The organism is Ruegeria sp. BB10 (assembly GCF_056535725.1).
In genome coordinates this window covers 2,976,688-3,090,238 of sequence record NZ_JBQFIW010000001.1, presented here as the reverse complement: position 1 = coordinate 3,090,238, position 113,551 = coordinate 2,976,688, and the positions used below count along the sequence as shown (strand labels likewise).

General features: G+C 56.0%; 118 protein-coding genes and 1 pseudogene (2 of these 119 running past the window's edge). 52 read left to right on the top strand and 67 right to left on the bottom strand.

All coding sequences use genetic code 11. The annotated features are described in order from the left end of the window. Nucleotides 1–141 carry the end of a hypothetical protein gene (locus ACR3EP_RS15875; protein WP_170414957.1) on the top strand. Its footprint begins 279 nt before the window's first position, so only the last 141 of its 420 coding nucleotides appear in the window; the start codon falls outside the window, past its left edge; it ends in the stop codon at nt 139–141. A 773-nt stretch (nt 142–914) separates the two neighbouring features. On the opposite strand, the gene ACR3EP_RS15870 is transcribed toward ACR3EP_RS15875, so the two are convergent. The 4 genes from ACR3EP_RS15870 to ACR3EP_RS15855 form a co-directional block, all read right to left on the bottom strand. Further along, on the bottom strand, nt 915–1,382 hold the full coding sequence (locus ACR3EP_RS15870) for a lytic transglycosylase domain-containing protein (RefSeq protein WP_254429585.1): 468 nt from the start codon (nt 1,380–1,382) through the stop codon (nt 915–917). Nucleotides 1,383–1,490: 108 nt separating this feature from the next. Continuing rightward, entirely contained in the window at nt 1,491–2,477 is a 987-nt protein-coding gene (locus tag ACR3EP_RS15865) for a DMT family transporter (RefSeq protein ID WP_170552502.1), read from the bottom strand. Between the two features lie 176 nt (nt 2,478–2,653). Further along, nucleotides 2,654–3,154: a GNAT family N-acetyltransferase gene (locus tag ACR3EP_RS15860; RefSeq protein ID WP_480638626.1), complete on the bottom strand. Its 501-nt coding sequence runs from the start codon at nt 3,152–3,154 to the stop codon at nt 2,654–2,656. Nucleotides 3,155–3,519: 365 nt separating this feature from the next. Then, on the bottom strand, nt 3,520–3,945 hold the full coding sequence (locus ACR3EP_RS15855; protein WP_170552496.1) for an acyl-CoA thioesterase: 426 nt from the start codon (nt 3,943–3,945) through the stop codon (nt 3,520–3,522). A 121-nt stretch (nt 3,946–4,066) separates the two neighbouring features. Here ACR3EP_RS15855 and ACR3EP_RS15850 point away from each other — a divergent pair, with 121 nt between their 5' ends. Next, nucleotides 4,067–4,285: a tautomerase family protein gene (locus ACR3EP_RS15850; protein ID WP_170352054.1), complete on the top strand. Its 219-nt coding sequence runs from the start codon at nt 4,067–4,069 to the stop codon at nt 4,283–4,285. A 236-nt stretch (nt 4,286–4,521) separates the two neighbouring features. On the opposite strand, the gene ACR3EP_RS15845 is transcribed toward ACR3EP_RS15850, so the two are convergent. Beyond that, a complete protein-coding gene (locus ACR3EP_RS15845) occupies nt 4,522–5,454 on the bottom strand; it encodes a LysR family transcriptional regulator (RefSeq protein ID WP_170361945.1) in 933 nt (310 codons plus the stop codon). Nucleotides 5,455–5,788: 334 nt separating this feature from the next. Between ACR3EP_RS15845 and ACR3EP_RS15840 the strand changes: the two genes are divergently transcribed. Beyond that, entirely contained in the window at nt 5,789–7,468 is a 1,680-nt protein-coding gene (locus ACR3EP_RS15840; protein WP_480638625.1) for a BCCT family transporter, read from the top strand. 548 nt (nt 7,469–8,016) lie between these two features. On the opposite strand, the gene ACR3EP_RS15835 is transcribed toward ACR3EP_RS15840, so the two are convergent. From ACR3EP_RS15835 to ACR3EP_RS15825, 3 genes are all read right to left on the bottom strand, one after another. Then, nucleotides 8,017–8,553 (bottom strand): hypothetical protein, encoded by a 537-nt coding sequence (locus tag ACR3EP_RS15835; protein WP_480638624.1) that lies wholly within the window; start codon nt 8,551–8,553, stop codon nt 8,017–8,019. After that, the gene (locus tag ACR3EP_RS15830) at nt 8,537–9,307 is read right to left on the bottom strand and encodes a hypothetical protein (RefSeq protein ID WP_480638623.1); all 771 of its coding nucleotides are present in this window, start codon (nt 9,305–9,307) and stop codon (nt 8,537–8,539) included. Before ACR3EP_RS15830 ends, ACR3EP_RS15835 begins: the two co-directional genes overlap by 17 nt. A 73-nt stretch (nt 9,308–9,380) precedes the next feature. Continuing rightward, nucleotides 9,381–9,896 carry a DUF805 domain-containing protein gene (locus tag ACR3EP_RS15825; RefSeq protein WP_480638622.1) on the bottom strand — a complete coding sequence of 172 codons (516 nt, stop codon included), beginning with the start codon at nt 9,894–9,896 and terminating at the stop codon, nt 9,381–9,383. A gap of 560 nt (nt 9,897–10,456) precedes the next feature. Here ACR3EP_RS15825 and ACR3EP_RS15820 point away from each other — a divergent pair. The 7 genes from ACR3EP_RS15820 (at nt 10,457) to ACR3EP_RS15790 (ending at nt 15,818) form a co-directional block, all read left to right on the top strand. Continuing rightward, nucleotides 10,457–10,756, top strand: a complete 300-nt coding sequence (locus tag ACR3EP_RS15820) for a hypothetical protein (protein ID WP_170337109.1) — start codon at nt 10,457–10,459, stop codon at nt 10,754–10,756. A 201-nt stretch (nt 10,757–10,957) separates the two neighbouring features. After that, nucleotides 10,958–11,419 carry a hypothetical protein gene (locus ACR3EP_RS15815; RefSeq protein ID WP_480638621.1) on the top strand — a complete coding sequence of 154 codons (462 nt, stop codon included), beginning with the start codon at nt 10,958–10,960 and terminating at the stop codon, nt 11,417–11,419. A 55-nt stretch (nt 11,420–11,474) separates the two neighbouring features. Continuing rightward, nucleotides 11,475–12,089 carry a hypothetical protein gene (locus ACR3EP_RS15810; RefSeq protein ID WP_480638620.1) on the top strand — a complete coding sequence of 205 codons (615 nt, stop codon included), beginning with the start codon at nt 11,475–11,477 and terminating at the stop codon, nt 12,087–12,089. Nucleotides 12,090–12,497: 408 nt separating this feature from the next. Further along, nucleotides 12,498–12,671, top strand: a complete 174-nt coding sequence (locus ACR3EP_RS15805) for a hypothetical protein (RefSeq protein ID WP_170399849.1) — start codon at nt 12,498–12,500, stop codon at nt 12,669–12,671. A gap of 118 nt (nt 12,672–12,789) precedes the next feature. Continuing rightward, on the top strand, nt 12,790–13,434 hold the full coding sequence (locus tag ACR3EP_RS15800; RefSeq protein WP_170552483.1) for a protein-tyrosine phosphatase family protein: 645 nt from the start codon (nt 12,790–12,792) through the stop codon (nt 13,432–13,434). A gap of 19 nt (nt 13,435–13,453) precedes the next feature. Further along, nucleotides 13,454–14,887: a hypothetical protein gene (locus tag ACR3EP_RS15795; protein WP_480638619.1), complete on the top strand. Its 1,434-nt coding sequence runs from the start codon at nt 13,454–13,456 to the stop codon at nt 14,885–14,887. After that, the gene (locus ACR3EP_RS15790) at nt 14,877–15,818 is read left to right on the top strand and encodes a metallophosphoesterase family protein (RefSeq protein WP_480638618.1); all 942 of its coding nucleotides are present in this window, start codon (nt 14,877–14,879) and stop codon (nt 15,816–15,818) included. Before ACR3EP_RS15795 ends, ACR3EP_RS15790 begins: the two co-directional genes overlap by 11 nt. Here ACR3EP_RS15790 and ACR3EP_RS15785 read toward each other — a convergent pair whose 3' ends face one another. Then, nucleotides 15,819–16,577 carry a DUF4956 domain-containing protein gene (locus ACR3EP_RS15785; protein ID WP_480638617.1) on the bottom strand — a complete coding sequence of 253 codons (759 nt, stop codon included), beginning with the start codon at nt 16,575–16,577 and terminating at the stop codon, nt 15,819–15,821. Between the two features lie 239 nt (nt 16,578–16,816). Here ACR3EP_RS15785 and ACR3EP_RS15780 point away from each other — a divergent pair. Continuing rightward, nucleotides 16,817–17,560 (top strand): annotated as a pseudogene (locus ACR3EP_RS15780) (SdiA-regulated domain-containing protein). An 896-nt stretch (nt 17,561–18,456) separates the two neighbouring features. On the opposite strand, the gene ACR3EP_RS15775 reads toward ACR3EP_RS15780, so the two are convergent. Beyond that, the gene (locus ACR3EP_RS15775) at nt 18,457–19,479 is read right to left on the bottom strand and encodes a permease (protein ID WP_480638616.1); all 1,023 of its coding nucleotides are present in this window, start codon (nt 19,477–19,479) and stop codon (nt 18,457–18,459) included. An 85-nt stretch (nt 19,480–19,564) separates the two neighbouring features. Here ACR3EP_RS15775 and ACR3EP_RS15770 point away from each other — a divergent pair, with 85 nt between their 5' ends. Further along, nucleotides 19,565–20,422: a LysR substrate-binding domain-containing protein gene (locus ACR3EP_RS15770; RefSeq protein ID WP_480638615.1), complete on the top strand. Its 858-nt coding sequence runs from the start codon at nt 19,565–19,567 to the stop codon at nt 20,420–20,422. A gap of 90 nt (nt 20,423–20,512) precedes the next feature. On the opposite strand, the gene ACR3EP_RS15765 is transcribed toward ACR3EP_RS15770, so the two are convergent. The 5 genes from ACR3EP_RS15765 to ACR3EP_RS15745 all read right to left on the bottom strand — a co-directional run bounded on the left by ACR3EP_RS15765 (nt 20,513) and on the right by ACR3EP_RS15745 (nt 26,199). Then, complete coding sequence (locus ACR3EP_RS15765) at nt 20,513–21,346, bottom strand: CE1 family esterase (RefSeq protein ID WP_480638614.1); 834 nt, start codon at nt 21,344–21,346, stop codon at nt 20,513–20,515. A 58-nt stretch (nt 21,347–21,404) separates the two neighbouring features. Then, entirely contained in the window at nt 21,405–23,099 is a 1,695-nt protein-coding gene (locus tag ACR3EP_RS15760; RefSeq protein WP_480638613.1) for an adenylate/guanylate cyclase domain-containing protein, read from the bottom strand. Then, nucleotides 23,096–23,575: a GFA family protein gene (locus ACR3EP_RS15755; protein ID WP_170361929.1), complete on the bottom strand. Its 480-nt coding sequence runs from the start codon at nt 23,573–23,575 to the stop codon at nt 23,096–23,098. Before ACR3EP_RS15755 ends, ACR3EP_RS15760 begins: the two co-directional genes overlap by 4 nt. Nucleotides 23,576–23,882: 307 nt before the next feature. After that, nucleotides 23,883–25,013, bottom strand: coding sequence for a M24 family metallopeptidase (locus ACR3EP_RS15750; RefSeq protein ID WP_480638612.1), 1,131 nt, complete (start codon nt 25,011–25,013; stop codon nt 23,883–23,885). Nucleotides 25,014–25,257: 244 nt separating this feature from the next. Next, on the bottom strand, nt 25,258–26,199 hold the full coding sequence (locus tag ACR3EP_RS15745) for a homocysteine S-methyltransferase family protein (protein ID WP_480638611.1): 942 nt from the start codon (nt 26,197–26,199) through the stop codon (nt 25,258–25,260). A 243-nt stretch (nt 26,200–26,442) separates the two neighbouring features. On the opposite strand from ACR3EP_RS15745, the gene ACR3EP_RS15740 reads away from it, so the two are divergent. Beyond that, a complete protein-coding gene (locus ACR3EP_RS15740) occupies nt 26,443–26,847 on the top strand; it encodes a GFA family protein (protein WP_170352124.1) in 405 nt (134 codons plus the stop codon). Here ACR3EP_RS15740 and ACR3EP_RS15735 read toward each other — a convergent pair. After that, nucleotides 26,796–27,626, bottom strand: coding sequence for a class I SAM-dependent methyltransferase (locus tag ACR3EP_RS15735; RefSeq protein ID WP_480638610.1), 831 nt, complete (start codon nt 27,624–27,626; stop codon nt 26,796–26,798). The two genes, ACR3EP_RS15740 and ACR3EP_RS15735, sit on opposite strands and share 52 nt — an antisense overlap. 214 nt (nt 27,627–27,840) lie before the next feature. On the opposite strand from ACR3EP_RS15735, the gene ACR3EP_RS15730 reads away from it, so the two are divergent. The 4 genes from ACR3EP_RS15730 (at nt 27,841) to ACR3EP_RS15715 (ending at nt 32,158) form a co-directional block, all read left to right on the top strand. Next, on the top strand, nt 27,841–28,353 hold the full coding sequence (locus tag ACR3EP_RS15730) for a DUF6653 family protein (RefSeq protein ID WP_480638609.1): 513 nt from the start codon (nt 27,841–27,843) through the stop codon (nt 28,351–28,353). Nucleotides 28,354–28,600: 247 nt separating this feature from the next. Continuing rightward, complete coding sequence (locus ACR3EP_RS15725; RefSeq protein ID WP_480638608.1) at nt 28,601–29,923, top strand: mechanosensitive ion channel family protein; 1,323 nt, start codon at nt 28,601–28,603, stop codon at nt 29,921–29,923. Next, nucleotides 29,920–31,533, top strand: coding sequence for a mechanosensitive ion channel family protein (locus ACR3EP_RS15720; RefSeq protein ID WP_480638607.1), 1,614 nt, complete (start codon nt 29,920–29,922; stop codon nt 31,531–31,533). The genes ACR3EP_RS15725 and ACR3EP_RS15720 overlap by 4 nt, the downstream gene beginning before the upstream one ends. A 124-nt stretch (nt 31,534–31,657) precedes the next feature. Then, entirely contained in the window at nt 31,658–32,158 is a 501-nt protein-coding gene (locus ACR3EP_RS15715; RefSeq protein ID WP_480638606.1) for a hypothetical protein, read from the top strand. Nucleotides 32,159–32,169: 11 nt separating this feature from the next. Here ACR3EP_RS15715 and ACR3EP_RS15710 read toward each other — a convergent pair whose 3' ends face one another. Together ACR3EP_RS15710 and ACR3EP_RS15705 are read right to left on the bottom strand one after the other, a co-directional pair. Next, the gene (locus ACR3EP_RS15710) at nt 32,170–34,914 is read right to left on the bottom strand and encodes an AsmA family protein (protein ID WP_480638605.1); all 2,745 of its coding nucleotides are present in this window, start codon (nt 34,912–34,914) and stop codon (nt 32,170–32,172) included. A gap of 82 nt (nt 34,915–34,996) precedes the next feature. Beyond that, complete coding sequence (locus tag ACR3EP_RS15705; RefSeq protein ID WP_480639039.1) at nt 34,997–35,737, bottom strand: IS5 family transposase; 741 nt, start codon at nt 35,735–35,737, stop codon at nt 34,997–34,999. A 67-nt stretch (nt 35,738–35,804) separates the two neighbouring features. Between ACR3EP_RS15705 and ACR3EP_RS15700 the strand changes: the two genes are divergently transcribed. From ACR3EP_RS15700 to ACR3EP_RS15675, 6 genes are all read left to right on the top strand, one after another. Further along, entirely contained in the window at nt 35,805–36,038 is a 234-nt protein-coding gene (locus ACR3EP_RS15700) for a hypothetical protein (protein WP_425082217.1), read from the top strand. A gap of 461 nt (nt 36,039–36,499) precedes the next feature. Next, entirely contained in the window at nt 36,500–36,826 is a 327-nt protein-coding gene (locus tag ACR3EP_RS15695; protein ID WP_480638604.1) for an adenylate/guanylate cyclase domain-containing protein, read from the top strand. Between the two features lie 444 nt (nt 36,827–37,270). Next, nucleotides 37,271–37,789, top strand: a complete 519-nt coding sequence (locus ACR3EP_RS15690) for a hypothetical protein (RefSeq protein WP_480638603.1) — start codon at nt 37,271–37,273, stop codon at nt 37,787–37,789. Further along, nucleotides 37,786–38,226, top strand: coding sequence for a tetratricopeptide repeat protein (locus ACR3EP_RS15685; RefSeq protein WP_480638602.1), 441 nt, complete (start codon nt 37,786–37,788; stop codon nt 38,224–38,226). Before ACR3EP_RS15690 ends, ACR3EP_RS15685 begins: the two co-directional genes overlap by 4 nt. A 266-nt stretch (nt 38,227–38,492) precedes the next feature. Then, complete coding sequence (locus ACR3EP_RS15680; protein WP_480638601.1) at nt 38,493–39,593, top strand: adenylate/guanylate cyclase domain-containing protein; 1,101 nt, start codon at nt 38,493–38,495, stop codon at nt 39,591–39,593. 107 nt (nt 39,594–39,700) lie between these two features. Then, nucleotides 39,701–39,988 (top strand): tetratricopeptide repeat protein, encoded by a 288-nt coding sequence (locus ACR3EP_RS15675; RefSeq protein WP_480639038.1) that lies wholly within the window; start codon nt 39,701–39,703, stop codon nt 39,986–39,988. A gap of 708 nt (nt 39,989–40,696) precedes the next feature. On the opposite strand, the gene ACR3EP_RS15670 is transcribed toward ACR3EP_RS15675, so the two are convergent. The 8 genes from ACR3EP_RS15670 to ACR3EP_RS15635 all read right to left on the bottom strand — a co-directional run bounded on the left by ACR3EP_RS15670 (nt 40,697) and on the right by ACR3EP_RS15635 (nt 51,868). After that, nucleotides 40,697–41,317, bottom strand: a complete 621-nt coding sequence (locus tag ACR3EP_RS15670; protein WP_480638600.1) for a hypothetical protein — start codon at nt 41,315–41,317, stop codon at nt 40,697–40,699. Between the two features lie 480 nt (nt 41,318–41,797). Next, nucleotides 41,798–43,570, bottom strand: coding sequence for an adenylate/guanylate cyclase domain-containing protein (locus tag ACR3EP_RS15665; RefSeq protein ID WP_480638599.1), 1,773 nt, complete (start codon nt 43,568–43,570; stop codon nt 41,798–41,800). Between the two features lie 116 nt (nt 43,571–43,686). Beyond that, nucleotides 43,687–44,322 carry an MBL fold metallo-hydrolase gene (locus ACR3EP_RS15660; RefSeq protein WP_480638598.1) on the bottom strand — a complete coding sequence of 212 codons (636 nt, stop codon included), beginning with the start codon at nt 44,320–44,322 and terminating at the stop codon, nt 43,687–43,689. 50 nt (nt 44,323–44,372) lie between these two features. Beyond that, nucleotides 44,373–44,567, bottom strand: coding sequence for a hypothetical protein (locus ACR3EP_RS15655; protein WP_480638597.1), 195 nt, complete (start codon nt 44,565–44,567; stop codon nt 44,373–44,375). Between the two features lie 222 nt (nt 44,568–44,789). Further along, nucleotides 44,790–46,589, bottom strand: a complete 1,800-nt coding sequence (locus tag ACR3EP_RS15650) for an NAD(P)-binding domain-containing protein (RefSeq protein ID WP_480638596.1) — start codon at nt 46,587–46,589, stop codon at nt 44,790–44,792. A gap of 148 nt (nt 46,590–46,737) precedes the next feature. Next, on the bottom strand, nt 46,738–48,480 hold the full coding sequence (locus tag ACR3EP_RS15645; protein ID WP_480639037.1) for a sigma-54-dependent Fis family transcriptional regulator: 1,743 nt from the start codon (nt 48,478–48,480) through the stop codon (nt 46,738–46,740). 295 nt (nt 48,481–48,775) lie between these two features. Further along, nucleotides 48,776–51,193 (bottom strand): DNA topoisomerase (ATP-hydrolyzing) subunit B, encoded by a 2,418-nt coding sequence (gene gyrB / locus ACR3EP_RS15640; RefSeq protein ID WP_170351934.1) that lies wholly within the window; start codon nt 51,191–51,193, stop codon nt 48,776–48,778. Nucleotides 51,194–51,295: 102 nt separating this feature from the next. Beyond that, on the bottom strand, nt 51,296–51,868 hold the full coding sequence (locus tag ACR3EP_RS15635; RefSeq protein ID WP_480638595.1) for a TetR/AcrR family transcriptional regulator: 573 nt from the start codon (nt 51,866–51,868) through the stop codon (nt 51,296–51,298). 100 nt (nt 51,869–51,968) lie between these two features. On the opposite strand from ACR3EP_RS15635, the gene ACR3EP_RS15630 reads away from it, so the two are divergent. Further along, entirely contained in the window at nt 51,969–52,535 is a 567-nt protein-coding gene (locus ACR3EP_RS15630) for a carboxymuconolactone decarboxylase family protein (RefSeq protein ID WP_170351932.1), read from the top strand. On the opposite strand, the gene recF is transcribed toward ACR3EP_RS15630, so the two are convergent. The 6 genes from recF to mutM all read right to left on the bottom strand — a co-directional run bounded on the left by recF (nt 52,532) and on the right by mutM (nt 59,152). Next, nucleotides 52,532–53,629 carry a DNA replication/repair protein RecF gene (gene recF / locus ACR3EP_RS15625; RefSeq protein WP_480638594.1) on the bottom strand — a complete coding sequence of 366 codons (1,098 nt, stop codon included), beginning with the start codon at nt 53,627–53,629 and terminating at the stop codon, nt 52,532–52,534. The two genes, ACR3EP_RS15630 and recF, sit on opposite strands and share 4 nt — an antisense overlap. 39 nt (nt 53,630–53,668) lie before the next feature. Further along, nucleotides 53,669–54,790, bottom strand: coding sequence for a DNA polymerase III subunit beta (dnaN, locus tag ACR3EP_RS15620; RefSeq protein WP_170351930.1), 1,122 nt, complete (start codon nt 54,788–54,790; stop codon nt 53,669–53,671). 227 nt (nt 54,791–55,017) lie between these two features. After that, entirely contained in the window at nt 55,018–56,415 is a 1,398-nt protein-coding gene (gene dnaA, locus ACR3EP_RS15615; protein WP_480638593.1) for a chromosomal replication initiator protein DnaA, read from the bottom strand. Nucleotides 56,416–56,968: 553 nt separating this feature from the next. Then, nucleotides 56,969–57,232: a 30S ribosomal protein S20 gene (gene rpsT / locus ACR3EP_RS15610; RefSeq protein ID WP_170351928.1), complete on the bottom strand. Its 264-nt coding sequence runs from the start codon at nt 57,230–57,232 to the stop codon at nt 56,969–56,971. 225 nt (nt 57,233–57,457) lie between these two features. Further along, a complete protein-coding gene (locus tag ACR3EP_RS15605) occupies nt 57,458–58,234 on the bottom strand; it encodes an enoyl-CoA hydratase (RefSeq protein WP_170361912.1) in 777 nt (258 codons plus the stop codon). Between the two features lie 66 nt (nt 58,235–58,300). Next, nucleotides 58,301–59,152: a bifunctional DNA-formamidopyrimidine glycosylase/DNA-(apurinic or apyrimidinic site) lyase gene (gene mutM / locus ACR3EP_RS15600; RefSeq protein WP_480638592.1), complete on the bottom strand. Its 852-nt coding sequence runs from the start codon at nt 59,150–59,152 to the stop codon at nt 58,301–58,303. Nucleotides 59,153–59,238: 86 nt separating this feature from the next. Here mutM and ubiE point away from each other — a divergent pair, with 86 nt between their 5' ends. Beyond that, nucleotides 59,239–59,991, top strand: a complete 753-nt coding sequence (ubiE, locus tag ACR3EP_RS15595; RefSeq protein WP_480638591.1) for a bifunctional demethylmenaquinone methyltransferase/2-methoxy-6-polyprenyl-1,4-benzoquinol methylase UbiE — start codon at nt 59,239–59,241, stop codon at nt 59,989–59,991. 3 nt (nt 59,992–59,994) lie between these two features. Then, complete coding sequence (gene ubiB / locus ACR3EP_RS15590) at nt 59,995–61,524, top strand: 2-polyprenylphenol 6-hydroxylase (protein WP_170351924.1); 1,530 nt, start codon at nt 59,995–59,997, stop codon at nt 61,522–61,524. Nucleotides 61,525–61,619: 95 nt separating this feature from the next. Here the strand turns inward: ubiB and ACR3EP_RS15585 are convergent, their stop codons facing one another. Continuing rightward, nucleotides 61,620–62,795: an acetyl-CoA C-acyltransferase family protein gene (locus tag ACR3EP_RS15585; protein WP_480638590.1), complete on the bottom strand. Its 1,176-nt coding sequence runs from the start codon at nt 62,793–62,795 to the stop codon at nt 61,620–61,622. A gap of 117 nt (nt 62,796–62,912) precedes the next feature. On the opposite strand from ACR3EP_RS15585, the gene ACR3EP_RS15580 reads away from it, so the two are divergent. The 8 genes from ACR3EP_RS15580 (at nt 62,913) to ACR3EP_RS15545 (ending at nt 69,597) form a co-directional block, all read left to right on the top strand. Further along, nucleotides 62,913–63,479, top strand: coding sequence for a helix-turn-helix domain-containing protein (locus ACR3EP_RS15580; protein WP_170552394.1), 567 nt, complete (start codon nt 62,913–62,915; stop codon nt 63,477–63,479). Between the two features lie 79 nt (nt 63,480–63,558). Continuing rightward, nucleotides 63,559–64,191, top strand: a complete 633-nt coding sequence (locus ACR3EP_RS15575; RefSeq protein WP_170399523.1) for a sulfotransferase family protein — start codon at nt 63,559–63,561, stop codon at nt 64,189–64,191. 141 nt (nt 64,192–64,332) lie between these two features. Continuing rightward, nucleotides 64,333–65,517 (top strand): glycine C-acetyltransferase, encoded by a 1,185-nt coding sequence (locus ACR3EP_RS15570; protein WP_170351920.1) that lies wholly within the window; start codon nt 64,333–64,335, stop codon nt 65,515–65,517. 14 nt (nt 65,518–65,531) lie between these two features. Beyond that, complete coding sequence (gene tdh, locus ACR3EP_RS15565) at nt 65,532–66,560, top strand: L-threonine 3-dehydrogenase (protein ID WP_170399571.1); 1,029 nt, start codon at nt 65,532–65,534, stop codon at nt 66,558–66,560. A gap of 63 nt (nt 66,561–66,623) precedes the next feature. Then, nucleotides 66,624–67,505, top strand: coding sequence for a tryptophan 2,3-dioxygenase (locus ACR3EP_RS15560; RefSeq protein ID WP_480638589.1), 882 nt, complete (start codon nt 66,624–66,626; stop codon nt 67,503–67,505). A gap of 3 nt (nt 67,506–67,508) precedes the next feature. Further along, complete coding sequence (locus ACR3EP_RS15555) at nt 67,509–68,372, top strand: alpha/beta hydrolase (protein WP_480638588.1); 864 nt, start codon at nt 67,509–67,511, stop codon at nt 68,370–68,372. A gap of 141 nt (nt 68,373–68,513) precedes the next feature. After that, entirely contained in the window at nt 68,514–68,999 is a 486-nt protein-coding gene (locus ACR3EP_RS15550) for a GNAT family N-acetyltransferase (protein ID WP_170377256.1), read from the top strand. 19 nt (nt 69,000–69,018) lie between these two features. Next, complete coding sequence (locus ACR3EP_RS15545) at nt 69,019–69,597, top strand: N-acetyltransferase family protein (protein WP_480638587.1); 579 nt, start codon at nt 69,019–69,021, stop codon at nt 69,595–69,597. Nucleotides 69,598–69,903: 306 nt separating this feature from the next. Here the strand turns inward: ACR3EP_RS15545 and infB are convergent, their stop codons facing one another. The 6 genes from infB to pip all read right to left on the bottom strand — a co-directional run bounded on the left by infB (nt 69,904) and on the right by pip (nt 77,191). Continuing rightward, nucleotides 69,904–72,378: a translation initiation factor IF-2 gene (gene infB, locus ACR3EP_RS15540; protein WP_170379264.1), complete on the bottom strand. Its 2,475-nt coding sequence runs from the start codon at nt 72,376–72,378 to the stop codon at nt 69,904–69,906. Between the two features lie 8 nt (nt 72,379–72,386). After that, nucleotides 72,387–73,010 (bottom strand): RNA-binding protein, encoded by a 624-nt coding sequence (locus ACR3EP_RS15535; protein WP_480638586.1) that lies wholly within the window; start codon nt 73,008–73,010, stop codon nt 72,387–72,389. 22 nt (nt 73,011–73,032) lie between these two features. Beyond that, on the bottom strand, nt 73,033–74,646 hold the full coding sequence (gene nusA / locus ACR3EP_RS15530; RefSeq protein ID WP_170351914.1) for a transcription termination factor NusA: 1,614 nt from the start codon (nt 74,644–74,646) through the stop codon (nt 73,033–73,035). Continuing rightward, a complete protein-coding gene (gene rimP / locus ACR3EP_RS15525) occupies nt 74,646–75,236 on the bottom strand; it encodes a ribosome maturation factor RimP (protein WP_480638585.1) in 591 nt (196 codons plus the stop codon). Before rimP ends, nusA begins: the two co-directional genes overlap by 1 nt. Nucleotides 75,237–75,395: 159 nt before the next feature. Beyond that, nucleotides 75,396–76,217 carry an ABC transporter substrate-binding protein gene (locus tag ACR3EP_RS15520; protein WP_480638584.1) on the bottom strand — a complete coding sequence of 274 codons (822 nt, stop codon included), beginning with the start codon at nt 76,215–76,217 and terminating at the stop codon, nt 75,396–75,398. Next, nucleotides 76,214–77,191 (bottom strand): prolyl aminopeptidase, encoded by a 978-nt coding sequence (pip, locus tag ACR3EP_RS15515; RefSeq protein WP_170351911.1) that lies wholly within the window; start codon nt 77,189–77,191, stop codon nt 76,214–76,216. The genes ACR3EP_RS15520 and pip overlap by 4 nt, the downstream gene beginning before the upstream one ends. Before the next feature lie 48 nt (nt 77,192–77,239). On the opposite strand from pip, the gene ubiG reads away from it, so the two are divergent. Then, nucleotides 77,240–77,986: a bifunctional 2-polyprenyl-6-hydroxyphenol methylase/3-demethylubiquinol 3-O-methyltransferase UbiG gene (gene ubiG, locus ACR3EP_RS15510; protein ID WP_170351910.1), complete on the top strand. Its 747-nt coding sequence runs from the start codon at nt 77,240–77,242 to the stop codon at nt 77,984–77,986. A gap of 9 nt (nt 77,987–77,995) precedes the next feature. Next, the gene (locus ACR3EP_RS15505) at nt 77,996–78,301 is read left to right on the top strand and encodes a YciI family protein (protein WP_170361897.1); all 306 of its coding nucleotides are present in this window, start codon (nt 77,996–77,998) and stop codon (nt 78,299–78,301) included. Between the two features lies 1 nt (nt 78,302). On the opposite strand, the gene ACR3EP_RS15500 is transcribed toward ACR3EP_RS15505, so the two are convergent. The 4 genes from ACR3EP_RS15500 to ACR3EP_RS15485 are packed head-to-tail and all read right to left on the bottom strand — an operon-like array spanning nt 78,303 to nt 80,647. Beyond that, nucleotides 78,303–78,743, bottom strand: a complete 441-nt coding sequence (locus ACR3EP_RS15500) for a MarR family winged helix-turn-helix transcriptional regulator (RefSeq protein WP_170351908.1) — start codon at nt 78,741–78,743, stop codon at nt 78,303–78,305. A gap of 14 nt (nt 78,744–78,757) precedes the next feature. Next, on the bottom strand, nt 78,758–79,588 hold the full coding sequence (locus ACR3EP_RS15495) for a carbon-nitrogen hydrolase family protein (RefSeq protein WP_480638583.1): 831 nt from the start codon (nt 79,586–79,588) through the stop codon (nt 78,758–78,760). After that, on the bottom strand, nt 79,588–79,845 hold the full coding sequence (gene grxC / locus ACR3EP_RS15490) for a glutaredoxin 3 (protein ID WP_480638582.1): 258 nt from the start codon (nt 79,843–79,845) through the stop codon (nt 79,588–79,590). Before grxC ends, ACR3EP_RS15495 begins: the two co-directional genes overlap by 1 nt. 37 nt (nt 79,846–79,882) lie before the next feature. Further along, a complete protein-coding gene (locus ACR3EP_RS15485; RefSeq protein WP_226689707.1) occupies nt 79,883–80,647 on the bottom strand; it encodes a ComF family protein in 765 nt (254 codons plus the stop codon). Between ACR3EP_RS15485 and ACR3EP_RS15480 the strand changes: the two genes are divergently transcribed. Further along, a complete protein-coding gene (locus ACR3EP_RS15480) occupies nt 80,628–81,458 on the top strand; it encodes a methyltransferase domain-containing protein (protein WP_480638581.1) in 831 nt (276 codons plus the stop codon). The two genes, ACR3EP_RS15485 and ACR3EP_RS15480, sit on opposite strands and share 20 nt — an antisense overlap. A gap of 57 nt (nt 81,459–81,515) precedes the next feature. Continuing rightward, nucleotides 81,516–82,565 carry a ferrochelatase gene (gene hemH / locus ACR3EP_RS15475; protein WP_480638580.1) on the top strand — a complete coding sequence of 350 codons (1,050 nt, stop codon included), beginning with the start codon at nt 81,516–81,518 and terminating at the stop codon, nt 82,563–82,565. Nucleotides 82,566–82,641: 76 nt separating this feature from the next. Here the strand turns inward: hemH and ACR3EP_RS15470 are convergent, their stop codons facing one another. Next, nucleotides 82,642–82,824, bottom strand: coding sequence for a hypothetical protein (locus tag ACR3EP_RS15470; protein WP_010442520.1), 183 nt, complete (start codon nt 82,822–82,824; stop codon nt 82,642–82,644). 139 nt (nt 82,825–82,963) lie between these two features. Further along, nucleotides 82,964–83,563, bottom strand: a complete 600-nt coding sequence (locus ACR3EP_RS15465; protein WP_170351903.1) for a L,D-transpeptidase — start codon at nt 83,561–83,563, stop codon at nt 82,964–82,966. Nucleotides 83,564–83,732: 169 nt separating this feature from the next. Here ACR3EP_RS15465 and dalA point away from each other — a divergent pair, with 169 nt between their 5' ends. Beyond that, nucleotides 83,733–84,248, top strand: coding sequence for a divisome-associated lipoprotein DalA (gene dalA / locus ACR3EP_RS15460; protein WP_170361893.1), 516 nt, complete (start codon nt 83,733–83,735; stop codon nt 84,246–84,248). A 67-nt stretch (nt 84,249–84,315) separates the two neighbouring features. On the opposite strand, the gene ACR3EP_RS15455 is transcribed toward dalA, so the two are convergent. The 7 genes from ACR3EP_RS15455 to ACR3EP_RS15425 all read right to left on the bottom strand — a co-directional run bounded on the left by ACR3EP_RS15455 (nt 84,316) and on the right by ACR3EP_RS15425 (nt 89,098). Beyond that, nucleotides 84,316–84,780 (bottom strand): PTS sugar transporter subunit IIA, encoded by a 465-nt coding sequence (locus tag ACR3EP_RS15455; protein WP_170351901.1) that lies wholly within the window; start codon nt 84,778–84,780, stop codon nt 84,316–84,318. A gap of 61 nt (nt 84,781–84,841) precedes the next feature. After that, complete coding sequence (gene hpf / locus ACR3EP_RS15450; protein ID WP_170351900.1) at nt 84,842–85,405, bottom strand: ribosome hibernation-promoting factor, HPF/YfiA family; 564 nt, start codon at nt 85,403–85,405, stop codon at nt 84,842–84,844. 252 nt (nt 85,406–85,657) lie between these two features. Further along, entirely contained in the window at nt 85,658–86,416 is a 759-nt protein-coding gene (gene lptB / locus ACR3EP_RS15445; protein ID WP_170351899.1) for an LPS export ABC transporter ATP-binding protein, read from the bottom strand. Then, entirely contained in the window at nt 86,416–86,907 is a 492-nt protein-coding gene (locus ACR3EP_RS15440; RefSeq protein WP_413247494.1) for an LptA/OstA family protein, read from the bottom strand. Before ACR3EP_RS15440 ends, lptB begins: the two co-directional genes overlap by 1 nt. A 3-nt stretch (nt 86,908–86,910) precedes the next feature. Beyond that, entirely contained in the window at nt 86,911–87,492 is a 582-nt protein-coding gene (gene lptC, locus ACR3EP_RS15435; protein WP_217356075.1) for an LPS export ABC transporter periplasmic protein LptC, read from the bottom strand. A gap of 32 nt (nt 87,493–87,524) precedes the next feature. Next, nucleotides 87,525–88,487, bottom strand: a complete 963-nt coding sequence (locus tag ACR3EP_RS15430) for a KpsF/GutQ family sugar-phosphate isomerase (RefSeq protein ID WP_170361891.1) — start codon at nt 88,485–88,487, stop codon at nt 87,525–87,527. Then, nucleotides 88,484–89,098 (bottom strand): ribonuclease D, encoded by a 615-nt coding sequence (locus ACR3EP_RS15425; protein ID WP_170552350.1) that lies wholly within the window; start codon nt 89,096–89,098, stop codon nt 88,484–88,486. The genes ACR3EP_RS15430 and ACR3EP_RS15425 overlap by 4 nt, the downstream gene beginning before the upstream one ends. Nucleotides 89,099–89,295: 197 nt before the next feature. Between ACR3EP_RS15425 and ACR3EP_RS15420 the strand changes: the two genes are divergently transcribed. The 7 genes from ACR3EP_RS15420 (at nt 89,296) to ACR3EP_RS15390 (ending at nt 96,097) form a co-directional block, all read left to right on the top strand. Next, nucleotides 89,296–90,528, top strand: coding sequence for an MFS transporter (locus ACR3EP_RS15420; protein ID WP_480638579.1), 1,233 nt, complete (start codon nt 89,296–89,298; stop codon nt 90,526–90,528). Nucleotides 90,529–90,564: 36 nt separating this feature from the next. Next, complete coding sequence (locus ACR3EP_RS15415; protein WP_170379279.1) at nt 90,565–90,993, top strand: Lrp/AsnC family transcriptional regulator; 429 nt, start codon at nt 90,565–90,567, stop codon at nt 90,991–90,993. Nucleotides 90,994–91,066: 73 nt separating this feature from the next. After that, nucleotides 91,067–91,762, top strand: coding sequence for a lytic transglycosylase domain-containing protein (locus ACR3EP_RS15410; protein ID WP_480638578.1), 696 nt, complete (start codon nt 91,067–91,069; stop codon nt 91,760–91,762). 9 nt (nt 91,763–91,771) lie between these two features. Beyond that, nucleotides 91,772–93,859: a flagellar biosynthesis protein FlhA gene (gene flhA, locus ACR3EP_RS15405; RefSeq protein WP_480638577.1), complete on the top strand. Its 2,088-nt coding sequence runs from the start codon at nt 91,772–91,774 to the stop codon at nt 93,857–93,859. Beyond that, the gene (locus ACR3EP_RS15400; RefSeq protein ID WP_480638576.1) at nt 93,856–94,629 is read left to right on the top strand and encodes a flagellar biosynthetic protein FliR; all 774 of its coding nucleotides are present in this window, start codon (nt 93,856–93,858) and stop codon (nt 94,627–94,629) included. Before flhA ends, ACR3EP_RS15400 begins: the two co-directional genes overlap by 4 nt. After that, a complete protein-coding gene (flhB, locus tag ACR3EP_RS15395; RefSeq protein ID WP_480638575.1) occupies nt 94,626–95,714 on the top strand; it encodes a flagellar type III secretion system protein FlhB in 1,089 nt (362 codons plus the stop codon). Before ACR3EP_RS15400 ends, flhB begins: the two co-directional genes overlap by 4 nt. Beyond that, nucleotides 95,711–96,097, top strand: coding sequence for a hypothetical protein (locus tag ACR3EP_RS15390; RefSeq protein WP_480638574.1), 387 nt, complete (start codon nt 95,711–95,713; stop codon nt 96,095–96,097). The genes flhB and ACR3EP_RS15390 overlap by 4 nt, the downstream gene beginning before the upstream one ends. Nucleotides 96,098–96,119: 22 nt before the next feature. Here the strand turns inward: ACR3EP_RS15390 and ACR3EP_RS15385 are convergent, their stop codons facing one another. Genes ACR3EP_RS15385 through ACR3EP_RS15345 form a run of 9 tightly spaced genes read right to left on the bottom strand, consistent with a single transcriptional unit; the run spans nt 96,120 to nt 100,677 of the window. Beyond that, nucleotides 96,120–96,635, bottom strand: a complete 516-nt coding sequence (locus ACR3EP_RS15385; RefSeq protein ID WP_170399462.1) for a flagellar basal body-associated protein FliL — start codon at nt 96,633–96,635, stop codon at nt 96,120–96,122. Between the two features lie 12 nt (nt 96,636–96,647). Beyond that, on the bottom strand, nt 96,648–97,379 hold the full coding sequence (gene flgH, locus ACR3EP_RS15380) for a flagellar basal body L-ring protein FlgH (RefSeq protein ID WP_480639036.1): 732 nt from the start codon (nt 97,377–97,379) through the stop codon (nt 96,648–96,650). Then, the gene (gene flgA, locus ACR3EP_RS15375) at nt 97,379–97,795 is read right to left on the bottom strand and encodes a flagellar basal body P-ring formation chaperone FlgA (protein ID WP_170351887.1); all 417 of its coding nucleotides are present in this window, start codon (nt 97,793–97,795) and stop codon (nt 97,379–97,381) included. Before flgA ends, flgH begins: the two co-directional genes overlap by 1 nt. After that, a complete protein-coding gene (flgG, locus tag ACR3EP_RS15370; protein WP_480638573.1) occupies nt 97,795–98,580 on the bottom strand; it encodes a flagellar basal-body rod protein FlgG in 786 nt (261 codons plus the stop codon). Before flgG ends, flgA begins: the two co-directional genes overlap by 1 nt. Before the next feature lie 22 nt (nt 98,581–98,602). Continuing rightward, nucleotides 98,603–99,313 (bottom strand): flagellar hook-basal body complex protein, encoded by a 711-nt coding sequence (locus ACR3EP_RS15365; protein WP_170361880.1) that lies wholly within the window; start codon nt 99,311–99,313, stop codon nt 98,603–98,605. After that, nucleotides 99,313–99,585, bottom strand: a complete 273-nt coding sequence (locus ACR3EP_RS15360; RefSeq protein ID WP_058282142.1) for a flagellar biosynthetic protein FliQ — start codon at nt 99,583–99,585, stop codon at nt 99,313–99,315. The genes ACR3EP_RS15365 and ACR3EP_RS15360 overlap by 1 nt, the downstream gene beginning before the upstream one ends. A 4-nt stretch (nt 99,586–99,589) precedes the next feature. Further along, entirely contained in the window at nt 99,590–99,880 is a 291-nt protein-coding gene (gene fliE / locus ACR3EP_RS15355; protein ID WP_480638572.1) for a flagellar hook-basal body complex protein FliE, read from the bottom strand. Nucleotides 99,881–99,891: 11 nt separating this feature from the next. Further along, the gene (flgC, locus tag ACR3EP_RS15350; protein ID WP_170379299.1) at nt 99,892–100,278 is read right to left on the bottom strand and encodes a flagellar basal body rod protein FlgC; all 387 of its coding nucleotides are present in this window, start codon (nt 100,276–100,278) and stop codon (nt 99,892–99,894) included. A 12-nt stretch (nt 100,279–100,290) separates the two neighbouring features. Continuing rightward, nucleotides 100,291–100,677, bottom strand: a complete 387-nt coding sequence (locus ACR3EP_RS15345; RefSeq protein ID WP_170413349.1) for a FlgB family protein — start codon at nt 100,675–100,677, stop codon at nt 100,291–100,293. Between the two features lie 105 nt (nt 100,678–100,782). Here ACR3EP_RS15345 and ACR3EP_RS15340 point away from each other — a divergent pair, with 105 nt between their 5' ends. The 6 genes from ACR3EP_RS15340 to ACR3EP_RS15315 all read left to right on the top strand — a co-directional run bounded on the left by ACR3EP_RS15340 (nt 100,783) and on the right by ACR3EP_RS15315 (nt 108,004). Then, nucleotides 100,783–102,102: a FliI/YscN family ATPase gene (locus ACR3EP_RS15340; RefSeq protein ID WP_480639035.1), complete on the top strand. Its 1,320-nt coding sequence runs from the start codon at nt 100,783–100,785 to the stop codon at nt 102,100–102,102. A gap of 86 nt (nt 102,103–102,188) precedes the next feature. Next, entirely contained in the window at nt 102,189–103,025 is an 837-nt protein-coding gene (locus tag ACR3EP_RS15335) for a flagellar motor protein MotB (RefSeq protein WP_480638571.1), read from the top strand. A 97-nt stretch (nt 103,026–103,122) separates the two neighbouring features. Beyond that, complete coding sequence (locus ACR3EP_RS15330) at nt 103,123–104,418, top strand: flagellar hook protein FlgE (RefSeq protein ID WP_480638570.1); 1,296 nt, start codon at nt 103,123–103,125, stop codon at nt 104,416–104,418. 33 nt (nt 104,419–104,451) lie between these two features. Beyond that, nucleotides 104,452–105,903 (top strand): flagellar hook-associated protein FlgK, encoded by a 1,452-nt coding sequence (gene flgK, locus ACR3EP_RS15325; RefSeq protein ID WP_480638569.1) that lies wholly within the window; start codon nt 104,452–104,454, stop codon nt 105,901–105,903. Further along, a complete protein-coding gene (locus ACR3EP_RS15320) occupies nt 105,903–106,913 on the top strand; it encodes a flagellin (protein WP_480638568.1) in 1,011 nt (336 codons plus the stop codon). Before flgK ends, ACR3EP_RS15320 begins: the two co-directional genes overlap by 1 nt. Then, complete coding sequence (locus ACR3EP_RS15315) at nt 106,910–108,004, top strand: flagellar basal body P-ring protein FlgI (protein WP_170379305.1); 1,095 nt, start codon at nt 106,910–106,912, stop codon at nt 108,002–108,004. Before ACR3EP_RS15320 ends, ACR3EP_RS15315 begins: the two co-directional genes overlap by 4 nt. Nucleotides 108,005–108,045: 41 nt before the next feature. On the opposite strand, the gene ACR3EP_RS15310 is transcribed toward ACR3EP_RS15315, so the two are convergent. The 6 genes from ACR3EP_RS15310 to ACR3EP_RS15285 all read right to left on the bottom strand — a co-directional run. Then, nucleotides 108,046–108,693 (bottom strand): DUF1523 family protein, encoded by a 648-nt coding sequence (locus ACR3EP_RS15310; RefSeq protein ID WP_480638567.1) that lies wholly within the window; start codon nt 108,691–108,693, stop codon nt 108,046–108,048. An 11-nt stretch (nt 108,694–108,704) separates the two neighbouring features. Next, complete coding sequence (locus ACR3EP_RS15305; RefSeq protein ID WP_170361871.1) at nt 108,705–108,971, bottom strand: hypothetical protein; 267 nt, start codon at nt 108,969–108,971, stop codon at nt 108,705–108,707. Continuing rightward, nucleotides 108,972–110,309 carry a DUF6638 family protein gene (locus ACR3EP_RS15300; protein WP_480638566.1) on the bottom strand — a complete coding sequence of 446 codons (1,338 nt, stop codon included), beginning with the start codon at nt 110,307–110,309 and terminating at the stop codon, nt 108,972–108,974. A gap of 61 nt (nt 110,310–110,370) precedes the next feature. Continuing rightward, nucleotides 110,371–110,757: a hypothetical protein gene (locus ACR3EP_RS15295; RefSeq protein ID WP_480638565.1), complete on the bottom strand. Its 387-nt coding sequence runs from the start codon at nt 110,755–110,757 to the stop codon at nt 110,371–110,373. Between the two features lies 1 nt (nt 110,758). Beyond that, complete coding sequence (locus ACR3EP_RS15290; RefSeq protein ID WP_480638564.1) at nt 110,759–112,687, bottom strand: AAA family ATPase; 1,929 nt, start codon at nt 112,685–112,687, stop codon at nt 110,759–110,761. A gap of 57 nt (nt 112,688–112,744) precedes the next feature. Further along, a protein-coding gene (locus tag ACR3EP_RS15285; protein ID WP_480638563.1) for a hypothetical protein crosses the window boundary here: on the bottom strand, nt 112,745–113,551 show its 3' portion. Its footprint extends 312 nt past the window's final position; the window shows 807 of its 1,119 coding nt (coding positions 313–1,119); the start codon falls outside the window, past its right edge; its stop codon occupies nt 112,745–112,747.

Below are 113,551 nucleotides of genomic sequence, written 5' to 3'. Positions count from 1 at the left end.
ATGACCCCGTGGCAATGCGCGTTCTGGTTAACCTCACCCAAACTGGAACTCGGAGGGGAAAGCCCGGCAAATCGCATTCAGATCGGCGATGATTGCATAGTCGGTATCGCAGGCGATGCTGGTGGTCTGAAGGCAGCTTAGTGTTAGCTTTTGGTCACTCATACGTCGTACAGCATCTGGCAAATTCGTGTCTCCCCTGCTTTTTCTGCCTCCGGCAAGAATAGCGAGATCAGGGCACTTAAATGTCCATTCTCTTCTGAGAATTCAGAGACAATACCAAGCAGCCCATCCATAAATACGAATGGCCAAGAGCATACTGAAATACGGGTAATAACTAGGTCTTCGAATATAGATACCCGTTGGAGGAAATCCCACCGACAAGTACAACTGCTCTGCAAATCTGTTATCTGCCGCTACGCGTAGCGGAAATTCAACAAACTCGGTTTCTGCATATTTCTGTCAAACAGACTTCACCGCTCAAACACAGCCATCATCTGCCTGCGCAATCGCGCCAGATCCTCATCCACACTAGCGGTGGGATCCCGGCTCAGGGTGTGACTGGCTGGATCAAGGGGCATACACGCCGGAGCAGCGTTTGGTATCTGGTTCGAAAAATCGCGGAGTTGGCAATTCGGGAGATTGAACCAACTTCTGGTAATAAGCACGGCGTGTCGCCAGATGTCACCTAAAGCAACGCACAGGTAGGAATTTCGGTGCCAGTCTCCCGTCTTTCCACACCAGTGCAAACTACTTGCGCCGGAGGACTAGGTCGTTTGCAGAATTGGAGCCTCTCCTGAGGAAGCGCTCGCACGCCCGACAACTAGCTTTTCCGGGGCCATGACAAATAACTCAAAGTTAGCAATTTGCCCAAAAGTCTCAAATCCAGAGGGGAGTAAGAATGTCAGAGACGGGCTTCATCCGCAGTACTTTCGCACCTCAGTATCCCTAAGCCCGGTGGCCACAAGCATGCATCTGTTTCGCGCCTCGTAATAATACCCGCGGGCATACCACATGACCGCTTCGGGCTCATTTCCATCTGAAACCATCCAAGCACCACGCAAATATCTAACGGCGTATGTTAGATTGGTCTGAGCGTCTAAGAGGTCGGAAGGCTGTCCGCGAAATCCCATCTGGCGCGCAGTTGCAGGCAGAATCTGCATCAGCCCATAATAGGGACCATTTCGGGCATTGGGGCGGTAGTCGCTTTCTCGCTGGATCACACGGTGTACGAGGCTCCGCGGTACACCGTTTGCGTCCGCAGTTTCGTTGATCATCACGCGCAGCTCAGGGGTTTCACCGGGATAAAGTCGCGTCAAAGGCTCTGTGGGTTCATTGCCGCAAGCGGTAAGAATTAGCGCAGCAAGAATGACTGTGTATCGCATCAAAAATCTCATCTCATTAATGACAAGATTCATCAGTGCTCAACTGTGATTGATATTCAATATCCCAAGGTATTTTTGAGCGGCTTTTGGCCAGAATTGATTTGGCACCTAATACCGACGGTGCACTCTCTTTTCAGTAACAACGTGCCTCTTTTTCTGACGCTCGCGCAAAAAGACAAACAGTCCTGACCCCAAGATCAGTGAAATACCGACTGCGACAGGCAGGTTTGGGAGTTCGCCCCAGATGACCCATCCCCAGAAAATAGCCATGGGAAGACCGACATATTCAAACGGTGCCACTGTAGCTGCGTCTGCCATTCGGTAGGCCTGGCCAAGGCAATACCCGACAATTGCAGAATTGAATCCGAGGCCAATAAACAACCAGCGGTCAGCCCCTTCGGGCCAAACCCACGCACGCAGTAAGAAGATCAGGCTATCGTTCTCGAGCTCGCTCGCAAAACGTCCATCCCCTGCCACTGACCAGAACAACAGACTGACAACGATAAAGCACGCCTGAATGTACACGGCCATTGCTGAGGCTTTGGACTTTGCGCCAAGAAAACGGGTCATCACGTTGTTGAGGGCATAGGTAAATGCAGCAAGAATCGGTAAGGCATACATCAACAGACCAACTTCACGCTCGCCGCCTGCCTCCCATGGGCGAGTCATGATCACCACGCCCAAAAATCCCACAAGCACAGCACCAATCCGCATCGGCCCAACTTTTTCGCCAAGCAATGGGATACTCAGCAAGGTGATCATCAAGGGGGCTACGAAGAAAACAGCGGTGGCTTCTGCCAGCGGCATTACCGCCAGGGCCGTAAAGAACGTCAGATTGGCAATGACAATCAGCAAACCGCGCACAAGGTGAAGTCCCGGCTGATCGGTTTTCAGGATGCGCCAACCGCCCTCCATCTGGACCAGGGCAAAGCTGAACCCGATCCCGATCAACGATCTTGTAAACACCATCTGGTGCAATGGGTAACCGCCAGACAGGAATTTGATCAGCATGTCATTGACAGAAATCGCCAATATTCCGATCAGCACGAACACAATACCAGCTGTCGGGTTTTGTAGTTTTTGTTCCGCTGTCATGGATTGCCCTTTCACAGGGCCACTACCATGGGTCAAAGAATAGGTCACGTCGCTTTGCGACACGGCAGTTCGCTCAGATATCCGCGACGCGTATCTGTGACCGGTCGCAGCCCAAACCGGAAATTCAAAACTAGACTTTGCAGTTTTCCGAGAAGCGGACAATGCAGCCTTTTGATCTATCGCGATTGGGCGGCTCGAAACATCGGAAATAGGGGTGGGGCTTGGTCGGCTTTGATTAGACCCATCTCTTGAAAACCATAGCGCTTATATAGCGATAGATTTGTAGGGTTTGTCGACTCTAAGTAAGCAGGTCTTCCATCTTCGTCACAACGTTTGAGGCAGCATTCAAGCAACGCGGAACCCAACCCTTTTCCTTGGCGAATTGGGTCGACTGCAATAAAAGCTAAATGCCAGCAGTCCTCATCGGGATGATAATTGTCCATCTGCCCAAAGGTTTCGAACAACGCTTCATGCTTTTCTGGTGAGACCGTCTGCTCAAAACAGGCGACAAGCCGTTCTTCATCAGGGTGAATGCTTGGCGGAAGCCAAAGTGCGCCAGCGGTGAAATCATCGTTTCGAAACGCGCTGCCCTGTTCAAATGCACGCCCTCCAAAGAAGTCCATTACTCGCGGGAAGTGGGAGAGGAAATCGGCAGGTTCAGGATACAGCCAACGCATGAATGGGTCCGCAGAAAATCCAAGAGCAAGTCCGCTTAACAAACTTTCTGCTTCACTTCGGGTTGATGATCTAAACATGAAATTACCTTTGGTCGTTCCACTTCGATTTCCAAATTTTAGCATGAGGGCCGTAAATACTTGTTGTCAAATGCGCAATTTATTGTCCTGCTCAAGCAACGATGGATGACTGCATTGGGCTCACTGCAGACATTTTCTGCATACAATGTCTGCGACAGATCGCAGCCCAAAGCGGACCTTCAAAACCGAGCTTTGTAATTCTAGCGATGCTGACCAAAGCCACCGATTGATGTACGGCGCTAAGATTGGTCGGAGTGAACCAACGCAATTCGGGACTTTCTGGTCATTCAGGTTGGATTCCCCAACCATTTGGTTGCACGTTCGCGAACGTCATCGGGTATCTCTGTGGCTTGGCGGGTTTCGAGGCTTAGCAGTACGCATTTGAATTCGGTTTCGAACGCTATTTTGTTGCCGTCAGCTCGAAAAAGCCGATGTCTAAAGGTCATGGATTTGGAGCCAATCGCTACAACTTCCGTCTCCAGCCGTATCGATTCACCAGCAGTAAGCTCTGCGCGGAAATCGCTTTGAGCGTTGACTACGGCGAATGAAACACGGCGGCCCGTTCGCATATCGTTTGCGGTTAACCCCATTTCAGATTGAATGGCTAAAACACCGTCGGAACATGCGGCGAAGTACCTCGAAACATTCATATGTCCAAGAAAATCGCAATCCGATGGATCAACAACCGAGCGAAATGAAACCATTGCTGACATGTAGTTGCTCCTCTCGAACTGCATAGGATTCTTACAAGAATGGGCATTGCATGTCATCTTGTCGAACAATCGACCAAGTATAGACCAGCATTTTGGTAAGTCTTAAGAAATGGAGTGTGCGATGCCCTCAATTGAAATTCAGGTGCTTGAAGGTGTGTTTTCGGCAGAAGAAAAAGGCAAGATAATACAAAATGTCACCAAGGCCTTCGGCGAAGTCGCCGGGCAAACAATACAAAATGGAACGTCTGTCCGGTTGCTAGAGGTAAGCAGCGGTTCATGGGGTTACGCGGGACACATTCTAACTACACAAGACGCTTTGGAGATGCGCGCCCGTGGTTGACAAAACTCCTTAGGACCGAGTCAGTTTTCGGCAGCTTTGGCCCACAGCAGTCATTTTCTACGGGTTGCATATTTGGCTGATTCAGCCCGTAGCCGACATTCGCGACCAGATTTTGCAATTCCGTAAAGCGAGAAGAAAGCAAGTTTTCAATGCCGCTTCATGTTGTTGTAGTATTGCCGTAGATTTCGAATTGACCTGACGTTATGGCCGAGCTGACTGAACAACTCAGCGACGTTCTAATTCGAAGATGCTGCGAGAACTTGATCCGCAATCCAGTCGAACACAAGCCTGGACCCCCTGCCGGAGTTGGTATGACTTCGAGACATTACATAACCAGCATCGCTGAAGACTAAATCGTCCGTAACGGTCACCAGAGACCCCTTGCTGAGCAGATCATCAATCAATCCAATCCACCCCAATGCGACACCTTCACCAGACAAAGCAGCCTGGGTGACCATGTCATAGTTGTTGAAACTGATGTAATTTTTCTTTCTTTTGCCAGTTATGCCCAAGCTATCAAACCATCCTTGCCAGGTTTGCCACGCTGCGGTTGCAGGTTTTGACAGGCTCAGAAGTTGAACATCCAGCAAGTCCGCGGGATTTTGGATTGATCCAATCTTCTCTAATAGCTGAGGACTGCAAACAGCGGCGACAACCTCTTCCAAGAGTAGTATTTCATCAGGTTTGATCTGGGCTTTGGGTGCAACATGAATACGAATGTCGCAATCGGTATCATCCAGGCCGGGCGGCACAGTGGAGGCCAAAATCTGAATTTCAATTTCATCCCCGATTTCCTCTCGGAGGTAACCAAGACGCGGAAGCAGCCAGAATGTTGAGAACGCAAAATCGGCTGAGATTCGAACACTGGGTTTAGTTTTGCGCTCGAGCAAAGAGTTTACCGCAAAATTCATCTGCGTCATTGCGGGTCTGACCACATTCAAAAGCCTCAACCCCTCATATGTCAGTGAAACGCCCCGGTGTTCTCTTTTGAAGAGGACGACGCCCAGATCGACCTCCAAACCTTTTATCCGTTGCGAGATCGAGGACTGGGTCAGCCCGAGAGCGTCGCCGGCACTTGTAAAGTTTCCATGTTTCGCGACCATTTCGAACGCATAAAGCGCCACGAGGTTTCGGCTTAGACTGGTATTAACTCTGTTAATGTCACCCATAATTACTCAGCTACTGCAAAAGGTAGAAAATTTATACCAAAAACTATGCCTATGGGCGCGAGTGCAGCCCTGTGAGAGAAATACGGGAGCCAATGATAACAATACAAAGTCGCGGCCATAAGCGCGGATAGCCATGCGATTAACGAAATTCACATGCGTACGCTGGCTCAAAAAAGTTGAGAATTTCAGCGAGTTTTGACTCCCCGGTCCCAGTGAGATTGACGATGCAACTTGCGTGTATCGTTGGGCTCAGTGGTTTCCCAGCAATATAGGCGGTCGAGCTAAAACTAGCAGACAATCCCACCAGAGCATCAAAAACAGGGAGAAGTTGATTATGGCGATAAAGCCACCTCTTTCAGAACTTCCGATTAAGACCGCTGACAACGGTTTTTATAGGGGGTTCAGTGTTAACGTCACGGTGATCAGTAAGATTATCATTAGTTTGCTGGTCGTCTGGTGCATCGTTTGGCCGACCCAGGCCGGCAGGATCCTTGGCGATTGGAATGCAGCCATTCTGGCTCAGTTTGCAGCTTGGTACATCTGGGTCGTAACCGGGTTTGTTATCGTCTGTATTGGTTTGGCCATCTGGCCAGCCGCAGGACGTCTGAACCTGGGTGTAGAAGGCGAAAAGCCGGAGTTCTCGAATTTCTCATGGTTCTCGATGATGTTCGGTGCAGGTATCGGAGTTGGGATGTTGACCTGGGCGGTGGCGGAACCCGTGGCCCACTTCAAGAACAATCCTTCGGTTATTCAGGGGGTCACTACAGCCCTAGATGCGGACAATGTGCGCACTGCCTACGTGTGGTCCTATCTGCATTGGGGATTGGGCGCTTGGGCGTGCTACGCGATTGCAGGTCTTGCATTGGCATTCTTCAGCTATCGCCGTGGGCTTCCGCTGACGATCCGCTCATCCCTGACGCCGCTCTTTGGTAAGGCGCTTTCGGGCAACCTTGGCCACCTGATCGATATCGTCGCCGTCGTTGCAACCATCTTGGGTGTGGCACAGACGCTTGGCTTTGGTGTTGAGCAGTTCGTTGCGGGCCTGACGCGTATCGGCATCGGCGGCCTGGCAAATACAGACGGTTCAGCCACAACGCTGGGCATCATCGTCGCGTTGCTGGTCATCATGGGGGCTTCGACACTGTCGGCTCTGTCTGGTGTGGGTAAGGGCATCAAGTGGCTGTCGAACATTAATATGGCGCTATCGATCTTCCTTCTGGGTTTCTTCATCCTGTTCGGGGCTACGTTCTTTGGCGCCAAGGCATTCTTTGTCGGCATCTGGGACTATCTGGTTGCTCTGCCCTGGCTCAGCTTCAACGTTTACGCCTCGGACGGCGTAGAAGGGTCTGAATCTTTCCTGCTGGCACAATGGCAGGGCTGGTGGCCGGTGTTTTATTGGGCCTGGTGGATCGCGTTTGCACCTTTCGTCGGATTGTTCTTGGCGCGCATCTCGCGGGGGCGGTCCATCCGTGAGTTCGTGCTGGGTGCGATGATCGTACCGTCGCTGATGTGCTTTGTCTGGTTTGCATGGGCCGGCGGCACCGCTATCGACCTTGAACTGAACGGTGACGCAAACGGTGTGATCCTGGATGCGGCTAATGGTGACAAGATCTTTGCCATGACCACCTACATGCTCGCGCCCATAGCCGAGTTCCTGGCCTGGGCCATGGCGGTTGTGATCGTGATTTTGCTGATGACTTTCCTTGTCACTTCGGCTGACTCGGCCGTGTTAATCGTGAATACGATCAACGCGGCTGGTGACGAAGGGCCCAAGGCACGTCCGCATATCATGTTCTGGGGCGCTGCGCTGGCATTGGTGGTTGGAGGCCTTCTGATCTCAGGTGGAACCGGGGCCATTCAGACCGCTATGGTAATCGGCGCATTACCTTTCTCTATCGTCATGGCGCTGATGTGCATTGCTTTGATAAAAGCGATCTGGAACGATGGGCGCCGCGAAGCGGCTGGCATTGCATCAACTGTTGATCCCGAAACATCAACGATGCCAGCCGAATAGTACTCGCGTATCTAAATGTGACCCTGGGACGAAAAAACCGGGGTCACAAATATGATGGCAGCCGAAACAGAAATCTATCAAAAATGCGGGTTTTAGCGCCGCATATTGATTGCTTGATCATTACCGAAAATACGTCTTTGGTTGAACTTTGCAGAGTCTGCTTTCTGCGCAGAATGTTCAAACTGCCTGAGAACCCAAACCTGGGATTCCAGAAGTCACATTGAGCATGAACCCCGCCAACACTGCTCACGTTTAGTTACGACCCGGATTGCGATGTCCATGAAGTAAGGTGTTCCAGTAGCGTCCCAACCCGCAGGCAAGTTCGCAACAACAAGAAACCTTTATTGAATCCCTTCAGAGACTGTAGGTGTTCTCATAGCGCTGCATTCCCAACATTGATTTCATTGAAGAAATTCTTGGAAGTTTGCCCATAACTCTGCGCGGTATTTGCGCATAACTTTGCACGATTTGCCCATAAGTTTGCGTGCCACAGAGAACCCACCGAACAAACCAGCTCCTGTGGCTTATCTGCAATATTCAAATGCAACTTATTCCCAATCGCCAGCAGATGAGCGCCACGTCTTAGCGTCCGCATCCCAAACACTGGCGGTGACGCAAGGCGTTGGGTTTATTCCGTCGCAATTGGATCCATGAATATCCGCAACAACAACGCGTTGACGCCCAAAATCAACAACCGTCCAGCCCTGGTTGAGCAAGGATTGAACCTCCTCTTCAATCAAGAAGTGCGACATGCATCCGCCAGTTCCGCAGTAAAGAGATGCGGCGCTTGAACACGCGAAACCAGACTCATTCAGAACCCAGTCGCGTTGTAGATCTCCGTCGAGATCGACCCTTTCAACCGCACCCCAATCTAAGTCAAACTGACCGTCGTTGAACTCTGCGCATGCCTGCGCCGCCAGATCAACCTTTGCTCGCAAACCGGTTGGAAGTTGCAAAACGTCAGCCGCGACAACTGGTGAGGTCCAAACCAGGCCCGAACCCAGCAGGATCGCAGATACCAAACGTTTCAAGTAGCTTGCCAATTGGGAAGCCGGTTGGAAGGTGGCTTCAGTTGCATTGTTCATACCTGTAGTCCCCGTATTCCAGCCAGTTTGCCGAGCCTTCGTTAAAAATCAGAAATTCGGACCTGTCTTCACCAAGAAGGGCGACGACAAATCCGGCCGGTGGCTCAGAGTTTCCGAAGTAGCTGTAGGCTGTCATGGCTCTGATCGACGCGCCGTTAACCGTTACTCGCGCGTCCCACTCTCCCTCCGAATTGTCCAAAATTACGGGTTCGATCACGCGTTTTATCGCTCCGCCACCACAGTAGACGATGCCTTCGGGTGCTTCGTAGGAGGTCCCCTGGCTAGCATCTAAATCGCAGGCGGAACGAAGGGACCGAATTGCCGCGCCGGAACCTTTCAAGTCAAAGATCCCATAGCTGACATCTTGATCAATCATGGACAGATTAACCAATGCATTGGTTGCAAGCTGGTCCAGTACAAAATCATAGTCCTGCTGACTATTGAAACTGACCTCGACTGGATAGTTGTCGACGATCTGCACGGCAGCGTTTTCTGCGCCAACCTGAAATGCTCCAACTTCGGTGGTGCCGTTCTTCAAAAACCGAATGGAAAGCCCCTGCTTGTCCGCAATGTCCTGGCTGTCCTCGAATCCAGCCGGAGCAAAGCGAATACGGTCACACTGAAGTTCCAGCGTCATGTTTCCAGATTGAATAAATGCATTGGGATTGGGCCCGGAACTAAACGACCACTCCGCTGATGCTGTAGTCGCCATAACCACCATCAGCGTCCCAGTGGAAATCGTTTTGAAACTCATTTTCTCTCTCCATTGAGTTACGGTTCGCACTGTCGTTCAGCAGAAGTTCCAGCCAATTGCCCGGACAGCCAGATCAGGAAACAGGTTCGCCGTATTCGTTTGCGCCTTCTTGGGAAGGTCGTGTCAGCCACCAGATCATCAGGATAGACAGAACCAATTGAAGAATTGAGACTACAACAATACCGGTCACGCCCAGGACTGCCGCAGGTCCTCGCAATGCGTCAGGGTTCTCGGTCCCTTGCTCCAATACCGAGAAGAACGCCACCCCACCCAGCATAACAAAGAGCGTTGTAATGCTGAGCGCCATCGGCAGCAGCAAATACCAGCCAGGTCGTCCTGTATCATGCAGCCTCCGCCAACCGGCGGCCAGCATAGGTATGAGAACAGCCAGTTGGAAAACAGAGGACATGACGCGAGATCCTTGCCCAGTTTCTGGGTTGGTCCCGAATATGATCGTATCCAGCACAGCTAAAGCAGCACTCACGAGAACCACAAACAAGAAGAACCACCAGTATTCTGAGCGTATAGCCCGACCGGAGAACTGGAAGTATTTCGAGAAACACGTCTTAACGGCTTCACCAAATCCCATCTTTCAATCCCTTCATTGTTTCTGTGCGGCCTCAAATCGCTTCGCCACTCAGGGGAACACACTCGCAGCTCCCACTTACTTTTTTGTTTGAACGCAGAGGCCTATCGTACGAGAGCGTAGAGAAATTTACGCGCGGAAAAAACATTGATTTATGAGAAATTAGATTCAAATATGCGAATTCGACACAACTTTATTTTACCTCCGTTGTTGTCGTTGCTGCTCGCTGTGCCGAGCCCTTCCGACTGCTGGAGTGAGTGCTGGCGGTCGGAAGGCACTTTACAATGATTGAGCGCTGGGAGGACGCGATGCTCAGACTTAACGTACTCGCCCTCTTTTCAGAGTTTGCTCTAGCATTTGCTAGTGACGTCATTCGGCCTTCACACGTTATTGTCTGCCCCGATAGTCAACGAAATATCGTCCCGCCGACCAAGCCCCCCGCGGCAAGTTTTGGGTAAGATGGTCACAGGATCGAGGTATGTTCTATTGGCTGCACAGACGCGAGAGCTTCAAACAAGCGCATCCAATTTCACTAATTTCAAGGGAACCAGAGGGAGAAGAAAATGTCTAACAAGATGGTGATGATTGCAGGCGCGACATGTTTCGCACTGCTTGCGGCCTGCGACGATACGAGTACATCAAGCGCGTCCGCCGAGCTCACGCCGGCTCAGCAGGCGTGTTTGCGAGATGTAGCCAACACGACAAACAATTCGCAAGTCGTGGTGCTCTCATCTGCGTTTAGCGAGGCGGGAACACAGGTCACAGTCGGCGTTGGCGAGGATCGTGCTCCTTGGAATTGCATTGCTTACAGTGATGGCGCGACAGCTGGTATCGAGTTCCTGGGCGACGAAGGCGCATTGTGACCTGTCTGCTGCGTCGCTGAAAACGGCTGCGCAGCACTGGCTTGATCTGCTGAGGCTCGACTTGGTTTGTAGAACCACCATCATCGTATTCGCGGTCCTGTACCTGTTGGCGTTGGTTGCATTCTTGACGGGCACATTTGGCTGGTTGGGACAGGAACGAGACCCTTTGTCCGGAGTGTTCCTACTGCCGTTGGGACTACCTTGGATACTTGTAGCGGACTTAATTTCGGAGTCCGCCAAGCCGTGGTTTGCAGCGATTGCGCCGATGCTCAACATTTTGGCGCTGGTTTTCATTTGCAGATGGGCTCGCAGTTTACACCAGAAATGAAGGCGGAGCTCTGTCTCACCAAAAGGGAGGAAAACATGGGAAAAGTGATCTTGGGAATTGTGATCGGGCTCGTCCTCGGCGTGGTTGGGGCGATGACCTTGGGTGGTGGGGCCGCGATGGGTGTCGGCGTTGCGACAGGCTTGTCCGCCGGTGTCTGCACTACATTGAAAGGAGCACAAGCCGAGAACCTTATCACCGCCGAGCAAGCGGATCAGATCCTCAATCGCGTGAATTCCGAAATGGCGTCAATGCAAGGAATTGAAACGACGGGCGAGATCGTCGGCAGCGCACAGGCATGCGATGAATTTCTGTCAAAGTTACGAGAAGCGAAGTGAGGTTCCGCTTTGTACGGAACAAACCAGTAAGGACAAGCCAACAGGGAACCATCTGATGAAACTCGTTTTACTCAAGCTCCTCACATCCATGTTCGCAATCGCGAGCACAGCTGCTTTTGCAATGTCAGAAGCCGACGACGCTTGTATCGACCATTTGCGGCAGGTTGGTGGACCAGACGGTCAATCCGGAACGATTGAAAGCTCTCAGTTCTCGGAAGCTGGTACGCTCGTTATGCTGCGTGATGCTGGTGGAACACTTTGGCGCTGCATCGCTTACAAGGATGGAAGCATCGGCGAGATGTCGGTTGTCGAAGCCATGGATGATGGCGGTGGAGCCAGGGACGGTGCCGCCGGGTCAACCGGTAGCCAGCGTGTCAAATTCGATGCCGGGTCCACCGGTGTCGAACTCGTCGACCAACTCGCGCCCGGCGCCTCTCAACAATATGTCCTTGGCGCGCAGAACGAACAGTTTCTGTATGTGCGCGTCGCGCCACGAAACGGATCGTTGGACTACGTCATTCGCAACCCTGATGGCTCGGAGCTTCTGGAGTTGATGTCGGCGGACAAGGAATACCGGGGCCAGCTTTGGCAATCCGGTGACCATGTCGTTGAAGTTATTAACCGGGGAAATGCGCAAGTTGACTACAACGTCATATTTGGAATCGAGTAAGTCCACGCGTGAGTTGCACTGGATTTTTGGATTGCTGGAGACCAGAAAGGGAGAGAAGAAATGAGAACCAATCTATCGCTGCTTGGAGGCGCAGTTTGTGCCCTTGCTTTGGCAGCATGTGACGATAACGGGGGATCAGTGGATACTGGATCGCCAACTGTCGGCAGTTCAAGCGACCTTTCGTCTTTTGAAGGTGCGCGCGCCGGTCAGGCTGAAATGGGCATCCAAAGTCTCGGATTTGAACTCATCCGAAGCGAAGGTCTGACCTCGTACTGGTTCAACCGGAATACAGGCGCTTGCGCGCGCATTACTACATCTGAGGGTCGGTATTCAGATGTCACCATGCTTCCTTCCTCCGACTGCTGAATTTTGTCCGGATTAGTTTATAAAAGTGAAGGAGGCTGAGAAATGCACTTCGATCTTGCACACGCTGTGGTGACTGTTGCAGCTTTGATAGTCACAAACCTCGTATTGAAATCTGCCGGGGTGATCAACGAAGAAAACAAACACCAATGGAACTGGAAAGTTGTTCTGGCCTACTTCGTAGTCGTCTTTCTCATCAATCTGGTGTGGCCAATTTGAAACTTCAGGACGGGAAGCCAACCGCCCACCTTACATGGTTACCGTGAACGAGCCTCTCCGCGGGACTCCCGGCAAGAAAAGCGTGAGCATCGCTGGCTGAAAACAGAAAGGAATACGCATGCGGTTTTTGACGTCCCTCATATTCATTGGTGTTCTTGCAACCGCGGCGAATTCTGATGTGACCAGTCGAAACGGTGGCCCAAGCAACAGTCAAATGCTTTCAAAGGGTGGCGACGGAGGAGTTGATGGTGTCGCTTTTTTTCGCCCAGTCTTAAGCGGAGTATTGTATCGCTCTGGTTTTAAAGGCGGCGACAAGGACCGAACGGGCCTGAGTGAAGGACAACGCGAAACTTTGTGCGGTGAAGGGTTTTCAACCGGGTTTTATGCCGACTTTGGCAAAAACACTGAGTACGGTCGCACCAGTTGTGGAAACGGATCCTTTGACTATCAAAGTGCCAGATCCTCCCGACCCGGTGCTGTCATGGCTTCCATACACGAGGTGATTGAAAACCCTGGAAAAGGCCCTGTCTTGGTGCACTGCATGTGGGGCGTTCATTCCTCGGGGGCATTGTCGGCAATGGCGCTCGTTCAGTTTTGTGGTTGGACGGAAGAAAGGGCCAAGGAATATTGGAATGATGCTCGAAACGGGGCCCCTTGTTCAGGCGGGTGCGACCAGTGGATTGACTCAAAATTCTCCAACTTCAGCGTCGACCCCAAGTTGAAAATCTCCACCGAACAACAGGCAACGATTTGCCCCAAATGATATTGGGAGGACTATCCAAATGAAGTTCATCCTTCTGGGGTCACTTGCTTTCATTGCACCCGCCGTCTTGTGGGCGAACGACGATGTTCTAGGTGAAGCCACGACATTTAATAGTCCCAACGGTGTTACTGAACGCTGTATTCGGATCAATAAAGTTCCAACGGGCGAGTATAAGAAAAGCGATCTTGAGGAAGAAGCAGCCTATTGCGAGATCGATTTCTATGCCTCCGAAATTGCTATTTGCCCAAAAACCTGGAGCACCAGCCCAGGAATGGCCGTCTACGATATTTCGGAAGGACCTTACGTGGGGAACCGTTCTGAATTCGAGAGAAACGCTTGCAAGGAGGGGAAGGCGGCAAAAGATCTGGCCAAGGACAGGGTGGCTAAATTCAAATCCACCATGAACCAAAAAGGCACCAGTGGAACGTTTTCCACGTCTTCACTGCTTTACTATCATTTCTCCAGATATTTCGACGCAACTGTCAGAGTTCCAGTCGCTGTTTGGCGTAGCATGGATGCCCAGGCGCATTTTTCCGAGGTCGCCGAGCCTGGCCTTGCGATTTCTGGTGGATCTCATGGCGGGCGAATGAACCACGAAGGCTGGCGGGTCTTCGCAGCTGCGGATGCTGACCCGAAATCATACCAGCCAACCGACGATCTATTCACCGCGGATCGAACGCAAATTTACGGTGTACTGCTTGATAGTCCTGGGCATCGATACGGCTCGGAAATCAACGGCACTCGTAAGTCTGGCTGGGGGAAAGGTCAAAACCGCGATTTCCAGGAAACCCCCGCTTTCTTGGCTTTGCGTTCTTCAAAACCCTTGCCAGAAGCCATTGCAGAGGGCGTTAAAGAAGGCCGAAAAGACCGGATGATCAACAAGGATCTCGGCCCCGATGTCAGTGACCAACAGATGGCATTTTGGATGCAAGAACTCACCGAGATTGTTCTACTCGACTTCATCTTTAGCCAGCAGGACCGTGTGGGAAACATAGACTTCACACCCTATTGGTATTGGGTCGAAGACGGAGACCTGAAGCATAGGAAGGCCAAGCACCATGAACCAAACGATGGAGACGTTCCCGCCGACGCATTATTGATCCGTCGCAGCAATCTAAACGACAACGATGCTGGTGGGCGGGTCGAGTATGCCAATTTCGCAAAATCTACTCAAATGCTAGAGAAAATGCGGCACTTCTCTCCAAGTACGTATCGGCGCTTGGTCGCTTTGAATAATGACCTTCAATCTCAAGGTCCCGTCTACGGCTGGTTGTCGCAAAGCTTTGGGTTGTCAGACAGTCAGATTGCCCAAGTTGTGAAAAACACCGCGCTGGCAACATCCATCCTCCGGGACAATTGTTCTAATGGTGATTTGATGTTCGACTTGAATCCTGTCGCATTCTTTTTGAGAAACGACACCGAAGTGGAGGCCGTGAACTGTAGTGACCCGTAAGCTTTCTACGCTCTTTGCGGCATTCATTTGGACCGCTCTGGTCGCCTGCAAAGCGGCGGCATTGGATGTCATCGTCATATCGGATCTGAATGGAAGCTATGGTTCGGTAAGGTACGATGCCCGCGTCGACAAAGCGATTGAGCGCATAATTGAGATTGATCCAGGTCTGGTTATTTCGACCGGAGATATGGTTGCGGGACAGCGCATTCCCAACTTGTCCGACAAACAGGTCAGGGATATGTGGAAGGCGTTTCACGAGGCCGTATCAGACCCTTTAGAGGCTGCCGGCATTCCATTTGCGGTCACGCCTGGGAACCACGATGCCTCCGCCTATCGTGGGTTCGAGCGTGAAAGAAAAATATACGCAGAGGAATGGACGCCGAGAAAACCAGGCGTCGATTTCCTGGTTTCAGATGACTACCCGTTCTTCTACGCATTTGAGATGCAGGGCATTACGTTTGCGTCTCTGGATGCAACGACCCTAGGTCCCCTATCCGGCGACCAGCAGGACCGGCTACAGGAATTGGGTGCAGACGGAGACCCTATTGTCACTTTCAGCCACCTCCCACTTTGGCCGTTCGCGATCCAGCGCGAACGAGAAATCATCGGTGACCCTACACTTGAGAAGATCTACCTGGAAAGCGGTGTCGTTCTGCATCTGTCAGGCCACCATCATGCCTTCTATCCCGGTTGGAAAGACGGTGTAGCTTACGTCTCCCAAGCTTGTTTGGGAGGTGGTCCACGACGGCTTATCGGCTCAAAAGCCAGATCACCTCACAGCTTCACTCATGTTACGTTCCAGCCAAACGGCGAATTTGGGATAGCAGTGTATCGAGGACCTGATTTCGAAAGGTCGGTAAACTTCAAGTCGCTCCCTAAAGAGATCAGATCCCCGAATGCGGTGTTGAAACGATTAGACCTTGTCAAATGACTAGAGGTTGAGTTTCAGTTCAACTTTTTCTGGGACCAGATCGTTTACCATCTCTTCGATCCGGGCTTCTGAAAGTCCTCCCGAAGTAATGAAAAGCAATGAAACGCGAGATTTGCCGGGAACGTGGTGTTTTCTAACGAGCTTCCAGCCAGCGTCTGCGGCCATGGCTTCAATGGCGCCGCTGACGTTCAATGAGTGCTCTTCGTCTGATGCCTTGAGGGAGACTTCGACACCCTTGTTGCGTCCACCAAGCCAAATGAAACACCAACACACAATCGCCACCAGAGTGGCCATCAGCGGCAAGCCCAAACCGACCGCAAGACCAAGAACAGTCACGATTATCATTTCGACAGTGTCCACCGGATCATCGAGATTGGAGCGGAACCTCAGCAACGCGCCGATGCCAAAGATAACGAAACCGATCATTGACCCATGTTGAACAACGAGGAACCCTACGGCCATTCCGATCAGCGCGTACAGGAAAAACAATCTGGGCATAACCAGATCGCTGACACTTCGGCGCGCTTTACGTCGTACGGGATGATAGACAATCAAAGCGGTCAAAATGATCGTTACGATGACGTCCAGTGTGAAAAAGTAGAGTTCCTGCTTACCGCGGAACTGAGTCCAGCTTCGTTCAATTACTATCTCTGACTCGGATGTTCCTGCAAGCAAGGAAGCAGGATCAATCTGAGAATAGCTAACACTAGGCAAAAGCACCGCCAAAAGGACCGATGCAATCGAAAATAGCTTACTCAACAGTCTTTTCCTCCCGCTGAATCGTCGAATATTCGCTCTGTAGTGAGTAACTTGGCTTAATCGCTCAACACCTCACGACTAAGCCGCACTCCCATAGACCAATTCAACCTTATGAATTTAGTTCCGGTAAAGCCTTGCTGGATCAGACATCATACTTCCGCCAAATACTGTGTTAGGTTGGACAACATCGATTTTGATCGAGTATGAACTAAGTCCAAACGAACGCAGGTTTTACTCGAATGAACCAGCCAAATGATCGGCACAAACGAAGAGTTGCAAAGGTAATTTGCGCGAGCCTTGCTGTGATCGCCAACGTTTTTGCGTTAACGAGCCCAGTGAGAGCGCAGACTGATATGTTGGAACTTATTGGGTCTTACAAAGTGGCAGATAATTCAGCGGGCTTTTCTGAGCCATCCGGATTGTCGCTTTCCAGTGTTCATGGATTCTTGTGGGCAGTAAGCGATGAAGCATCGAAGCTGCACCTTCTAGGAGTAGATGGAGAGCTAAAGAGTTCGTTCAAACTTCCAGAGTATCTGGGCACAGACTTGGAAGGTGTCGCTGGAAGAAAGGATGGGTCTGTATTGCTGTTACAAGAAACTGACCGATCCATCGTAACGGTCCAACCCACAGACCCAATCAAAGTTAATTTACTCCAATTTCTTCACTCAGGGGTACAGCAAAGTTGCTGAAATGCTTGCTGAGAACCCTTGAACAAGGGACCGGAAGGGATCACTGTAGATCAAGACTCTGGGCAAGTATTCGTAGTCATTGAGGGTCAACCAAGACTGCTGCTCGTCATTTCCTCGAAAATTGATGAGATTATTGGAGTAGTTCCATTAGCGGCTGAGGCTGGTTTCGTTTCATCTCGCGCCGACGATGACGAACTAGACATCAGCGGGATCGCCTGGTCCGGCAAGACCAAGTCTTTATGGATACTCAGCGATGAAGGGCGCCGAATATTTGTTTTGATCCTGAAGTTCTGACGGTCAAAACTATCGATTTAATTTACTCCAAAAGGATGAAGTAAAGGAAGTGAAGAATCCTGAGGGATAGCTTTGGATGAAAGTGGTGGCGTTCTTTACATCTTGACCGATGATGGCAAAAAGTCACGCCTATACGCATTTGTTTTTCCGCAGGTTTGATTGCCGAAAAAAATCGCAATGGCTTGTCGTATTCAATTGCAGAAAACGAAATGGCCACCTCTTCCCGCATCTCGGGAGTTGCGAATCCCAGTATCGAATGTCCGGTTTGGGCTGGAAGCGGCCACCCGAAAACCTTCCCCGGCAATTCGGCGATGGCGCGAAATAAGCAAAGAATGAGACCCGAAGATATGGAGCCTCGAACTAAGAAAGTTGAAGGTTAATGCGCCCAAAGTTTTGGGCCAAAAACGCAATTCTTTGGGCGAAATGCAAAGCTATGGACGCACCTACAGAGACTATAGGTGTTCTCATAACGCTGCATTGTCTTCATTGAAGACATGCAGGAAATTCGGCTGTGTTCGCCCATAATTCTGCGCGGTATTTGCGCATAAGCTTGCACGATTTGCCCATAAATTTGCGCGGTTCGAAAAACGCTCTCAATTGATGGCAGCTGTCGCGCTCCTTCTTCAGCTTTAAAGGGCTATCTCTCAATCATAGGTGCATTCTGGGCGGCAAAATTCAACCCTTATCTGAAGGACGATGCTCGTCAGCGCTTGTGGTAAATTGCGGAACTGGAATCCAGTTTCTGAAGCCCAAATTCTGCGGAAGGCCGTGACGTGCATTCTATTCGATTTAGCCGAACGAGCCAAAAGCCTTCGTTTTCCTCGGCAGCGGTTCTATGGCCGAATTACGGATTTGAATAGTGCTTTGCCGATGCCTGCTCAAGTTCTCGTGCGCGGTCAGGCGATCCACCCAAAAGCGTATCCCGCGGCGAGAGATCCCAAAATGGCAAGCAAAAGATAGAGCAAGAATGGCTTCAGTTTGAGAACCGGGGCGATGGCCATTGCGCCCCAGATACTGACCACACCACCTGAAACCAAAAAGGCCATGGCGGCACCTTTAGACATGCCGTTGTCAATTAGCCCACGCGTAAGTGGGAGCGCGGCGTAACCATCGATATAGGCTGGTGCACCCAAAAAAACCGCTGCGGGTATAGCCCACCATTGATCCTCGCCAACATAAGCCGCAAGCACCCCTGGGGTCAGTGCAGCATTCAACGCGTATTCGGCCGCAAAGGCAGGAATCAGGCAGATTAAGATAAGCCGTGCCGTTGCCCAGAATTGTTTTCTGAATGAATGCCGACGTGCTTGAGTTCTCCAAACCCATGGGTCGAAGGTTTGGTCATTGCAACGTCGCGCTGTGCTGAGTTGGCGTGCCAGACCATTGTTGCGAAGCGCGTACAATGACCAAGGTGCTTTGGCAAATAAGCTGGCAACTGCCCCTCCGAACACACCCAATCCGAACGCTGCGAGCGTTTTGCCAATTGCAAAGCTCAATCCCAGAGTGGCAGCGGTCGTTGCGAGCATCGCAGGGTCTGTGATCGGGGATGACAACCAAAACGCCATGATCGGGGCAAGCGGCACGCCAGCAGCCAACAACCCTGCCATCAATGGCAGTACGGTGACACCACAAATTGGCGTGATGGCCCCGATCAATGATGCGGCCACCACTGTTCGGAGTGTCCTGCCTTCGAACACGCCAGCAATGTGGGTGTCTGCTCCGCTGGCGATGATCCAGGCCGCCAGAAGGATGCCTGGAATAACTATCGGGGCAACGACAACGAGGCCCCAGAGGACAAACCTAATGGCATCCGCAATGTGTTCCGGCCAGGCGAAACCGATGCTGACCAACAGCAATAGGCACACGCCCCAGACCACGTAAGTCTTACCTGATTGCCGGCGGACAATTGTCTGATCGGTCATAGGATACTCCTTTGATCTTGAAAAATAGGAGTTGAACAAACATGTGTGAAACGAATAGTTTCAATCACTGATATTGGTAATTCAAATGGTAAATCTGGATAGCGATTTGTTGCGCACCTTTGTTGCCGTCGCCGAAGCAGGCAGCGTCACGGATGGCGCCGCACGTATCCATAGGTCCCAATCCGCCACAAGCCTTCAAATCAAACGCCTCGAATCCATCCTCGGCCAACCCGTATTTAAGCGGCACGGGCGCGGGGTCGTCCTAAGCGATGCAGGTCGTCTGCTGTTGCCCGTTGCACATGAAGTGACAACACGTCTGGACGTGGCATTGCAGGACATTTCCCAAACGGCCGTGACGGGCAAACTGCGCATTGGCGTTCCAGATGATCACGGTCGAGTCAAACTGGCTCAGATTGTCGCAGCATTCACCCGCCACCACCCACAGGTCGAGTTGGAGGTGACCTGCGCTTTGAGCACCGGTTTCCCTGACGCCATCGACAAGGGGTCGTTGGACCTTGCAGTTTATGAAGTTGAAAGCCCAGAGCCTCATGAAGAGCTGTTGTTTGAGGATCCAACATGTTGGGTCTCATCCGCACATCGGGAGTTTTCAATCGATGAAACTTTGCCGGTGGCTGTATTCGATCACGCCTGTTGGTGGCGCGACGCGGCAATCGCTTCGCTAGAGCACCGCGCAAAACCATACCGCATTGTCTATTCCAGCCAGAGTGTCGCTGGTGTAATCGCGGCGGTCGAAGCAGGGATAGCGGTCGGCCTACTGGGGCGTTCCTCACTTCATGCCGGTCTATCGATAGTGGGCGAGACCCTTGGTTTCGGCAGAACGTCCACCTCGAAGTTGGTGATGGCGGCAGCCGGTTCACAGGAAACCGGGCCATTGGATGCCATGAAAACGGCTATCCGCTCTGCGTTTCTAACTAAAATCTAGAAGACGTGCCTTTTGGCCAGCCGACCGATCCACAAGCTCTTCTAAGTCTCACCGTAGCAAAACCAAATTTTTTTTGAAATTGGTGATGCGTCAGTTTCCCAGACTTTCAAACCAGTCAAGCGCTGTGGAGCTCCATCCTGTCGGGTAACCGTGCCCTCCGTCATGCAGAATGAATTCGAGACTACCGTATTCGCAGTTCCAGCGTTTGCGCCACAGACCCTCGGTCATTTCGTGATGTGCAGCATTGGGTGGGCATTTGTTTTCTTGTCGCCACACCGACAGGCCTTGCCAGATATCTGCCTGCGTGATGGTAACGTCAAACTCCTCGCTGTGTATTGCGCGACCTTCAAGCGGAACAACTTTGTCGGCAAACCCGTGGGTATGGAGCAAGTGTACCGGCTTTAGACAATCTTCGGTTGCCGGGAGCCAGAAACCACCGGAAGCCGGCGCGTAACCAAGCGCTATTTCCGGTGCAAGACAAGCAACTTCCCAGACCATTGATCCACCTCTGGAAAATCCTGTCAGCAACACCCGGCCCACATTCACGTTTGCACGAAGGGCAGCGTCAGCCAAAACCTCACGGAGAAATCTTACGTCTGAGCGAGGGTAGGTGTTCCAACCGTCTCGAACAGACCAGTCGGTGGGTTTACCATCCAACCATGGGAGCGCGGTTGGCGCGATAAATGCGTATCCCCGCTTGGTGAATTCTTCAACGAACGCCGAGTTCCCTACAATCTTCTCACCTGTACCGCCATAACCGTGCAGGTGCATCACAGCAGGTCCACCCTGCCAATCGTTCGGAAGAACGATATGATATTCTCCGGTTTCAATCTTGCACGAGTTTGTTTTGTCACCACAATCGAGGGCGATTGCCTGCCCTGAACTCACGAGTAAAACTAAAACGGCCAATACTTTGTTGTGCATAATGTCCCCCTCGGGGATTGATGTTAGCACACTACAACACAGAATTTCCCGAGAGAGCTTACTCGGGCAGCCCCACCAAACGAAGTCCATCCAGGATTGCGTCCCAACGTGTTGGGTCCTGAAAATGGAACCTGCGCACGCCGCTAACTCGGAAGTCCGGATCTGACGCAATTAGGGCATCCCGCGCCCTTTCGCCTTCATCAGGTAGACCAGCCTGACCGGCTGCGCTGGCAAGGTACATTTGTGCGACCGGCAGCCCCGGCGAATTTTGTAGCGCTCGGTTGGCGTTGGCGATGGCATTCTCGAAGTCGCCCATAACTAGATAAGTCTGGGCCAACGCTTGTGGGACACGGTGATATATCCGGTTCTTGGCAAGAGAAAACGAGCCCTTTTTGATGGACTTCAGCGCTAACTCTGGTTGGCCCATCAGGTTCTGAATCCAGCCCAGTACCATATGCCCCTGGGCGAACTGCGGACTGATTTCGAACCCGCGTTCAACACACCGCACCGCTGCTTCCAAATCGCCGGTAATACCGTAGTGAAAAATCCCCCGGATCAGGTGCAAGTAGTCGCTTTGGTCATTCAACGATACCGCCTTGCTCAAGCCGGCGTCGGCCGCTTCAATATCCTCCGTGTTTATCGGACGGTAACCCCATACCAATTCTCCGATCAACGTGTTCGCCTTCATCCCAACGGCCATAAAATTGCGTGGCTGGACCGTCAGGATCCTGTCCAGCAGACGGCCCGCCGCGTCCCATTCTTCGGGCTGCGATCCCATCATGTAATGCCCTGCGAGGTTCAGCATTGCCTCGGGATCGTTTGTCTCTGTCTCAGCCGCGTGCTCAGCAATTCGTTGCAGAATTCCGTATCGGATCGTTGTTGCGATTTCACCTGACAACAGATCTTCCGCCAAGAAGGGGTCGGAAAGATCACCGTTCATCCGCTGGGTCAGATAGGTTGCTGACGTGCTCGTCTCGCGTAGCTTTAGGGTGGTACGGACCTGGTTGCCGGACGCCTGAAACACTGCGGTTGCGATATGATCCGGGTCCGCATCGAGAGCGATCAGATCCAATCCGGTCAGATTGGCAAGCGCCGCCTCTACCGTGTGATTGCAGGCCTCTGCCAGCATCTTGGCATCATGATTGCTGCCAAGGGCTTCGAATGCCGCGAGGGCTATGGTCGGTTTCCTGGATGTACCACCGATGGGTGGTGTGCTGACACCGTTCTGCGCACCATCATGGTCGGCGGGCCAAACAAAGGCGCGGATCGGGCGCGAGATGTTTTTTAATGTCAATTCACCGACATCCGCAAATAGCACGTCCATTACGCCAACGATCTGGTCACGAACGGCAGCGGAGATGCAAATCCCGCCCGTCGGGGCTGCGCCCTCTAAGCGAGCTGCGAGATTCACACCGTCACCATAGATATCGCCGTCATCAACAACCACATCGCCTATGTGAAGGCCCATGCGGTAACTGATCTGCCGATCCTGAGGCGTGGATTCTTCCTCTGCGCGAACGGCTTCTTGTGCAGATATCGCGAAGCGAACCGCTTCCACTACACTAGAAAACTCGGCCAGAAATCCGTCGCCCGTTGACTTGATGATCTTACCACCTGCCTGCGCAACACCGGGATCAAACACGGACACGCGCAGTTCTTTCTGACGGGCCAGCGTGGCTTCCTCGGCGGCTTCCACAAGCCGCGAGAAGCCGACAATGTCAGCCGCCAAGATCGAAGTGAGTTTGCGTTTCAACCTTCGGCTCGCGTGTTCAAGGAAATCCAACCGGTTTTGTCCGGTTCGGTCACAGCGGCACCATCCCCTCCAAACGATGTCGGAACCGTCTTCCACTTCGGCAGGCCATCAGCCATGTCGAAAACACGCTCGCCGTAGAAGATGTGAAAGGCCGGCTCGAAGCTCAAACCGGATTCGGCCAGCGACATTGCGTAGACCGCTACAATGTCCTTTCCGGGTTTGATATTCACCAATGCACCTCCGCATTTGCCGCAGGAAACACGATGGCTTTCATCATTCTTGTCCGAGTGAACCGTCGGTCCTGACAACGAGACATTGTCTGCCGACCAGAGGCACCAGGCATTGACCGGCGCCGAATGCCATTTTCTGCAAGAGTGGCAATGACAATAAGCCATGACCATCGGCTCACCGGCAGTAGAAACACTACATGCGCCGCAATAACAGATTCCTCGGTAGGTTTCAGAATCATCACTCATTTTCCATCTACCCCCAATCGAATAATGGCTGTTAACGCAAGTTTTCCGCCACGCCTTCTTCTCCAATGCACTGCCAGTTATACATTCCAATTACCGGGTCCCAAAGTGGCTTATTTACCTCTGAAACTGCGCTATCGAAGGTGCCGGAGGTGCTTCCAACTTCGCGCACCTTATCGCGTTGCGGATGCCTAAAGATGCAACGCAATCGCGAGATCGTGGAGCAAAACTTACAAAATCCTAAGACCCGGCTCGCCATTTCAGGCGCTCGCCACGCCAATGCATTCAAAAGACTGCGTTGGTCAGAAGGTCAAAGGATAACGGCATCCAAGGACTTTGGATGTTCCGTTATTGCCTCCCAACCATCTTCGGTGATTATGAAACTGTCGCCAACCTGCGCACGAAATGTATCGACTGACACTGAACCATCAACAGCGAAAACCATCCCTGGCTGCAACACTGTCGTGTCGCCGGTGACGAGCTGTGGTTTCTCCAAAAAGCTATAGCCGGTCGCGCGACCACACCGGAACGGGTATTCAAAACCCGCCCCCTGGATAACCTCGGCATAGGCGGTATGCACACTTTCGGCAGTCACACCTGGTCGCAGCTCTGCCAGTGCGGCGGCCTGACTTGCCACGGCAACCTCATAGATATTCTCTTGTTGTTTGTCCGCCACCTCACCAATCCAAAAGGTGCGGTCAAAACCCAGTTTGAAGCGGTGAAAATTGGTCATGCCGCAAAAGCACAAAAACACCGGCTCGCCTCGTTTCATGATCCGGGTTGAGGCGCGATGATGGGTTTTGGTGATGGTGTCGCCCGACGCCATTATTTGCAGAAAATGAGTGTTGGGCGACATGTCCGCGTCATCGTAATGCGCCACTAAAAGCTCGGCGGCCTTTCGTGTTCCAGCCTGGGACGTGGCAATCGCAACTTCGAACTCCGGCACTCCGTCTGCAATGGCGTCGCGTCCGGCTTCCATCATAGCGCTTGCAACTTGCCCGGCATGCCGGGCCAATTGAAGTTCCTGGGCGGATTTTATCATTCGCATTTCAGCCAATATCGGTGTGGCGCTGACCAGGTTTTCCACCGGGACCAACGTTTCCAGATATGTCCGCACAACAGGCGGCATGTGATCAGGCTCGATCCCGACGCGCTTTGCCATTTTGACCGCTTTAGGCAGTTCCGATCTCCACTCTTCGCCCATACCGTCATTCCAGGCCGCGATACGATCAACATGAGCCGCCGAACGTGCCGCGTTCAGGTCTATTGTCGGCGTGATCAGCAGGCTTTCGCCTGATCGGTGCACAATCAGGATGGTTGGACGCCCGAACTCCATATGCAGGTAGTCATAATAGCCCGTCAGATAATAAACGTTGTCGTCATCGGTGATGAGAGCAACGTCGATTCCGGCTTCTTTCATGTGAGTGCGAAAGCTTGTCATCCTCCCAGCAAACATCGTCAGTCTCCATCCTGAAGGTGTCAGTTGAGCTTCTCAAATTGAGTTGCGTGATCGAGACGGTAGAACACGTTTGGTCCACGGTCTATAAAAGCAAAGTCAAGCACCTGTCATGAAGCTTCGCCAGCATTTCATCGGAATTACTTCTCGGATCACTGTTTTTCCCGTTAAAGCCTATCATCAAGCTTCAACCATACGGTGATACGCCGCCGTAAATTAAACAGCAGCGCTATCCGCGATCTACCTCCAAAGCCATTTCCCTTAGGTGTCGCATATCCGTACCGCAGCAACCGCCAAACACCCTGATAGACGGGTTCTTCCGCAGGACATCCGCAATTTCTTGGCCGAGCTGCACGGGATCTCCTTCATCCAAGGTATCGGCCTCATCCAGTTCTGCGTGCGAACAACTTGATGCATTGGCAACAACACCTTTGAGCCTTGGATGCGCGTTGAGCGCGTCGGCAAAGTGCGTCGGGTGTGCGCAGTTGACCATGTAGAACAGAGCCGCGCCGTCTGTTTCTGCTTCGATCTGGTCTATGGCATCAACAAGCTTGGTGCCGTCAGCCAAACAGCCATCGGTTTCGACGACCAATGACAAAATGATCGGTAAATCAATATCTCTTGCAGCCAGAACACAGCCAGCAGCCTCGCTTAGGCGGTTGAACGTGTACGCGGTCACCAGATCAACACTGGTTTCTTTCAGAACAGCAAGTTGCGCACCGTGGTAACTACGCGCCGGTTCAACTGTCATGGGCGGGACATCAGCGTAAGGATCGTATCTTGGGCCGACGCAGGCGGAAACCAAAACGTCATCCCGACCAGAAGCCTTGCGCACCTCCTCCATCAGTGCGACACCATCCTTGTTTACCTCACAAAGACGTTCAGCATCGTAGCCCAAAGGTGCAGCACGGTCGGCATTGGCCATCCATGTCGGTGCGTCGAGAATGCACCCAACACCCATATCGCCGGCCAATTGCACGAGCGCTTGCATTTGTCCGGCCAGAACAGCCCGGGTGTCAGGCTTCTCCAGCAAGGGAAACGACGCAAAACCCGGAAGCTCGATACCGTGGTTAAAGATCAGGTCCGTACCTGTACCTGCATAAACCAAAAATTTCTTGTTCCCCTCGCCTGGAAGTCTCCGCGCCATTTTGCACCCCTCGAACACCGGCATTACTCCGCATCCACAATAACAATGATCAGATCTTCTGCAAAACCGAGGTGTTTACTTGTCCGTTCGGACGCTTTCTGCATTTGCGGTATCGGCTAGGCATATTTAAGCGCGAACCGCCGGAGATTCTGAACAAGCGTGGCTGTACCGTTCTAACCTATAGCCGGTCCTTGTTACCTCGGAGCGGCAGGTTCAAGCTGACACAAAGGACCGGCCGTTCTATCCTTTCTAGGTGGAGGAGAAGACATGAGTGATAAGATCGAAGGCGGCTGCAAATGTGGGCTGGTGCGATACTCTGGAATTCGCTCTGATCTTCCGATGTTTCGATGTCACTGCCGAGATTGCCAGCAGCTCACCGGCTCGGGACATTCAGAGATGGTGCCACTTGTGGCCAAATCTGTTTCGATTGGTGATGCGCTCAAAACATTTGAAATGGCAGGAGGATCAGGGTTGTCGACCTTTAGCGGTTTTTGCCCGAACTGCGGCTCACCGCTGATCCGTAGAAGTGAACGGATGAGTGACTGCATCTACGTCCATGCGGCATCAATGGACGATCCTTCCAAGTATCATCCGGCGAAATCGATCTACAGCGAAGCAGCTCAGGCTTGGGACGAAGCAGTGATAACAACTGAAGGGGCAGGCACAAAGTAACCTCGAATGTCTTTGTTTACTTCCGCCTGAACGCGCGTTGCCAAATCCGCACGTATTGCATCACGCCGTTCTTTCGGCTGACGCTTGAGGAGCGATGCCGCACGCACTGCACCACCATCAAAAACATCAAAAAGCATCTTAGGATCTGAAACGCACAATTCGCTTGCAACATCGATAAGCCGCACATTGCGGAAACCTGCATTTTCGACCATTGGTTTGGCAATTCCACTGTCTACGAGCATGTGCGCATCCGGGCCCGCAGGCAGAGAGATGGATGGGTCGGCCAGGCGTTCAACAGCATCGAACAGCCAGCCAAACGCGCCATCTGATCCTTTGCCACGCCAAATCGAGAAGGCAACTCTACCGCCCGGTTTCAGCACTCTGTTTACTTCTCTGAAACCGCGTTCGGGGTCTGGAAAATGTGGGACGCCGAACCCGATTGTGACCGCATCAAAGGTGTGATTTGGAAACTCCATAGCCATTGCATCACCCTGAACGAACCGCGCTGTTGGCACAGCTGATTGGGCGAGCTCAATCATCGGCTCAGAGAAATCCAAGCCCGTTACATCTGAGCCGCAAGCCACAAGCTCTGCTGCCACGACACCGTGTCCGGTGCACAGATCAAGCGCTTTGCAATTCGGCCCGGCAGCGACTTCGTCTGCAAGCTTTCTAGCAACCAGGCGCGTCGCCATTTCAAAGCCGTCGGCATACCCTTTAGCAATAGACGGATCCGCCCATCCTTGGCGTTCCATTTTCTCAAAGTCCGCTGTATCAGTCACTTCAGCCCCCCAAAGCTCCAAAATGTGGCAAGGATACACTCAAGCAAGGTTCGGGCCAGATATGTTTTTCAAGCCTTGTCAGGATCGACCCGGATACTCGCCATGTAATCGCGAGTGCCTGATCTTTATTAAAGGACGAGACTTGAAAGCGGTTGTGATCCGTAGTGGATGGATTCAATCTCAATAATGGGTTTGCAGTTTCTGGAGTGACCCGATGGACATAGTTCGACTTTCCGAACGCCTCATGGGTATGAAGGACGAGGTTTGGTTGCGGCATGCAAACCCTTGGTCAGTCTGGACCCGCGTGCTGACACCATTACCCCTTATGGCGTTGGCGATCTGGAGTCGGGCGTGGATTGGCAGTTGGGCATGGGTTGCCGTCGGAGTGGTTTTAGTCTGGACCTGGATCAATCCGCGTGCGTTCTCCCGACCCAAGACCTTCGAAAGCTGGTCAGCCCAAGGTGTATTGGGCGAGCGTGTCTGGCTGCGATACCAAGACAAGATTGCGGCTCATCATATTAAAATGGCCAAAGCACTTGCCTATGTCAGCGGATTGGGTTTGCTGCCGTTTGCATACGGTCTTTGGGCGTACGACTTAGGATTCACATTCCTTGGCATTGTTGTGATCTCGGGCGGCAAGATGTGGTTTGTGGATCGCATGGCGTGGATCTGGAGCGACTTTCTGCGTGATGGTGGGTCGTTGGAAGACCTGGCGGCTGGGACGTAGGCCCAGTCACTTATCTTTCTACGCCAGCCGCCAAAGTAGTGGCCCAATTTTAGGGGGCAAAGACAATCGACGATTTGCAATGAATTGGTAGTCCGCTTTTTTGAACAACCATCCTTCCGAACCAAGTGGATGTGAAGCTGTTTTTCAGACGGTATTTGTCACAATAGAATATTCGATTTTGAATATAAAAGTGGATTCATGGCATCCCTGTATGTTCTCCTTAGCGATTAAAGAGGGGGACGGATAAATGAGACGACTATTCAATATCGGGTCAATTTGGCTATTTCTTTGCATGGTGACCCTCACAGGCGCTTTTTCTGCCAACGCCCAAGAAACGACGGATGCGCAGGAAGCTGTCGAAGTAGAGCAAGACGAACTTCTTGATGAGGTCGTTGATGCATCCATTTCGGGCGAAGATTTGGAAATTCTACTTGTCCCGTTGACCGCAAAAGAACTTTCTAAAGTCGCAGGCACTTGGCAAGGTATTGTGCGCTCGCAACTCGAAGAGGTCGCTCAGATTAATCTCGGTCTTCGGACAGCAAGTGGGGAGCAAGAAAACGACCTCCGGTCACAATTGGCGTCCCTAAGTGACTCAGGATCGGCGCTTTTGAACAACTATCGGTTGGTGCTTGAGGCGTGGACACTGAAAGGGGCCAAGGCAGAAGACCTGCAACCCCATTCCGACTACATCCTTGCATTAAAGGCAGGGGCGCTCAAAACAACTGACTTTCAGACACTATTTCAAAATGCTTGGGCCTGGTTGTTCTCCTGGGAAGGGGGTGTTGGCCTTTTGATGGCTGTTTTGGGTGTTTTGCTGGCTGTCTGGGCCATGATGTTTGTAGCCCGAATGGTGCGCCGCGTCACCGAACGCGGTTTAGAAAAAATTCCGACTATTTCGAGGATGCTGAAGAGATTCATCGCCACAGCAGTATTCTGGGCTGTGTTCGTTCTTGGGATACTCGTCGTCTTGGCCTTATTTGGAGTGAACGTCACTCCGCTTTTTGCCGTTCTTGGTGGCTTGTCTTTCATCCTAGGCTTCGCGCTTCAGGAAACCCTAGGCAATCTTGCGAGTGGTCTGATGATCATGGTTTTGAAGCCATTTGATACCGGTGACTACATTCAAGTCGGAGGATCATCCGGCTTTGTGGATGAGATGTCTGTGGTTTCCACGAAGATCCGTACGTTTGACAACCAAATCATTATCGTCCCGAACAGTAAGATCTGGGGCGACGTGATTACCAACGTCAGCGCCTCAGAAGAACGCCGGGTCGATTTGGTCTTTGGCATCGCCTATTCAGACAACGCGGCGCAAGCAATCGACGTTCTCAAAGAACTGGTTTCAAAACACGAGCTCTGTTTGAAGACACCCGAGCCCGAGGTTTTCGTCGGCGAGCTGGGAGACAACTCTGTCAATATCTTCTGTCGCCCGTGGTCCAAATCTGACGATTACTGGACCGTCTATTGGGACCTGACGGGGCAAGCAAAGGAGCGGTTTGACGTAGAGGGGATTTCGATACCTTTCCCACAGCGCGATGTTCACCTGATACCCGTAGAGGGAGCAAATTCATGAGAGCTTTTGTAGTTTGGTTCACGACTGTTTTGTTTGCCAGCAGTGTCGCGTTCGCCCAGTCAGAAGAACCGCTTGTTCCGACTGAAGAAAGAGAAGATTCTGAATTTGTTGCTCCAGTGATTGTAGATGGGGAGGAACTGTTCGTCGTTCGTGGTTCGAGTGCCCTTCCTGCAACTGAGCGGGCCGACAAGGTTGCAGAGCGCGTTTCTGAGGTTGGTGACGCTTCTCAGAGTTCGAGCATAAATGTTGAAATCATGGACTCTGAGTTCGGGAAACTCATTAGAGCCGATGGCCAGATGATTACAACGACGACCCAAGCGGATGCCGAATATGAACAGATGGACGTCGAGAGTTTGGCCGCACTACAAGCCGAGGCTATTGAATCCGCGATCCTGCAATATCGTGAAGCGCGATCCAATGAAGGGCTGGTAGACAGCGCGATTGTTGCCGTTGCCTGGACAGTCATATTCGCGCTGGTTTCCTACGGTTTCTTTGCTAAACGGCGAAAGCTGTTGGACTACATCAGAAGCAACTTGGAAAAGAGAGCAGAAGGTTTTGAGGAAGCCACAAAATCGATTCTAAGAAGCAAGGCTATTGCCTCCATCATCGTTTACGCATTCCACGTTTTGATGTGGGTCTTCTTCCTCTTTTTCTTCTATTACTACCTTTCCTTAGTTCTGCTTTCTTTCGCGGAAACACAGGGCCTAGCCCAAATCCTGTTGAAATATGTCAGTGAACCGCTGGTCACTGTGGTTTTGGCCATTGTCGGGTACATTCCCAATCTGATCATGCTTGCGATTATAGCCGCTGTGACTCGGCTGGGAATTCGAGGCCTCGATCTTTTCTTCGAAAACATTGAGAGCGGAGCCTTTGAGCTAAAGGACTTCGAGGATCATTGGATTGCACCAACAAAAATGCTGTGCAGGGCTTTGTTCATCGTTATCGCGTTGGTGTTTGCATACCCTTACATTCCTGGTTCCGACTCTCGCGCCTTCCAAGGTTTGACTATTCTTGCCGGCATCATGGTTTCGCTGGGATCCAACACAGTTGTTTCAAATATGATGGCCGGTCTGTTTGTCATCTACAGACGCAGCACTAATGTGGGTGATCGAATTCAGGTCGGTGACAAGATAGGCGACGTAACAGAGATCAAACTGATGGAAACACTCATCAAATCGATCAAAAACGAGATGATCAGCATTCCAAATGCCCAGCTGCTCAATTCCGAAGTTGTGAACTACTCACGCAAAGTGGATGGTCGGGGGCTATTGGTGCACACGACGGTGGGGATTGGCTACGAGGAACCTCCCAAGAAAATCAAAGCGATGCTGATTGAGGCGGCACACCGAACTCAAGGGCTGAGAAAGAGCCCGGAGCCATTTGTGCTTTGGACCCAGTTGGCAGATTACGCGATCAACTATGAAATCAACGCGTACACTTCTCGTGGATCGAGTTTGCCAAAAATCTTGTCGGATCTTCGTGAGAACATTGTCGATGTTTTTAATGAAAACGAAACTCAAATAATGACTCCGTCTTACATCGCTGATCCGCCGGAACCCAAAATACCTTCAGCTGATTGGGATGGTGAGCTTGCTCACATATCTGACTAACAACTCGTCAGGGGCATCTGTGAAAATTCAAAAACGCAATACCGCCGTCGTCGGATTGGATTGATTGACATTGAGCAATGATTAGAATCAAACAAGAAATCTTCAGAACTCAGCGAGGCTCAGGATGATCAAGTGGGTACTTTCCGCAACTGTAGTGCTTCTGCCTGGGTTTGTTCACGCAGCCGGGATGGAACAGTGGGGTGAGTCCGGCGACTGGGCAATTCTCGTCGATCCAGAAAAAGGCAACGGTTGTCTCGCGTGGAGAGCCTTTGAAGACGATATGACAGTAGAAATTGGCGCTGCACCAAACCAGGCTGGCGGCTTTTTTGCCGCCTACAATCCGGCCTGGGTTCAAGTCGAGGACGGTGCGACAGGCATAGTAAAATTTGATTTTGGTGATGCGCAGTTCGAAGGTGAGGCCGTAGGTGTCTACAAGAATGGCGTGCCCGGTGGCTACGCCTTTTTCGACAACCCGGCGTTCGTAACGGAATTTGGAAAACGCCAAAGCGTTACAATCATTGGCGAAAGTGGGGCCGAAGTGGAGCTAGACCTCAGCGGGTCTGCAAAAGCCATTGAGGCCGTTTTGGAGTGCCAGGCCGAACAGCCAGAACCGCTGAAGAATTAGGTTGCGACCGACTACTGCAATTGGTTGATGTCTGGCACGCAAGGTTGCCTGTTTACTGGCATCGCATCAGCGCCCTCTGGAGCCTTGTTCCTAGACCCGCCCACATCCAGCTTAAACTTCGGTGATGAAAGCTGACCTGTCACATCAAATGGCCAAGCGCTGCGGGACAGAGGTTTGCCGACACGACGGGGCTCCGCTCGTATCGCAATTGTGTCATTCACCCAATCTACCTGCCCGCCGGCCACCAACTGAACCGAAGCTGTCTCAATGACGATGGAGTTTGTGCTTACCCGCCCGGCTTCAATATTAACAGGGGCCACGACGCAAGTGATGTCGGTATAACCTTGCCGCAGCTCTTCAGAGAACAGCCAAGGGAAAATACCAAGCCCCGCCAACTCCAGCAAACTGGTGCTGACGTAGCCTTGAGACATTGACAAAGACGCATTGCCACGCATGGAGTTGATGAAGGCCCTGCCAGAAGCGGTACTGCCCGAAACGTTGAATTCACCACTCAAAAGCCCGTAGGCATCAATTCCAATCCCTAACTCATCAAGGATCTCACCGAACTCCCACCCTGAGGTCGACCCCGACAATGAAAGCCAATCAGGTGAGTCAATCAGATCCATGACCGCCCGCAGGCTGAAGGTTCCGCCGCCATAAGCCATCTGAAGAGGTCCGAAATCCACGGTTCCGTCTTTTGCAGACAATTGGCTGGAAACAGATGTTACGCCTTGCTGGCCTACAATCTCTTTGAATTCGATCTGTACCTCGACGTCAGCTTCTCGCAGCACGCGTTGCACATCCAGAAGATCGGCAGGCTTCCCTTTTTCCTTTGGCAACACCAAGGGCTGGACGTTTGTCTCCTTAGACAAAACCAAAGGCTGAACTTCGGCTTCAGGTTCTTTTGGGGTCTCCCCTACCAGGCTTTTCAATTGGTCCAGCACGGCAGTTAGGTTCTTCAGGTCGTTGAGATCGAGCCTCTCGCTGGTAACGTTGCCGCGAACAACAGAAGAGCCATCCGGAAATTTTGCATCCAAAGCCGCTAGAAGCTGCGAGGAGCCAGCTTCGAACTCTATTGCAGCATTAAAGTCCTCGCCCTGCTTTGAGGTTTCAGCATCAATGGTGAGTGCGCCAATTTCGACAGGTTGCAGGTTGAGCGCGGTCAGAAATTGAGCACCATCGCCCACCTCCAGGTCCACGTCGAAATCAAGCCCAGCCAGCCCTTTGAGCTCATTGACTGATAGTGCAAGGTCGAGCGCCCAAAGATCCGTGTCATAACTGGTCGCGTTGAACCTGTTTAGTGATACCGGGCCTCCCGCATTGGATATGCTGAAATCTGCCTTAATGCCGCCAAACTGGTCGACATAGCTTTCGTCGAGGTCGGGTAAAATCAATTTGGCGGGCCCGTTCAGCGTGCCATCAAAACTCACGTCCTGAAGCTGAAGCAGGTCGAGTATTTCGCCTTCGGCTTTTAGCACCGGCTCCTCAATTGGGCCGGCTTGCAAGGTAATGCCCAACATCGCGAGGCGGCCGTCCGGCATGCGGCGAATGCTCTCGATAGAGGCTGGGCCGATCACGTCCAACCCTTGGTCAAAGGCGTTGGTTTCGAACAGTAGCTTCTCAAATTCGAAAGAGGCGAGGGATCCGACCATATGCATTTCAAAGCCTGTAAACTTGAGATCTTGAATACTCCTTGCCGCTTGGGGCGGTTGTCCCGCTGGGTGAAGTCGCGCATTGAAAAGCAGATCGACACCTTGAGCTGTATAGAGATCATCAACAGAACCTTCAGCTTCGAGTTTTTGTCCATCTTCAAGGCTTACGGTTGTTGTAAATGTTTCGATTGTTAGGACGTCCTGAGACACAAGTTCAGCTTGCAACTGGCCATTACCTTCCAGAACTCGTTCCAACCCCATGACATCGAGAAAGTCGCCGAATTCACCAGTATCCATCTCCAGGACAGCCCGGTAACCGCCACCTTCGTCTTCCGCGAATGGCTCGCCATCGTAGCGGACAGTCATTTCTCCAAAGCGGGCCCGCGTCGTAAACGGCGCGTCATGGGGATAGTCGCCCTCGATTTCGAAACCTTGACCGTTGACGGAGCCTGTCCCCGAGACCTTTGTCCTTTGTTCATCAGCTGCTTGTTCGAGGGCGAGTGACTGAAGATCAAACACAAACGAAAAACCTGAAACCTGGTCGTCAATGTTCAAACCGATGGATGTGAAGCTGACGTTCTTGTCGCTGAGAAAGGTAAGAATCCCACTGCTCTCTTTGCCACCAACTTCGGACGTCTCGATTTCGGCCTCAGTATCCCGATTGTCCTCTGCCAGCGATCCGTTGGTTTGAGACGTTGGCATTGGTCGGCGTTTTCGCCAGCTTGTTGTTCCATCAGAGGCTGTAAGAAAGTTTGCCTGGAGACCGTCCACCAAAAGGTTGTCAAAGTGCAGACGTCCGTTGGCCAGGGCGGCAACGTCCAGTTCCAGTTCAAGGAGCTTTAATTCTGCAAGAGGTGTATCTGGCAGTGTCTCGCTGGGGATTACAACGCCACCGACATAAATGTGGGTAGTGCGACCAAGTGCGACGCTCACATCGTCGTTGACCAGAAGCGGCTGCCCAATTTGTTCCGAAAGAACCTTTTCCACAAGGTTGCGTCGCATATCTGAGAACAACGGTGCAGCAAGTAGCAACCAAACAAATGCGATTGCTGCAAAAGCGAGTAGCGCAACGAGCCCAAGTATCTTAAACAGCCAAGTCCTCATTTGCTTCCCTGTGGTCGCTTTCACAATTCAGTTTAACCGCAAATCGGAAATCTCCAATCTTTCTGGCAACTAGGGTCAGGACTCATATCCAATAGATAACGAGTGCTGCGAGGGCGATTGTTGACAGGAAGACCTTCGGGCACCTGTCGTAGCGGGTTGCCGCACGCCGCCAATCCTTCAACCTGCCGAACATGATCTCGATCCGGTTGCGCCGTTTGTAACGACGCTTGTCGTACTTAACCGGTTTCTTCCGCTGCTTCCGGCCAGGGATGCAGGCGCGCATCCCTTTGTCTTTCAACGATTCCCGGAACCAATCGGCATCATAGCCACGATCCCCGAGCAGCCAATCGACATCCGGCAGGCCGCTCAGCAGTGCCCGCGCACCAACGTAATCGCTGACCTGACCGGCGGTGATGAACAGGTTGAGCGGACGTCCCCGGCTGTCGCAGATGGCATGCAACTTGGTGTTCATGCCGCCTTTGGTGCGACCGATCAGGCGTCCACGCCCCCTTTTTTGACGCCCAAACTGGTCGCGGTACGGTGGGCCTTCAGGTAGGTGGCATCGATCAATCACAGTCTTCTCCTCACCGTGTTTGGGAGCCAGACCGGCCATCATCCGGGCGAAGATGCCTTTGTCGCTCCACCGCTTCCAACGGTAATAGAGCGTCTTGTGTGGACCATACGCCGAAGGGGCATCGCGCCATCTCAACCCATTGCGATTAATGAAGATAATGCCGCTCAACACACGTCGATCATCAACGCGTGGTTTGCCGTGGGACTTGGGGAAGAAAGGCTCAAGACACGCCATCTGCGCATCCGTCAGCCAGAAAGATCAGACATGGTCACCGCTCGATTTTCGAACCGTGAATCACGCAGCTAAGCGGAAATCAATGGGTCCTGACCCTAATATCTCCGACTACAAAGTCAGAGTATTCGAAGACGAAGCCCCACATCTCGACATCCCTGCTCAGGATGTGACCGGCTGGATCAAGGGGCACACACGCCGTAGCAGCGTTTGGTATCTGGTTCGAAAAATCGCCGAGTTGGCAATTCGGGAAAATGAAACAACGTCTGACAACGAGCAGGATGTGTCGTCGGATGACACCCAACAAAACGAAAAATGAGGATTTGGAGCCGTCTCCCGTCCTTCTACACCATTGCAAACTACTTGCACTGGGGGACGAGGTTTTGCAGAATTACAGCCTCTCTTGAAGAAGCGCCCACATGCCGAGAGCTGGCTTCCGAGGCGATATAGTATTATGAAAAGTTAGCCAATTGCCCGAAAGCGTCGGATACAGAGGGGAATGGGAATGTCAGAAGAAAGGCCCAATGAAACTACCGGAGAATTCGAGAAACGCAGCGAGGTAGATGCGATCACGGTGGCCTTTCTCCTCGTCAAAGCGGACCTAACGCAGCTCAAGGCGAGGACAACTGGGCTGTTTGTCCTCCAAGCTTTTCGCGCAGACGAATGGCATAGTTCCCCAACGCTGAAACCGACTTCGAGCAAAGTCAGCAACCGGCCCTGTGCACTTTCGCATGGTCTAAACACGTAGCGACCAGTATGAAATAGAAAGGAGGACAACAGGTGGAGCGAAAGCTGGCGGCCATCCTGATTGCTGACCTTGTCGGCTTTACCGCCCGAATGGAGCGGGACGAGAAAGGCACGCTCGAAATCCTCTCAGCGCACATTGAGGATACTGCTGTTCCGCTTGTCGGTCGGCATCACGGTCGCATTGTCAAACAGATGGGTGACGGTCTGCTCGCCAGCTTCGACAGCGCTGTCGATGCCGTTTCTTGCGCGGTTGAATGGCAAAATGTGCCAGTAGTAGGCTCCGACCCGCTTCGCTTTCGCATCGGTGTCACTCTTGGAGACATTATCATGCGCGACGGAGATGTTTTGGTTCCGGTGTGAACCTTGCGTCGAGGTTGGAGCAGCTTGCCCCGCCCGGCGGTGTGTTGGTGTCTGACGCTGTCTATCGTGTGGTCGGGAACCGTATACCGGTCGCCTGGGAGGATGCTGGTCAGCACACAGTAAAGAACGTCGCCGAACCGGTACATGCTTGGCGCATTGGCGGATCAAACGCAGTATGCGCTGAACCGCCAGGCCTGAATCAGGAAAAGCCACTATTGCGGTCCTGCCCTGCAAAACATGAGTGATGACCCCGAGCAGGCATTCTTCAGCGACGGGATTGCGGAAGACATTATTGTGGGCTTATCGCGTTTTCGGACACTTAAGGTTGTTTCCAGAAATGCGTCTTTCAGGTTCCGGACACAGGACACAGATCCGGCCAAAATCGCGGAGGCTCTCGGCGCAGATTACCTGGTTGAAGGCAGCGTGCGGAAGGCCGGCAGTCGCGTGAGAATCTCGGTACAGCTCGCTGACGCGCGTACGGGCACTCAACTCTGGTCGGATCGATATGACCACGAACTGGAGGACGTTCTGGCGGTTCAAGACGAAGTGGCCCGAAATATCGTCGCAGTGTTGCCGGGTAGGGTCCAAAACGATGTCGTCGACCGCTCGACACAGAAACCAACGGATCAGATGAAGGCCTATGAACTGATGCTGAAGGGCAAGGCACTACGCGACGGCTTGAACGCACGAGATACGGCCAAGGCCAGAGCTTTGTTGGAACGAGCGGTCGCACTCGATCCGAGCATCGCGCGATCTTACATGTATCTTTCGGACACATATGTAATAGACTTGTGGCTTGGGCTGGCAGACGCTGACGCACCGGCCCACACGTTGAAAATCGCCCGAAAGGGCGTGGCACTGGATAACCGGGACGTCTACATTCAGGACCAACTTGGTTTTCCTATCTCTGTGCTGGCCTTTGGGATGAAGCAGAGGCACAATTCAATAAGACACTTTCCATGATAGAAAACGAGGCGGAGTCGATGGCATGGTGCGGCTACGCTTTCCTACTGCTCGGCTTGCACGAAAAGGCGCGCGAAGTAGTTTCGGAAGCGATGGCGCTGGACCCGCTGCATCCGCCTGCCATCGACTGGATTATGGGACAGGTCGAATTCTTCAACGGCAACTTCGAAGCAGCGCTTGGTTTTTTGATGGGAGCAGCGCGGCTCAACTCATTGGCCACTGCCTTTGTCGCCGCGTCTTACGCGCAGCTCGGACGAGCGCGAGACGCCTCCGACGCATTGCGAGAATTTGTCACCGAACGGCGCGATGAGTTCACAAGTCGAGGTATTGTGGTTGATGATGACACAGTAGAAAGCCTTGCCCGTGGATTCTGGTCGATGTGGCGGCGACCGGATGATTTCAAACGTCTTGTGGATGGGCTACGGCGGCAGGATTGACTGGCTGACGCTTACCGTAACTCTTTTGCTCAACCGCTGCGTCATCAAATGCAAATGTATCTGTATCCCGTTTATTTGGCTGATTGCAGCTCGGAGCGGTCGTTGGAATTTAATAGCCAAAGCTGAGTTTAGCGGTGCGTAGCCTTGGCGGCCGTATTTTTAGCTTCAACAAGAATCTCCGCGTTGGAACAGCAAACGTTCAAGGGCGCACGAATGTAGACCTTGCAGGTCGTTGCCTCTAACGTAACTTTCGCGGGGGGCTGACAGTGAAGCGGAAACTTGCAGCGATTTTGGCAGCTGATGTTGTTGGCTTCTCACGACTCATGGGGCGTGATGAAGAAAACACGCTACTACGCCTAAACCTTTTACTTTCTGAATTGGTTCAACCCCAAATACGCGAGTCCAGAGGGCGAATTGTCAAGTTGATGGGCGATGGTTTGTTGGCCGAATTCACCAGTGTGGTCGACGCGGCAGAGTGCGCTATTGCCATTCAACGAGCAATGCAGGACCGAGAACCTGACGTGCCCCGCGTGCAACGCATTCAATTGCGGATCGGCATTCATCTGGGAGATGTGATTTCTGAAGGTTCAGATGTTTTTGGCGAAGGCGTCAACGTAGCCGCAAGATTGGAAGCAATCGCAGAACCCGGAGGCGTCTGCATTTCCGAGGATGTATACCGTCAAATCAAAGGAAAGGTCTCCGGCAGTTTCAAGGATCTGGGTGAGCAAGATCTAAAAAACATCGAGCATAGGATTGGCGCCTACAGCATCGATCTCGACCCGGCGCGCCTGTCACCTGAGTTCTACGAAGTTCTGACAGGTGAGCAGTTGGAGTTGCCGGACCAACCGTCAATCGCCGTCCTGCCATTTCAAAACATGTCAGGTGACCCAGAGCAGGAATACTTCGCGGACGGAATTACCGAAGACATCATCACTGCCTTGTCGCATATCAATGGCCTCATCGTGATGGCGCGCAATTCGACATTTGCCTACAAAGGAAGGTCTGTCGATGTAAGACAGGTCGGACGGGAATTAGGTGTTCGTTTCGTCCTTGAAGGGAGTGTTCGAAAGGCGGGGCAGCGGGTTCGCATCACCGGGCAGCTTATTGAATGCCAAACCGGGTCGCATTTGTGGGCCGACCGGTACGACCGTCAGATTGAAGACATTTTTACCGTTCAAGATGAAATCACACGCGAAATTTCCATCTCATTGGCGGTCAACCTTACACACGGACAAGAGCTCCGGCTTTGGGCTGATCAAGCGCCTAACTTTGAGGCGTGGGACTTAATGATGCGTGGAATCAGTGAACAATACAAATTTACAAAGAAGGAATCTCTCCGCGATTCAGCTCTACCGGAAAGCGGTTGAGCTTGACCCGAGAACTTATCATTCAGAACGGGCCTTGGCTGGGCGTTACAAGCCGGTGCCCGCCTTGGGTTTCATCAAGATCCGAAGGCGTCAACTGACGAGGCCCAATCTATCTGCGACGCATTGTTGGCGATGAAAATGTCCCGGCTGATGTCTACGCACTGCAAGGGTATATTTTCACAAACGAATCTCGTTTTGATGAAGCCAAAGCCTTTTGTAATGAAGCTATTGAACGGCAACCCAGCGTCTCGCTTTCTCATGCCATGCTGGCAATTGCGTACAATAGTTGTGGTGAATTTGAGGAAAGCCTGAACAGCATGCGAAAAGCCATTCGGCTGTCGCCCTACAGCCCGGACTGGTATTTTAGCCATTTGGGGATGCCTATCGCGGGTTAGGTCAGCTGGAGCAAGCAAGAACAGTTTACCGGCACTTGGAAACCCGCCTGCCTGGCACCTTGTTGTGCCAAATCCGTTTGGCAGCAATCCACGCTGATCTTGATGACACCGAAAATGCCACGAAAGCAGTAGACGCAGTTCTTTCAATCGACCCGCAATTTTCAGTGCAAACCTATACCGGCCACATGGTCTACAAGACTGAAGCCCTGCGCAAATTCTGGGCGGATGCTATGCTAAAGGCCGGTCTACCAGAGTAGCGCCGCAGTATTGTATTGGGTTGTAGAGATCAGAAGATTGTTTTGGTTGCTACGAATTTGCTTAGCGCTTTCATACGCAAATCGAAAATTCGGATCATGCACAGTATCGACTAAGATAGCTGTCAGCTCGAACCGGACATTCGACTCTAACTTCATCGACGTAGCGCTGCCCAAAAAACAGTTCTATGTATCGCCCACAATTGAACCTTTGGGCTGGACGTCATTTGCATATGACCAATTGCCAGACCGAATTTAAGTTTTTTGAAACGGTCGGTATAAGCTTTCTTGAGCACTGGGCTGCGTCGAGCAAAGAGAGAATTGGGTATGCTTTCCCCGGCGAGACGCCAGAATTCGAGGCCTGCGGCGTTAAAGTGTGGCCCGATGAATTGGAAATTCAGATCCTTGCAGAGTTGATGCCCTATTGGACTTGCAGCGATGGCAGCTAGGTCTTTTAAATAAACTTCCTTTCCACGAGATCTTCCAGTACTTTTACAAACCCATTTAGCAGATGAAGCGCAGATTTTTGATGTCTTTGCGCGATGTAGACACCGGCGCAATAGCCAAAATAATCGCCAGGAAGAACCGGGCGTCGGAGGGCTCCCAGACTGAATTCAGCTTCAACCAATCGGCGCTCGCGGAACCTAGCTTCCAAATCTTCATCCAGGAAAATGAGCGAGATATGAGCGGCTAATTCATCTCCAATCATGACATAAACGCCAGACATCGCCCCATCCTTTAGAATCTCCGCCCAGATGGGATCGCAGGCGGAGAACCCGTCGGGAAACTCGCGAGCGCTTGCCAACTCCAAGGCCTGAACGGCGGCATCGGCAAACTCGATAGATCCGTATTCCAACGCCACTTCGTGTTCGCGAAGAACCCGGTAGGAGGCCTGCTTTCCAATTGAACGGCTTTCCCAATCCTCACGGCAAGCCACAACTTCATCCCGCGTCCATCCGAGCTTTTCTATCAAAAGGTGCTCCAGATCACCTCGGATGTAAGACAGCGAACGCTCATATTTGCTAACCGCATCTACACTTAATCCCAGCAAAGCAGCCAATTGTTCCTGTGACATTCGACCATCCTTACCGTTGCGAGCTCGATGGCTTCGAAGTTTGTCGGCGAAGATGGACGAAGGGGCGGTCATGTTGTCTCCGAAATAGTCGTGCCGCTGCTTATCAATATGCCTGACGATAGGTGATTGCCCAAGTGACTTACGGATGACTTACGGGTTCAGGCGGATCGCGTCTGTGGCCCAGTTCCTTCAGACCAGCCAAGCTCGGCGCATAAACAGAAAAGGAACCAGCTATGTCACGTCGCATTAGTCAGCTACCCGGTTCGCTCGACGCTATTTTCTTTGGGTTTGCATCCGAACCCAAGACCCGGTGCCGTCGCAGACCTGAGACCAGTTATCCAAAACGAATGAGGCGCGTTGGGCCTGTTTCCCCAATGCGCCGCCACCGGTTTAAGGAAACCTTGACTGCTAGATCGGTGCCACAATTTGTGAATTCGATGTACCAGTCAGTTTGTTGGCATCCCAGCCCAAAGTGGCCCTTCAAATTCGAGCTTTGCAGGCACTAATATGCGCGATCAAGCTGCCGGTTTTGCCGGGCAACTTAGTTCCGGCACCGCTATTCTGGCAACCCTGCCCGGCGAAGTGCCTCAAAGTAGCGTTCAGCGCCTTCAGAGCCACCATAGTCCACGTTGCTACGCCACTTCGAAATCGTCTCACCAGGTTCCATTTGCAGCATTTGCGCCAAAGCAGCAGACGCTTCTTCAGGTTCCCCAAGCATTGCGTGAGCAGCAGCCCTCGTGCTGTGAAGTGCGGCATAGTTTTTGAGAAGCGCAAACCTGCCTCAGCGTAGCCGATGGCATCGCGGTCTCGACCAAGCATAACGCAAGAGGTGGCAGCACCTCCGGAAGCACCTACGAAAACGGCTCCATATCGGCCCAACCGAAGCGCCGTCTGAAAACAGCTTAATGCCATTTTAGGAAACCCGGCCCAGTTGTATCCCCAACCCATAAACAAATGCAGGCGGGCATCTAATGGCGCTCGTTGCCTGATTTGCTCAAGCGCCACGGAAAGTCGATCAGCATCCCCGTCCACATTATAGTCCGCCACGGCAACACTCAGATCAAGCGTTGGGCTTTGACCTGCCATGTGTCGACCGGCCTCAATCCAGTGTGGTAGTTTCTCGTAATAAGATGACAATTCGCGTCGAAGATCATAGGTTCTCGCGCCATTCATTGTCCAAATAGCTTCGGCATAGGCGGCAGCGAGGGTTGGTTTGGCTTCGATGGCCCTGGCGTGGTACGACAACGTCTCTTCATAGCTGTCGATGCTGGCCTCCGACCATGTGATCATGCCCATCAAAACGCACTGTTCGGCCGTCAGTTCTTCTTCAGGCAAAGCGGAGAGCTTTGCGGTCAGCGACTGGATCAATATCCCACTAACCGCATCCAACAGTTTTTCTACAACTTCGTCTTGCCAATCAAAGATAGCTTCGACCGAACCGTCGAACTTCTGAGTCCAGATTTCAGGACCAGAAGAGTCATTTAAGCGGGCTTCCAGACGCAATCGGTCGCCGTGTCCACGCAGCACGCCGCGAAGTGCATATCCCTCGGATGCTTCCGTGGATGTTATTGCCGCGTTTAACCAGTTGATCGTTCGAAAATAAGAACCGAAATCTGAAGTAAGAGCTGCGGCCGTTTCCTTTAATTCGGTTCGTTGGTCGCTGCACGTGACAGGATGAATGGATAGCTTTGGCAAGCTCGTCTCTGTGAAAGAATGCGAGCTTTGCGATGCGCCAAGTTGCGGTCCATTGTGAATCCACACATCCAGGCTGCGCTGGATGTTCTTGAGCTTCTTTTTCCCAACTGCTTTGAAAGCGTCTGCCAGAGTGTGTTCAAGGTTCAAATGTACGGGTTCAGAAATTGCGATGCCACCGGTTGGCGCAATACTCTCAAGCCGTGCCGCAATGTTTACACCGTCACCTAAGATGTCGTCACCTTTTTCAGTGATGTCGCCCACATGAACACCAATCCGCATGTTCATTAACGAGTGTTCAGCCAACTGCTCTTGTAGCTGCATTGCTGCGGTTACAGCTTGCGCCGCGCTGTCAAATTGCACTAGCCAACCATCGCCCATGCTCTTTACGACACGACCTGATTGGCCTGCTATCGTTGGGGTGACGATGTCGCTTTCCAGGTGATCAAGCATTAGAATTGTGGCTTGCTCGTCTTTGTGCATAAGCGCCGAATACCCAACGACATCCGCGGCTAGAATTGCCGCCAACCTTCGTTGCAACTGTTGCCCCTTGTTTGACATACGTTCGACGATAGTTGATGCGGCTCCTCACTCCAACCGGCAGGGACATTGTTCGCTCAGCGCTCGTTAATGAATATCTCTGCTTTCTGGCATCATCGACTACGGGACGCCAAATCTCATTCGTCCCAACGAAAACTGTCGTTATCGGCTTTCACATGCCCTATTGAAGGCAACGCGAAGTGAGACCCCAAGACCAAGCAACTGGTTTCCGAGCAATGCTCAAGCAGCAATCTACGCGACTTCACAGCCAATTCGGCGTCAGAATCGAATTTGAAATGCCAGTCGGGATGTTTACATTGCGCGGTCGTATGAAGCGCATCGCCAGTAATCAACGCCTCATCACCCCTGCTCTTCACGAGTACAGAAACATGGCCCGGCGTATGTCCTGGCGTTGGGAACAAAGTCACATGGTCGCCCAACTTGTGCCCTGCCTCCACCAGTTCCACCTGACCAGCTTCCACTACAGGTAAGACGCTTTCGACGTAGGTAATACTGTTCTGCAAACGCTGAGTTTCTTCATCGTCTTTGGGCAAAAGGTAGCGTGCGTTAGGAAACGTAGGCACCCAACGACCATCTTTTAGCTGCGTATTCCAACCGATATGGTCTACGTGAAGATGGGTGCACAGCACGTAGTCAATTTCGTCGGTGCCGAGGTCAGCCGCTTTCAATGCTGCTATAAACCGGTCGTCTGATCGTTGGTGCCAAGCTTGGTGATTTAGATTGGTCTTATCATTGCCGACACAGCTATCCACCAAAATGTTATGTGAAGGCGTTTTCAGAAGGAAACCTTGTATGGGTAAAATTAGTCGTCCCGAGTTGTGGTCGATGCTGCCGGAACAAGGCTTTCAATAGCGGCTTTGACATCTGGTCCGGCGGTTGGAAACAACTCTTCTGGCTTCATGAACGGGGCATGAATTTCAAGAATTCGCCAAACCTCAACATCACCAATCTTGCAGAGCATTGCATTCAATCCTATGGTCGCCTGAATGTTGGACACAATCGACTCTCCGTGCAATTGAAACAAGGTTTCAAAGCCTTCATCCAACGCGCGATCTTGCAAACAGACATATTGTGTTGCCTAAAAGCAGAACGCAGCCCGTGGATGGAGCACTTGGGAGAAATATCTCAGAAACGCGGCGTAAATGACTTACCAAATCATAGTACTTTTGGGCCATCCGTACAAATTTGCAAAGTCTGCTTCTCGGTCGCGGCACATGCTTTAACTGAGGTGATGCACATCTTGAAGGCCGTAGACCGGCGTCGGGATACTTTCCATCCGGGCCTTTATTTGCAGCGACAGGAACTGTGAATAATGTCGGGACTGATGCAGGTTTCCACCATGCATCCAGAGGTTTGGAACCTGTGTCGGCTTCCACATATTGCGTTGCTCGCCTTCCCAAGGCCCCGGGTCCTTGGTTGTGTCAGAGCCCAGACCCCAGCATTTCCCAAGCCGATCCGCCATATCCTGACCCATCAGGTCCGCGACCCAGCCGTTCATCGAGTTATACCCGGTCGCATAGACCACGAGATCGGCATCCAGATGCGTTCCGTCATCAAGGATAACTCCGGTTTCATCAAGCGCGGTGACTTGACCGCGTTTCAGCTTGATCTCGCCATCTATGATCAACTGGCTGGCCCCAATATCGATGTAATAGCCTGATCCGCGGCGCAGGTATTTCATGAACAGCCCGCTTTCGTCATCGCCCCAATCCAGCCAGAACCCGGCCTTTTCCAGACCGTCATAAAACTCTTTGTCCTGCTCTTTCATCGCGGCATAGGCCGGAATCTGGAATTCATGCAGAATGCGATAAGGCAGTGATGCAAAGATCAGATCGGCCTTTTCGGTCGTCATGCCAGACCGCACCGCACGTTCAGAATAAAGATCGCCCAGTCCGATTTCCATGAGGGTGTCCGAGCGGACAATATGGGTTGAGGACCGCTGCACCATGGTCACATCGGCATCGTTTTCCCAAAGCGCGGCGCAGATGTCATGGGCCGAGTTGTTGGACCCCACCACGACAACCTTCTTGCCTGCCCATCTGGCCGGCCCGTCGTGTTCCGAGGAATGTGCCTGCTCACCCTTGAAAACATCCATACCCGGAAAATCAGGCATGCGTTTCTTGCCGGACATACCCGTCGCCATGATCAGCTGCTTGGGCCGCAACACCACCTCTTCGCCATCCCGGTCCACCGTGATGGTCCATTCGCCCTTGTCTTCATCGAAGGTGGCGGATTTGGCCGTCGTGCGCGTCCAATAATTCAGCTCCATCACTTTGGTGTACATCTCAAGCCAGTCGCCGATCTTGTCCTTGGGCGAGAACACGGGCCAGTTTTCCGGGAACTTGATATAAGGCAGATGGTCATACCAGACCGGATCATGCAGGCAGAGGGATTTGTAGCGATTGCGCCAACTGTCGCCAGGCCGGTCATTCCGTTCAACGATGATCGTCGGGACGCCGAGCTGTCGCAGCCGCGCACCCATGGCGATCCCACCCTGACCACCGCCAATGATGACGCAGTAGGGCTGTGTTTTGTAGCCCAGTTCAGCCTCTTCTTGGGCCCGTTCTTCCGCCCATGTGGTCCTGTGTTTACCCGCACCATGCTTGGCCCCAAGTGGGCGGTTGAATCCTTTGGGCTCTTCATGACCTTTCAGCTCGACCATCGTGGTCAGCAAGGTCCATATCTTGCCATCCTTGAGGCGGATTAACCCATAGCCGCGTGCCACTTCGGTTTCGAACTCGATCCATGCGGTGGTTATTCCGCCGTCTTCAGTGGGCACTTCACCTTCGGCTATTTTCCAACCGCTCGGCTTGGTTGTGGCCAACTGATGCGCGAGCATATCTGCCACCTGCGCCTTGCCTTCGACCGTTTTGATATTCCAGGTAAAGCTGACCAGATCGCGCCAATAGCAATCGTCCTGGAACATATCGCAGGCGGCATCGATATCGCCTTGGGACAAAGCCGCACCGAAGTCATCCAGGAACCCCTGTACCTGATCCGAGAGTGTTGTGTCGAGCATGTCATCCTCCCTATCTCCACGGAGCAAAAGGCTGGCAAATCCGCGTCCCTTCGGGCAAGTCGATTTGGCGGCTCAACGCTTGACCTAGGCCAAAAACACCAAGACTTGTTGCGCGCGCAACAAGGGCGCAACACGAAGGCATGTGCGTTTATGCAGGTGGAATAAGCCCGGCCTTTCGCACACGGCGCAGGATTGTCGACCGGTTCACGCCAAGGCGTCGCGCCACTTGAGACATGTTCCAATCGCAAGCACGCAGCAGTGCTTCCAAATCATCTGAGTCCAGCTTTTGCGCAGGGGCGAGCGCCGGGGCTGGCAATTCCGTCAAGTCGATGATGTTGTCCTGACACAGGGCGACCGCGCTGTGCAGCAGATGTTCCAGTTCACGAATATTGCCACTCCATAGTCGTGATTTCAGATCGGCGCGCGCGACTGTCGACAGGTGAATATCATGGCTTGCAAACCGTCGAAGCAGGCGATCAATTAGCCAATCCAGATCCGCTCGGTGGCGCAAAGGCGGCAGAGAAAATGTGGCCCCCGCAATCCGGTGCAGCAGATCTTCACGCAGACCGCCCTGCAATCCCGCCGGGGGCTGCCGACATGAGGCAATGATCCTCAGATCAGCCCGCCGCTCAAGCACTGCTAAAAGAGAGGCCTGTGCAGGCTCGCTCAGGTCTTCAACACCGCGCAGGAACAGCGTGCCGGGGTCGATGGTTTGGCAGAAATCGAATGTCTCGGTATCGCAGCAGATCACTGTGTGGAAATCCTGTCTCGCAGGATCGGCCATGTGGATCGCACGCGCCAGTTTGGTCTTGCCCGTGCCGCTTTCACCAGTCAGCAAAAGCGGCAGGCTGGTCGGTGCAAGACGTGCAGCATTGTTCAAAAGCTGCTGAAGGTCCGCATCCGGCCCCGCAAAACTGCCAAGGGCACCGGGCAGAACCTGTTCTCGCTTGCGTAGGGCCGCCGTCATCTGCGACGTCTGTGGCGCAACGGCATGACCATAGAGCGCGCGCCCGTCCTTGAGGTGTAGAACGCGGTCTTCGGACGGTCTGCCGCGCATGAACTCCGGCATGTCATCAACACTGATTTCAAGCCAGTCCTGCAATTGCGACCCGATCAGGTGGCCCGAACCGTCCGGGTCCAGTGCGCGTCGGGCCCCCGTGGTCATACCAATGATCTTGCCGCTTCCGTCCACTGCAACCGCCGCTTCAGGATCGACCTCAAGAAATTCGGGGCTTGCTGAAAAGCGCAGGACCCAATCGCGCCGGGTCGATGCCATCAGGTTTGCCATCTCGACGCGACGGGCGGAATTCGTCACCAATGTCATGGCCAGATTCTGCGACGCCTTAGGCGAAGGGCCACGCAACAACGAAACATCCAGAACAGCCGCAAGACCACCTTTGGTATCGAAAATAGGCGCTGCCGTACAAGACAGCGGCGTATGCGTGATCGAAAAATGATCCCCCTGATGAATCGTCACCGGCTGACCTGTAACGATGCACGACCCTACCCCGTTCGTTCCTGCCAACTCTTCCGTCCACTTGAATCCCAGATGAAGACCGGCAGTTCTGAGTTCGTCCTCAAAGTTCCGGTCGCCAAAGAAATCGACGCAGACGCCATCCGCATCCGCGAGCAGCAGGACGTAGTTCTGCCCTGCAACCTGCGCAAACAACGATTGCAGCCCCGAGCGCGCTGTTGCGATCAGACGTTCGGATTGCTCCAGATGTTCACGGAATTTGGTGTCAGGCAGGATATGCGCGGGTTCCTGCCGTGAGGGATCCATACCATAGGTTTCAACACAGCGCTGCCAGCTGTCCGCGACAAGCCGGTCTCTCCCTGTATCGAACCCGCTTAAGACACGGTCAATCTCTTTTGTGTGCTGGCGATCCAACAGCTTCCCGCCCTACAAATCCTCTCTAAAATTAGCATGAGGATGGCTTCGCGCCTATGTTCAAATTTCGTCTGGCAAACGTTTTGGCGCTTTGCCTCGTCAAGTTGACCTTCGTTGAACGCGCAGCATTAGGGAGACCCTTTGCGGGGTTGAGCCCCGCAAAGCGCCATAAACGCAACGACTACGTCAAAACTGATTGAATTCACCGCTAAGGCGGACAAGCGCGGAGCGCAAAACTATGGGCAAACTACGCAAACTTATAGGGTGCGCGAAGTGTTATGCGCAAACCTACAGAGACTTAGAAATCCAGATTCTCGACGCTCAACGCGTTTTGTTGGATGAATTCACGACGCGGCTCCACCACGTCGCCCATCAGCTTGGTGAACAGGTCATCTGCCTCGACCATATCGTCCACCCGCACCTGCAGCAGAGTCCGTGCGTCCGGGTCCAGCGTGGTTTCCCATAGCTGGTCGGGGTTCATCTCTCCCAACCCTTTGTAGCGTTGCAGCGATAGACCCTTTTCACCCTCTTCCAGAATGGCGCGCAACAAGTCCAGCGGGCCGTGGATCATCTGGCTACGGTCGCGACGAATGAGGGTGGCGGGGGTGTTGTAGATCTCTTGCAGGCTTTGGGTAAAGCTGCCGGTTTTGCGGGCCTCGCCCGAGCGCAGCATGGGGCCGTCCAGCGTGCGGACCTCTTCAACACCGCGCAAGATACGGGCCAGACGGATGCCGTGATCCTGCGTGATCCGACCTTGCCAGCCGCGTTCGTATTCCAGCGCAATCAGGTCCAAACGGGCGGCAACTTTGTCGGCCACACCCTGCAGGTCAGCATCCACAGCACCCGGTACAAAGGCACCGGCAACGGCGGCCTGTTCCAGAATGTGGCGCGGATAATGGGTCGGGAATGCGTCCAATACGCGTTTCAATTGACGCGCCTCATCGACCACACGGGTCAAGTCCTGCCCGATGATCTCTTCACCCGAGCCCAGTTTCAGCACGGCCCCTTCAACGCCCTGATTGATCAAGTAGTCATCCAGTGCGGCCTGGTCTTTCAGATAAACCTCTGATTTACCACGTGAAACTTTGTACAGAGGTGGCTGCGCAATATAGAGGTATCCACCTTCGATCAGTTCCGGCATCTGCCGGTAGAAGAAGGTCAGCAGTAGGGTTCGGATATGCGCGCCGTCCACGTCCGCATCGGTCATGATGACGATCTTGTGGTAGCGCAGCTTTTCGATGTTGAACTCATCGCGGCCAATACCGGTGCCCAGAGCCATGACGAGGTTTCCGATTTCTTGCGAAGACAGCATCCGGTCAAACCGCGCCCGTTCCACGTTCAGGATTTTCCCTCGCAACGGCAACACCGCTTGGGTCAGACGATCCCGACCCGTTTGAGCTGATCCGCCGGCCGAGTCCCCCTCGACCAGGAAAACTTCGGTCTTTGATGGGTCCTTCTCGGAGCAGTCCTTCAGCTTGCCGGCTAGGTAATTCACGTCCATCGCCGTTTTGCGGCGGGTCAGTTCGCGTGCCTTGCGCGCGGCCTCACGCGCCAGAGCAGCCTCGATGATTTTGCCGACAATGGTCTTGGCCTCGTTCGGGTTCTCTTCGAACCACTCTGCCAGCTTTTCGTTCATCAGACCTTCAACCGCTGGGCGCACCTCGGACGACACCAGCTTGTCCTTGGTCTGGGACGAGAACTTCGGATCGGGCACTTTGACGGACAACACACAGGTCAGACCTTCGCGCGCGTCATCGCCGGTAAAGCTGACCTTTTCCTTTTTCGCGATCCCGCTGGATTGCGCATAGTTGTTGATCGTGCGGGTCAACGCACCCCGGAAACCGGCAACATGGGTTCCGCCATCGCGCTGTGGAATGTTGTTGGTGAAGGGCAGGACCGTCTCGTGATAGCTGTCATTCCACCACATAGCGATTTCCACGCCGATATCGTCGCGTTCGCCTTTGATATAAATGGGCTCTGGCATCGCCGCCGATTTCGAGCGGTCCAGATACTTGACGAACTCCTTAACGCCACCCTCATAGAACAGCTCGGTTTCCAACCGTTCCGCCGGGCGCTCGTCGATCAGGATGATGCGCACGCCCGAGTTCAGGAAGGCCAGCTCGCGCAGGCGTTTTTCCAGCGTTTCAAACGAGTATTCCAGATTCGAGAACGTGTCGGTCGAGGCCAGGAACCGCACCTCGGTTCCGGTGCGGTCGCCACACTCCTCGACTACTTTCAGGTGCTCGACCGTTTCGCCGCCCTCGAACCGGGCGACATGCTCTTTGCCATTTCGCCAGACACGCAGTTCCAGCCAATTGGACAGGGCATTCACAACCGAAACGCCCACACCGTGCAGACCGCCCGACACTTTGTAAGAGTTGCTGTCAAACTTACCGCCCGCGTGCAGCTGCGTCATGATGACCTCAGCCGCCGAGACACCTTCTTCGGGGTGAATATCCACCGGAATACCACGCCCGTTGTCGCTGACCGAAACGCTGGAATCGGCGTGAATTTTCACTGTCACATGGTCGGCATGACCGGCCAGCGCCTCGTCAATACCATTGTCGACAACCTCATAGACCATGTGGTGCAAACCCGAGCCATCGTCCGTGTCGCCGATATACATGCCCGGACGTTTGCGAACCGCCTCTAAGCCTTTGAGAACTTTGATGGAATCAGCACCGTATTCCTGGGGTGCCTGTGCGTCGTCGGACATTCAGTCAGTACCTATATTATTTTGGTAACTTATACGTTTTCTGGTGGGGAATGTCACGCGCTCCCCCAAGATTTTGTGGTTTGGGTGACCTTGATTTGCGGATCAAAGCCGATCGAGGTCGGCCGCGATATCTGCGGCAATTTCCGCTGCGTTCACATCATCCCGCTCGGCCGACAATCGCAGGCCCAGAAGGTCGGATTGATACCGCGCGGCAAGACGCTCCGGGTCATGTTCCGAACCGATCTCACCGGCCCTTTGCGCGCGTTGAAACAGGTCTGCAAAACAAGTTTTCATTGCGATCATGTGGATGCGGGCCTGACTTGCCAGCTCATGTCCCCGCGCCTGCAATTCGGCATAGGTTTTGGACAACATGCAAGCCTTGGTAGGCAACACAGACGCCTCGACCACCAGTCGCGGCTGGGCCTTGAGCGCCTCTAAGGGGCCTAGATCCTGCGCCAAGGCCATCATATTGGCGACACCATCCTGCGCATAGCGTTCCATTGCCAGCGCATAAAGCGCATCCTTCGAACCAAACGCCGCATAAAAGCTGCCTGGCTTCAACTTCAACTCACGCTCTAGGTCCTTCAACGATGTTCCGGCCCAACCGTGACGCCAGAATATATCTCGGGCCTGTGCGATCAGGGTATCTCGGTCATAGGCAGGTTTGCGGGGCATCATCTTCACCAATTCTTGAACGGTTGCTCAAATATATACTTGAGCGAACGCTCAAGAAAGGCTATTTCGGACTCAGCCGCCAGAAAAAAGGAATTCCCAAATGGCCAACTTCCCTTCACACGACCTCGAATCCGCCCCTGAAGGTTCCAAACCATTGCTGGAAAAATCTCAGGCCGCGTTTGGCCGCCTGCCCGGTTTGCACAAAGTGATGGCCGAAAGCCCCCAGCATTTGGAAGGCTATCAGGTGCTACACCATCTGTTCGTGCAGACAGATTTCGACAATGACGAAAAAACCGTCGTCTGGCAGACCATCAACGTGGAAAACGAGTGCCATTACTGCGTGCCAGCGCATACCGGCATTGCCAAGATGATGAAGGTCTCGGACGAGATCACCGAGGCCCTGCGCAACGAAACCCCGCTGCCCAATGCCAAGCTTGAGGCGCTACGCACGTTCACCCTGCAAATGATGGAAACCCGGGGCAACCCGTCCGAGGAACAGCTGCAGGCGTTCTTTGATGCAGGCTACTCGCACCGCGCTGTATTGGACGTGGTGCTGGGTCTGGCGCAGAAAACCATGTCGAACTACGTCAACCACATGGCACAAACGCCGGTTGACGAGGTCATGCGTGGCTTCCTATGGGAACGGAAAGTCAGCGAACCCGCCTAAGCGGATACGACCGAGCCCTCAAAGCCATCACTCACGATCAACGTCTGGGCCCGGTCACCCAGTTCCGCAAACAGCTCAGGCCCGGTGCCCGTCATCCAGGCCTGAGCGCCCAGCGCGCAAATCTCATCATACAGCGCCGCCCGCCGCCCCGCATCCAGATGGGCGGCCACCTCATCCAGCAACACGATCGGAGGCGCGCCAACCATCCCGGCCAGCGCCCGCGCGTTTGACAGGATCAGCGACACCAACAGCGCCTTTTGCTCTCCGGTCGAGCAATCCTTGGCTGGCACACCTTTGGCCGCAAACACACCATACAGGTCCGACCGATGCGGCCCGACCAATGTGCGCCCTGCCGCCAAATCGCGGAAACGGCTTTCATTCAAGGCCTCGCGCAAATCCTCAGCTGCCTCGGGCATCGCGCCTTCGGTTTGCACCAATTCCAGATCAGCGGACGGAAACGCCGTTTCCGCCTGTTCCTGCGCCCTTCGCAGATGTTCCAACGCGGCCAGCCGCGCGGAGTGTATTCTATGGCCGGTCTCGGCCATCTGCCCTTCGAGCGCTGCATACCAATGGGCATCGCGCACCTGCTCTTTCAGCAGGCGGTTGCGCTCGCGCATGGATTTTTCATAGGTCAGCGAGGCCTCGGCATGGGCGGGGTCGAAACTCAGCGCAATCCGATCCAGAAAGCGGCGCCGCCCCTCAGCCCCTTCGATCCACAGCCGGTCCATCGAGGGGATCAGCCAAACCACCCGCGCCAGTTTACCCAGATCTATCTGATTGGACGCTTTGCCATCGATCCGAACCTGCCGCGCCGCGCCACTTTCGGACCAGGTCTCGATCTCGTAATTCCGGCCCTGTGCTTGCAACAGGCCGGAAAGTTTCCAGCCCAGCGTTTCGGGTCGCCGGGTCATCTCAGCCGCGCTGGCCCGGCGCATTCCGCGACCGGGGGAAAACAGCGACACTGCCTCAAGAATGTTGGTTTTGCCCGCCCCGTTCGGCCCATGTATCGCCACCGGCCGCCCGTCAAAGGACAACCGCGCCAGCTTGTGGGACCGGAAATGCGAGACCGTAAGTTCGGTCAGGGCCAAACTCATGACCCATCCCTTTCGTTAAAAAACACCCCGCGGGGTCGATCAGACGCGCATCGGCATGACAACATAGACTGCGCTTAGATCATTGCCTTCCCGCATCAGGGTCGGATCACCGGCCGAGTTGAACAGGAACACGGCATTTTCACGATCCACCTGGCTGGCGATCTCAAGCAGGTATTTGGCGTTGAAGCCGATCTCGAGCCGTTCGTCGCCATAGGCCACTGCCAGTTCTTCTTCGGCGGCACCACTATCGGGGGCGTTGACAGACAGGACCAGCTTGTCTGCGTCAAGTTGCAGTTTCACAGCGCGCGAGCGTTCCGACGAAACGGTAGCAACCCGATCCACGGCCTGCGCGAATTCAGCAGCGTCCACTTCCAGCTGACGCGTATTGCCCTGCGGAATCACGCGGGTGTAGTCGGGGAAGGTGCCGTCGATTACTTTTGAGGTCAGCGTGATATCGGGCGTTGCGAAACGCACCTTGGTTTCGCTGACAGAGACGGCGATATCCATCTCATCGTCGTCCAGCAGCTTGCGCAGTTCACCCACGGTTTTGCGCGGCACGATCACGCCCGGCATGTCTGCGGCACCATCCGGCAAATCTGCATCAATGCGAGCCAGACGGTGGCCATCGGTGGCCACACAGCGCAGCACCTTGCCGCCTTCGGACCCGTCAGCCACATGCATGTAGACACCATTCAGGTAGTACCGGGTCTCTTCGGTCGAGATGGCGAATTTCGATTTGTCGAACAGCCGTCGCAACAGTGCTGCCGAAGCCGTAAAGTTCGACTGATATTCCGAGGACGCCATCACCGGGAAATCCTCTTTCGGCAGCGTCGCCAGTGAAAAGTTCGACCGGCCCGCTTCGACCGTCAAACGACCCGCCGCGCTGTCAGCAGTCAGTGTCACCAGCGCCCCGTCGGGCAACTTGCGCACAATCTCATGCAGGGTTGTCGCCGCAACGGTTGTGGCACCCGCCTTTTCAACCTGCGCCGGGGCTTTGTCGACCACTTCGATATCCAGATCGGTGGCGCGAAACAGGGCTTGATCGCCTTCGGCCTCGATCAGCACGTTGGCAAGGATGGGAATAGTGTTCCGGCGCTCTACAACAGATTGGGCCTGCGAAACGGCCTTAAGAAGGGTGCCGCGTTCGATGCTGATCTTCATACCCTCAATTCCTCTGACTTGCGTGCCGAAAACAGGCGGGACTGGCACGTTAGCGGTTCCACCCTGAGGCACAAGGATTTTTTATGGTTTTCTGGGTCGGAACGGCCAAAGGGTCAAGGGGCACGTGGCCGGGCGGGCACAGTTCCTAATCAACCGTGGACTTAAGCGCACAAGAAAACGCCCCGGGCGTGAGGGTCCGGGGCGTTTCTTGAATGATAGGATGACCCTTAGGCTTCCAGCGAACGGCGCAGCATTTCCACATCTTCGGCGATCTGGCCGTCGGTGACTTTCAATTCTTCAATGCGTTTGACGCCGTGCATGACGGTGGTGTGATCGCGACCACCAAAGCGGCGCCCGATCTCGGGCAGGGATCGGCTGGTCAACTGCTTGCACAGATACATCGCCACCTGACGCGGACGGGCATAAGACCGCAGGCGCTTGGGGCCGATGATGTCGGACAGGCGGATGTTGTAATAGTCCGACACTTTGCGCTGAATCTCTTCGACAGAAATCTTGCGCTCGGACGCGCGCAGCACGTCAGCCAGACAGTCCTGCGTCAGCTCCATGTCGATCTCGCGTCCCACCAGCGAGGCGAAGGCGAACAGACGGGTCAGGGCACCCTCCAGCACGCGCACGTTGGTCGAGATACGGTGGGCCAGAAACTCCAGCACGCCATCGGCGATGGTCAGATCGGGGTAGGTGCTGCTGTATTGCTGCACCTTGTTCTGCAGAATGCCCAGGCGCAGTTCGTAATCGGTGGGGTGCAGGTCGACGACCAGACCGCATTGCAGGCGCGACTTCACGCGATCTTCTAGATCCTTGATCTCGCCCGGCGCGCGGTCAGCCGAAATGATGATCTGCTTGTTCTGATCAACCAGCGCGTTGAACGTGTGAAAGAACTCTTCTTGAGTTGAATCCTTGCCGGCGATGAACTGCACGTCATCCACCATCAGCACGTCGACCGAACGGAACAGATGTTTGAAGTCCATCATCCGACGTTCGCGCAGCGCCTGCACAAAGCGGTACATGAATTGTTCCGCCGACAGGTACAGCACGTTCAGTTCGGGGCGTTTGGTTTTCAGCTCCCACGCGATGGCGTGCATCAGGTGGGTTTTACCCAAACCAACGCCGCCATACAGAACCAACGGGTTGAACGTGACGGGGCCGCCCTCAGAAACACGGCGCGCGGCGGCATGGGCCAGCTCGTTGGGTTTGCCTACCACAAAACTGTCAAAGGTGAAACGGGCGTCCAGCGGTGCAGCCTGAAGGGATTCGAGCGCATCATTCGCGGGTTCGGCCCGCTGTGACAGGGACTGCGGCTGAGTCGTGTCCTGAACAACAGACGGCGCAGGTTCTACATCACCCGACGGACGCACCGGCGAATTGGCTGCGACGCGAAACGCCAAGCGCTGAACCGATTCCCCTGCGGTGTTCATCTCGTACAGAATCAAGTCCGCAAAGTTTTGACTAACATAATTGCCCATGAAGTTGGTCGGAACCGAGAACGTGGCCACGCCATCCTGCAGCTCTTGGAATTCAAGAGGCTCAATCCAGGTGGTATAGTTGTTCTTGCCGATCGCCTTGAGCAGTTTGTTACGCAGTTGTCCCCATTTCTCTTGTGTCATCAAGCGCCTCACGCATCCCATTCTTTATTGGCCTGTCGGCCTTATTGATCTGGCCCGGTTGCCCGGTTCTTAAGCATTCACCGCAATAGGATACCCATCGCCAAACCACATGGGTTTGGCGGGACTGTCCCGAAAGTTTGCACAGCCCAGCAATCAGGCACCCATAATCCGGGCGCCCCGTAACCGGGTTGCGCTTCGCAATCAAATTTTTAGACAGGGCTCAGATCTTCGGTTACCCCAAGACCTTTAGCAGATCAGCAAATCAGCCGTGACCGATTGCCAACATTCGTTTCGTGACCGTCCTGATGCCCGTCAGTCAGATCGCCGAAACAGCCTGTCCCCCCAAGCGAGTGAATCGCTGTAACAGTGGTAGCAAGAGGCCAAGGCGTACGGCAACGAAACTCTGATATTGACTCGGGTCTTTTGCAGAAAGAATCTCTCGGTTTTGTGAAGGCGCGACTTTCCGGCAACAGCAACAAAAAGGCGCCACGCATTGTGACGCCTTTGAGAACAATTCAACCTTGTTTTGTTGACGCAAGGTCAACCTGAGCGATTAGCCCAATGCTTTCACGCGTGCCGACAGGCGCGACATTTTCCGCGAAGCGGTGTTCTTGTGAAAGACGCCTTTGGTGACGCCACGCATCAGTTCGGGCTGAGCGGCACGCAGAGCTGCGGTTGCTGCGTCCTTGTCACCAGAAGCAATCGCTTCTTCAACCTTGCGCAGATAAGTACGGATGCGCGAGCGACGCGCTTTGTTGATAGCAAAACGCTTTTCGTTCTGACGAGCGCGCTTTTTAGCCTGAGGCGAGTTTGCCATGTGTTTCTGACCTTCATTCGGTACGGTTATCAATGGTTGCGCGTCACGGACTATCCGCACCGGTTCAGAATCACGAGTGTGAGTCGGGCCAAGCGGGCCGCACGCGCATGTATAGCGGCGCTAGTTACCCAAGTTTGCAGGCTTTGCCAAGCCGATTCTTTCGCTCTGCATAGCAGTCATGAAAAAAGGCGGGCCAAGCCCGCCTGTTTCGGTCGCTTACGCAATTTATTTGTCGCGGAACTGTGCCGCGCGTTTTTCCAGGAAGGCCGCCATGCCTTCTTTCTGGTCTTCTGTCGCAAACATCGAGTGGAACACGCGACGTTCAAACAGCATCCCTTCGCTGAGAGGCAATTCATAGCTGCGGTTCACAGCTTCTTTCGCCGCCATTGCACTCAGCTGCGATTTCTCAGCGATCTTTTGGGCGGCGCCCATCGCCTCTTCCATCAGTTTCTTGGCCGGTACGACCCGGCTGACAAGACCCGAACGCTCGGCCTCTTCGGCATCCATGAAGCGACCGGTCAGGTTCATGTCCATCGATTTGGACTTCCCAACGAAACGCGTCAGGCGCTGCGAACCACCCAGTCCTGCAATGACGCCCAGGTTGATTTCGGGTTGCCCGAACTTGGCGGTATCCGCAGCAATGATGAAATCGCACAGCATGGCCAATTCGCACCCACCGCCCAGCGCATAGCCAGCAACGGCTGCAATGATCGGCTTGCGGATCGCGCAAACACGGTCATTCAGAGCACCAAACAGATTTGAACTGTAGACATCAACAAAGCTCATCTCGGACATTTCCTTGATGTCCGCGCCGGCCGCGAACGCCTTGTCCGAACCGGTAATGACGATGCAGCGCACCTTGTCGTTGGTATCCGCGTCTTCCAATGCGATGCACAGTTCCTGCGCCAGCTGCGAATTTAGCGCATTCAGCGCATCGGGTCTGTCGAGCTTGATAAGGGCGACGTGGTCTTCGATTTCGACGATGATCGTCTCAAAAGCCATGAGGTGTAAGCTTCCGGTTGTTCCGTTCAAGTACGATTCCTTATCACGCGAATTATCTGGATCAAGTTATCTTTGGCATTGCGCACAATAGAAGGATGAGCGACCGGACTGAGTGATTCTCTTTATTTCCCCACTGCATCCCTGGGTTCTGCAGGGTTCGCCTTCGCGTCCGTAAACGTCAAAGCTGTGTTGAAAATATCCAAGTTCCCCATCGGCTTGGCGGAAATCGCGCAGGGATGAACCACCCGCGTCGATCGCGTCCTGCAGTACCCGCCGAATGACCGGAACCAGCGCGCCGATACGGGTCGCGGAAATTTGTCCGGCTTTGCGACGTGGCGACACACCCGCGCGATAAAGGGCCTCGCAAACATAGATATTGCCCAATCCGGCAACGATTCCCTGATCCAACAGTGCAGATTTGACAGGAGTATCCTTGCCCTTGAGCGCTTCGATCAGGTGCTGTTCGTGAAAATCATTGCCCAGCGGCTCTGGCCCCAGAACGGATAAAAGCTTGTGATCCTCGGCTGTAGCCGTGGGCAACAGGTCCATCGCGCCGAAGCGCCGCGGATCGTTGAATGTCACACGCGCGCCATTGGCCATGTGAAACACCACGTGGTCGTGTTTTTCGGGCATGGGATGCTCATGCACGAACTGCCCTAGCGGATCACCCGATACTGTCATCCGCCCAGACATACCCAGATGGATCAACAAAGTTTCACCGCTGCTGAGATCTGCCAGAATATACTTCGACCGCCGCCGCAGCTGATCCACCCGTTGCCCGGTCAGCCGCTCGGCCATGCGGTCCGGGAACGGCCAGCGCAAATCGGGGCGATTCACATCTGCCCGTTCGATCACGACCCCCTCCATTGCGGGGCTCAGGCCGCGTCTTACTGTCTCGACCTCGGGCAATTCGGGCATTAGATGGCTCCTAATTCAAAGGGCCGCATTGTGCCCCGGTTCCAGAGCCCTATAACAGAGACGAAATTCGACAAACGGCAAGGCTTATGTCCGACAACAGCGACAAGACCACTCATTTTGGGTTTGAAACCGTGCGCGAGGCCGACAAGGCCGGTCGTGTGCAGGGCGTGTTCAACTCGGTCGCCTCAAAATACGACGTGATGAACGATGTCATGTCGATGGGCATCCACCGGGTCTGGAAAGACGCGATGATGGACTGGCTGGCCCCGCGCCCTGGTCAACGTCTGCTGGATGTGGCCGGTGGAACGGGCGATATCTCGTTTCGCTTCCTCAAACGCGCGGGTTACGGTCACGCCACCGTTCTGGACCTGACCGAGCCGATGCTGGTCGAAGGCCGTCAGCGCGCCGAGGCCGATCAGATGTCCGACAGCCTGAACTGGGTGGTGGGCGATGCGATGGCCCTGCCGTTCGAGGACAACACGTTTGACGTCTACACCATTTCCTTCGGCATCCGGAACGTGACCCGCCCGCAAGAGGCGTTGAATGAAGCCTTCCGAGTTCTGAAGCCCGGTGGCCGCCTGATGGTGCTGGAATTCAGCCAGTTGCCCAATGAAGGGCTGCAAAAGCTCTATGACTTGTACAGCTTCAACGTCATTCCCCGCATGGGCAAGCTGATCGCCAATGATTACGACAGCTATCAATATCTGGTCGAATCGATCCGCAATTTCCCCGATCAAGATACCTTTCTGGGCATGGTTCGTGCCGCTGGATTCGAAAACGCCAAATACCGCAACCTCAGCATGGGCATCGCCGCGCTGCATTCCGGCTGGAAGATCTGATTTATGCGCGGACCCCACAACATCATTCGCCTGATCCGTACAGGCGCCACGTTTGAACGCACAGGCGCCATGAACGTAGTGCTGGACGCCTTTGAGGCCCCCCGCGCGTTGCGATTTCTGGCGCATGCGTTGGGCAAACCATTTCAATGGCTGGGTTACAAGGGCGATCCCAATATGCCGCCCGCCACCCGAGCGCTGACGGCGCTTGGCCCGGCTTATATCAAATTCGGTCAGATTCTCTCGACCCGACCCGACGTGGTGGGCGAAGAACTGGCCGCCCAATTGCGTGTGTTGCAGGACAAGCTGCCACCCTTTTCCCGCGCCGAAGCCATGGCCGAGGTGGAAAAGGAACTTGGCCAGCCCGTCGATGAGGTTTTTGAGGAATTCAGCGAACCGATCGCCGCAGCGTCAATTGCGCAGGTTCACAAGGCCCGGCTGGTCAGCACTGGCGAATATGTCGCCGTCAAAGTGCTGCGCCCGGGGATCGAGCGTGCCTTTCACAAGGATGTCGATGCGTTCTATTTCGCCGCCCGTATTGTCGACCTGTTCGCCCCCGGCGCGCGCCGCCTGCGACCGATGGACGTGATCGAACATTTCGACGGCGTTGTACGGGGTGAGTTGGACTTGCGACTGGAAAGCGCCGCTGCCTCGGAATATGCCGCCAATACCAAGGACGATGCCGGTTTCTGGCTGCCCCCCGTTGTGTGGTCACTGTCCGCGCGCCGGGTTATGACGCTCAGCTGGGCGGATGGTGTACCGTTGGGCGACAATGCTGCACTGGATGCGGTTGGTCACAACCGCCGCGATCTGGCAGAGCGGGTCCTGCACCTATTCCTGCTGCACGCCCTGCGTGATGGCTATTTCCACGCCGATATGCATCAGGGCAACCTGAAGGTCGCCGCAAATGGCGATATCATTGCCTATGATTACGGCATCATGGGTCACATCGACGAATACACCCGTCGGGTCTATGCCGAGATTCTGTTCGGGTTCATCCGCCGCGACTATAAACGCGTGGCCGAGGTGCATTTCGAGGCCGGTTACGTCCCCGCCAACCAGGATGTCGACGAATTTGCCCGCGCGCTGCGAGCGGTGGGCGAGCCGATCTTTGGCATGGACGCCTCGCATATCTCAATGGGCCGCCTGTTGAACTACCTGTTCGAGGTCACCGAGCGCTTTGGCATGGAAACCCGGACCGAACTGATCTTGTTGCAGCGTACGATGGTTGTGGTCGAAGGCGTCGCACGCTCGCTCGACCCACATATGAACATTTGGGAAACCGCCCGCCCCGTGGTCGAGGATTACATAAAGCAATCCATCGGTCCCCGCGCCGCGCTGCAGGACTTCGGCAAAACCGCCATGGTTCTGGCCCGCTTTGGCCCACGATTGCCGGGTCTGGTTGAAAATGCCCTGATCGCCCAGACGCAAAAAGACGACCCGCAAAAGTCATCCCTATGGTCCGCGGCCCTACCTGCCGCAATCGGTGCCGCAGCCGGTGCTGCGCTTGTCCTGATTGTCAACGCGCTCAGCTGAGCCAGACCGCCTGCTTCTTCTGGCCAATAATACCTTCGGGGGGAATCGCGCCTGCGCGCGATGGGGGGCAGACAGCCCCCCTGCACGGTGCGAAATCAAAGCCGCTCGATAGCCAGTGCAATACCTTGCCCACCACCGATGCACATAGTCACCAGACCTTTGGCCCCACCAACGCGCTCCAACTCATACAGCGCTTTCATAGTGATGATTGCTCCGGTTGCCCCAACCGGGTGACCCAAGGCAATCGCGCCACCATTCGGGTTAACCTTCGACGCGTCCAAACCCAGTTCCTGATTCACAGCCAGAGCCTGCGCCGCGAAGGCCTCGTTGCTTTCGATCACATCGAAATCATCCACCGACAGGCCGGTTTTTTCCATCAGGTTCCGCACCGCCGGAACCGGTCCAATGCCCATAACCTCGGGGCGAACACCCGCATGGGCATAGCCCAGCACGCGCGCCTTGGGCTTCAACCCGGCTTTCTCGGCCGCGTCCGCTGTTGCCAATACCATCGCCGCCGCCCCGTCATTGATGCCCGAGGCATTGCCCGCCGTCACGCGCCCGTCCTTCTGGAATACCGGTCGCAATCCGGCCAGGGTCTCGGCAGTGGTGGCCTTGGGATGTTCATCGACCTTGAAATCAACCATGTCCCGCTTGACCTTGACCTGCACGGGCGCGATCTGGCTGTCGAAATACCCCGCCTCAATCGCCGCTGCCGCGCGGGTCTGACTGGTCACGGCGAATTGATCCATCTGCTTGCGGGTAATTTGGTGTTCGTCGGCCACGTTTTCGGCCGTCACACCCATATGTCCAGTGCCAAACGGGCAGTTCAGTGCCCCCAGCATCATATCCAACGAGGTGACATCGCCCATCTTCGCGCCCCAGCGCGCCTGCGGCACGATATAAGGGCTGCGCGACATACTCTCGGCCCCGCCGGCCACGGCAAACTCGGCATCCCCCAGCATCAGGGACTGCATCGCCGAGACAATCGCTTGCGCGCCCGACCCGCACAGCCGGTTCACGTTCATCGCAGGTGTACCATTTGGGATCCCCGCCTGCATCGCGGCAACGCGCGACAGGTACATGTCCCGCGGCTCGGTATTGATCACGTGGCCGAACACCACATGCCCGATCTGACCACCTTCAACACCCGAGCGTTCCAGCGCGGCTTCGGTGACAACCGTAGCCAGGTCGATCGGAGCGGTCGAAGCCAGCGCGCCGCCAAAGGTTCCAATAGCGGTGCGGGCACCGTCCAAAATTACGATATCAGTCATGGATCACTCCTCGTGCATTTGCGCGCAGTATGCATACACCACGTTGCTCTGTCCTATGGGACGTCCCGTCACGGATGGAATTGACAACCACATATACAAGGCGCATGAAATTCCGTCATGACGGAGAATACAGACGATATCCTGACACGCCTTCCCGCCCGCCTGAAAGAGGCACGTCGCGCCAAGGGCCTGTCGCTTGAAGCCGTGGCTAATCTCAGCGGTGTGTCGCGTTCAATGGTCAGCCAGATTGAACGGGGGGAAAGCAGCCCTACCATCTCAACCCTGTGGAACCTGACCCGGGCCTTGCAGGTGGATTTCGCCGGTCTGCTGGAAGAGACCGGCACCGCAAACCAAATCGAAGTGCTGCGAAACTCTGAAGTGCCAAGCATCGACAATATGGGGCAAAACTGCCGGATTCGCATCCTGTCCCCCCCCGAAGAAGCGGGCGGGCATGAAGTCTATGACATTCAGTTCGACAAAGACGGCGCATTGAACAGCCAGCCCCACACGCGCGGCGCGCAAGAGCAATTGACGGTTTTGGACGGGTCGGTTCGCGTCACATCGGGATCGGCCACAATGGAGTTGAACCAAGGCGATACAGCGCGGTATGCGGCGGACGTCTTGCACTCGATCGCATCGCCCAACGGTCCCGCGCGCGTGTTCCTGATTGTGAAAAACGCCTGACCCCGACCGGGGCGAAGTTTGGGGGATACCTGTGTGTTGTGCTATTTTATGGCATTTACACGAATTGGAGTTACGCAAAATGACTTTGGAAGTGATTGGCGCTGGATTCGGCCGCACTGGGACGAATTCGCTGAAGCTTGCTTTGGAACAGCTGAATTTCGGACCCTGTCACCACATGTTCGAAGTGCGGGACAATCCCGAACAATTGCCTGCTTGGAACCGTGCCGCACATGGCGAGCAAGCTGATTGGGATGCCATGTTTCACGGCTATCGCGCGCAAGTCGACTGGCCAGGCGCCGCATACTGGCGCCAGCTTTCTGATCATTATCCAGATGCCAAAATCATTTTGAGCGTGCGCGACCCTGATGCCTGGTTTGACAGCATATGGGCCACGATTGGACCATTCATGACCACAATGCGCGGACGGCACGACTCGGATCATGCAAACGCAATTGCCGAGATGTGCAGCAAGTTTATCGTTCATGGCATCTTCGACGGCCGGATGGATGATCGGGATCACGCCGTCAGCGTGTTTCGGAAGCATATCGAAAAAGTCCGCGACACCGTCCCGAAGGACCGGTTGCTGGTCTATGAAACCGGAAGTGGATGGAAACCACTGTGCACTTTCCTTGGCGTCGACATTCCCGAAGAACCCTATCCGCACACAAATTCAACCAAACAGTTTCAGGACAACGTGGCAAAACCGGAATAGACGCCTCCGAATCGAAAGCAATTTTCAGGGTCCTCCGCATGTTCCGTTATCGTGGATTTTTTTTCTGCAATATTGAATTCCCCTATTTGGGAACCATATCCGTTATGTTAGATACGCGACTCATATAAACCGGAGACCGCCATGGCCGATGCATTCCTGTCCCACATCACGGACACCCTTGCGCAGATTGAATCTGAGGGTCTGTATAAACGCGAACGAATGATCACCTCGCCTCAGGGCGGTGAGATTACTGTGGGCGACAAGCAGGTGATCAACCTGTGCGCCAACAATTATCTGGGGCTGGCCGATCACCCTGCGCTGATCGACGCCGCCAAGGGCGCGATGCGGCCCAAAGGGTTCGGCATGGCCTCGGTCCGGTTTATCTGCGGCACCCAGGACATTCACCGCGAGTTGGAACAGAAGCTGGCGCAATTCCTGAACAAGGACGATGCGATCCTGTTTGCGGCTTGTTTCGATGCTAATGGCGGGCTCTTTGAGCCCTTGTTAGGGCCAGAAGACGCCATCATTTCGGACAGTCTGAACCATGCCTCGATCATTGACGGGGTGCGGCTGTGCAAGGCGAAACGCTATCGCTACCTGAACAACGACATGAACGACCTCGAAGCCTGGCTGAAACAGGCGCGCGAGGACGGTGCGCGGCACATCATGATCGCGACCGACGGCGTGTTCTCGATGGACGGTTACCTGGCCAACCTGCCGAAAATTCGCGAGCTGGCCGATAAATATGATGCCATCGTCATGGTCGATGACTGCCACGCGACCGGCTTTATGGGGCCGAACGGCGCAGGCACGCCAGATCATTTTGGTGTCGATGTCGACATTCTAACGGGAACCTTGGGCAAGGCACTTGGGGGGGCAATCGGCGGTTATATCGCCGGGCCGCAACCAGTGATCGATCTGCTGCGGCAGCGGGCGCGGCCCTATTTGTTCTCAAACTCGCTGCCACCCTCGATTGTCGCCGCAGGTCTTGAGGCGATCCGGTTGGTCGAAGAGGGCGAAATGCTGCGCGCTCAGTTATTCGGCAACGCGAAATACTGGCGTGCTGGGCTGGAAAAGCTGGGCTTTGACCTGCTGCCCGGCGAACACCCAATCATTCCGGTAATGCTGGGCGAGGCCACTTTGGCGCAGGACATGGCGTCGCGTCTGTTTGATGAAGGCGTCTATGTCTCGGGCTTCTTCTTCCCCGTTGTCCCGCGCGGACAAGCGCGGATCAGGACGCAGATGAATGCAGCCTTGACGAAAGACGAACTGGACCGTGCATTGGCCGCCTTTGGCAAGGTTGGCAAAGAATTGGGAGTGATCTGATGCGACCCAACACGATGAAAGCTTTGGAGAAATCCAAGCCCGAGGAAGGTCTGTGGATGGTCCAGGCCCCGGTGCCCGAAATCAGCCCCGAAGAGGTGCTGATCCGTGTCAACAAGACCGGCATCTGCGGCACCGACATCCATATCTGGAACTGGGATGACTGGGCCGCCGCCACAGTGCCGATTCCAATGATCACCGGCCACGAGTTTGCGGGCGAGATCGTCGAGATCGGGCGCAATGTGACAGGTCTTGAGATCGGTCAGCGCTGCTCGGGCGAGGGGCATCTGATAACTAACGACAGCCGTCAGAGCAGAGCGGGAAAGTTCCACCTCGACCCTGGTACGCGGGGGATTGGCGTAAACGAACAGGGGGCCTTTGCCCAATATCTTAAGTTGCCCGCCTTCAACGTGGTGCCCCTGCCCGAAGACGTGCCGGATGAGATCGGCGCCATCCTCGATCCATTGGGCAATGCGGTTCACACCGCGCTTAGCTTCGATCTGCTGGGTGAGGATGTTCTGATCACCGGTGCTGGCCCCATCGGCATCATGGCTGCCGCTGTCGCCCGCCATGCTGGCGCGCGCCATGTGGTGATCACCGATATCAACCCCGACCGTCTGAAACTGGCCGAACATGTGGTACCGACCGTGCGCACCGTGGATGTGTCCAAAGAAGACCTGCAGGACGTCATCGCAGAACTCGGCATGAAAGAAGGGTTCGATGTAGGGCTGGAAATGTCGGGCTCACAAATCGCGCTGGATCAAATGGTCGAGGCGCTGGTGATGGGCGGCAAGATCGCTCTGCTGGGTATTCCGCCCGGCAAATCCCCGGTCGATTGGTCCCGCATCGTGTTTAAGGCCATCACCATCAAAGGCGTCTACGGGCGCGAGATGTTCGAGACCTGGTACAAGATGATCGCCATGCTACAGAACGGTCTGGATGTCAGCCGTGTCATCACGCACGAGATGAAAGTTGACGATTTTGCCGAAGGATTTGCCGCGATGAAATCAGGCCGGTCAGGCAAAGTGGTGCTGGACTGGACCTGACGCTCTGGTACTGCGCGGGTTCAGCCCCTAAACAGGGGTGAACCCAGTCGTTTGGAGGAGCATATGGGCGATAAGGATGACCGGTATCTGGAACGCGGAATCGAGGACACTCTGGTCACCGATTTCGCACAGACCCATCGCAAGAGTTACGGCGATTTCCTGCAGCTCAAAACCCTGCTGAACCTGCAAAAAACCTTTCAGGACCCTGCGCAACCAGATGAGATGCTGTTCATCATCATTCATCAGGTCAGCGAGCTGTGGCTGAAACTAATGCATCACCAACTGGTCGAGGTGCGCCGATTTCTGCAACAGGATGAATTCGGCCCTGCGATGAAAAATCTCGACCGGGTCAAGGCCATCCAGCGGCAACTAATATCCGCCTGGGAGACGTTGCTGACCATGACCCCTGCGGACTACATGACCTTTCGCGAGGCATTGGGCAGTTCGTCCGGTTTTCAAAGCTATGGCTATCGCCAGATCGAATTCATTTTGGGCAACAAGGACGCCTCGACCCTAAAAGTCCACGAACATGACGCGCAGGTCATGGAACTGCTGAACGCTGCGCTGACCAAGCCGTCATTATACGACGAGGTTCTGTTCATGTTGGCCCGGCAGGGATTTGACGTACCGCAGGACCTACTGGATCGCGACTTTGCCCAGCCCTACTCTGGTGATCCTCGCGTCGTGAAGATCTGGGTGCAGGTGTATCGCGACACGGACAAATACTGGGATCTTTATGCGCTAGCCGAGAAACTGATGGACGTGGAGTCCTTGTTTCAACGCTGGCGCTTCGATCACGTCACCGCGGTAGAACGAGTGATAGGCAACCAGCCGGGCACGGGCGGGTCCAGCGGTGTATCCTTCTTGCGGAAAGCCTTGGATTTGCGGTTCTTCCATGATCTCTACGATATGCGCACCGAACTGATGTATACCGACCAGGAGTAAGCGATGCTGTACCGGGGATTTTCGCAGGAAGAGTTGGAGCAGGAATATTCACCCCGGTCCATGATCGGTGGTGACCTGACGCCTTATCTGGACAGCTACGCCGCGCTCAGCGCGCAGCACCGGGCACAGATGGAAGTCATCGGGAATGTCTCTTACGGCGACGGTAGGGCTCAGGTTCTGGATTTCTTTCCCGCGAAGGGGGCAGGCGCGCCGCTGCACGTCTTTATTCACGGCGGTTACTGGCAGGCGCTGAGTCAGAACGAGTCGGCGATGATGGCCCCGGCACTGGTTGAGGCCGAACAGTCCTTTGCGACCCTGAACTACACATTGGCCCCCGAGGCGCGGATTGGCGACATGATCAACGAATGCCGCGACGCCCTGCTGTGGCTGGCCGCAAATGCGCCTGATCTGGGTTTCGATCCGTCACGGATCACCCTGTCGGGGCACAGCGCCGGGGCGCAATTGGCGGCTATGGTCATGGCAACCTCGGCCGATGCGCTGGCCCGCGCCGGGTTACGGGTACGCGAGGTGATCCTGATCAGCGGCGTCTATGATCTGGAGCCGATCAGCCTGACGTCCGTAAACGATCCGCTGCAACTGACCCCGGTCGAGATACATGATCTGTCCCCTATCCTTCACCTACCCGCCCCTGGCCCGCGTTACCATGTGACTGTGGCGGAACGGGATACCCCCGAATTCATCCGCCAAAGCAGGGACTATGCAGAATTGCTGCGCAAAGCCGGACATTCGGTCAGCTTCGACCTTAAAAAGGGGATGCAGCATTTCGATATCATCATGCATCCGGGGACGTTTTTGCGACGTCCCGATAGCCAAGAAAATTGGGTATCAGTCAGGTCTGGCCTTTAGCACACAAACCTACGCATCCCTAACGAACCGAACGTTTTTGACGGAGCAGGGATTATCCGCTGTGAGCCCAAAGTACCGAATGCTGCGGGCCCAACCAATGGCGGCTATGCAACTTGCCCCGACGCGCTTAGTGTCACGTGCATGAGCACGTTCAGAAACGCCAAACCTTCCGACGCAACTCGATGCTTTGAGATCGAAACTGCTGCCTATGAAGGCGACGACGCAGCAACCCTCAAAAAGATATCCAAGAGGATCGAGGAATATCCCGATGGTTTCCTCATTCTTGAAGAACACGGCGAGATCGTTGGCTTTATCAATTGCGGATGTGCCCATGACGTCGAAATGTCTGATGAGGAATTTAAGGAGCTTGTGGGGCATGATCCCGACGCTCCGAATGTCGTAATTATGTCTGTCGTCGTTGATCCTGCCCATCAGGGAAGGGGCCTATCGCGGGCATTGATGACTGAATTCGTCGACCGCATGAGAAAAGTGGGTAAATCGGCGATCTTCCTTATGTGCAAAGAGCATCACGTCCCACTGTATGAGCGATTTGGATACAGCTATTTGCAGCCATCGACTTCCGACCATGGAGGAATGACTTGGCATGAGATGTCTATGATGCTTTGAATTCTTTGGAGTACGAGACGTGATACCACTTGAAAAGCCTTTGAGATTGGCCGTTGAAACTGATGCCCATGCACTTGCGGACTTAGTGAATTTTGCAGGTGAAGGCCTGCCGCTCCATATCTGGACCGGGCTGGCACAAGATGGCGAGGATCCTTGGGCCGTCGGTCGCGCGCGACAGGCCGAAAAGGCACGAGAGAGGCAAGTAGTTGTAATTGACTATGGAAACGGGGCAGTTGCTGGGCTCACGGGCTATGGGATCGGATCAGAACCAGAAGAAATTGGAGATGACTTCCAGCGTTGTTCCGCCTTGCAGGAGCTGGAAAACAAAGCGTTAGACAGCTGGTATGTGAATGTTCTGGCTTGTTACCCAGAGAACAGGGGGCAAGGACTTGGTTCAAGACTACTCGATGTCGCCGACGAGATAGCCCGAGACGCGGGCTACAACAAAATGAGCGTTATTGTCGCCGATGAAAACGTGGGAGCGAGACGTCTATACGAGCGAAAGGGATACTCTGAGCTGGATAAAGCCCCATGCGCCAAAGATGGGTGGGAGACTGAGACCGAAAACTGGGTTCTCCTCATCAAGTCGCTGTCGTGACGCCGCGCGAAATCGGTCTTTCCTTGTGTAGGCTACTCGCTTTTGGGCTAACGTTGCGCAAGGGCGCCACACTCATTTTTTGCTGTACCGCCCGAGAGCCGTCGTTGGTCTGAGAGCTACGTAGGTCGGGAATGTCCCGCAAAGCGGACGTTATGTTGGATCCACCGTGTGGCAATGTCGGAGTTGCTTATGCGCGGTCGGGATTAGAGTCAGAAAATTTCGTTCAAGACAGTTTAGGTTCGTGGTATTTCACAAAAAACAGCGGCCCAATTGAGCCGCTGTTTTCATTTCCCATACAAAGCAGGATCAATCCAGCGTACGGGTGACCTCTTCGCGCTCGAAGATTTCGATCACATCGCCGGCGCGGATATCGTCGTAGTTTTCGAACGCCATACCGCATTCCTGACCCGACTGAACCTCGGACACTTCGTCCTTGAAGCGTTTCAGCGTCTTCAGCGTGCCTTCGTGGATCACCACGTTGTCGCGCAGCAGACGGACGCCTGCGGAACGACGCGCCACACCTTCGGTGACCAGACAGCCAGCGACCTTGCCAACACCGGTAACTTTGAAGACTTCGCGGATCTCGGCGTAACCGATGAACTTCTCGCGGATTTCGGCGCTCAGCAGGCCCGAAGCGGCGGCTTTCACGTCGTCGACCAGATCGTAGATCACCGAGTAGTAGCGGATTTCCACGCCTTTCTGGTTCGCGGTGTTCCGTGCCGACGCATTGGCACGCACGTTGAACCCAAAGATCGGCGCACCCGACGCTTCGGCCAGGCCGACATCGGTTTCGGTAATCGCGCCAACGCCCGAGTGCAGAACGCGCACACGCACTTCTTCGTTGCCGATCTTTTCCATCGCCTGAACGATGGCCTCGGCCGAACCTTGTACGTCCGCTTTCATCAGAATCGGCAGCTCGGTGACGTTTTCGTCTTCCTTGGCCTTCTGCATCAGCTGCTCAAGAGTGGTCGCGGCACCAGCGGCGGCGCGTTTATCCTTGGCGGCCTGTTCACGATAGGCGGCAATCTCACGGGCCTGTGCTTCGGTCTCGGTCACGTTCAGAACGTCACCGGCCTCGGGCGTGCCATTGAGACCCAGAACCTCGACCGGGACCGAGGGGCCAGCTTCTTTGACGCGGTCGCCCTTGTCGTTGATCAGCGCACGGACTTTACCGTATTGCTCACCCACAACGAAGATATCGCCCTGACGCAGCGTGCCGTTCTGAACCAGAACGGTGGCCACGGGGCCACGGCCCACATCCAGCTGCGCCTCGATCACGGCACCTTGGGCGGCGCGGTCGGGGTTGGCTTTCAGCTCCAGAATCTCGGCCTGCAGCGCGATGGCTTCCAGCAGTTCGTCCAGACCCTGTCCGGTGATGGCGGACACTTCGACGTCCTGAACCTCACCCGACATTTTCTCGACGATCACTTCGTGCTGAAGCAGGTCGGTGCGCACTTTGTCCGGGTTTGCATCCGGCTTGTCGACCTTGTTGATCGCCACGATCATCGGCACTTCGGCCGCTTTGGCGTGATTGATCGCTTCGATCGTCTGCGGCATCACCGCGTCGTCGGCAGCCACAACCAGCACCACGATATCCGTGACCTGAGCCCCGCGCGAACGCATCGAGGTAAAGGCCGCGTGGCCCGGCGTATCCAGGAAGGTCAGCGTAGTGCCGCCATCGGTTTTCACCTGATAGGCACCGATATGCTGGGTGATGCCTCCGGCCTCACCGGCAACAACGCGCGCATCGCGAATCGCATCCAGCAACGAGGTCTTACCGTGGTCGACGTGACCCATGATGGTGATGACCGGCGGACGCGGCTGCAGATCTTCTTCGCTGTCTTCGACCTCTTTGATGACGTCTTCGACATCCGAATCGGAAACACGCGTGACCTTGTGGCCAAACTCTTCGATGATCAACTCGGCGGTATCGGCATCGATGGTTTGGTTCTGCGTGACCATCATGCCCATGTTCATCAGCGACTTGACCACGTCAGCCACACGCTCGGCCATACGGTTCGCCAGCTCGGATACTGTGATCGCCTCGGGCAGTTGAACGTCGCGGATTACCTTTTCCCGCTCGACCGGGCCGCCCATGGCTTTTTGACGCGCACGCTCTTGCTTGCGCTTCATCGACGCCATCGAGCGCTGACGGCTACCTTCGCCACCGGTGGCCTGACCCAGTGTCAACTTGCCGGAACGACGATTGTCATCACGGCCCTTGCCGCGACCGCGCTGTTCGCGTTCACGGTCCTGCTTGCGCGGGGTGGCGGCCGGGGCTGGTTTGCTGGCCGGTGCGCGCGCCGCTTTGGGTTCTTCGGCAGCTGGGGCAGCAGCGGCACGTTTGGCGGATTCTGCCGCCTCTTTGCGCTTGCGCTCTTCCTCTTCGGCCTTGGCGCGGGCGCGCTCTTCAGCTTCGCGCTGTTCGCGCTCTTTTGCTTCTTGCTCGGCACGACGACGGGCGCGTTCTTCCTCGCGCGCCTTTTCGGCGGCTTCACGCGCTGCGGCCTCTTCGACTTCGCGGGCCTTGGCGGCCTGCAGTGCCTTCATCCGACGCGCCATTTCCGCGTCAGAGATACCTGCAGGGCGACGCGACGGATCACCCGACGGCGTTGCTCCGCCACCCGGTTTGCCGGCGCCCGGCTTGGGAACCACCACGCGCTTGCGTTTGGTTTCCACCACGACATTCTTGGTGCGTCCGTGGCTGAAACTCTGTTTCACATTTCCGGGGCGTGCCCCACCACGAAGACCCAATGTCTTTTTGCCGTCATTCTCGCTCATAAAGCTTTTTACCCTTCCGCGCGGCCCCTGCCGCCGTCATCCGTTTCGCGCAAGCCACGCAGGCGCTGCGCTTCCTCTACAACACGTTTGGCGAGTCCACCAGAGGCCATGGCCGCATGAATCACGGTTTGGCGCCCAAATGCCTGTCCTAACTCGTCTGCGGTCAGCCAACCGATGTATTTTCCAAAGTGCGGCGTGCTGAGTTTCGACTTGCCGCGCCCCGATCCATCGCTGGCCTGAATCAGCACTTGTGCCTCTTCCCGGTCCAGCCATGTCTTGACCTTTTCGTACCCAGCGACCGCGTCACCGGACTTGCGCGCCAGGCTCAACAGCTCGATCACCCGGCGCGAAACCTGTTTTTCGACCTCATCGGTCAAATCCTGTGGCACGCTGACTTGCGCTTTGAACCCGCGGGCGAACAGCTTCTTGCCAACGGCCTTGTCCAGTGCAGCGCGATCCGCCGCCACATAGACTCCGCGACCCGGCAATTTCGCCGCAACATCCGGATAGACCTGTCCGTCCGGCCCCGCCACAAAGCGTATCAACCCATATTTAGGTTGAATGTCGCCCGTGGCGATGCACTTGCGTTCAGGTCCTTCGGACCGATCCTTATGGACGCCACTGCGACCCATGCGCGCACCCCGAGGCCTGAGATCAGGCCTCGGCCTCCTCGTCTACCGCTTCGCCATCTTCTTCGGCTTGTTCCAGCTCGGCGGGATCGACCCAGCCCAGCATGATACGTGCGGTCATGACCAGATCCTGTGCTTCTTCCAGCGTAACGCCGAAAGGCTCAAGCACACCGTCATCCTTGATTCGCTCACCATCGACCGTGGTCCAGCCGCCGGCCAGTTCCCAATCGGCGCAGGTGGCAAAATCCTCAAGCGTTTTCACGTCGTCCTTTGCCAGCGCTTCCACCATCTGGGGTGTCAGGCCTTCGAATTCAATAAGGCTGTCCTCGGCACCCAAGGCACGGGCTGCGTCCAGCGCTGCCTTAGCCTGGGCTTCCAGGAATTCGCGTGCGCGGGTTTGCAGCTCCTGCGCAGTGCCTTCGTCGACGCCGTCAATGACCAGCAGCTCTTCCAGCTCGACATAGGCGACCTCTTCGAGGTTGGTGAAGCCTTCGGACACCAGCAGCTGTGCAAAGAATTCGTCCAGATCCAGGCTTTCCATGAACAGTTGGGTTCGGGCTTCGAACTCTTTCTGACGACGCGCCGATTCTTCGGCCTCGGTCATGATGTCGATATCCAAATTTGTCAGTTGGCTGGCCAGACGCACGTTCTGACCGCGGCGACCGATTGCGAGGCTCAGCTGTTCCTCAGGCACAACAACTTCGATCTTGCCGGCCTCTTCGTCCAGAACCACCTTGGAAACCTCTGCGGGCTGCAGCGCGTTCACCAGGAAGGTCGGCTGGTCTTCGTTCCACGGGATGATGTCGATCTTTTCGCCTTGCAGCTCGTTCACAACGGCCTGCACGCGGCTACCGCGCATACCAACGCAGGCACCAACGGGATCAATCGAACCGTCATACGAGATCACGGCGATCTTGGCGCGGGAGCCGGGGTCACGGGCCACGGCCTTGACCTCGATGATGCCGTCATAGATTTCCGGCACTTCCATCTTGAACAGCTCGGCCATGAATTCCGGCGCAGTGCGCGACAGGAAGATCTGGTGGCCACGAACCTCGCGGCGCACTTCCTTGATATAGGCACGCACGCGGTCATTCGGGCGATAGCTTTCGCGGCCGATCTTGTCATTGCGGCGCAGAACGGCCTCGGCACCGCCCAGATCGACGATGACATTGCCAAATTCTTCGCGCTTGACGGCACCGTTGATGATGGTGCCTGCGCGATCCTTGAATTCTTCGTACTGACGGTCGCGCTCAGCTTCGCGAACCTTTTGCAGGATGACCTGCTTGGCGGACTGAGCAGCAATCCGGCCCATTTCAACCGGGGGAACCTCTTCGACGAAGACGTCGCCGACCTCGGGCGCTTCCATGTACTGCTTGGCCTGCTCGACGGTCATCTCGGCCTGGTAGTTCTCAAGCTCTTCATCCTCGACCACGGTGCGAACGCGAGTAAAGGTTGCTTTGCCGGTCTTGCGATCGATGCTGACACGGATATCCATCTCGGCGCCGTAACGGCTCTTGGCGGCACGGGCGAGCGATTCTTCCATCGCTTCGACAACCAGACCTGGGTCGATCATCTTTTCGCGGGCCACGGCCTCGGCGGTCTGCAGCAGCTCCAGCTGGTTGGCTGAGGTGATTGCCATCAGTTCGTCTCCTCTTCGGACCCTTCGGTCTCAATCTCGTCGAAAGCGTTTTCGTTCAGGGCACCGGCGTCCTTGCGCTGGCGCAACATTTCCTTGATCAGGTCATCGGTCAAAACCAGCTTGGCATCGCTTAGCCAGTCGAATTGCAGACCAATGGTGATTGTCTCGGACCCTTCGGGGATGTTGATCAGAACCTCATCCCCTTCGATCCCAGCCAGCTCACCCTTGAACCGGCGGCGGCCATCGATCAGCTCGACGGTCTCGATCTTGGCCTCATACCCCTCGAACATCTCAAAATCCTTGAGACGGGTCAGAGGACGATCAATGCCCGGGCTTGAAACCTCAAGCGTATAGGCGTCAAGAATCGGATCTTCGACATCCAGCGTGGCGCTGACCGCGTTCGAGATTTCGGCGCAATCATCCACTTCGATGCCACCATCAGGCTTGTCGGCCATGATTTGCATCGTGGTGGTCTTGCCACTCATCAGGCGGATGCGGACCAGCTCATACCCCAGATCTTCGATCACGGGGGTGATGATCTCGGCCAGCCGCCGATCAATCGCCGCTTTGGCTATCAGGTCGTTTGTCATCAGGTGCTCTACCCTGTCATACGGGCACAAAAAAACGGGCGCGCGGCCCGTCGAAATTTCCGGTGGAGCCCCGGACCGAAGCCCGACACGCCGCTGTTGCAACTGCATATACGCAGGGTTTCCCGAATCTGCAACCCCCGGTGCAAGACGTGATCGGATTTACGCCATCCACCACCGTTCGGCGATGCGGCCATCGTCCAGTGCGCGGCCCGCCCCGATCTGGCGCGGCATTCCCACATGTGGGGCCACGGCCAGTGCCATATCCGATTTGCTTGGGTGAAAACGCAGCCCGCGCTGGCCTTTCAACTCGCCGCCTGAGGGCAGCGCCGCCACGTCGACGAACCCGTCGCGTAACGCCTCGTCCCGGACACGGGCGTCGGGGATGACAATGATTTCGAACGTCTCGACCCACCCGGCCTTGCCGTCCTTATAGTGCCCGACCACCTTGCGGCCCAGGAAATGACGATCATCCTCGGCGCGTTCCACGCGGTAGCATCCGGTGCCATTGGCCGCGTGTAAAGGCGTCACGCCTTGCCCGTTGCGGGTGATGACAAAGCGGCTATCGGCTAGCAGGAACGGCAGGCCCGGATTTGCCTCAGCCAGTTCAAGCTGCACCTGATTGGGCGATACGGCTTCGACCCGCCCAACATTGCCCAGAACTGCCATCACATCCGCAACGTCCAGCGGCACGCCATCGTGAAAGGTAACACCCTTGCGCAGATCGAACTGCCAGACCCGCGCATCCGCGTCCGTATGCCAACCCGTCGCAAGCTCACCGCGCAAGGTGCCATCTGGGGCAATTTCGGTCAGATTATCAAACACCGCCCCACGGGCCACCTGTTCCAAGCTGTCATCGCGTGGCACAGCCAGCCGCAGTGCACCACCGGCCTTAGGCGTATCCGCCAGCGACGCCCCCGTGGCCGCCAGCAAAGCTGCGGCAGCACCCGAGGCAAACAGAGCACGACGGTCAATCCGGGTCATACCACCCCCTCGGCCACGCGATCCATGATCCGGACCAGCTCGGCGCTGATACCGGGTTCAGACAGGGCGTGGCCTGCGTTGCGGACCATCTTCAGTTCGGCATTGGGCCAGCGTTCGGCCAGATTCCACGCGGCCTGTGGTGGGCAGATCATGTCATAGCGACCCTGCACGATATGGCCGGGGATATGAGCGATCTTGTCCATCTGGTCCAGAATCTGACCGTCCTTCTCAAGGAAGGCGCTATTGATGAAATAGTGATTCTCAAGCCGCGCAAAGGCCCGCGCGTATTCGCCAGGGCTTTCCCCCGTCCCACCTTGGGCATGAATTGAAGCCAGCGCGTTCTCCCACGCGGACCAGGCCCGCCCATACAGGATTTCCGTGGCCCGATCCCCCGAAAACAGGCGTTTGTTATAAGCAGCGATCGTGTCGGTCAGCTCAGCCTCGGTCAGCAGAGCGGTGAATTTCGCCCATTGCTCGGGCCAGAACTTGCCTGCGCCGCCGCCATAGAACCAATCAAGCTCGGCCTGTGTGGCCAGGAACACGCCGCGCAGCACCAGACGGTTCACGCGATCCGGGTGCGCTTGTGCATAGATCAGCGCCAGAGTCGCGCCCCAGCTGCCGCCAAACACAGCCCAATCCTCGATATCCAGCAGGGTGCGCAACCGTTCGATATCGGCCACCAGATGCCATGTCGTATTGTCGGTCACCGACGCATGGGGCCGCGATCGGCCACAGCCGCGCTGATCGAATAGAATCACCCTATAGACGCTGGGATCGAAATAACGGCGCATCGCCGGGCTGCAGCCGCCGCCCGGCCCGCCATGCAGCACCACAACCGGTATCCCCTTTGGATTGCCGCATTGTTCCATATAAATGCGATGCCCTTCGCCCATATCCACCATGCGCTGATCGAACGGGTCGATCGGCGGGTACAGATATTGCACTGCGCGCTTTTGGTCCGGGTACTTGTCCATTATGGCCCTATATAGTCCTTAAACGTAAAAGAGCATACGGAGACAGGAATGCAAGCGCATCCGAACACTGTGGATCCATCCGAGATCGCAAAATTCGAAGCGATGGCCGCAGAATGGTGGGATCCTCACGGGAAATTCAAACCGCTGCACATGATGAATCCGTGCCGTCTGGATTATATCACACAGCAGATCGCGGGCGAATTTGACCGGGATTTGACCGCGCCGAATCCGTTTCAGGGCCTGCGTTTGCTGGATATCGGCTGCGGCGGAGGGCTGCTGAGCGAACCGATGGCGCGCCTTGGGGCCGAGGTCGTGGGCGCCGACGCCGCCGAGGGCAACCTGCCCGTTGCGCGCATCCACGCGGAACAGTCCGGGCTGGACATCGACTATCGCCACACCACCGCCGAGGCGTTGGCCGAGGCGGGCGAGCAATTTGATGTGGTGCTGAACATGGAAGTGGTCGAGCACGTGGCCGATCCGCTGTCCTATCTGACCGCAACGCGGCAATTGCTGAAACCCGGCGGGTTGGAGATTTGTTCCACCATCAACCGCAACCCGAAATCGTATGCTATGGCGATCGTCGGGGCCGAGGTCGTCATGCGCTGGCTGCCGCGGGGTACGCATGAGTGGAACAAGTTCATCACCCCCGATGAGCTGTTCGACCTGCTGCGCCAAGCCGGGCTGGAGCCGGTGGACCGCAAGGGGTTTGTATTCAACCCGATTCTTTGGAGTTGGTCGATCTCGGACCGGGATCTGAGCGTCAATTACGTCACAGCCAGCATTCGCCCAGAGTAAGGACTTTTTATGTCAGTAATCCCCGAAGGTTGCAGCCTGTTCGTCGTAGACATCGAATACATTGTACCAATGAATCAGGTGGAACCCGTAATCGACTCGCATATGGATTTTGTACACGCGTCATATAAAGATGGCCGGTTCCTGATGTCCGGGCCAAAGGTTCCACGCAGTGGAGGTCTGATCGTGATGACCGCCGACAGCCGGGAGGAGGCTGAGAAGTATCTGGAACATGACCCGTTCGCACAAGAAAAGGTTGCCAAATTTCGCGTGACCGAGTTCCGGGCGTCCAACCTGCATCCCGCTTTGAAAGCCTGACTCACTCGTCTTCGAGTCGGATTCTCAAATCCCGCAGCACCGGCAGCGTGCTGCGGACACGCTCCAGCCCCAGCTCTCCGACCACGCGGTTGATCAGCGGCGCAATCGACGAAATCGCCTGATCGCGCGCGCGACGTCCGGCGGGACTGATCGCGACCATCTTGCGGCGGGCGTCGTCCCAGTCGGGGCGGATGTGGATGTAACCAGCCCATTCCAGCTTGGCCAAGGTGTTGGTCATCGCCCCTCGGGTCACGTGGAACGTATTGGCCAGCTGCGCTGGGCTGCGCTCATCCCCGACAAACACCAGATGGTTCAGCACCGAGAAATGCGAAATTTCCATGCCCTTGGGCAGCACCCGGCTCAGCCGGTTGCGCAATAGTTGATCGGCGGTCAGGATCTCGCTGAACAGCGTGACCGCAAGGGCATTATGTTCGTCAGTCATGGTCCGGTTCTGGATCAGGGCCCGTCGAAAGGCCGCACGTGAGTCAACGAGGGCACCCGACGGCGCGCCTCTGACACAGAACTATCATCCAAATCGAAAAAGTGAATGCCTGGATCGCCCCCTGCGTCGACAACGACCTCTCCCCACGGGGCCACAACCATGCTGTGACCGTAGGTTTGGCGCGTTCTGCCGCGGGTTTTCGGATGCTCTCCGGTCTGTGCCGGGGCCAGCACCCAACAGCCGGTTTCAATCGCCCGCGCCCGCAGCAGTGATTCCCAATGGGCCGCGCCGGTGACCGGCGAAAACGCTGCCGGAATGGTCAGAATTTGCGCCCCCGCCTGCGCCAAAGCGGCATAGAGATGTGGGAAACGGATGTCATAACAGATGCTCAGACCAACCGTGCCGAAATCGGTTTTGGCCAGCACCGCCTTATCGCCAGGGCGATAGTTTTTGGATTCGCGGAAGGTCTCAGATTCCGAGACCTGCACGTCAAACATGTGAATCTTGTCATACCGCGCCACGATCTGCCCTTGCGGGTCTATCAAAAAGGAACGGTTGGCAAAACGCCCATCGGCATCGTGGGTTTTGATGGCCAAAGACCCAATCAGCAGCCAGACGCCCAGCGCTGCGGCCTGTTCACGCAGACCCGCCAGCGTTTGGTCGTCTTCTTCATGCTGCAGAACGTCGCGCTGTCGGGTTGTGCTGGTGGACACACAGTTCGTCACCTCGGGCGTCAGAAGGAACCGCGCGCCCTGACCTGCGGCCTCGGCCATCATGGCGCGCACCATTTCCAGATTTTCGGTCGGGTTATCCGACGAAGTGATTTGCAGCAGCGCGGATTTCATCAGGCCGCCAAAAGACGATCCAGCTTGCCCTGACGGTCCAGTTCGTACAGGTCATCGCAGCCGCCCACATGCTGCGTCCCGATGAAAATCTGCGGCACGGTGCGTTTGCCTCCTGCGCGTTTGATCATCTCTGGCTTGTGCTTGGGGTGCATCAGCACGTCGATCTCTTTGAATTCGACGCCTTTCTGTTTCAGCAGTCGTTTGGCTGCATGGCAAAAACCGCAAAGCGGCGAGGTGTAGATTTCAACCGGTTTCATATTCCGTCCCTTTGGGTTTCGCGTGATCTTCCGCGAATTAGGCATCCTTGGCAACGCGTGCCAGTACCAACACGAAAATATGATTTGCACCCGCTGCATGGCAGGCACGCGCACAGGCTGTCAGAGTCGCACCAGAGGTCATGACATCATCGACCAGCAAGATATCCCGTCCTTTAATGCGCGACCCCTGCCTGGGATGCGCCGAGATCGCACCGGCCAGGGTTTCCGCCCGCTGAGCAGCGGTTTTCCCGTCCAGAACTGGCGTTCGTGCCCGTCGGTGCAACAGGTCCGGGCACACTTCAATTCCCGTTTCCCGCCCCAGATGCTGGGCTAGCAATGCCGACTGGTTGTACCGTCGCTTGATCAAACGGGACCAGTGCAGGGGCACAGGCGCGATCAGCATGTTGTCGCGAAATAGATCCCGCCCGGCTTGCGCCATCCACCGAGCTGCTGGCTTTGCCAGCTCAGGTCTGTCGCCGTGTTTCAAGGCCAGAATCAAGGCGCGCGCCTTGCCATCGTACATCAGCGCAGCCCGACCATCCTGCCAGGGGCGGGCCGTTTTCATGCAGTCATCGCATTCGATCCGGTGACCATCCACCTCGCCCGGCAAGGGCACCCCGCAGCTTTCGCATACCACTCCGCCAATGAAAGGCGTGTCGCGCCAGCAAGCGCCGCACAGGCCGAAATCCGCTTCGGTCAATTCACCACATCCCAGACATCGCGGTGGATAGATCAACTCGACAGCGGTTTGAATCCGCTGCCATATGCGGTAGTTGCGCCCTATGAAACTGCCTGAGTCCAACGCACCCTCTCTGTTCGACCGCCCAGCCCTGATCCGACACCGTGCCCGCGCGCGGGACGAGGCGCTGTTTTTGCATCGCGCCGCGGTGGATGAGGTGCAGGATCGGCTCTCCATGGTTAATAAAACCTTTACGGCCCCGGCGATTGTGACGCCGTTTGCGCATATCTGGCAGGACGTTTTGCCGGAAGCACAGATCGTTTCGGATGACGAGGTTCTGGACCTAACACCCAGAGCGCATGATCTGGTGATTCACGCCATGGCGCTGCATTGGGCCAATGATCCGGTGGGGCAGCTGATCCAATGTCACCGCGCCCTGCAGCCCGACGGCTTGCTGCTGGTGGTGTGTCTCGGCGGTGAAACCCTGCACGAGTTACGCGCCGCCCTTGGGCAGGCCGAGATCGAGGTCACAGGTGGCCTCAGCCCCCGTATCGCCCCGATGGCCGAGCTGCGCGATCTGGGCGGGTTACTACACCGCGCGGGGCTTGCGCTGCCGGTCGCCGATACCGCTCGTCTGACGGCGGAATACCGCGACTTGACCCATCTGATGCATGATCTGCGCGCGATGGGAGAGACCAACAGCCTGTCCGGACGCATGAAACACGCCACACAGCGGCAGGTCTTTGCCCGGGCGCAGCAGATTTACGCCGATCACTTCCCGACACCGCAGGGGCGTTTGTCGTCCACTTATGAATTGATTTGCCTGACCGGCTGGTCACCCGATGACAGCCAGCAAAAACCATTGCGTCCGGGATCAGCGCAGGCGCGCTTGGCCGAGGCGCTGGGAACGAAAGAAGGCAAACTGTCCAATTGACGACCGGAGATTTCCGGTTATCTCAGCCAGATACAGAGAACTCTCAGGAAGCTCGAAATGTTTGACGCCACTCGCCCCGATCATGCCCCTGCGGACCACCCCAAGGTCAAAATGGGCCGCGTCGGCATCCTGCTGGCCAATCTTGGCACACCGGACGACTATAGCTATTGGCCGATGCGCCGGTATCTGAACGAGTTTCTGTCGGATCAGCGCGTTATCGACTATCCCAAATGGAAATGGCAACCGATCCTGCAGGGAATCATCCTGACCAAACGCCCGTTTAGCTCGGGCGAAGCGTACAAATCGATCTGGAACCACGACAAGGGCGAAAGTCCGCTGATGACGATCACCAAGGACCAGACCGCCAAGCTGCGTGATGCGATGCAGGCGCGTTATGGCGATCAGGTGCTGGTCGATTTCTGCATGCGCTACGGCAACCCGTCGACCAAATCGAAAGTGCGCGAAATGGTGGCGGCGGGCTGCGACCGCATCCTGTTCTTCCCGCTATATCCGCAATATGCGGGCGCGACGACGGCCACCGCCAATGATCAGTTCTTCCGCGCGCTGATGGATGAAGCCTGGCAACCAGCCGCCCGCACCGTACCTGCCTATTTCGATGAACCCGCCTATATCGACGCTCTGGCCGGGTCGGTGGAACAGGCCTATGCAGCGATGGAGACCAAGCCGGATATATTGGTTTGCTCCTATCACGGGATGCCGGAACGGTATTTGCAGCAGGGCGATCCATACCACTGCCAATGCGCAAAAACCTCGCGCTTGCTCAAGGAACGGCTGGATTGGTCGGACGATCAGCTTGTTTCAACCTTCCAATCGCGATTCGGGCCTGAGGAATGGTTGAAGCCGTATACGGTCGACCACGTGGCCGAGCTGGCGCGGCAGGGCAAGAAAAACATTGCCGTGATCGCACCGGCGTTTTCCGCCGATTGCATCGAAACGCTGGAAGAGATCAACGAAGAAATCAAGGAAAGCTTCGAAGAGGCGGGCGGTGAAACCTTTACCTATATCCCCTGCCTCAACGATGATGATTCGCACATCGCGGCATTGGGCAAGGTGATCGAAGACAATCTGAAGGGTTGGCTGGACTAAGCAGCACCCATCAATCAGGCATGAAAAAAGGCGGTGGATCGCTCCACCGCCTTTTCTCTAGATGGCGCTCGTCAAATTAGCTTGCTGCAACAGCTGCGGCAACTACGACCAGCAGGATCAGCGGCAGGATGATTCCCTGCGACGAACCTTGAGTTTCCTCTACAACAACCGGTGCTTCAACAACCGGCTCTTCCAGGTTACCGGCATAAGCGGTCGAAGCAGCAGCAGTCAGTGCAGCGGCGAGAACGAGTTTCTTCATATTAACCTCCAGAATTTGCACGGTTCCGAATAGTGAAACCGCACACCCAAGACTTACCTCGTGTTTTTTTCTAACCAGCTATCCGACTGGAATGCAATTGCAACTTGCGCCGCAAGCGGGTTCGTGCGCGAAAATGTCGTCAAATTAGCAACACTTGCGTGCCGACCTTCGCCATTGAAAACAATTCCGCGATATCCTCGTTGAACAATCCGATGCAACCATTCGACGAACGGCGGCCGATTTTGCGCGTGTCATGTGTTCCGTGGATGCGATAATACTTCCAACTTAGATACAAAGCGTGCGTTCCCAATGGGTTATCAGGACCCGGCGGGATATAATCCGGCCATTCGGGGTTGCGCTTTTTCATCGAAGGCGTGGGTGACCAGCTCGGACCCTCGACTTTGCGGATCACACTTGTACGACCACGGCGCGTCAGCTCCTCGGTCAGAGGTACGGACGAGGGGTAAAGTTTATACACCCGCTGGTCGTCGGACCAGTAATGTAACGCGCGCGAGACGGTATCGACCAGAATGGCCCCGTTATTTGTGTTCGAGAAATAGGGTTGCCAATCCAACGCACGAAAGCCCGAGATATTTCGCCGCACATTGGGTTCCGCCTCGGGTGCGGGGCGCAGCGGGTCGCCGGGAATGTATTGCGCAATCGCAGGTGAGGCCAGCAGGGCTGAAGCCCCGGCCAGGAATCCGCGACGGGAAGCTACATGAATGTGTTTCTTGACCATGAGGGGCGGTCCTTTGCTAAGGCCAGTCTGAAAATCTGTCGTATTCTATTGCCAGAATGCTTCAGTCGCAAATCAAACCGGCAGAATCACGCAGAATGGGTCCATTGTGCGTTTGCTCAAGACGGTCTGTCACGCTATGCCGTAGATTAACACAATCATCAGGTCGATCATGACGCGTATTATTTCACTACTGTTTGCCTGCTTTATTGCGCTGGCCGCATGTACACCCAGCAGCACCCCGACATATGGATCGGATGGCCGGCCGCTGCCGACCGTCTACAAAATCCGGGGCAATCCCGAAAAACTGCAGTTCCGCATGCTTGATTCGGTCAACGCACTGCGTCAGGCGCAGGGCTTGCAGTCAGTGCAGCTGAATTCGCAGCTTAATGCCGCGGCCGCCACCCACGCCAAGGACATGGCACGGCAAAACCGCCCATGGCATTTTGGGTCGGACGGATCATCGCCAATCGACCGCGCCCAGCGCGTGGGCTATTTTGGCACGTTCCTGGGTGAAGCAATTTCCGAGACCTATGAAACCGAAACCGAAACGCTGGCCGCCTGGATGCAGGAACCTGGTCCGCGCTCGGTGATTCTGGACCCCAAGGCCACGCAGATGGGTTTTGCATGGCATCAGGAAGGTGGCGGGAAAATCTGGTGGACGCTGGAAATGGGCGCTGGCGGTTAACCGCAACCCCATCCGAAAACGAAAAAGCCCCCGGAAAACCGGGGGCTTTTTTCATATCCTCAGAGGCTTAGGCCGCTTGCATAGACTGCGCTTCGGTCAAAATCGCATACAACTTGACCGGGTCCGGGTTGGCCCGCAACTTGGCGCAGACCGAGGTGTCACGCAGGGTGCGGGACACCAACGCCAGTGCTTTCAGATGATCCACCCCGGCCTCTTCTGGGGCGAACAGGGCAAAGGCGATATCGACCGGCTGGCGGTCAACCGATCCAAAATCGATCGGTTTTTCCAACATGACAAACACGCCTGAAACGTTTTCCAATTCAGCCATACGGGCATGCGGCAAAGCCACACCATGACCCACACCAGTCGGCCCCAGGCTTTCCCGTTCCAGCAGCCCTTCGACAACAATCTGGGCATCAAGGCCCAACGCTGCCTCAGCCACATCCGCAATTTCCTGAAACAACCGCTTCTTGCTGGAAGCGGCGGACAGTACGCGAACTGCTTCGGGCTTCAATATGCTCGAAAGCTCCATGATTACGCTCCATGGCGATGCCCCCGCATTTGCAGGGGCCTGCCTTTGCTATTCTTGCCTGTTACGGATCGATCCAGCCGATATTACCGTCCTCCCGACGATAAACGACGTTCAATCCGTCCTTGTTTTCATTCCGGAACACCAGCACCGGGGCGCCGGCCAGTTCCATCTGCATGACGGCTTCACCAACACTCAGCGATGGGATCTTGGTTTCCATCTCAGCCACGATCATCGGCTGCAGAGATTCGGGTTCGGCTGCCGAGTCAGATTCGTCAGAGGCGAGGATATAGGACGACGCCCCAAAGAGTTCAACAGGCTCAGACCGATCCTTGTGGTGATCCTTCAAACGCCGCTTATATCGGCGCAGCTGTGTTTCCATCTTGTCGCAGCAACCTTCGAACGCCGCATAGATTTCAGTTGCATGAGCTTTGGCCTGCGCCGTCAGCCCCGTAGAAAGATGTACGGTGGTTTCGCATACATATTCATGCGCTGAACGGGAAAAGACGACGTTGGCATCTGTCGGACGCTGGGCATATTTGCCCACAACCTCGCCCAGTTCGGTCTGCACGTGAGTTTGCAGCGCCGCGCCGATGTCGATCTGTTTTCCGCTGATTTGGTAACGCATGTGATCTCCTTCACAATTCACACCCATTCTTACGTCACGTTACGCGACGCACGTGTTTTTATCGGGTGGGGGAAAAAGGCATATCCTGCAGTAGCCGCGCCATTTGCCCTTCCAGGAAGGGGCATCGTGATCCAGACGGAAACCGAAGAAATGCCATGACCCAATTGAGGCAAGAGACGGCGGGAGAGTCAATCAAAACAGACGTGTATATACGTGATTTCCGCCATGCAGTCGGCGCATTTCTGCGCAAGCCTATGATATACGGAAATTTTCACCCAGATAAACGCGCCGGACGTTCTCATTTTCGACCACTTCGTCCGGGGTGCCAGACATCAGCACCTGACCGTCATGCAGGATATAGGCGCGATCCACAATCTCCAACGTTTCCCGCACGTTATGGTCGGTGATCAGAACCCCGATACCGCGTTTTTTCAGATCAGCGACCAGGTGGCGGATATCGCCCACGCTGATCGGATCGACACCCGCAAAAGGTTCATCCAACAGCAGGTATTTCGGGTCGGCCGCCAGACAGCGCGCAATTTCAACCCGGCGGCGTTCACCGCCCGACAAGGCCAGCGCGGGTGCCCGGCGTAGGTGTTCAATCGAAAAATCCGATAGCAGCTCTTCCAGCCGCTCTTTGCGGCGATGGGCATGGCGGACGGTGATATCCAGAACCGAGGCGATGTTGTCCTCGACGCTCATGCCGCGGAAGATCGACATCTCTTGCGGCAGATATCCGATGCCCAAACGCGCGCGGCGGTACATCGGCAAGGTCGTTACGGTCTGCCCGTCGATCGTAACCGTACCCGCCTCAGGGAAGACCAGCCCGGCAACCGAGTAGAACGTGGTGGTTTTGCCCGACCCGTTCGGACCCAGCAGCGCCACAACCTCGGACCGGTCAAGCGTCATCGACACATCGCGGATCACGGTCTTTTTGCTATAGGATTTCCGCAGCTTTTCTATTCTGAGGCCGGATTGCCCCTCGGCCACGGTCAGTTCAGGCCGCGCCATCAATTATTGCCCTGCTGCAGGATGGTTTTGACATTGCCTGTCATCGTTGCCGTGCCAGTGGTCAGATCAGCATTCATCTGATCGCCGCTGATGGTGCTGGGCCCCTGCGTTAGCAGCACATTGCCCTTCATCACGATCACACCTGAATCAATGGTGTATTCAGCCCAGTCACCCTCGGCCGCGTCGGGCGGGCTGACCAGAACCACATCTTCGGTCGCTTCCATCCGCTCGATACCCGAGCGATCCTCATTATACAGAACCAGCACCCGTTCAGCGGTCAGGCGCATTTCCCCCTGAATGACGATCACATTGCCCACAAATTCGGCCGAGCCGTTTTCTTGATTGACGTTGAGGGTTTCCGAGGTCACCTCGACCGGCAGCGAAGGGTCAGCCTTGACCGCGCCAAACGCAACCTGAGTCTCCTGCGCCGCCGCAGAAAAAGCACCAAGTGTCAGTACAAGGCAAAGTGGAACAAATCGAAAATCGAACACAGGTTATCTTTCTGCTTTTTCAGGCTCGTATATCAGCTTCACGCCGTCTGTAAAAATAATATGGACCGGTCCGTCCTTTTTTTCCGTTCCAAAGGTCATGCCACCTGCAGAAATGTTGCCGATAATCCCGGTGCCATGCACCTCACCCGGCGCATCACCGCGAATTTCATCCAGCGCGGTGTTCAGCAGATCGGTTGTGATCTCGGTGCCATCGGTCGAGGTTATGACCACATCGCCAATAAAGGTTGCGGTGTTTTTGTCGGGGCGGATCATGCCAGAGTTGGAATCCAACGTGATAACGCCGCCGCCCGAAAGGCCCAGGCGGCCCCGGAACTCGGCCGCTGTCGGGGTGGAAGCTTCGGTGCCTTGCGTGGCGCGGGTCGCTTGGATCTGGACCTCTTCGCCCTTGCGCGTGGTGCCGCGGTAGTTTGGCTGCGTCACCACCTGATCGGCCAACCGTTCGTCGATATCCTGTTGGGAAAAGGGCACGGACACATTGGTTTCGATGCTGCGCGACAGCAAGAACACAGTGGACAGCATCAAGATGGCCACCAAAGGCAGCACCACCTTAAAAAACTGAACCATGCGTGAATGTCCGTCCACCGCTCAGCCCCTACCTAGCCCAGACCGACGCGCAAGCAGTCGTGGATGTGCAGCAGCCCCTCGGCCTGCCCCTGTCCTTCGGGATCAACTACAAACAGCGAGGTGATCTTGCGATCGTTCATGATCGCAACCGCCTCTTCCGCCATAGCGTTTGGTGCGATGGTCATCGGGTTGCGGGTCATCACCTCTTCGGTGGTTCTGTTCAGCAACCCTTCCATGTTCCGGCGCAAGTCACCATCCGTGACGATGCCCATCAGGCGGCCCGCCTCGTCGGTCACGCCGACGACACCAAAGCTTTTCTGGCTCATGACCAGCAAGGCTTCGCTCATCGGGGTGCCAACAGGCACCACGGGCAGGTCGGCATGCATCAGATCGCGCACAGTGGACAGCTGCGCCCCCAGTTTGCCGCCGGGGTGGAAGGCGCGGAAATCCTCGGGCTGGAAGTCGCGGTATTTCATCAGCGCAATGGCCAACGCATCGCCCATCGCCAATGTCAGCGTGGTCGAGATCGAGGGCACCATGCCGAACCCGCAAGCCTCACCCAGCGACGGGATCAGCAGATGCACATCGGCCTGCTTCATCAACGTGCTTTCCGGCTTGCTGGACAGGCCGATCAGCGGAATGCCAAAGCGGCGGGTAAAGGCCAGCAGGTTTACCAGTTCCGGTGCCTCGCCCGAATTGGAAATCGCCACAACAACATCACCTTTGGAGACCATGCCCAGATCCCCATGGCTGGCCTCGGCCGGATGCACGAAATAGGCAGGCGTGCCGGTGCTGGCCAGGGTGGCCGCAATCTTGTGACCGATATGGCCGGATTTGCCGATGCCGCTGATGATGATGCGACCCGGAGCCTGCAGGATCATCTGCACGGCTTCGGCAAAGTGCTCGTCCAGACTGTCGGCCAGCACGTCCAGCGCGCGGGCCTCGTCGGTGACGACCTGTTTGGCGGTTCTCAGAAAGGACTCGTTATCAGTCATGAGTGTGCAAAGATATCCGTTTCGGGCCAGCCTGCGAGGTCAAGTTTCGCACGCGTCGGCAAGAAGTCAAAACACGCCTGTGCCATCTCGGCACGGCCTTCGCGGGCCAAACGCCCGTCCAGCGCATCGCGTAGCTGATGCAAGTACAGAACGTCCGAGGCCGCATATTCCAACTGAGCGTCGGTCAGGGTTTCGGCCCCCCAGTCGCTCATCTGCTGCTGCTTCGAAATATCGACACCAATCAGCTCCTGACACAGGTTCTTCAGGCCATGACGGTCGGTATAGGTGCGCACCAGACGGCTGGCGATCTTGGTGCAATAGACCGGCGCGGCCAGTGCGCCAAAGGTGTGGTACATCGCGGCAATGTCAAACCGTCCAAAATGGAATAGCTTTAACACGTCGGGGTTTTCCAACATGGCGCACAGGTTTGGTGCCTGCGTCTGGCCCTTTTCAACCTGCACGATATGGCTGTTGCCGTCGCCGCCCGACATCTGGATCACGCACAGGCGGTCGCGATGCGGGTTCAGCCCCATGGTTTCGCAATCAATGGCCACCACAGGGCCCAGGTCCAACCCGTCCGGCAGGTCGTTTTTATAAAGATGGTTCGCCACGGGGTCTTCCTTTATGCGATATCGCCCCCGAGATAGGAGGTTTGGCCCGTAAACTCAACGCCATCAATAGAATGCGACAAACATGCGCGGATTTCTTGACCCCAACTGCTTTGACAGGAAAATGGATAAGGCCGCTCTGCGCCTGGCATTAAGCAGGCCCTGACGCGACGCCAATTGAAAAAAGGTCCGAACCGCCGATGCTGAGTGTCCTGCGAATCCGCACCTATCGCCATCTGTTGGGGGCTCAGGTCGTTGCGTTGACGGGCACCGGTTTGGCGACAATTGCGTTGGGGCTACTGGCTTATGATCTGGCAGGTGGCGCGGCCAGTCTGGTGTTGGGCACCGCGCTGACGATCAAGATGGTGGCTTATGTGGTCGTCGCCCCACTTGCCGCAGCCTTCGCAGAGCGGCTCGACCGCCGCCGGATGCTAGTGACGTTGGATCTGGTGCGTGCGGCAGTTGCCGTCTGCCTGCCTTTCGTGACCGAGATCTGGCAGGTTTACGTGCTGATCTTTGTTCTGCAATCCGCATCCGCCGGGTTCACCCCGGCGTTTCAGGCCACCATCCCCGACGTGCTGACCGATGAGCAGGACTATACCAAGGCGCTCTCCTTGTCGCGGCTTGCCTATGATCTTGAAAGCCTGCTCAGCCCTGCTCTGGCCGCAGCGCTTTTGCTGTTCGTCAGTTTCGACAGCCTGTTCTGGGGTACGGGCCTGGGGTTCATCGCCTCGGCACTGTTGGTGGTGTCGGTTGCCCTGCCCTCACCCAAACCGACAAAACGCCGCGGAATTTATGACCGTACGACACGCGGCATTCGTCTGTACCTGCATACACCCCGACTGCGCGGATTACTTGCCCTGACTTGGACAGCAGCGACCCTCAGCGCGATGATTATCGTCAATACGGTTGTAATTGTGCGGTCCGACTTGGGCCTGTCGGAAAGCGCTGTGGCCATAGCGTTGGCCGGGTTCGGCGGCGGTTCGATGCTGGCCGCATTTGCCCTGTCCAAACTGTTAGATCGGTTCATGGACCGCACCGTTGTGCTGAGCGGGGCCATTTTCGGAATCCTGGCAATTGGTCTCTCTGCCATCCTGTTCGCGGCTATGCCGATCTCTCTGATCGGTCTCGCAATACTCTGGGCCTGCATCGGGTTTGGCTATTCCGCCACGCTGACGCCTTCAGGCCGGTTGCTGACCCGCTCGACCCGATCCGAAGACCGACCAGCCGTGTTTGCCGCCCAGTTCACCCTGTCGCACGCCTGCTGGCTGGTGCTATATCCACTGACCGGCTGGATCATGACCACAACCAGCACGGCGGCAACGTTGGGTTGGATGACCCTGATCGCGGCCCCCGGGGTTATGGTGGCCCTTGTGATCTGGCCGCGTTCGGACCGGAAAGCCGTTTCAAAAGAACATGCTGACATGTCTTGAGCCCCCCTGCCCCGGTGCATTACACCTTGGTGCATCATGGATCAGCTAGACCGTCGCATCATCGCCGCCCTGCAGCACAACGCTCGCGAATCGACCACCAAGATCGCCGCGAAGCTGGGCGTGGCCCGAACCACCGTGCATGAACGCATCAGCCGCATGGAAGAGCGTGGCGTGATCGCAGGCTATTCGGTGGTTCTGAACAGCCCCGAAGACGCCCCGCGCGTACAGGTGGTCGTGCTGCTGGAAGTGCAGCAAAAGGAAACCAAGCGTATCATCAATCGGCTTGAGGCTTACCCCGAGGTCAAGCTCTGCCTGTCGATAAATGGCGAGTTCGACCTCCTGCTATCGGCCGAGGCCCCGCGGATCGAGGATTTGGATATTCTGGTTGATGATCTGGCCAAGATCCCCGGCGTGCTGCGCACCAATACCAGCGTTGTCTTCGGCCGCCGGATTGATCGAATCTGAACGGCTGATAACCCTCTGTAAACCCTAGCAGGACTAGCTTGGCCGGGACTGATCAGAATCCCGGACCGGCAGAATGCCCCATCGTTTGATCTTTGGCCTGAGTTTGCTTGCGTTGTGTGCGGCGCAACAGGTCTTTGCCATGCCCGATGCCCGCGGGGCGGGCATTTGCGATGCAGCCGCGCGCCGCGCTGCCCAATCCCAGGGTGTACCGCTGGATGTCTTACGCACGATTGCGCGGGTGGAAACCGGGCGGTTGCGGGACGGGCAGTTGGAACCTTGGCCCTGGACCATCAATGTCGAAGGGCAAGGATACTGGTTCACGTCCGAGTTTGAGGCAAAATCTTACGTTTTCGACATTTTCAAAGCAGGCAAGCGCAGCTTTGACATCGGCTGTTTCCAGATCAATTACCGTTGGCACGGCAAGGCATTCCGGTCCATCGACGCCATGTTCGACCCGGATGAAAACGCCACCTACGCCGCCCGGTTTCTGAATGAACTGTATGCCGAGCTTGGATCGTGGCCCGCAGCCGTTGGGGCCTATCATTCCCGCACACCGTCGCTGGCCAATGCTTACTCGGGCCGGTTTCAGACCGTACTGGCACAACTGGATCAATCCTTGCCCACTGCCCCGGAACGGGCCGCGCGCGACCCGTTTACCACCGCCGCAACCCCTCTGATCCCGGTCAACCTACCGCAACCGGGTGGCGGCGCACTGGGGTCGCTGGTTCCGCCTTCGGGCACTGCCACCGCCTTTATCTCGTTCAACTAGGAGGCATGCGTGCCCAAGATCGACGCCCGTTCCCTGTTTTCTCCGACCGTGCTGCTGGCGCTGGCGCTGATGACGGTCATAGTGATGATGATCCTGCCGATGCCCGCCTGGGTGCTGGATGTGGGCCTGGCAGCCTCGTTCGCGCTGGCGATCCTGATCTTTACGCTGACGCTGTTTATCGAACGGCCGCTGGATTTCTCGTCTTTCCCAACAATCCTTTTGGCCTCGCTGATGCTGCGGCTGTCGCTGAACGTATCCTCAACCAAGCTTATCATCGGAGAGGGGCACACGGGACCCAATGCCGCTGGGGACGTGATCGAAGGTTTTGCCGATTTCGTCATGGGCGGCAGTATTTTTTTGGGGCTGGTGGTGTTCGGGGTGCTGCTGATCGTGAATTTCATGGTCATCACCAAGGGCGCCGCCCGCATGGCCGAGGTCGGAGCGCGGTTCGCCTTGGACGGCATGCCGGGAAAACAGCTCGCCATCGACAGCGACATGTCCGCCGGGGCCATCGACCACCAACAGGCTAAAGAACGCCGCGAGCGTGAGCAGCAAGAGACGACGTTTTTCGGCTCTCTCGATGGGGCGTCGAAATTTGTCAAAGGCGATGCAATAGCCGGGCTGCTGATCACGTTGCTCAACCTGGTGATGGGATTGATCATGGGTGTGATCGTCCATGGGATGCCAATCTCATCCGCGTTCGAGACCTACGCCATCCTGACCGTTGGTGACGGGCTGGTGTCGCAAATCCCGGCGGTGATCATATCGATCGCGTCGGCCTTGCTGCTGGCCCGCGGCGGTACGCAGGGGGCGACCGACAACGCAATCTTCTCGCAGCTGGGCCGGCATCCAGCGGCCCTGGCAACAGTTGCCATGTTGATGGTGCTGTTTGCGCTGGTGCCCGGCCTGCCCTTTTTGCCATTCATCCTGGGGGCGGGTGTACTGGGCTATGCGGCCTATAACGTCCATCGCAAGCAAAAGACCGAAGCGGAAGAGGCGCTGGCCCCAACACTGCAGGAAGACACACCGGTCTCGCAAGCAATTGGCGATATTTTGGACCTGGACGATGTGCATCTGGAGTTTGCCCCCGATCTGGTCAGCATGGTCCTAAACCCCGGCACCGGGCTGGACGCGCGCATCGCTAATATGCGGACCTATGTGGCCTCAAGCTTTGGCCTGATCCTGCCTGATATCCGCCTGACCGACCGCGCCGATCTGCCCATGGGCACCTATGTGGTCAAGGTCCAGGGCGTCGAACAGGCGCGCGGCGTGTTGAACCCTGATCTGGTTCTGGCGCTGGTACAGGATGACCGCGACATGCTGCCCGAGGGTAATGACGTGACCGAGCCCGTCTATGGCGCCCCCGCCCGCTGGATTCTGCCCAAGGATCAAGAGGCCGCCGCGCTTAGTGGGGCCACCATCGTTTCCCCGCCCGAGATTCTGGCTACTCATCTGCTTGAGATCATCAAACAGAACTTCTCACGCCTGCTGACGCTGAAATCCCTGCGCCGCCTATTATCCGAGATGACACGGCTCAGCGATCCGGTTCGGGCCGAGGCCAACCGCAAGCTTCTGGACGAGTTGATCCCCGACAAGGTACCGATCGACACGCTACATGCGGTGCTGCGTCTGCTGCTGGACGAACGGGTCTCGATCCGCAACATGGCGCTGATTCTGGAAAGCGTGGCTGAGGCGCGGCTGACCACCACTCAGCCCGAAGGCATCTGCGAACTGGTCCGGCAGCGATTGGGTTTCCAACTGGTGGCCGAGATGAAACGCGAAGACGGATCGATCCCGCTGATCCAACTGGCCCCGGAGTGGGAGGATACCTTCACCACCTACCAGATCGACGCGCCTGCAGCGGGTCTCGACGTGGCGCTGCCGCCGAACCTGTTCAACAAGCTGGCCGATGGCGTGGTCGACAGTGTCGCGCAATCCGCCGATCACGGGCTGTTTCCGGCGTTGGTCACCTCGACCCGCCGTCGCCGTTTGCTGCGCACCATCATGCACGCGCGCGGCATTACCAACCCGGTGCTGTCGTTCGAGGAAATCAGGCTCGAGGCGCGGCCTTCGCTGGTTGGAACGGTGCCCGCGTGATCGCGCTACCGCCCGAGCTTTTGCCCCAGCTGGGTGAGGGTTTGTGGCACCTCTTTGCCGTCTTCCTGCGTGTCTCGGCCATGGTGTCGCTGCTGCCCGCCTTTGGCGAGCGCAGCATTCCGACCCGCGTCAAATTCGGCATCGCGGCTGCCTTTACCCTTATTGTGACACCAGCGATTGCGGCGCCTGTTGCCCCACCCGGCCTGTTGCCAATGGCAGGATTGGTTCTGACCGAAGTGCTGATCGGGATGGCCTTGGGTATGTCGCTGCGACTGTTCGTGCTGGCCCTGCAAACGGCAGGATCGATTGCGGCGCAGGCAACATCGCTGTCGCAGATTCTGGGTCCAGCTGCTGCAGATCCCGTACCCGCGATGGGATATCTTCTGACACTGGCTGGCCTGACACTGGCGGTTTTGCTCGGCCTGCACATCCGCGTCGCTCAGTTTCTGATCCACAGCTATACGCTGTTTCCAATGGGCACCCCAATACTAGCCCCGGACCTGTCGCAATGGGGGGTGCAGCAAATTGCGCGCAGTTTTGCGTTGGCGTTTGCGCTGGCTATACCCTTCGTGATCGCCTCGCTGATCTATAACCTTGCGCTTGGCGTCATCAACCGCGCGATGCCGCAGCTGATGGTGGCGTTTGTTGGCGCTCCGGCCATTACTTTTGCAGGCCTGTTCCTATTGTTCGCGGGCACGCCCCTGATCTTGTCTGTCTGGTCTGATGCCTTTTTTGCCTTCATGCTGAACCCGCTTGAGGACCCAAGATGAGCGGGTCCGAAGACGACAGCGAAAAGTCCTACGAGCCGACGCCGCAGAAGCTCCAGAAAGCGCGCGAAAAGGGTGAGGTTGCCAAGTCTAACGACCTGTCCGTGGTTGCCGCTTATGCCGGGTTCCTCATTGCCCTGTTCGCGGCCGGGCAATTTGGCGTGCAACATATGGGAAGCTTGTTTGTCGTTCTGATTGATCAGGCCGACACTATCGCTCCCTTGCTGACCGACGGGTCCGCCGCAAGCCCGGTCGGTGGGAAGGTCAAAACGGCGCTGTTGTCCGTCACGGTTCTGTTTGCTGTGCCCGCCGCCGCTGTTCTGCTCAGCCTGATCGCCCAGCGTGCGCTGATCTTTGCGCCCAGCAAGCTGAAACCCAAACTGTCCCGCATCTCGATCATCTCGAATGCAAAGAACAAATTCGGGCGCGGCGGCCTGTTCGAATTCGCCAAGAGCTTTGTGAAACTGGTGATCTACGGCACCTGTCTGGCGCTGTTTCTGCGCTCCAACCTAAACGAGATTCTGTCCGCCAGCGCCGCTCCGGCGCGGTCATCGGTCATGCTGATGATGAATTTTCTGTTTCGCTTCCTGTTCATCGTCATCACCGTGGCGCTTGCCATCGGGGTGATCGACTATCTTTGGCAACATACCGAGCATATTCGCAAGAACCGGATGTCGCGCAAGGAAATTCAGGACGAAACCAAGGATGCCGAGGGCGACCCGCATGTCAAACAACAACGCCGCCAGCGCGCGCAGGACATCGCCACGAACCAGATGATGTCCGACGTACCCTCGGCGGATGTGGTGATCGTCAACCCGACCCATTACGCGGTGGCCTTGAAATGGGCCCGGACGGCGGGGTCAGCGCCGGTTTGCGTGGCCAAGGGCGTGGACGAGGTGGCCGCAGCGATCCGAGCCCGGGCAGCTGAGACTGGTGTTCCCATTCATTCCGACCCGCCCACGGCCCGCGCCCTGCATGCCGCCGTCGAGATCGGACAGGAAATAGCGGAAGAACATTATCGCCCCGTCGCTGCTGCCATCCGATTTGCAGAGGCGATGCGCAAAAAGGCCAAGGGACAGGTCAGATGAAACAAGCCGCCCTATCAGACCTAAAAAACGTTACAGAGGCCGTGTTTCAAAAAGAATACAACGCCCTGCGCCCCCTACTAGAGGTTGAAGCACGCGTGCAACACCAATTGGCGCGGCTGGACGCGCAGGTCCGGCAATCACGCCAAGACAGCACCGCGGCCGAGGGGTACCGAGTCACTGGCACCGATGTGTTGTGGAACAGTTGGGAGTCGGCCACGCGCCGCCAGCTGAATATGGAACTGGCGCGGATTCGGGCGCAAAAACTGTCGGCGATGGACGCGCTGCGCACGGCCTTTGGCCGCAAACAAGCCGTCACCAACCTGTCAGACGCCCAAAAAAAGGCGCACAAACGCGCCCAGCACCGGAAATCGTCACCCTACTAAACAGCGTATAACCCCGTCAGAATCAAACGTCCTGTCGGTTGACGCTCATGATCAAGACCTGAAACACATCATCGCCCAAATCCTTGCGCGCTGTCTCCAGCAACGCTTTGCGCAGAACGCTCATATTGTCCGATTCAGTGAATGCGCCGTCAAAACCACCGGTATTGGCGTGATCAAACATGACCTGCAAAAACCCGTCGCGCAGTTTGGGTTCAAGCGCGTAGAAAGCTTCGGTCATGCCAGGAGTGATTTCAAGGCTCAGCGACATGGTGACCAACGCCGCGATCCGGTCCGCATCGACGACTGGCACCACAAACTGCTTGGTCAGTTTGAGGTATTCATAGTCGCTTTGCGTGTCCTTTTTCCCAGCAATGTCCTTTTTCTTGGCGGATTTCTCTTTGGTTTTTTCCGCCTTGGCCTTGGGTTTTTCCTGTTTTGCGGCCTCTTTCGGTTCACCGGAGGGCGCAAACACAACTCCGGCACCGATACCGGCCCCCAGACCGATCAGCAAGAATACGACGGGTAGAAGTTTCTTCATCACATCCGCTCCTTAATACGGCAGCACAGCATCCAGGATCTGCTGGCCATAACGCGGCTGCTGCACGTCAGTGATCTGTCCGCGCCCGCCATAAGACACGCGGGCCGAGGCGATCTTGTCATAGGTGATCTCGTTTTTGCGCGAGATATCCTGTGGTCGCACGTAGCCCGTCACCAAAAGCTCGCGCAGTTCGAAATTGACGCGCAGTTCCTGCGAGCCCGAAATCGACAGCACCCCGTTTGGCAGCACGTCGATCACGGTCGCGGCCACACGCAGCGTCAGCTTTTCCTTACGCTTAACCGATCCTTCGCCCGTGCTTTCTGAGGCGGAATCGATCTCGACCGCGTCCGCCAGCGATGCCCCTTCCGGCAGATGATCCGCCGCGCGCTGTGGCAGGCCAAACAGGCCGACGATGCCAAGGCTTTCCGAAGCAGATCGCGAGCGTTCCGTGTCGTTCGAAAACTCGGCCTTTTCGTCCAGCTCAATCACGACCGTAAGGATATCTCCCTTTTTGATCGCCCGCTGACCGCCCAACAGCGATTGTTGCCCACCGCTCCATAGTGAGGACCGGTCGACATTGCGCTGCGGCTGGGTGTGCAAAGGCAGGCCCGGCCACAACATCGCGACATGTTCGGGGGAATCCTCGTTCGGAGTGAAGCTTGGCGGTTTGCCCAGATGATCCAAGCGCCCGCAGGCTGACACCGCCAGAATGGCAAACAACAGAGATTTCGAAAGTTGCGACATCATTTTACCTCGATTTGGCCGTCGGGCCGGATAAGGCCCGTCACAGTGGTACGGGAGGACAGGTTCATGACCCGGATACGATCCCCGGCGGCCCCACGACCCAGCGCGCGGCCTTCTGCTGTGATCGACAGCGGTGTGCGGTCAAAGATCAGGACAACCAGATCGTTGCGATCCACCAGGGCCGGTGGACCCACATCGCCTTCACGGATCGGGCGTCCGGGATAAAGCGCGACGCGGGCCTCTTGCCCGATCAGAAACTCAGGCGTGGTTATCGCGCCGGGCACCTGCTGGGCCTTAAGCTCCAGATCAGTCGCCGAGATGATTTCCTTGGCGCGAATAGTGCGGGTCGGCACGACGATATCGGCCTGTACCGAGGCCGGCACCAAAAGGGCCAACATCAAAACCAGAAACCGCATCACCGCACCTGTGTGGTTGCGCCCATCATCTGGTCGACGGCGGAAATGACCTTGGCATTCATCTCATATCCCCGTTGCGCCTCGATCAGTTCGGTCACTTCGCGCACCGCATCGACCGAGCTGTCCTCAAGATAGCCTTGCCGCAGCGTGCCCAGACCATCCTCACCCGGTGTGCCGACCACGGGTGCGCCTGAGGCTTCGGTTTCCTTGAACAGATTGCTGCCAATCGCCTCAAGCCCCTTGGCGTTCGAGAAACTGGCCAGCGTCAGCTCACCCAGCAGTTGCCCGTCTGCCGTGTCGTCGAAATAGGCATAAACTTCGCCCACAGCGTTGATCGAGATCGACCGGGCATCGTCAGGAATGGTGATCTCGGGCGCGACGGCAAACCCGTCTGATGAGACGATCAGCCCCTCTGCGGACCGTTTCAGGCTGCCATCGCGGGTATAGCCCGACTGACCATTGGCCAGCGTTACTTCAAGATAACCACGCCCTTCGATGGCCACGTCCAGATCGCTCCCGGTGGCCGACAATCCGCCTTGCGCCAGTTGCACCGTGACAGCCGCTGGACGCACACCCAGACCCAGTTGAATACCGGTGGGCAGAACGGTGCCGTCATTGGCGTTCACCGCCCCGGCCCGCGCCATTTGTTGATAGTGCAAATCCGCGAACTCAGCCCGGCGGGCGTTGTAGCCGGTGGTGTTCGTGTTCGCCAGGTTGTTCGAGATCGTCTCGACCCGCATCTGCTGCGCGGTCATGCCCGTAGCCGCGATTTTCAATGCTCGCATGTCAAAATCTCCTTTTCACAAATCAACGCATCAGCGCCTTGAGCGCGCCGCGCAGACGTTCGTCTTCGGTTTCCAGAAAGCTTTGGCCCAGCTCATAGGCGCGCTGGATTTCGACCAGCCGGGTCACCTGCTCGACCGCATTGACGTTGGACCCTTCGAGAAAACGCTGCAGCACCACTGGGTTTTCGACCGGGTCAATTTCGCCCTCGGCGCGGAACTGCGTGCTGCCTTCACGCACCAGCGTTTTGGGATCGGCCACACGATAGACGCCGATCTGCCCCAGCAATTGCCCCTCGATACTCAGTGTGCCATCGCTGCCAACGTCAATCGACGCAGCATCCGGCGGGATGAAAACAGGTGCGCCGTTGCTGTCCAGCACCCGGTGGCCGTCCATCGTGACCAAATCACCCTCGGCACTGGGTGAGAACGCTCCGGCCCGGGTCAGCCTGTTGCCGGATGGCGTTTCGACCATGAAAAACCCATCACCTTCGATGGCAAAATCAAACTGGCCGCCGGTTTCGGTCAGCAGGCCCTGCTGCAATGAGGTGTTGCGCGCCTCGGCCCGTGCCATGGACAGGGACGGGTTGCCCGGCAAGTCGCGGACAAACTCGGAAAACACCAGACCCTGCGCGCGATATCCGGTGGTGTTGGCATTGGCGATATTATTCGCCACCAGCCGCATTTCATTCATCAGGCCCGATTGACGGGACAAAGTGGTATAGGCGGTATCCATCAGCGACCTCCGGCGATCAATGGGATGAGGGTTGTGGTGAAAAACGTCACCAGCGTCTGGGTCATGAACCCCATCGAGATCCAGAACACGATGACGATGGCGATCAGCTTGGGCACGAAGGTCAGTGTCATTTCCTGTACCGAGGTCAGCGCCTGAAACAGACCCACGATCAGGCCCGACACCAGCGCCACCGCGAGGATAGGAACCGAGGTAATGACCGCGACCCACAGCGCCTGGCGCACAATGTCATAGAAGAGACCTTCGCTGAGCATCCGATCAGACCGGCATCCGCAGGATTTCCTGATACGCCTCGACCACCTTGTTGCGGACAATGACCGCCGTTTCCACGGCCAGCTCGGTCTGTGCCAGTGCGTGTACCAGAGCGTGGGGATCGGCCTGGCCGGTCATGGCGGCCTGCGACATTTGCTCGGAATGCTTCAGCGTCGCTGTAAAGTCCTGAAACGTACTGCGCAGCCCTTGCGCCAATCCGGCGTGATCAGGATCGGCCTGCGTGGCCGGGCGAGCGATAGCATAGTTTTGTGCCGCGGTCAGGGATCGGATATCCATTCTGGTGTCCTTTATTTTCTGAGAAGTTCCATCAAGCTCGACGACATCTGGCGTGACTGGTCGAACATCTTGAGATTGGCCTCATAGCTGCGCTGCGCCTCACGTGCGTCTGCGATTTCGATCATCAGATCGACATTCGAGCCACGGTAATGGCCGGTTTCATCCGCCATCGGGTGACCGGGGTCATAAATGCGCGAACCCTCGCGGCGATCCAGTTTGACGCGCCCGGCCTGCACCACCTCTTGTCCGTTCTTTTGCACCGTCTCAAACGGCACGGTTTTGCGGCGATAACCTGGCGTATCGGCGTTCGAGATATTCTCGGACACATGCCGCAGGCGGGCTGATTGCGCACGCAGAGCATTGGTTGAGGCGGCTAGGGAATGGGAAAAATCGCTCATGTCTTACACTCCTTATGACCGGCCAAGGCTGCTGCGCAGGATGTTCATCGAGGATTTGTAAATGGTCAGCGCGCGGTCGTGCTGACGCTTGACCTCGACCGCTTTGAACATCTCTTCCTCGACAGACACTCCATTGCCGTTTGGATCGCCCGAGGGCGCAACCTCAAACTCGGCCCAGGGCTGTGGGGCGGTGGCGCCGTTCAGATGACCCGCGCGGGTGGCGGTCATCGAAACCTGACGGTCTGATTTTTCGAATGCTTTCTGAAAACCCTCGATATCGCGGGGCTGATAGCCGGGCGTATCTGCATTGGCCATGTTGTGCGCAATCACTGCCTGCCGTTGTCCGGCATGGGTTGCCATTGCGTACGCTGCTTTAAAGACGTTCAGGTCATAGAACATCGGGGCTTCTCCCTCGATCAATTTCAATCAAGGCTTAACCCCGATTCCTTTAGAAAGCGTTTGCAGAAACCCGTTGGAGAACCCACGATGTCCGATCTCGACCCGATGCTTCTGAAGTGTGAATTCGACCGCCTGTCTGCCGTGCGCCATATGGGTCGCGTTGCGGGCGTTGCCCGTGGAGTCATTGAAATACAAGGCCTTGAAGGGCAGGCGCGAATCGGTGACCACCTGACATTGCGGCGTCGTAATGGCCCGGATCTGCCGGGCGAAGTGCTGCATGTCGAGGCCGACGGTATTCACATGATGCCAACCGCCGCGCCGGATGGGGTGTGCCTGGGTGACCGGGTGATTCTGGACCAGACACCCGCTTTCGCACCCGGCATGCACTGGCTGGGGCGCCTGGTCGATCCCTTTGGCAAACCGCTGGACGGGAAACCTCTGCTTTCGGGCGCATATGAGCAGGACATCATGCGTGCCCCGCCCCCCGCTGCGGCACGTAAACCGCTGGGCGCACGGATGGAGACCGGTTTAGCGATGCTCAACACGATGCTGCCCGTGGTCCAGGGTCAGCGCATCGGTCTGTTCGCCGGATCGGGCGTCGGAAAATCCACCTTGCTGGCAACGCTCGCGAAATCAATGCAGGCGGATGCCGTTGTCGTGGCATTGGTGGGCGAACGCGGGCGGGAGGTAAACGAGTTTGTCGAACATGCGTTGGGGGCAGAGGGGATGAAACGCTCGGTCGTTGTCGCGGCCACGTCCGATCAATCGGCACTTGCCCGCAGGCGTTGCGCCTGGTCGGCAATGTCGGTGGCCGAGTATCTGCGCGATCAGGGGCTGAACGTATTGTTTCTGGCCGATTCGGTGACGCGATTTGCTGAGGCGCACCGCGAAATCGCCGTTGCCATGGGCGAAGCGCCTTCGTTGCGGGGCTTCCCACCTTCGGTCACGCCGCTGATTGCCGGGTTGTGTGAACGCGCGGGTCCCGGAGCGGCGGACCAAGGTGATATCACCGCCGTGTTCAGTGTTCTGGTCGCGGGATCGGATATGGATGAACCAGTGGCCGACATCCTGCGCGGGGTTCTGGACGGGCATATCGTGCTGAGCCGCGACATTGCCGAGCGCGGGCGGTTTCCGGCCATTAACCTCAGCAGTTCGGTATCGCGCAGCCTGCCGGGGGCGGCGACCGCAGAGGAAAACCAATTGATCTCGGAAACCCGCAAACTGGTCGGCAGCTATGAACAATCCGAAGTCATGATCAAGGCCGGGCTTTATGCCGAAGGCGCGGACCCGCTGCTGGATCAGGCCGTGCGCGTGCATGAGGAACTGGACGCGTTCTTTAGCAAATCTGAACCGGATGGAATCAAAAACAGCTTCAACCGCCTGCAACTGATCCTGCGGCGGGCCAACGCCAACTTGCCGCGCTAGCGAAATCAGGACAGTTTTAAGTGTTAAGGCCACCTTAAGACCTGCCCGGCTACCCCTTTAGTTGGGTGATAAAAAAGGTGGTGGAGATGGGTGCGCAATCCAATGCGGCGCCAATCATCATCAAGAAGAAACGTGTGTCAGGTGGCGATGGTCACCACGGCGGCGCGTGGAAAGTCGCATATGCCGACTTTGTCACGGCCATGATGGCGTTCTTCATGTTGATGTGGCTGCTGAATGCAACGACTGAGAAACAACGCAAAGGGCTGGCGGATTATTTCTCGCCAACAATTCCGGTAAACCCGGTTTCGGGCGGGGGCGATGGGGCTTTTGGCGGGAACAACATGTTTTCCGAAGTGACCATGGTAATGGATGGCTCGGGCGCGACCAAGCGGCACCCGACGATTGCGCGGCAAGCGCGGGGGTCGATCGGCGTGAATCCCGATGGCGGCAAGGAAATATCCGAGGACTTCTCGACACTCGAAGCGCAACTTCTGGGACATACCGGGGAAAGCATGGTGTCGGACAAGGTGCTGAAGCACATCGTCACGCGCGTCACTGACGAAGGTCTGGTGGTCGAGCTGTTTGATACCGAAGATCAGCCGCTGTTCGAATCCGGAACGGATGAACCGACCCCAATGATGCGGGCGCTGGCCCTGCTGGTGACGCGATCTTCGGATCTAGTGACAAATGCTGTCTCGGTCGAGGGTCACGTCAGCGCCTCGCCCGTGGTTCTGGCGCAGGACCCGTCCTGGGATGTATCGACCTCGCGCGCGCAGGTGGTACGCCAACTGCTTGAGGATAAGGGTTTTGCGGGTTCTCGGCTGGATCGCGTGACCGGTCATGCCGACCGGGAATTGAGCGATGAAAACCCGATGGCCGTGCGCAATAACCGGATCGAAATCATCTTTCTGCGCGACACCTGAACGCACAGGATAGGCCGCATTTTAACTGTTAGCGCGCTGTTAAGGGGCAGTGCGTTAGCTGTTGCCTCAACGATTGACGCAACAGAAGGGCGTGCCAATGACGATTTCCTCCTCGCTGAATGCCGGTGTGGCTTCTTTGAAGGCCAACGCCAACCGGCTGGCTACTATTTCAGACAACATCGCCAACTCGTCGACCTTCGGCTACAAGCGGGTCGAGACGGATTTTCATTCGATGGTCACCTCGGGTCAGGGCGGCAGCTACTCGGCGGGTGGGGTCAGAACCACCAGCCAGCGTCTGATCGACCAGCGTGGGTCACTGGTGACGACCAACAACTCAACCGATCTGGCAGTACGCGGCCGAGGCATGCTGCCGGTTCGCCCAAGCTCGCAAATCGCGGGTGGCTCGAATGAGATGCAACTGACCACGACCGGTTCTTTCCGCACCAATGAGGAAGGGTATCTGGTCACCGAATCCGGCTTGGTCCTGCTGGGCTGGCGCGCCAACCCGGACGGTTCAATTCCCGCGGTGCCGCGGGACACCCCGGCAGCGCTCGAGCCCGTGCAGCTCAGCGTCAATCAACTGTCCGGCGCGCCGACCACACAGATGAATCTGCGTATGAACTTGCCCGCAACGGCCACCGAAGCCGGGTCGCCGAGCGACACACAACCCCTTTCGGTTGAATATTTCGACAACCTGGGCAAATCCGAAAGCGTGGATATCGAACTTGTGCCAACCGTCCCCGGGGCCGGCAGCAGCAATGAATGGACCATGGTGCTGCGCGACTCAGCCTCGGGCGGGGCGGTGATTGGGGAATACACGCTGACGTTCACCGACAGCCGCACGGCTGGCGGCACACTGGCCAGCGTCGCCACCGTATCGGGCGGGGCCTATGACCCGGCAACCGGCAGCCTTGTGGTCAACGTCGCGGGTGGCCCGATGGAGATCAATATCGGCCAGATCGGCGATGCGGACGGCATCACGCAACTGTCCGATACCTTTGCGCCCGTTTCGATCACACGCGACGGGTCAGCCGTGGGCACGATGACCAGCGTTCAAGTTGATGAAAACGGCTATGTCTATGCGTTCTATGACACCGGTGTCAGCCGCCGCATGTTCCAGATTCCGCTGGCGGATGTGCCCAACCCCAATGGCCTGACCGCGCTGGACAGCCAGACTTATGCGCCATCACGGGAAAGCGGCACATATTTTCTCTGGAACGCGGGGGAAGGTCCAACAGGTGAACTTGTGTCTTTCGCGCGCGAGGAATCGACCACAGATATCGCGACCGAGCTGACTTCGCTGATTCAGACCCAACGCGCCTATTCCTCGGCTGCTACGGTGATTCAGACCGTTGATGAGATGCTGCAAGAAACCACCAACATCAAACGCTGATTTGGGTTTTGACCCGGAAAGGGGGCCTGTCTGATGAATTTGTCGACAGCATTCAACAACGCCGTCAGCGGCCTGACGGCCTCGAGCCGCGGCACCTCGGTCGTGTCGGACAATATCGCCAACGCGCGGACGCCCGGCTATGCCCGCAGGTCGCTGGAACTGACGACAAACGTGATTTCGGGCACCGGGGTGCGCACCGTAGGCGTTATTCGCAATCAGGACCCGGTTCTAACCGCCAACCGTCGCACCACCGATGCGGAACTGGCCTACCAATTTGCAGTTTCCAGCTTTCAAACCAGTGTTGAGGGCGCCGTTGGCACGGTTGACGATCCCACATCGCTTGCCAATCGGTTGGCCGAGTTCGACAGCAGCCTGATCACCGCTGCCAGCCTGCCAGATTCTTCTGAGCGACTGGATCAGGTGGCCCGCGCGGGCCATGATCTGGCCAGCGCGCTCAATTCGGCGTCCGAAGGCGTTCGGCAGCTGCGCTCGGACGCAGATCGCTCCATTGGAAAGCAGGTAGAGAGCCTGAACCAGACCCTCAAGGATATCGTGAAGCTGAACGCCAAAATTCCGTCGGTCAAACATGCGGGTGGCGATATTGGTGCCCTGCTGGACCAGCGGCAGGTGTTGATAGATCAGGTGAATGAGCTGGTGCCGGTGAACGCGGTTCCGCGTGCGAACGATCAGGTGTCGCTGTACTCAGACGGTGGCCTGATCCTGCTGGAAGGCACGGCTGCCGAATTTTCCTTTACCACCACGGGCGACACCAAACCCCACATGACGGTGGGCAATGGGCTGCTGTCGGGGTTGGAGATGAACGGAAACCCGGTGCGCACCGGCGGAGACAACGCCCAGATACGCGGCGGCGCGCTGATGGCGCAGTTTGAAATCCGCGATGAGCTGGCGGTTGAGGCACAGGCTCACCTCGACTCGGTCGCGCGGGATATGATCGAACGGTTCGAAACACCCGGTCTGGACCCCACCGCATTGCCTACCGATCCCGGTCTGTTCACGGATGCCGGCAACCGCTTCGATGCCACTGCGCCTGAGGGGCTGGCCTCGCGCATCAGCTTGAACACGATTGTTGATCCCGACACTGGGGGTGACAGCTGGCGCTTGCGCGACGGGCTTGGTGCGGTGGCCCCCGGCGATCCGGGCGATGCCACGCAATTGCAAGCCTTTGGCGCCATTCTCAGCGATGCCCGGCCCGTCGCGGGGTCGCCCTTTGGCACCGGGGACATGCGCGCCTCGGACCTGACCGAGTCGCTGATGTCCAGAACCGGATCGGACGCTCATACCGCCAGCCAGCGCCTGACCTTTGCCAACAGCGCGCAGCTGGAAATGGCCAGAATCGAGGCGGAGCAGGGCGTGGATACTGACCAGGAATTGCAGAACCTGATGGAGATCGAGCAGGCCTATGCCGCGAACGCGCGGGTCATCTCGGTAGTGGATGAATTGATGCAAACCTTGTTGAGGCTCTGATGATGAATTTGACGTCTATTGGCGATCTGGCGCGGGGCATGACATTGCGGACCCGCTCGACCGAACTCAGAAACGAAATCGAAACCCTGTCTTATGAGATGTCGACCGGCAAGGTTCAGGATGTGTCGGGACGTCTGGATGGTGACTATTCCCATCTGCTGGATCTGGACCGCAGCCTATCGCGTCTAGACGCCTATCAGATATCGACGGCTGAGGCTGGGCTGTTCACGGATGCCATGCAGCTGAGCTTGACCACGATTAACGAGTCCGTGACCGAGTTGACCTCCTCCCTTTTGTCCTTCGGCACGTCAAACCAGGCGGTCAGCCATGAAAATGCATCGGTTCAGGCCCGGAACGAGTTGGATACGATCATATCAGCGCTGAACACCCGCGCTGGTGGACGCAGCCTGTATTCCGGCGCGGCCACTGATGTCTCCCCCCTGCCGTCAACCGACACGTTGTTGAACGCACTTGAAACGGAGCTGAGCGGATACGTCACAACAGCGGATATCAGACAGGCGGCAGAAGACTGGTTCAACGACCCCGCCGGGTTTGACGCGGTGATCTACCAGGGCTCGGGCAATGCGTTGGCACCGATGCAGATATCCGAGAATGAAAGCATCACGATCCCGATCACAGCCACCGACCCCGCGATCAAGGATGCGATACGAGATATTGCCGTTGCGGCGTTGGTCTCTGACAATGCTCTGAACTTGCCGCGTGATCAGCGCACTGCCCTGTTTACACAGTTGGGCGTCGATCTGGCCAACACCCAGAACGATGTGGTGAACTTGCGCGCTCAGGTCGGTTCAGCAGAGGCTCGGATCGAACAGGCGGCCACGCGCAACAGCGCCGCGCAGACCAGCCTTGAATTCAGCAGGAACAAGTTGATCGCTGCGGATCCCTATGAAACCGCTTCACAGTTGCAGACCGTCCAGTTCCAGTTAGAGAGCCTGTATTCCGTCACCGTTCGCAATGCAAACCTGTCGCTGGTGAATTTCCTAAGATGAAGCTTTTTGTTTTCCTACTGATGTTGCTGCCCGGGATAGCATCCGCTGGCACGATCCGCCTGAAGGACCTTGTGGATTTTGACGGGGTGCGGGGCAATGATCTGGTCGGCTATGGCCTGGTCGTCGGGCTGAACGGAACTGGCGACGGGCTGCGCAATTCACCCTTTACCGAAGAGATTATGTCGAACATCCTGGAACGGCTGGGCGTCAACGTGAATGGCGAAGATTTTCGCCCTAAAAACGTGGCGGCTGTGTTGGTGACCGCCAGCCTGCCGCCTTTCGCGCGGGTCGGCGGGCAGATCGACGTGACGGTGTCGGCCATTGGTGATTCCAAAAGCCTGTTGGGTGGCACCCTGATCATGACACCGCTCAACGCGGCCGATGGGCAAATCTATGCTGTGGCGCAAGGCACGGTTCTGGCCGGTGGCGCCGTGGCTGAGGGTGAGGCTGCTTCGGTTGTTCAGGGAGTGCCGACCTCCGGCGTAATCCCCTCGGGCGCACGGGTCGAGCGTGAGATCGATTTTGACCTGTCGACCTTGACGCAAATGCGCCTTGCCCTGCGCGAGCCGGACTTCACCACCGCCAGCCGGATTGAGATTGCGATCAACACAGAATTCAACCGCGCAGTGGCGATTATGCGGGATTCCGGCACGGTGGAACTCAACATTGCGGCAACCCAGTCGGTTTCAACCGCGCATGCACTGGGTCGGATCGAAAACATTCTGGTCGAACCGGAAACCAAGGCGCGCGTCGTGGTCGATCAGCGCTCGGGCACCATCGTCATGGGGCAAGAGGTTCGGATTTCACGGGTCGCGGTATCACAAGGCAATCTAACCCTGACAGTCGAGGAATCCCCCATCGCAGTTCAGCCCAACCCTTTTGCCCGCGGCGAAACGGTTGTGGTCCCCCGCACTTTCGCCGGTATCGAAGAAGAAGAGGGCACCGGGTTGGCCGAAATCCCCGAGGCAACTACCCTGTCCGAGGTTGTGGCCGGGCTGAATGCGCTGGGCGTGTCGCCCCGCGACATGATCGACATACTGAAAACGATCAAGGCCGCCGGGGCATTGCACGCTGAATTCGTAGTTCGATAAGCAAACAGAACCGAGCAGGTGGCGGATTCAGATACCCGCTGTCACTTGGGTTTCCAACTATCAAGCCAGCGGCGGAACCCGTTGCGCTTTTCTTCGATCGCATCACCGGCGGCATAAATCCCATCTTCCATATTCTCAAGCATCGGGTCGATACGGCGTTGTCGGAACCGGCGCCAGCGTACCCAAATGGCCCAGACGATGGCAAAGAAAACCGTCAGAAAGATGATGTTGAACCATGGGATCAACCGCACATCGGGGCTGTCCACCGGGCGCACCGAGACCACATTGGGAAAGATCGACATAAGCTGATTGCGCCAACCATAATGGCGCAAAACCACCCATTGCGGGTTATCCGCAGTCGACACGAGATTGGTCAGTTCCGCCTGTAGGTTCGAACTGTCGAGTTTGAAATAGGGCGGCCAGCCCCAGCCGGTATCCTCATTGCGATAAACGCGCGGTTTCCCGTTCGGGCGGAATGTTTCCACAAATCGCACATCTCGGTTGACAGTCTGCGCGCCCTCTTGGCCGGTATCTTGCTGTGCCCAGAAGATCGAGTTCTCACCAAAATCGACGCGCCGCACCTCGGTCTTTACGATCCGCACTACATCCTGCTGCGGCAAAGTGTATTCCAGCACCGAGGCGACCAGCCCCCAGAACACGATGATGAATACCCATTTGACATAGACCATCTATCCGGCCCTCATTTGAAATTAGTAATATAGATCAGCAGGGCAATGGCCCCAAGTGGGATGACGTAGACACCCAGCAGCAGTTTCTTGCGGAACGATTTGTCATATTGCCGCATTCCCCGCTCGAGAAAAGCCTCTCGATCACCGTGCAGCCCTTTTTTTTCCCAATGCGCGATCAACTTACGCCGACGGACGAGGCGGGAGTAGATCGACAGCCCGACATAGATCACGGTCAGAACGATCAGCAGTGGAATTAGAAAACGGATTGCGACAAGCATTCAATTCCTCCCAACTGCGCCCCAGGGACCAACGCGTGCGATGATGTCATCGCTAATCCGGTCACTGCCGCTCATGTCCGGTTCATGTCCGAACAGCGCAGCGCGGGCGCCCGCCTTGTCCACCTGATACTCGCGCGCAAGAAAGTCGGCAACATAGGCTTTCTTGGTCTCGGACCAACCGGCATAGGTGTTGTAAAACAGTTCTTTGTGGCAGATGAACATTTGGCGCGGGTCCAGCGGGGCCAGCTCAGCCAGCAGCATATTCACCAGATCGCGGTTCGGCGTATCGGTGGCCCGCAACGTGTAGAAATAGGCCGGATGGTCCGAGGTGATGCGCGGCCACGGACCACCATCCTTCGCCCAGCGCAGTAATTGGCCCAAACCGTGATAAGCCTCGGGCAGGCGGTCTGCGTGATTACGGGCCAGCCGCCGCATGTCGCCACGATCCAGCCCCGTCAGGTCAACGCCCGCATCCGCCGCCGCGTCGACGGTCAGGAAATCCATCTTTTGCTGTAGGATCGCGGTGGCATCCACGCCCCGCGCTTTGACGATTGGTTCGACCAAGTCGTTATAGTCAAGAAACTTGGCGATCTGGTTTCGCTGCGACGGCTCGAACGTGTATTTGATCTTCAGATCGTCGGGCTTTTTACCCATACAGATCGCAGCCGGATGGTCCAGATCCGGGAACAGATAGAGCCCGCCGAAATGCGCCGTCCAGAAGTTGCGTTGCTCAAACGCGGTGTGGCGCAGGCGAACGGGGTTGCGGGTGACGTCGCCGGTTTCCTTGGCGGTTTCAATCATCCTGGCGATCAGAACGTCATCGAACCAGGCGTCCTCTTGGGTTTTGAACTGTTCGACCATGCCCGCCAGCTGCTGGGCCTTGCGCAGGGTGCCGCCTGCAGTGTCGGCCTCAATCTCGATCTTTTTGATGTTCAGTAGGTCTCGCGGCGAGGTGAGCTTGATGACCGAGTTCACCATCTCCCCGGCCACCGCATCTGTGGCGGTCAGGGCAAACAGCTGCGCCTCGTTCATCTCGATGAATTCACGCAGGATATCGCGCGAGGTCGAGAATTTGACGTTCAGCAGGGGGCTGCGTTTCTGCTCGGTCGTCAGCAGGATGAACTGCCGGTTGACCCCATTGGGGTTGAGGTAGAGCTCATCCTCCAGCTCGATCCCCACCTCCGGCGAATAGCCCGAGATATCGACATGGAAATCCGTCAGCGCCGTGCTCTTGCCCGCCAGATGCTGCAGCGCGCGGTTATACCGCTCGACCAAAGCCGGGCTGGAGATGTGGACGAGGTTGCCGAACATCAGGCCTTTTTCGATGAGGCGGATCATTTCAGCCTCTCCTTCGAAATATGGCGCATGCGCGTTTCTTTAATGCGGCTATTCTGAGCACTTATTCGACTTTGCAGTTCTCGCCGCGAAACAACGTCTTCAACGGCCGCGCGACGCCTAAAGCGTGGTTCAATAGGCAGACCGCAACGCTCGAAACTACGATCAGCAGTAGGAACTCAGCTCCTCCTTCAGAGCCGGTAGAAAGAAGAAGCCAGCCCCACAAACTCAGAACGGTCGGAACGCTACCGAACCCTTCCGAAAGTATCGATGAAAGAATGACCGGCCCAATGGGTACCACAACGAATACAAGTACCAAACTTACGAGCACCGCTTCAATTCCGGTGTGTTCGTCTCTCTTCAAACGAAGTTTTCCGGCGTGCCAACCCACAACCGCTGAAATCGCGACGGTTAAAAAATAATACGCAACAAGCGGCAGAAGATCATCCATTTCAGTTCCCCTCCAAGTACCGTCGTTTGGCCTCTTCCATCCGTCCCATCTCGCGGACGGCGTTTTCGATGGCGACCTCGTCGCTATTGTCGGCATAGCGGAACTCGCTGTCGGCATAGCGGTTGATTTCCTGGATCACCATCTCGACCGTGATCGGCTGGCGTAGGTCCTCGATCATGGCCTTCTTGGTGTCGTAGTCGCGGAACAGGAACAGGTCGGGGTTTTCCATCCATTCGTCAGGCAGTTCGAAATCCATCGCGCGGACCTTGACCGCGTCGGTGATGTTCTTGATGGCGCGGCCGGTGAACCGTTCATCCGCCTGCTGGATCGCCTTGAGGTAGGTGCCCAGCTTGGCGATCGTGTCCATCTGGCCGATGTCGCCGGACACGCGGTCATAGACCTTCAGCAAGGCGTCCTCATGCGGGCGAGAGTGGCTTTCGAAACTGGCGGCGACGGCCTTTTTGATCTCCTGCGCGGCATAGGCTTCGTGCTCGCCCAGCGGGATGTCATGATTGCGGCCCATCAGCAGGTGCAGGATGTCGATGTAATCCTCGCGCGTCTGCGGCCCGTCCACCAGGAATCGCGCGCCCGCCCGCTGGCGCAGGGCGTCATCCACATTCTCGGGGTAGTTCGAGAACATGCCGAAAGTGCAGTTGCCACGCACGACGGTGTTGGCACCCGCAAAGCTCTCCATCAGCACGGCGGTGATTTCCAACTGCCCGGCTGACGACTGCCGGTCGCCGCGTTTGCCCGCCAGCTGGTCGATATCGTCGATGGTGCCAAACCCGATGACCGAGGGGTCGATGATCGTGTTGATGAAGGCCTTGGCGTTCTGGCCGGATTTCCCCTGATAGCTGTCGATATTGTCGGTGCTCAGGTTCTGATAGCGGAACGGATAGCCTGCGTTCTGGCAGTAGTCATTGATTAGCCCGGCCATCATCTGGATCAGGGTGGTTTTTCCGGTGCCCGGTTTGCCATCCCCCATAAAGGTAAAGATGAACCCGCCAAGCTCCGCAAACGGGTTCAGGCGGCGGTCGAAGTCATAGGCCATCACCATCTTCGCCAGCTTCATCGCCTGATACTTGGCGATGTGGTTGCCAACCACCTCGTTCGGTTTCTTGAACGTCATGGTCAGGGTGGTGGATTTGGCCTTCGAGGCGGGCTCAAACCCTCGGATCGTCAGATCATCGGCCTCGATATGCCAGGCGGCGTTGTGGAACGGGGCCAGATGACCAGCAGATTGCGCGCGCAGGGCGGTTTTTTCCATTAGCTGTTCGGCATAGGCGCTGGTGGCCGCGATCAGATAGGCATCGTCAGGGGCATGTTTGGCCAGCATCTGGTCCAGTTCCCACAATGCACCATGCAGGGCAAGTTGACCGTTGTCGGTCAAGACCTCTTCGATCTCACCAATATCAGCAGTGGTTTCGCCAAGATGCGAGGACATCAGATAGGCCAAGGCATTGCCGAAAGTATGCGAGGTGATCAGCGCCTCAGCCGTCAGCAATTCCGAAAACTCGGTTTTGCGCGCGGCGGGCAGATCGCCCGCAAGGTTCGCGCGTTTCAGGTCTGCCAGCGGTGTCTGTTCGGCATAGGCTTCAGCCACCGCCAGAGCAATGGCAACCGCACGGCGGATTGCCTGCTGCGTAGTGGCCTGAGGTGGCGAGACCAATGCATCGCCATCATCCGACGCCTCGATCCGTTCGACCAGATGTACCCCATCCGCGCGCACCGTACGCCGCGTCACCAACCCCGGGGTCGTCGACCGAAACCGCCGTGCCGTTGACACACCCGGAGAGCGTTCAACCGCGGTTTCAACCGCCTTGGCGATCCGCGGCGCGTGTTCGAACCCGTTCAGCAAGGCGGTTGCTGCGGGATAATGCTTGCGAATGTCGTCTTCGCGCAATTCCATCTGATCTGACGTCAAACTCATCTCAAAAACCGCCCTTGCTTCATCTTTTCAAAAATACTCCCGCCGGAGGCGAAGAATTCAATATCTCAACACCTGCCCGGTCTTGCTAACGACGAACTTGCGCACATCGGCAAAACCCGGCGGGTTGCGCTCGGCCAGCACCTGAAACGGACGCTGGGGCAGGATGATCGAGCGCTGAGTGCGCGTGGCCCCGGTCTCGGCCCCCTGCCCGCCGAACGGGTCCAGCGCAAAAATCTCGCGCTCGACGGTCGAGAACCACCCGGAGCGCTCTTCGATCACCTCTTCGCTTTCCAGTTCTTCGGTGGTCCAGGCCAGTGCCCAATCCTGACCTTGCGGAGATTGCGCGTCCTCCAGCACCTGCCGCAGGGGGCCGGATTGCTCGGTATAGGCCGAGGAGTACATCGGACCCACATGGATGCGGCGCAGGTGTTTGGGATGCAGGTCGTCGAAATCCTGATCGAAGCCTTTGGCAATCGTCACCAGTTTCAACCCACCCAGCGCTTGCGCCATCAGATGCGCCTGAACCTCGGGCCAGCGGCGCTGATCCTTGGGCAGGGCCGTTTTGCCGCTGTCCTCAAGCTGCATCAGATAGATGACGGGCAGGTTGATCTGGCTGTCATAGACCGCCCAGTGGATCAGGAATTTGCGTCGGTCCCCCTCATTTCCGATCCAGTGGCACTCGGGATCATTACGGGCCCAGAACAGCTGACCCTTCAACAGTTCCTCATAATAGAGCCTTTGGGACAGCGCAAATTGCAGCTTGGTGGGAATTTCCTGATCGCCGATGATCGTTCGCACCATGTCGGTTTTCAGGTCCTCTTCCGAGGGCATGTTTGCCAGATGCACCTGCGCCTGCTGCGCGTC

Coding starts and splice junctions, on each gene's coding strand:
- ACR3EP_RS15300 (WP_480638566.1), bottom strand. CDS start 110,309: ATGATCCGCCTCATCGAAAAAGGCCTGATGTTCGGCAACCTCGTCCAC.
- ACR3EP_RS15340 (WP_480639035.1), top strand. CDS start 100,783: ATGCTTCTGAAGTGTGAATTCGACCGCCTGTCTGCCGTGCGCCATATG.
- ACR3EP_RS15855 (WP_170552496.1), bottom strand. CDS start 3,945: ATGTCAGCAATGGTTTCATTTCGCTCGGTTGTTGATCCATCGGATTGC.
- ACR3EP_RS15805 (WP_170399849.1), top strand. CDS start 12,498: ATGCACTTCGATCTTGCACACGCTGTGGTGACTGTTGCAGCTTTGATA.
- ACR3EP_RS15480 (WP_480638581.1), top strand. CDS start 80,628: ATGAAACTGCCTGAGTCCAACGCACCCTCTCTGTTCGACCGCCCAGCC.
- lptC (WP_217356075.1), bottom strand. CDS start 87,492: ATGGTTCAGTTTTTTAAGGTGGTGCTGCCTTTGGTGGCCATCTTGATG.
- rpsT (WP_170351928.1), bottom strand. CDS start 57,232: ATGGCAAACTCGCCTCAGGCTAAAAAGCGCGCTCGTCAGAACGAAAAG.
- ACR3EP_RS15650 (WP_480638596.1), bottom strand. CDS start 46,589: ATGCTCGACACAACACTCTCGGATCAGGTACAGGGGTTCCTGGATGAC.
- ACR3EP_RS15385 (WP_170399462.1), bottom strand. CDS start 96,635: ATGAAGAAACTTCTACCCGTCGTATTCTTGCTGATCGGTCTGGGGGCC.
- ACR3EP_RS15835 (WP_480638624.1), bottom strand. CDS start 8,553: ATGAACAATGCAACTGAAGCCACCTTCCAACCGGCTTCCCAATTGGCA.
- ACR3EP_RS15830 (WP_480638623.1), bottom strand. CDS start 9,307: ATGAGTTTCAAAACGATTTCCACTGGGACGCTGATGGTGGTTATGGCG.
- ACR3EP_RS15765 (WP_480638614.1), bottom strand. CDS start 21,346: ATGCACAACAAAGTATTGGCCGTTTTAGTTTTACTCGTGAGTTCAGGG.
- ACR3EP_RS15495 (WP_480638583.1), bottom strand. CDS start 79,588: ATGAAATCCGCGCTGCTGCAAATCACTTCGTCGGATAACCCGACCGAA.
- grxC (WP_480638582.1), bottom strand. CDS start 79,845: ATGAAACCGGTTGAAATCTACACCTCGCCGCTTTGCGGTTTTTGCCAT.
- ACR3EP_RS15845 (WP_170361945.1), bottom strand. CDS start 5,454: ATGGGTGACATTAACAGAGTTAATACCAGTCTAAGCCGAAACCTCGTG.
- tdh (WP_170399571.1), top strand. CDS start 65,532: ATGAAAGCTTTGGAGAAATCCAAGCCCGAGGAAGGTCTGTGGATGGTC.
- ACR3EP_RS15330 (WP_480638570.1), top strand. CDS start 103,123: ATGACGATTTCCTCCTCGCTGAATGCCGGTGTGGCTTCTTTGAAGGCC.
- hemH (WP_480638580.1), top strand. CDS start 81,516: ATGTTTGACGCCACTCGCCCCGATCATGCCCCTGCGGACCACCCCAAG.
- ACR3EP_RS15290 (WP_480638564.1), bottom strand. CDS start 112,687: ATGAGTTTGACGTCAGATCAGATGGAATTGCGCGAAGACGACATTCGC.
- ubiE (WP_480638591.1), top strand. CDS start 59,239: ATGTCCGACAACAGCGACAAGACCACTCATTTTGGGTTTGAAACCGTG.
- ACR3EP_RS15410 (WP_480638578.1), top strand. CDS start 91,067: ATGCCCCATCGTTTGATCTTTGGCCTGAGTTTGCTTGCGTTGTGTGCG.
- mutM (WP_480638592.1), bottom strand. CDS start 59,152: ATGCCCGAATTGCCCGAGGTCGAGACAGTAAGACGCGGCCTGAGCCCC.
- ACR3EP_RS15605 (WP_170361912.1), bottom strand. CDS start 58,234: ATGGCTTTTGAGACGATCATCGTCGAAATCGAAGACCACGTCGCCCTT.
- ACR3EP_RS15720 (WP_480638607.1), top strand. CDS start 29,920: ATGAGAGCTTTTGTAGTTTGGTTCACGACTGTTTTGTTTGCCAGCAGT.
- ACR3EP_RS15560 (WP_480638589.1), top strand. CDS start 66,624: ATGGGCGATAAGGATGACCGGTATCTGGAACGCGGAATCGAGGACACT.
- fliE (WP_480638572.1), bottom strand. CDS start 99,880: ATGGATATCCGATCCCTGACCGCGGCACAAAACTATGCTATCGCTCGC.
- ACR3EP_RS15710 (WP_480638605.1), bottom strand. CDS start 34,914: ATGAGGACTTGGCTGTTTAAGATACTTGGGCTCGTTGCGCTACTCGCT.
- ACR3EP_RS15670 (WP_480638600.1), bottom strand. CDS start 41,317: ATGTCACAGGAACAATTGGCTGCTTTGCTGGGATTAAGTGTAGATGCG.
- lptB (WP_170351899.1), bottom strand. CDS start 86,416: ATGGCGCGGCCTGAACTGACCGTGGCCGAGGGGCAATCCGGCCTCAGA.
- ACR3EP_RS15455 (WP_170351901.1), bottom strand. CDS start 84,780: ATGGAGCTTTCGAGCATATTGAAGCCCGAAGCAGTTCGCGTACTGTCC.
- flgC (WP_170379299.1), bottom strand. CDS start 100,278: ATGAGCGATTTTTCCCATTCCCTAGCCGCCTCAACCAATGCTCTGCGT.
- ACR3EP_RS15750 (WP_480638612.1), bottom strand. CDS start 25,013: ATGACAAGCTTTCGCACTCACATGAAAGAAGCCGGAATCGACGTTGCT.
- ACR3EP_RS15500 (WP_170351908.1), bottom strand. CDS start 78,743: ATGACTGACGAACATAATGCCCTTGCGGTCACGCTGTTCAGCGAGATC.
- ACR3EP_RS15535 (WP_480638586.1), bottom strand. CDS start 73,010: ATGGGTCGCAGTGGCGTCCATAAGGATCGGTCCGAAGGACCTGAACGC.
- ACR3EP_RS15415 (WP_170379279.1), top strand. CDS start 90,565: ATGGATCAGCTAGACCGTCGCATCATCGCCGCCCTGCAGCACAACGCT.
- ACR3EP_RS15700 (WP_425082217.1), top strand. CDS start 35,805: ATGGGTCCTGACCCTAATATCTCCGACTACAAAGTCAGAGTATTCGAA.
- ACR3EP_RS15860 (WP_480638626.1), bottom strand. CDS start 3,154: ATGCGTTGGCTGTATCCTGAACCTGCCGATTTCCTCTCCCACTTCCCG.
- ACR3EP_RS15295 (WP_480638565.1), bottom strand. CDS start 110,757: ATGGATGATCTTCTGCCGCTTGTTGCGTATTATTTTTTAACCGTCGCG.
- ACR3EP_RS15745 (WP_480638611.1), bottom strand. CDS start 26,199: ATGCCGGTGTTCGAGGGGTGCAAAATGGCGCGGAGACTTCCAGGCGAG.
- ACR3EP_RS15430 (WP_170361891.1), bottom strand. CDS start 88,487: ATGACTGATAACGAGTCCTTTCTGAGAACCGCCAAACAGGTCGTCACC.
- hpf (WP_170351900.1), bottom strand. CDS start 85,405: ATGCGTTACCAAATCAGCGGAAAACAGATCGACATCGGCGCGGCGCTG.
- ACR3EP_RS15360 (WP_058282142.1), bottom strand. CDS start 99,585: ATGCTCAGCGAAGGTCTCTTCTATGACATTGTGCGCCAGGCGCTGTGG.
- ACR3EP_RS15775 (WP_480638616.1), bottom strand. CDS start 19,479: ATGACCGATCAGACAATTGTCCGCCGGCAATCAGGTAAGACTTACGTG.
- ACR3EP_RS15800 (WP_170552483.1), top strand. CDS start 12,790: ATGCGGTTTTTGACGTCCCTCATATTCATTGGTGTTCTTGCAACCGCG.
- ACR3EP_RS15585 (WP_480638590.1), bottom strand. CDS start 62,795: ATGACTGATATCGTAATTTTGGACGGTGCCCGCACCGCTATTGGAACC.
- ACR3EP_RS15465 (WP_170351903.1), bottom strand. CDS start 83,563: ATGGTCAAGAAACACATTCATGTAGCTTCCCGTCGCGGATTCCTGGCC.
- ACR3EP_RS15570 (WP_170351920.1), top strand. CDS start 64,333: ATGGCCGATGCATTCCTGTCCCACATCACGGACACCCTTGCGCAGATT.
- rimP (WP_480638585.1), bottom strand. CDS start 75,236: ATGACAAACGACCTGATAGCCAAAGCGGCGATTGATCGGCGGCTGGCC.
- ACR3EP_RS15635 (WP_480638595.1), bottom strand. CDS start 51,868: ATGCCCCGCAAACCTGCCTATGACCGAGATACCCTGATCGCACAGGCC.
- pip (WP_170351911.1), bottom strand. CDS start 77,191: ATGGACAAGTACCCGGACCAAAAGCGCGCAGTGCAATATCTGTACCCG.
- ACR3EP_RS15665 (WP_480638599.1), bottom strand. CDS start 43,570: ATGTCAAACAAGGGGCAACAGTTGCAACGAAGGTTGGCGGCAATTCTA.
- dalA (WP_170361893.1), top strand. CDS start 83,733: ATGACGCGTATTATTTCACTACTGTTTGCCTGCTTTATTGCGCTGGCC.
- ACR3EP_RS15715 (WP_480638606.1), top strand. CDS start 31,658: ATGATCAAGTGGGTACTTTCCGCAACTGTAGTGCTTCTGCCTGGGTTT.
- ACR3EP_RS15630 (WP_170351932.1), top strand. CDS start 51,969: ATGGCCAACTTCCCTTCACACGACCTCGAATCCGCCCCTGAAGGTTCC.
- flgA (WP_170351887.1), bottom strand. CDS start 97,795: ATGCGGTTTCTGGTTTTGATGTTGGCCCTTTTGGTGCCGGCCTCGGTA.
- ACR3EP_RS15365 (WP_170361880.1), bottom strand. CDS start 99,313: ATGGATACCGCCTATACCACTTTGTCCCGTCAATCGGGCCTGATGAAT.
- ACR3EP_RS15850 (WP_170352054.1), top strand. CDS start 4,067: ATGCCCTCAATTGAAATTCAGGTGCTTGAAGGTGTGTTTTCGGCAGAA.
- ACR3EP_RS15865 (WP_170552502.1), bottom strand. CDS start 2,477: ATGACAGCGGAACAAAAACTACAAAACCCGACAGCTGGTATTGTGTTC.
- ACR3EP_RS15315 (WP_170379305.1), top strand. CDS start 106,910: ATGAAGCTTTTTGTTTTCCTACTGATGTTGCTGCCCGGGATAGCATCC.
- ACR3EP_RS15550 (WP_170377256.1), top strand. CDS start 68,514: ATGAGCACGTTCAGAAACGCCAAACCTTCCGACGCAACTCGATGCTTT.
- ACR3EP_RS15870 (WP_254429585.1), bottom strand. CDS start 1,382: ATGCGATACACAGTCATTCTTGCTGCGCTAATTCTTACCGCTTGCGGC.
- ACR3EP_RS15740 (WP_170352124.1), top strand. CDS start 26,443: ATGAGTGATAAGATCGAAGGCGGCTGCAAATGTGGGCTGGTGCGATAC.
- ACR3EP_RS15795 (WP_480638619.1), top strand. CDS start 13,454: ATGAAGTTCATCCTTCTGGGGTCACTTGCTTTCATTGCACCCGCCGTC.
- flgG (WP_480638573.1), bottom strand. CDS start 98,580: ATGCGAGCATTGAAAATCGCGGCTACGGGCATGACCGCGCAGCAGATG.
- ACR3EP_RS15470 (WP_010442520.1), bottom strand. CDS start 82,824: ATGAAGAAACTCGTTCTCGCCGCTGCACTGACTGCTGCTGCTTCGACC.
- ACR3EP_RS15345 (WP_170413349.1), bottom strand. CDS start 100,677: ATGTTCTATGACCTGAACGTCTTTAAAGCAGCGTACGCAATGGCAACC.
- infB (WP_170379264.1), bottom strand. CDS start 72,378: ATGAGCGAGAATGACGGCAAAAAGACATTGGGTCTTCGTGGTGGGGCA.
- ubiG (WP_170351910.1), top strand. CDS start 77,240: ATGCAAGCGCATCCGAACACTGTGGATCCATCCGAGATCGCAAAATTC.
- gyrB (WP_170351934.1), bottom strand. CDS start 51,193: ATGTCCGACGACGCACAGGCACCCCAGGAATACGGTGCTGATTCCATC.
- ACR3EP_RS15730 (WP_480638609.1), top strand. CDS start 27,841: ATGGACATAGTTCGACTTTCCGAACGCCTCATGGGTATGAAGGACGAG.
- ACR3EP_RS15820 (WP_170337109.1), top strand. CDS start 10,457: ATGTCTAACAAGATGGTGATGATTGCAGGCGCGACATGTTTCGCACTG.
- ACR3EP_RS15310 (WP_480638567.1), bottom strand. CDS start 108,693: ATGGTCTATGTCAAATGGGTATTCATCATCGTGTTCTGGGGGCTGGTC.
- ACR3EP_RS15825 (WP_480638622.1), bottom strand. CDS start 9,896: ATGGGATTTGGTGAAGCCGTTAAGACGTGTTTCTCGAAATACTTCCAG.
- ACR3EP_RS15580 (WP_170552394.1), top strand. CDS start 62,913: ATGACGGAGAATACAGACGATATCCTGACACGCCTTCCCGCCCGCCTG.
- ACR3EP_RS15505 (WP_170361897.1), top strand. CDS start 77,996: ATGTCAGTAATCCCCGAAGGTTGCAGCCTGTTCGTCGTAGACATCGAA.
- ACR3EP_RS15420 (WP_480638579.1), top strand. CDS start 89,296: ATGCTGAGTGTCCTGCGAATCCGCACCTATCGCCATCTGTTGGGGGCT.
- ACR3EP_RS15840 (WP_480638625.1), top strand. CDS start 5,789: ATGGCGATAAAGCCACCTCTTTCAGAACTTCCGATTAAGACCGCTGAC.
- ACR3EP_RS15575 (WP_170399523.1), top strand. CDS start 63,559: ATGACTTTGGAAGTGATTGGCGCTGGATTCGGCCGCACTGGGACGAAT.
- dnaA (WP_480638593.1), bottom strand. CDS start 56,415: ATGACACAAGAGAAATGGGGACAACTGCGTAACAAACTGCTCAAGGCG.
- ACR3EP_RS15390 (WP_480638574.1), top strand. CDS start 95,711: ATGAAACAAGCCGCCCTATCAGACCTAAAAAACGTTACAGAGGCCGTG.
- ACR3EP_RS15305 (WP_170361871.1), bottom strand. CDS start 108,971: ATGCTTGTCGCAATCCGTTTTCTAATTCCACTGCTGATCGTTCTGACC.
- dnaN (WP_170351930.1), bottom strand. CDS start 54,790: ATGAAGATCAGCATCGAACGCGGCACCCTTCTTAAGGCCGTTTCGCAG.
- ACR3EP_RS15520 (WP_480638584.1), bottom strand. CDS start 76,217: ATGACCCGGATTGACCGTCGTGCTCTGTTTGCCTCGGGTGCTGCCGCA.
- ACR3EP_RS15725 (WP_480638608.1), top strand. CDS start 28,601: ATGAGACGACTATTCAATATCGGGTCAATTTGGCTATTTCTTTGCATG.
- ACR3EP_RS15685 (WP_480638602.1), top strand. CDS start 37,786: ATGATAGAAAACGAGGCGGAGTCGATGGCATGGTGCGGCTACGCTTTC.
- ubiB (WP_170351924.1), top strand. CDS start 59,995: ATGCGCGGACCCCACAACATCATTCGCCTGATCCGTACAGGCGCCACG.
- ACR3EP_RS15320 (WP_480638568.1), top strand. CDS start 105,903: ATGATGAATTTGACGTCTATTGGCGATCTGGCGCGGGGCATGACATTG.
- flgH (WP_480639036.1), bottom strand. CDS start 97,379: ATGTCGCAACTTTCGAAATCTCTGTTGTTTGCCATTCTGGCGGTGTCA.
- ACR3EP_RS15555 (WP_480638588.1), top strand. CDS start 67,509: ATGCTGTACCGGGGATTTTCGCAGGAAGAGTTGGAGCAGGAATATTCA.
- ACR3EP_RS15810 (WP_480638620.1), top strand. CDS start 11,475: ATGAAACTCGTTTTACTCAAGCTCCTCACATCCATGTTCGCAATCGCG.
- ACR3EP_RS15335 (WP_480638571.1), top strand. CDS start 102,189: ATGGGTGCGCAATCCAATGCGGCGCCAATCATCATCAAGAAGAAACGT.
- flgK (WP_480638569.1), top strand. CDS start 104,452: ATGAATTTGTCGACAGCATTCAACAACGCCGTCAGCGGCCTGACGGCC.
- ACR3EP_RS15770 (WP_480638615.1), top strand. CDS start 19,565: ATGGTAAATCTGGATAGCGATTTGTTGCGCACCTTTGTTGCCGTCGCC.
- recF (WP_480638594.1), bottom strand. CDS start 53,629: ATGAGTTTGGCCCTGACCGAACTTACGGTCTCGCATTTCCGGTCCCAC.
- nusA (WP_170351914.1), bottom strand. CDS start 74,646: ATGGCAATCACCTCAGCCAACCAGCTGGAGCTGCTGCAGACCGCCGAG.
- ACR3EP_RS15755 (WP_170361929.1), bottom strand. CDS start 23,575: ATGAGTGATGATTCTGAAACCTACCGAGGAATCTGTTATTGCGGCGCA.
- flhB (WP_480638575.1), top strand. CDS start 94,626: ATGAGCGGGTCCGAAGACGACAGCGAAAAGTCCTACGAGCCGACGCCG.